At 63.7% G+C, this 91,982-nt stretch carries 84 protein-coding genes, 1 tRNA gene and 5 pseudogenes (1 of these 90 running past the window's edge); 35 read left to right on the forward strand and 55 right to left on the reverse strand.

Annotated elements, in window-relative coordinates:
• The 8 genes from aceA to HZS63_RS08265 all read left to right on the forward strand — a co-directional run.
• Positions 1 to 119 carry the end of an isocitrate lyase gene (gene aceA / locus HZS63_RS08230; RefSeq protein ID WP_180683575.1) on the forward strand. Its footprint begins 1,213 nt before the window's first position, so the window shows 119 of its 1,332 coding nt (coding positions 1,214-1,332); its start codon lies beyond the left edge, outside the window; it ends in the stop codon at positions 117 to 119.
• 110 nt (positions 120 to 229) lie between these two features.
• The gene (gene thrS / locus HZS63_RS08235) at positions 230 to 2,140 is read left to right on the forward strand and encodes a threonine--tRNA ligase (protein ID WP_180683576.1); all 1,911 of its coding nucleotides are present in this window, start codon (positions 230 to 232) and stop codon (positions 2,138 to 2,140) included.
• Positions 2,141 to 2,201: 61 nt separating this feature from the next.
• Positions 2,202 to 2,810 (forward strand): translation initiation factor IF-3, encoded by a 609-nt coding sequence (gene infC / locus HZS63_RS08240; RefSeq protein ID WP_180683631.1) that lies wholly within the window; start codon positions 2,202 to 2,204, stop codon positions 2,808 to 2,810.
• A 120-nt stretch (positions 2,811 to 2,930) separates the two neighbouring features.
• A complete protein-coding gene (gene rpmI, locus HZS63_RS08245; RefSeq protein ID WP_028601240.1) occupies positions 2,931 to 3,134 on the forward strand; it encodes a 50S ribosomal protein L35 in 204 nt (67 codons plus the stop codon).
• Positions 3,135 to 3,161: 27 nt separating this feature from the next.
• On the forward strand, positions 3,162 to 3,521 hold the full coding sequence (gene rplT, locus HZS63_RS08250; protein WP_180683577.1) for a 50S ribosomal protein L20: 360 nt from the start codon (positions 3,162 to 3,164) through the stop codon (positions 3,519 to 3,521).
• 94 nt (positions 3,522 to 3,615) lie between these two features.
• The gene (gene pheS / locus HZS63_RS08255) at positions 3,616 to 4,686 is read left to right on the forward strand and encodes a phenylalanine--tRNA ligase subunit alpha (protein ID WP_180683578.1); all 1,071 of its coding nucleotides are present in this window, start codon (positions 3,616 to 3,618) and stop codon (positions 4,684 to 4,686) included.
• A 29-nt stretch (positions 4,687 to 4,715) separates the two neighbouring features.
• The gene (gene pheT, locus HZS63_RS08260) at positions 4,716 to 7,136 is read left to right on the forward strand and encodes a phenylalanine--tRNA ligase subunit beta (RefSeq protein WP_180683579.1); all 2,421 of its coding nucleotides are present in this window, start codon (positions 4,716 to 4,718) and stop codon (positions 7,134 to 7,136) included.
• A 24-nt stretch (positions 7,137 to 7,160) separates the two neighbouring features.
• Complete coding sequence (locus HZS63_RS08265) at positions 7,161 to 7,523, forward strand: integration host factor subunit alpha (RefSeq protein ID WP_180683580.1); 363 nt, start codon at positions 7,161 to 7,163, stop codon at positions 7,521 to 7,523.
• A gap of 33 nt (positions 7,524 to 7,556) precedes the next feature.
• Here the strand turns inward: HZS63_RS08265 and HZS63_RS08270 are convergent, their stop codons facing one another.
• Complete coding sequence (locus tag HZS63_RS08270) at positions 7,557 to 8,063, reverse strand: methylated-DNA--[protein]-cysteine S-methyltransferase (RefSeq protein WP_180683581.1); 507 nt, start codon at positions 8,061 to 8,063, stop codon at positions 7,557 to 7,559.
• Between the two features lie 44 nt (positions 8,064 to 8,107).
• On the opposite strand from HZS63_RS08270, the gene HZS63_RS08275 reads away from it, so the two are divergent.
• From HZS63_RS08275 to waaF, 8 genes are all read left to right on the forward strand, one after another.
• Entirely contained in the window at positions 8,108 to 9,502 is a 1,395-nt protein-coding gene (locus HZS63_RS08275) for a phosphomannomutase/phosphoglucomutase (protein ID WP_180683582.1), read from the forward strand.
• A gap of 35 nt (positions 9,503 to 9,537) precedes the next feature.
• Positions 9,538 to 10,128: a D-sedoheptulose-7-phosphate isomerase gene (locus HZS63_RS08280; RefSeq protein WP_180683583.1), complete on the forward strand. Its 591-nt coding sequence runs from the start codon at positions 9,538 to 9,540 to the stop codon at positions 10,126 to 10,128.
• Complete coding sequence (hldE, locus tag HZS63_RS08285) at positions 10,125 to 11,570, forward strand: bifunctional D-glycero-beta-D-manno-heptose-7-phosphate kinase/D-glycero-beta-D-manno-heptose 1-phosphate adenylyltransferase HldE (protein WP_180683584.1); 1,446 nt, start codon at positions 10,125 to 10,127, stop codon at positions 11,568 to 11,570. Before HZS63_RS08280 ends, hldE begins: the two co-directional genes overlap by 4 nt.
• A complete protein-coding gene (locus tag HZS63_RS08290) occupies positions 11,571 to 12,647 on the forward strand; it encodes a glycosyltransferase family 9 protein (protein WP_180683585.1) in 1,077 nt (358 codons plus the stop codon). It abuts the gene before it with no gap.
• Positions 12,644 to 13,237, forward strand: a complete 594-nt coding sequence (gmhB, locus tag HZS63_RS08295; protein ID WP_180683586.1) for a D-glycero-beta-D-manno-heptose 1,7-bisphosphate 7-phosphatase — start codon at positions 12,644 to 12,646, stop codon at positions 13,235 to 13,237. Before HZS63_RS08290 ends, gmhB begins: the two co-directional genes overlap by 4 nt.
• 8 nt (positions 13,238 to 13,245) lie before the next feature.
• The gene (locus tag HZS63_RS08300; protein ID WP_180683587.1) at positions 13,246 to 14,031 is read left to right on the forward strand and encodes a glycosyltransferase family 32 protein; all 786 of its coding nucleotides are present in this window, start codon (positions 13,246 to 13,248) and stop codon (positions 14,029 to 14,031) included.
• Positions 14,032 to 14,117: 86 nt separating this feature from the next.
• On the forward strand, positions 14,118 to 15,080 hold the full coding sequence (gene rfaD, locus HZS63_RS08305) for an ADP-glyceromanno-heptose 6-epimerase (RefSeq protein WP_180683588.1): 963 nt from the start codon (positions 14,118 to 14,120) through the stop codon (positions 15,078 to 15,080).
• Between the two features lie 7 nt (positions 15,081 to 15,087).
• Positions 15,088 to 16,092: a lipopolysaccharide heptosyltransferase II gene (waaF, locus tag HZS63_RS08310; protein ID WP_343039972.1), complete on the forward strand. Its 1,005-nt coding sequence runs from the start codon at positions 15,088 to 15,090 to the stop codon at positions 16,090 to 16,092.
• Here waaF and HZS63_RS08315 read toward each other — a convergent pair.
• Positions 16,049 to 16,909: a glycosyltransferase gene (locus tag HZS63_RS08315; RefSeq protein WP_180683590.1), complete on the reverse strand. Its 861-nt coding sequence runs from the start codon at positions 16,907 to 16,909 to the stop codon at positions 16,049 to 16,051. The genes waaF and HZS63_RS08315 overlap by 44 nt on opposite strands.
• A complete protein-coding gene (locus HZS63_RS08320; RefSeq protein WP_180683591.1) occupies positions 16,906 to 18,138 on the reverse strand; it encodes an O-antigen ligase family protein in 1,233 nt (410 codons plus the stop codon). The genes HZS63_RS08315 and HZS63_RS08320 overlap by 4 nt, the downstream gene beginning before the upstream one ends.
• 127 nt (positions 18,139 to 18,265) lie before the next feature.
• Here HZS63_RS08320 and HZS63_RS08325 point away from each other — a divergent pair, with 127 nt between their 5' ends.
• Genes HZS63_RS08325 through HZS63_RS08340 form a run of 4 tightly spaced genes read left to right on the forward strand, consistent with a single transcriptional unit; the run spans position 18,266 to position 22,303 of the window.
• A complete protein-coding gene (locus tag HZS63_RS08325; protein WP_180683592.1) occupies positions 18,266 to 19,396 on the forward strand; it encodes a glycosyltransferase family 4 protein in 1,131 nt (376 codons plus the stop codon).
• Between the two features lie 10 nt (positions 19,397 to 19,406).
• Positions 19,407 to 20,474 (forward strand): glycosyltransferase family 9 protein, encoded by a 1,068-nt coding sequence (locus HZS63_RS08330; protein WP_180683593.1) that lies wholly within the window; start codon positions 19,407 to 19,409, stop codon positions 20,472 to 20,474.
• A gap of 30 nt (positions 20,475 to 20,504) precedes the next feature.
• The gene (locus tag HZS63_RS08335; protein WP_180683594.1) at positions 20,505 to 21,287 is read left to right on the forward strand and encodes a glycosyltransferase family 2 protein; all 783 of its coding nucleotides are present in this window, start codon (positions 20,505 to 20,507) and stop codon (positions 21,285 to 21,287) included.
• The gene (locus HZS63_RS08340; RefSeq protein WP_180683595.1) at positions 21,284 to 22,303 is read left to right on the forward strand and encodes a glycosyltransferase family 9 protein; all 1,020 of its coding nucleotides are present in this window, start codon (positions 21,284 to 21,286) and stop codon (positions 22,301 to 22,303) included. The genes HZS63_RS08335 and HZS63_RS08340 overlap by 4 nt, the downstream gene beginning before the upstream one ends.
• Here the strand turns inward: HZS63_RS08340 and HZS63_RS08345 are convergent.
• The gene (locus HZS63_RS08345; protein ID WP_180683596.1) at positions 22,285 to 24,354 is read right to left on the reverse strand and encodes a 3-deoxy-D-manno-octulosonic acid kinase; all 2,070 of its coding nucleotides are present in this window, start codon (positions 24,352 to 24,354) and stop codon (positions 22,285 to 22,287) included. The genes HZS63_RS08340 and HZS63_RS08345 overlap by 19 nt on opposite strands.
• Before the next feature lie 101 nt (positions 24,355 to 24,455).
• On the opposite strand from HZS63_RS08345, the gene rfbA reads away from it, so the two are divergent.
• The 3 genes from rfbA (at position 24,456) to HZS63_RS08360 (ending at position 26,896) form a co-directional block, all read left to right on the forward strand.
• On the forward strand, positions 24,456 to 25,325 hold the full coding sequence (gene rfbA, locus HZS63_RS08350) for a glucose-1-phosphate thymidylyltransferase RfbA (RefSeq protein ID WP_180683597.1): 870 nt from the start codon (positions 24,456 to 24,458) through the stop codon (positions 25,323 to 25,325).
• Positions 25,326 to 25,388: 63 nt separating this feature from the next.
• The gene (gene rfbC, locus HZS63_RS08355) at positions 25,389 to 25,943 is read left to right on the forward strand and encodes a dTDP-4-dehydrorhamnose 3,5-epimerase (protein ID WP_180683598.1); all 555 of its coding nucleotides are present in this window, start codon (positions 25,389 to 25,391) and stop codon (positions 25,941 to 25,943) included.
• A complete protein-coding gene (locus tag HZS63_RS08360) occupies positions 25,940 to 26,896 on the forward strand; it encodes an asparaginase (protein WP_180683599.1) in 957 nt (318 codons plus the stop codon). The genes rfbC and HZS63_RS08360 overlap by 4 nt, the downstream gene beginning before the upstream one ends.
• Before the next feature lie 3 nt (positions 26,897 to 26,899).
• Here the strand turns inward: HZS63_RS08360 and adk are convergent, their stop codons facing one another.
• From adk to HZS63_RS08390, 6 genes are all read right to left on the reverse strand, one after another.
• Positions 26,900 to 27,556: an adenylate kinase gene (gene adk, locus HZS63_RS08365; protein ID WP_180683600.1), complete on the reverse strand. Its 657-nt coding sequence runs from the start codon at positions 27,554 to 27,556 to the stop codon at positions 26,900 to 26,902.
• Between the two features lie 115 nt (positions 27,557 to 27,671).
• Positions 27,672 to 28,463: a 3-deoxy-manno-octulosonate cytidylyltransferase gene (gene kdsB, locus HZS63_RS08370; protein ID WP_180683601.1), complete on the reverse strand. Its 792-nt coding sequence runs from the start codon at positions 28,461 to 28,463 to the stop codon at positions 27,672 to 27,674.
• Positions 28,464 to 28,471: 8 nt separating this feature from the next.
• Complete coding sequence (locus HZS63_RS08375; protein ID WP_180683602.1) at positions 28,472 to 28,678, reverse strand: Trm112 family protein; 207 nt, start codon at positions 28,676 to 28,678, stop codon at positions 28,472 to 28,474.
• Positions 28,659 to 29,774, reverse strand: coding sequence for a tetraacyldisaccharide 4'-kinase (gene lpxK, locus HZS63_RS08380; protein WP_343039971.1), 1,116 nt, complete (start codon positions 29,772 to 29,774; stop codon positions 28,659 to 28,661). The genes HZS63_RS08375 and lpxK overlap by 20 nt, the downstream gene beginning before the upstream one ends.
• The gene (locus tag HZS63_RS08385; protein ID WP_425505941.1) at positions 29,764 to 30,183 is read right to left on the reverse strand and encodes an ExbD/TolR family protein; all 420 of its coding nucleotides are present in this window, start codon (positions 30,181 to 30,183) and stop codon (positions 29,764 to 29,766) included. The genes lpxK and HZS63_RS08385 overlap by 11 nt, the downstream gene beginning before the upstream one ends.
• A gap of 20 nt (positions 30,184 to 30,203) precedes the next feature.
• The gene (locus HZS63_RS08390; RefSeq protein WP_180683604.1) at positions 30,204 to 30,839 is read right to left on the reverse strand and encodes a MotA/TolQ/ExbB proton channel family protein; all 636 of its coding nucleotides are present in this window, start codon (positions 30,837 to 30,839) and stop codon (positions 30,204 to 30,206) included.
• Between HZS63_RS08390 and HZS63_RS08395 the strand changes: the two genes are divergently transcribed.
• The 3 genes from HZS63_RS08395 (at position 30,748) to HZS63_RS08405 (ending at position 33,059) form a co-directional block, all read left to right on the forward strand.
• The gene (locus HZS63_RS08395) at positions 30,748 to 31,005 is read left to right on the forward strand and encodes a hypothetical protein (protein WP_180683520.1); all 258 of its coding nucleotides are present in this window, start codon (positions 30,748 to 30,750) and stop codon (positions 31,003 to 31,005) included. The two genes, HZS63_RS08390 and HZS63_RS08395, sit on opposite strands and share 92 nt — an antisense overlap.
• 124 nt (positions 31,006 to 31,129) lie before the next feature.
• On the forward strand, positions 31,130 to 32,425 hold the full coding sequence (xseA, locus tag HZS63_RS08400) for an exodeoxyribonuclease VII large subunit (RefSeq protein ID WP_180683633.1): 1,296 nt from the start codon (positions 31,130 to 31,132) through the stop codon (positions 32,423 to 32,425).
• Positions 32,426 to 32,477: 52 nt separating this feature from the next.
• Positions 32,478 to 33,059 carry a superoxide dismutase gene (locus HZS63_RS08405; protein WP_180683605.1) on the forward strand — a complete coding sequence of 194 codons (582 nt, stop codon included), beginning with the start codon at positions 32,478 to 32,480 and terminating at the stop codon, positions 33,057 to 33,059.
• A 64-nt stretch (positions 33,060 to 33,123) separates the two neighbouring features.
• On the opposite strand, the gene HZS63_RS08410 is transcribed toward HZS63_RS08405, so the two are convergent.
• Positions 33,124 to 33,211: transfer RNA gene (locus HZS63_RS08410), tRNA-Ser, on the reverse strand.
• A 176-nt stretch (positions 33,212 to 33,387) separates the two neighbouring features.
• Between HZS63_RS08410 and HZS63_RS08415 the strand changes: the two genes are divergently transcribed.
• The gene (locus HZS63_RS08415; protein WP_180683606.1) at positions 33,388 to 34,122 is read left to right on the forward strand and encodes an N-acyl amino acid synthase FeeM domain-containing protein; all 735 of its coding nucleotides are present in this window, start codon (positions 33,388 to 33,390) and stop codon (positions 34,120 to 34,122) included.
• Positions 34,123 to 34,137: 15 nt separating this feature from the next.
• On the opposite strand, the gene HZS63_RS08420 is transcribed toward HZS63_RS08415, so the two are convergent.
• A complete protein-coding gene (locus HZS63_RS08420; protein ID WP_180683607.1) occupies positions 34,138 to 37,122 on the reverse strand; it encodes a putative bifunctional diguanylate cyclase/phosphodiesterase in 2,985 nt (994 codons plus the stop codon).
• Positions 37,123 to 37,228: 106 nt separating this feature from the next.
• Here HZS63_RS08420 and dinG point away from each other — a divergent pair, with 106 nt between their 5' ends.
• Genes dinG through HZS63_RS08435 form a run of 3 tightly spaced genes read left to right on the forward strand, consistent with a single transcriptional unit; the run spans position 37,229 to position 40,903 of the window.
• Positions 37,229 to 39,439, forward strand: a complete 2,211-nt coding sequence (gene dinG / locus HZS63_RS08425) for an ATP-dependent DNA helicase DinG (protein ID WP_180683608.1) — start codon at positions 37,229 to 37,231, stop codon at positions 39,437 to 39,439.
• A gap of 26 nt (positions 39,440 to 39,465) precedes the next feature.
• Positions 39,466 to 40,263: a hydroxypyruvate isomerase gene (hyi, locus tag HZS63_RS08430; protein ID WP_180683609.1), complete on the forward strand. Its 798-nt coding sequence runs from the start codon at positions 39,466 to 39,468 to the stop codon at positions 40,261 to 40,263.
• Positions 40,264 to 40,297: 34 nt separating this feature from the next.
• Positions 40,298 to 40,903: a hypothetical protein gene (locus HZS63_RS08435; RefSeq protein ID WP_180683610.1), complete on the forward strand. Its 606-nt coding sequence runs from the start codon at positions 40,298 to 40,300 to the stop codon at positions 40,901 to 40,903.
• A 582-nt stretch (positions 40,904 to 41,485) separates the two neighbouring features.
• Here the strand turns inward: HZS63_RS08435 and HZS63_RS08440 are convergent.
• Genes HZS63_RS08440 through HZS63_RS08500 form a run of 13 tightly spaced genes read right to left on the reverse strand, consistent with a single transcriptional unit; the run spans position 41,486 to position 53,788 of the window.
• Positions 41,486 to 41,728 (reverse strand): DUF2274 domain-containing protein, encoded by a 243-nt coding sequence (locus HZS63_RS08440; protein WP_017677045.1) that lies wholly within the window; start codon positions 41,726 to 41,728, stop codon positions 41,486 to 41,488.
• A complete protein-coding gene (locus tag HZS63_RS08445; RefSeq protein ID WP_017677044.1) occupies positions 41,725 to 43,002 on the reverse strand; it encodes a TraB/TrbI/VirB10 family type IV secretion system protein in 1,278 nt (425 codons plus the stop codon). Before HZS63_RS08445 ends, HZS63_RS08440 begins: the two co-directional genes overlap by 4 nt.
• 2 nt (positions 43,003 to 43,004) lie before the next feature.
• On the reverse strand, positions 43,005 to 43,997 hold the full coding sequence (trbG, locus tag HZS63_RS08450; protein ID WP_005304503.1) for a P-type conjugative transfer protein TrbG: 993 nt from the start codon (positions 43,995 to 43,997) through the stop codon (positions 43,005 to 43,007).
• Positions 43,994 to 44,698, reverse strand: coding sequence for a conjugal transfer protein TrbF (gene trbF, locus HZS63_RS08455; protein WP_017677043.1), 705 nt, complete (start codon positions 44,696 to 44,698; stop codon positions 43,994 to 43,996). The genes trbG and trbF overlap by 4 nt, the downstream gene beginning before the upstream one ends.
• A gap of 12 nt (positions 44,699 to 44,710) precedes the next feature.
• Positions 44,711 to 46,096, reverse strand: a complete 1,386-nt coding sequence (gene trbL, locus HZS63_RS08460; RefSeq protein WP_017677042.1) for a P-type conjugative transfer protein TrbL — start codon at positions 46,094 to 46,096, stop codon at positions 44,711 to 44,713.
• Complete coding sequence (locus tag HZS63_RS08465) at positions 46,093 to 46,413, reverse strand: hypothetical protein (protein ID WP_017677041.1); 321 nt, start codon at positions 46,411 to 46,413, stop codon at positions 46,093 to 46,095. The genes trbL and HZS63_RS08465 overlap by 4 nt, the downstream gene beginning before the upstream one ends.
• 12 nt (positions 46,414 to 46,425) lie before the next feature.
• Entirely contained in the window at positions 46,426 to 47,151 is a 726-nt protein-coding gene (gene trbJ / locus HZS63_RS08470) for a P-type conjugative transfer protein TrbJ (protein WP_017677040.1), read from the reverse strand.
• Entirely contained in the window at positions 47,148 to 49,601 is a 2,454-nt protein-coding gene (gene trbE / locus HZS63_RS08475; RefSeq protein ID WP_017677039.1) for a conjugal transfer protein TrbE, read from the reverse strand. Before trbE ends, trbJ begins: the two co-directional genes overlap by 4 nt.
• Positions 49,602 to 49,616: 15 nt before the next feature.
• Entirely contained in the window at positions 49,617 to 49,889 is a 273-nt protein-coding gene (locus tag HZS63_RS08480; protein ID WP_017677038.1) for a VirB3 family type IV secretion system protein, read from the reverse strand.
• Positions 49,886 to 50,269, reverse strand: coding sequence for a TrbC/VirB2 family type IV secretion system protein (locus HZS63_RS08485; protein WP_003103996.1), 384 nt, complete (start codon positions 50,267 to 50,269; stop codon positions 49,886 to 49,888). Before HZS63_RS08485 ends, HZS63_RS08480 begins: the two co-directional genes overlap by 4 nt.
• Entirely contained in the window at positions 50,266 to 51,318 is a 1,053-nt protein-coding gene (gene trbB / locus HZS63_RS08490) for a P-type conjugative transfer ATPase TrbB (protein ID WP_017677037.1), read from the reverse strand. The genes HZS63_RS08485 and trbB overlap by 4 nt, the downstream gene beginning before the upstream one ends.
• Positions 51,315 to 51,779, reverse strand: coding sequence for a ribbon-helix-helix protein, CopG family (locus tag HZS63_RS08495; RefSeq protein WP_017677036.1), 465 nt, complete (start codon positions 51,777 to 51,779; stop codon positions 51,315 to 51,317). Before HZS63_RS08495 ends, trbB begins: the two co-directional genes overlap by 4 nt.
• On the reverse strand, positions 51,776 to 53,788 hold the full coding sequence (locus HZS63_RS08500) for a conjugal transfer protein TraG (protein ID WP_180683611.1): 2,013 nt from the start codon (positions 53,786 to 53,788) through the stop codon (positions 51,776 to 51,778). Before HZS63_RS08500 ends, HZS63_RS08495 begins: the two co-directional genes overlap by 4 nt.
• Here HZS63_RS08500 and HZS63_RS08505 point away from each other — a divergent pair.
• On the forward strand, positions 53,783 to 54,007 hold the full coding sequence (locus HZS63_RS08505; protein WP_180683612.1) for a hypothetical protein: 225 nt from the start codon (positions 53,783 to 53,785) through the stop codon (positions 54,005 to 54,007). The two genes, HZS63_RS08500 and HZS63_RS08505, sit on opposite strands and share 6 nt — an antisense overlap.
• Positions 54,008 to 54,010: 3 nt before the next feature.
• Here HZS63_RS08505 and HZS63_RS08510 read toward each other — a convergent pair.
• The 5 genes and pseudogenes from HZS63_RS08510 to HZS63_RS08530 all read right to left on the reverse strand — a co-directional run.
• Positions 54,011 to 54,961: pseudogene (locus HZS63_RS08510) on the reverse strand (ISL3 family transposase); the annotation flags it as partial.
• A gap of 43 nt (positions 54,962 to 55,004) precedes the next feature.
• Positions 55,005 to 56,585, reverse strand: coding sequence for an IS66 family transposase (gene tnpC, locus HZS63_RS08515; protein ID WP_180683613.1), 1,581 nt, complete (start codon positions 56,583 to 56,585; stop codon positions 55,005 to 55,007).
• A 64-nt stretch (positions 56,586 to 56,649) separates the two neighbouring features.
• Complete coding sequence (tnpB, locus tag HZS63_RS08520) at positions 56,650 to 56,982, reverse strand: IS66 family insertion sequence element accessory protein TnpB (protein ID WP_024100067.1); 333 nt, start codon at positions 56,980 to 56,982, stop codon at positions 56,650 to 56,652.
• Between the two features lie 7 nt (positions 56,983 to 56,989).
• Entirely contained in the window at positions 56,990 to 57,412 is a 423-nt protein-coding gene (locus HZS63_RS08525; RefSeq protein WP_041025200.1) for a transposase, read from the reverse strand.
• A gap of 79 nt (positions 57,413 to 57,491) precedes the next feature.
• Positions 57,492 to 57,797: pseudogene (locus HZS63_RS08530) on the reverse strand (ISL3 family transposase); the annotation flags it as partial.
• A gap of 152 nt (positions 57,798 to 57,949) precedes the next feature.
• On the opposite strand from HZS63_RS08530, the gene HZS63_RS08535 reads away from it, so the two are divergent.
• Together HZS63_RS08535 and HZS63_RS08540 are read left to right on the forward strand one after the other, a co-directional pair.
• Positions 57,950 to 58,918 carry an IS5 family transposase gene (locus HZS63_RS08535; RefSeq protein WP_180683614.1) on the forward strand — a complete coding sequence of 323 codons (969 nt, stop codon included), beginning with the start codon at positions 57,950 to 57,952 and terminating at the stop codon, positions 58,916 to 58,918.
• Positions 58,903 to 59,046: pseudogene (locus HZS63_RS08540) on the forward strand (IS5/IS1182 family transposase); the annotation flags it as partial. The gene HZS63_RS08535 and the pseudogene HZS63_RS08540, both read left to right, overlap by 16 nt.
• Positions 59,047 to 59,175: 129 nt before the next feature.
• On the opposite strand, the gene HZS63_RS08545 reads toward HZS63_RS08540, so the two are convergent.
• From HZS63_RS08545 to HZS63_RS08570, 6 genes are all read right to left on the reverse strand, one after another.
• Positions 59,176 to 59,454, reverse strand: coding sequence for an EexN family lipoprotein (locus HZS63_RS08545; RefSeq protein ID WP_024100071.1), 279 nt, complete (start codon positions 59,452 to 59,454; stop codon positions 59,176 to 59,178).
• Positions 59,451 to 60,395 (reverse strand): LysR family transcriptional regulator, encoded by a 945-nt coding sequence (locus HZS63_RS08550; protein WP_024100072.1) that lies wholly within the window; start codon positions 60,393 to 60,395, stop codon positions 59,451 to 59,453. The genes HZS63_RS08545 and HZS63_RS08550 overlap by 4 nt, the downstream gene beginning before the upstream one ends.
• A 681-nt stretch (positions 60,396 to 61,076) precedes the next feature.
• Positions 61,077 to 62,813: an aldehyde dehydrogenase family protein gene (locus tag HZS63_RS08555; RefSeq protein WP_024100073.1), complete on the reverse strand. Its 1,737-nt coding sequence runs from the start codon at positions 62,811 to 62,813 to the stop codon at positions 61,077 to 61,079.
• Positions 62,813 to 64,453 carry a long-chain fatty acid--CoA ligase gene (locus HZS63_RS08560; RefSeq protein WP_180683615.1) on the reverse strand — a complete coding sequence of 547 codons (1,641 nt, stop codon included), beginning with the start codon at positions 64,451 to 64,453 and terminating at the stop codon, positions 62,813 to 62,815. The genes HZS63_RS08555 and HZS63_RS08560 overlap by 1 nt, the downstream gene beginning before the upstream one ends.
• Positions 64,454 to 64,581: 128 nt before the next feature.
• Positions 64,582 to 66,273: a GMC family oxidoreductase gene (locus HZS63_RS08565; RefSeq protein WP_180683616.1), complete on the reverse strand. Its 1,692-nt coding sequence runs from the start codon at positions 66,271 to 66,273 to the stop codon at positions 64,582 to 64,584.
• A gap of 66 nt (positions 66,274 to 66,339) precedes the next feature.
• Entirely contained in the window at positions 66,340 to 68,601 is a 2,262-nt protein-coding gene (locus HZS63_RS08570; protein ID WP_180683617.1) for a fatty acid desaturase, read from the reverse strand.
• A 220-nt stretch (positions 68,602 to 68,821) separates the two neighbouring features.
• On the opposite strand from HZS63_RS08570, the gene HZS63_RS08575 reads away from it, so the two are divergent.
• A complete protein-coding gene (locus HZS63_RS08575) occupies positions 68,822 to 69,844 on the forward strand; it encodes an AraC family transcriptional regulator ligand-binding domain-containing protein (RefSeq protein ID WP_180683618.1) in 1,023 nt (340 codons plus the stop codon).
• Positions 69,845 to 70,073: 229 nt separating this feature from the next.
• Here the strand turns inward: HZS63_RS08575 and HZS63_RS08580 are convergent, their stop codons facing one another.
• From HZS63_RS08580 to HZS63_RS08590, 3 genes are read right to left on the reverse strand one after another with little or no spacing between them, the layout of a single operon-like run.
• Entirely contained in the window at positions 70,074 to 70,781 is a 708-nt protein-coding gene (locus tag HZS63_RS08580; RefSeq protein ID WP_180683619.1) for a hypothetical protein, read from the reverse strand.
• Positions 70,782 to 70,829: 48 nt separating this feature from the next.
• Positions 70,830 to 71,438 (reverse strand): hypothetical protein, encoded by a 609-nt coding sequence (locus HZS63_RS08585; protein ID WP_180683620.1) that lies wholly within the window; start codon positions 71,436 to 71,438, stop codon positions 70,830 to 70,832.
• 36 nt (positions 71,439 to 71,474) lie between these two features.
• Positions 71,475 to 72,212, reverse strand: a complete 738-nt coding sequence (locus HZS63_RS08590; RefSeq protein ID WP_219339139.1) for a CerR family C-terminal domain-containing protein — start codon at positions 72,210 to 72,212, stop codon at positions 71,475 to 71,477.
• An 81-nt stretch (positions 72,213 to 72,293) separates the two neighbouring features.
• Here HZS63_RS08590 and HZS63_RS14000 point away from each other — a divergent pair.
• Positions 72,294 to 72,530 (forward strand): annotated as a pseudogene (locus HZS63_RS14000) (transposase); the annotation flags it as partial.
• A 1,416-nt stretch (positions 72,531 to 73,946) separates the two neighbouring features.
• On the opposite strand, the pseudogene HZS63_RS14005 reads toward HZS63_RS14000, so the two are convergent.
• The 16 genes and pseudogenes from HZS63_RS14005 to HZS63_RS08670 form a co-directional block, all read right to left on the reverse strand.
• Positions 73,947 to 75,044: pseudogene (locus HZS63_RS14005) on the reverse strand (MGDG synthase family glycosyltransferase); the annotation flags it as partial.
• Between the two features lie 79 nt (positions 75,045 to 75,123).
• Positions 75,124 to 75,924, reverse strand: a complete 801-nt coding sequence (locus HZS63_RS08600; protein WP_180683622.1) for an isoprenoid biosynthesis enzyme family protein — start codon at positions 75,922 to 75,924, stop codon at positions 75,124 to 75,126.
• Positions 75,917 to 76,891, reverse strand: coding sequence for a patatin-like phospholipase family protein (locus HZS63_RS08605; RefSeq protein WP_219339140.1), 975 nt, complete (start codon positions 76,889 to 76,891; stop codon positions 75,917 to 75,919). Before HZS63_RS08605 ends, HZS63_RS08600 begins: the two co-directional genes overlap by 8 nt.
• Complete coding sequence (locus HZS63_RS08610; RefSeq protein ID WP_180683623.1) at positions 76,888 to 78,636, reverse strand: ABC1 kinase family protein; 1,749 nt, start codon at positions 78,634 to 78,636, stop codon at positions 76,888 to 76,890. The genes HZS63_RS08605 and HZS63_RS08610 overlap by 4 nt, the downstream gene beginning before the upstream one ends.
• A gap of 9 nt (positions 78,637 to 78,645) precedes the next feature.
• Entirely contained in the window at positions 78,646 to 80,130 is a 1,485-nt protein-coding gene (locus HZS63_RS08615; protein WP_180683624.1) for an efflux transporter outer membrane subunit, read from the reverse strand.
• Positions 80,123 to 83,431 carry an efflux RND transporter permease subunit gene (locus HZS63_RS08620; RefSeq protein ID WP_180683625.1) on the reverse strand — a complete coding sequence of 1,103 codons (3,309 nt, stop codon included), beginning with the start codon at positions 83,429 to 83,431 and terminating at the stop codon, positions 80,123 to 80,125. Before HZS63_RS08620 ends, HZS63_RS08615 begins: the two co-directional genes overlap by 8 nt.
• The gene (locus HZS63_RS08625) at positions 83,428 to 84,405 is read right to left on the reverse strand and encodes an efflux RND transporter periplasmic adaptor subunit (RefSeq protein ID WP_246316259.1); all 978 of its coding nucleotides are present in this window, start codon (positions 84,403 to 84,405) and stop codon (positions 83,428 to 83,430) included. Before HZS63_RS08625 ends, HZS63_RS08620 begins: the two co-directional genes overlap by 4 nt.
• Positions 84,406 to 84,772: 367 nt before the next feature.
• The gene (locus tag HZS63_RS08630; RefSeq protein ID WP_180683626.1) at positions 84,773 to 86,770 is read right to left on the reverse strand and encodes a relaxase/mobilization nuclease domain-containing protein; all 1,998 of its coding nucleotides are present in this window, start codon (positions 86,768 to 86,770) and stop codon (positions 84,773 to 84,775) included.
• Between the two features lie 456 nt (positions 86,771 to 87,226).
• On the reverse strand, positions 87,227 to 87,814 hold the full coding sequence (locus HZS63_RS08635; RefSeq protein ID WP_017677025.1) for a S26 family signal peptidase: 588 nt from the start codon (positions 87,812 to 87,814) through the stop codon (positions 87,227 to 87,229).
• Complete coding sequence (locus HZS63_RS08640) at positions 87,811 to 88,344, reverse strand: DUF2840 domain-containing protein (RefSeq protein WP_017677024.1); 534 nt, start codon at positions 88,342 to 88,344, stop codon at positions 87,811 to 87,813. Before HZS63_RS08640 ends, HZS63_RS08635 begins: the two co-directional genes overlap by 4 nt.
• A complete protein-coding gene (locus HZS63_RS08645; RefSeq protein WP_026088575.1) occupies positions 88,341 to 88,613 on the reverse strand; it encodes a hypothetical protein in 273 nt (90 codons plus the stop codon). The genes HZS63_RS08640 and HZS63_RS08645 overlap by 4 nt, the downstream gene beginning before the upstream one ends.
• Positions 88,610 to 89,248, reverse strand: coding sequence for a ParA family partition ATPase (parA, locus tag HZS63_RS08650; RefSeq protein WP_017677022.1), 639 nt, complete (start codon positions 89,246 to 89,248; stop codon positions 88,610 to 88,612). Before parA ends, HZS63_RS08645 begins: the two co-directional genes overlap by 4 nt.
• A 253-nt stretch (positions 89,249 to 89,501) precedes the next feature.
• Positions 89,502 to 90,359 carry a replication initiator protein A gene (locus HZS63_RS08655; RefSeq protein ID WP_017677021.1) on the reverse strand — a complete coding sequence of 286 codons (858 nt, stop codon included), beginning with the start codon at positions 90,357 to 90,359 and terminating at the stop codon, positions 89,502 to 89,504.
• 26 nt (positions 90,360 to 90,385) lie between these two features.
• The gene (locus HZS63_RS08660; protein WP_003107109.1) at positions 90,386 to 90,667 is read right to left on the reverse strand and encodes a helix-turn-helix transcriptional regulator; all 282 of its coding nucleotides are present in this window, start codon (positions 90,665 to 90,667) and stop codon (positions 90,386 to 90,388) included.
• Positions 90,668 to 90,750: 83 nt separating this feature from the next.
• Positions 90,751 to 91,521, reverse strand: coding sequence for a DUF2285 domain-containing protein (locus HZS63_RS08665; RefSeq protein WP_017677020.1), 771 nt, complete (start codon positions 91,519 to 91,521; stop codon positions 90,751 to 90,753).
• A gap of 309 nt (positions 91,522 to 91,830) precedes the next feature.
• Positions 91,831 to 91,982, reverse strand: a 152-nt coding sequence (locus tag HZS63_RS08670) for a DUF2958 domain-containing protein (RefSeq protein ID WP_180683627.1), incomplete at its 5' end; no start/stop codon positions are given.

Here is a 91,982-nt window from a genome sequence, read left to right on the forward strand (position 1 = left end):
TGTCGCACCAGCAGGAGGTGGGCGCTGGCTACTTCGACGACGTGACCACCGTGATCCAAGGTGGCTCTTCCAGCGTGAAAGCGCTGGCTGGCTCGACCGAGGAAGAGCAGTTCCACTGATCTGCCACCCCCGGCAGGGGGACGCATGCAGCCCGGGCCCGTCCCGGGCTTTTTTGTGGGAAAATGGCTGACGCGGCCCCGAGCCGCGTTTCGTTTTTTTGGTTCTGCCCATGCTCAACATCACGCTCCCCGACGGTTCCCTGCGCCAATTCCCCGGCCCGGTCACAGTGGCCGAAGTGGCGGCTTCGATTGGGACCGGTCTGGCCAAAGCCGCTCTGGGCGGCAAGGTCGACGGCCAGCTGGTGGATACGTCCTACACCATCGAGCGGGATGCCAGCTTGGCCATTGTCACCGCCAAGGACCCCGAAGGCCTGGAGATGATTCGCCACTCCACCGCCCACCTCTTGGCCTACGCTGTCAAGGAGCTGTTTCCGGATGCACAGGTCACCATCGGTCCGGTGATCGACAACGGCTTCTATTACGATTTTTCCTACAAGCGCCCCTTCACGCCCGAAGACCTGGTCGCCATCGAGAAAAAAATGGCCGAACTGGCTGCGAAGGACGAGCCCGTGGTCCGCCGTGTGCTGCCACGCGACGAGGCAGTCGCTTACTTCAAGGGGCTGGGCGAGCACTACAAGGCCGAGATCATCAGCAGCATTCCTGCAGGGGAGGAGGTCAGCCTGTATCGAGAGGGCCGCTTCGAGGACCTGTGCCGAGGGCCCCATGTGCCCAGCACCGGCAAGCTCAAGCACTTCAAGCTCATGAAGGTGGCCGGTGCTTACTGGCGCGGCGACCACCGCAACGAGATGTTGCAGCGCATCTATGGCACGGCCTGGGCCACCAAGGACGATCTGCAGAACTACCTCACCATGCTCGAAGAGGCCGAGAGGCGGGATCACCGCAAGCTCGGTCGAGAGCTGGACCTGTTCCACATCGACGACCACGCGCCCGGGCTGGTGTTCTGGCACCCCAAGGGCTGGACGCTGTGGCAGGAGGTGGAGCAATACATGCGCCGGGTTTACCGGGAAAACGGCTACCAGGAAGTCAAGGGGCCGCAGATCCTGGACAAGACGCTGTGGGAAAAAACCGGCCACTGGGACAAGTACCGGGAGAACATGTTCACCACCGAATCGGAAAAGCGCGACTACGCGCTCAAGCCGATGAACTGCCCGGGCCACATCCTCATCTTCAAGCAGGGCATCAAGAGCTACCGCGACCTGCCGCTGCGCTACGGCGAATTCGGCCAGTGCCACCGCAACGAGCCCTCGGGCGGCTTGCACGGCATCATGCGCGTGCGCGGCTTCACGCAGGACGATGGCCACATCTTCTGCACCGAAGACCAGATCCTGGCCGAGTGCGACACCTTCACCCAGGTGCTCAAAAAGGTGTACGCCGACTTCGGCTTCAGCGACATCCTCTACAAGGTCTCCACCCGCCCGGCCGCGCGCATCGGTTCGGACGAGCTGTGGGACAAGGCCGAAAAAGCGCTCATGGACAGCCTGCGCCATGCCGGCTGCGAGTTCGTGGTTTCCGAGGGCGACGGCGCCTTCTACGGGCCGAAGATCGAATACACCCTGCGTGATGCCATTGGCCGCGAATGGCAGTGCGGCACCATTCAGGTGGACTTCAACCTGGCCGAACGGCTCGACGCCGAATACGTGGCCGAAGACGGCAGCCGCCAGCGCCCCGTCATCCTGCACCGCGCCATCGTTGGCAGCATGGAGCGATTCATCGGCATCCTGATCGAGCAGCATGCCGGCGCGCTGCCCACGTGGTTGGCTCCGCTGCAGGTGGCGGTGCTCAACATCACCGATGCACAGGCCGAATACTGTCGCGAAATTGCCAAAACACTGGAAAATCAAGGCTTTAGGGTGGCATTGGATTTGCGCAACGAAAAAATCACATATAAAATCCGGGAGTTTTCGCTGCAAAAGCTGCCTTACATCCTCGTCGTGGGCGACAAGGAGAAGGCGGCCGGGTCCGTTGCCGTGCGTGCGCGCGGCAACAAAGACCTCGGCATGCTATCCCTTGACGAATTCATTCAGCGCCTGCGTGCTGACATTCACGCCCGGGTTTCATGAGCGTCGAGGCTGTTTTTGTGGTTGTGCTGCTCGTCAGCGTGTTTGAATAAAGGATTTCACCATCGCTACCTCTGCCCCGAATTTCCGCGACCGCCGTCATCGGGAGGAACGCGCCCATCGACTCAACCGTGAAATCAACGCTCCTGAAGTGCGTTTGATGGGACCCGACGGCGAAGCCATCGGCATCGTCAGCATCCAGGAGGCCTTGCGCATGGCCGGCGACCTCGATGTCGATCTGGTCGAAATTGCCGCGATGGCCAAGCCGCCGGTGTGCCGCCTCATCGACTACGGCAAGTTCAAGTACGCAGAGCAGAAAAAAGCGGCGGAGGCCAAAGCCAAGCAAAAGGTCATCGAGGTCAAGGAAGTCAAGTTCCGCCCCGGTACCGACGAGGGCGATTACCAGATCAAGATGCGCAACATTCGCCGCTTCCTCGAAGATGGCGACAAATGCAAGGTGACCCTGCGGTTCCGGGGCCGTGAAATCACGCACCAGGAGCTGGGCTTGGCTTTGTTGCAGCGCATACGCGACGAACTCGGTGACTCGATCGTGGTGGAGCAGTTCCCCAAGCTCGAAGGTCGCCAGATGATCATGATGATCGCGCCCGGCCGTAAGAAGGCCGGGGGCGGCAAGCCGGCGTCGGAAACGGCGGCGGTCAGCCAGGGAGCCTGAGGTTCGCTGGTATCAGGGCGGTGCGGGTCGGTCACCCGCATTGCCCCAAGTGGCTCGGGGCCAACAAGACCGTGATGGGTTTCACGGCGCCTCGCGAGCACAAACCATAAGGAGCATGTCATGCCCAAAATGAAGACCAAGAGCAGTGCGAAAAAGCGTTTTCGCGTTCGTCCCGGTGGCACCGTCAAGCGCGGTCAAGCCTTCAAGCGTCACATCCTGACCAAGAAGACCACCAAGAACAAGCGCCAGTTGCGCGGTGCGGTGAATGTGCATGAGACCAACATGGGTCACATGGCGCAGATGCTGCCCTTTGCCGGCCTGTAATTCAACGCGACGAACAAGGAGTAAGCTATGCCTCGCGTCAAACGTGGTGTCACCGCACGTGCCCGTCACAAAAAAGTTCTGAAGCTGGCCAAGGGTTTCCGTGGCCGCCGCGGCAATGTCTTCCGCGTCGCCAAGCAGGCGGTGATGAAGGCGGGCCAGTACGCCTACCGCGACCGTCGCACCCGCAAGCGCGTGTTCCGCCAGCTGTGGATCGCGCGTATCAACGCCGGTGTGCGTGAACTGGGCCTGACCTACAGCCAGTTCGCCAACGGCCTGAAGAAAGCCGCCATCGAAATCGACCGCAAGGTCCTGGCCGATCTGGCCGTGAACGACAAAGCCGCTTTCAGCAGCATTGTCGAGCAGGTCAAGGCCAAGCTGGCGGCTTGATGGACGACGGGTTTTTCTGAGCGAAAATACCCGGCTTGAGGGGCCAGCGCTGTACGGCACTGGCCCTTTTTCATTTTCCCTTGTGGACCGTGAGATGAACGACCTCGATGCCCTGGTGCAGTCTGCGCGCGAACTGTTCGCGCGGGCCGCCACCCCCGCCGATCTGGAAAACGCCAAAGCCCAGTTTTTGGGCAAGAGCGGCCGCATGACCGAGCTGATGAAAGGCATGGCCGCCCTCAGCGTGGAGGAGAAGAAGACCCGGGGCGCGGCCATCAACGTGGCCAAACAAGCGATCGAGGCAGCGCTGAACGAGCGCCGCCATGAGTTGGCCGAGGCGGAACTGCAGCGCCAGTTGCACGCCGAAGCGCTGGACGTGACCCTGCCTGGCCGCCAGCGTGGCACAGGCGGTCTGCACCCCGTGAGCCTGACGATGGAGCGCATCGAGGCGATTTTCGGCTCCATGGGTTTCGAGGTGGCCGACGGCCCTGAGATCGAGTCCGACTGGTTCAACTTCACCGCGCTCAACACGCCCGAAGACCACCCGGCGCGCTCCATGCACGACACTTTCTACGTGGAAGGGGGCAGCGAAAAAGCGCCCAATCTGCTGCGCACGCACACCAGCCCCATGCAGATCCGCCATGCGGTGCAACACGTCAAACGTTACAAGGCGCTGGCGGGCGCTCCAGCCGACGGCCTGTTCAGTGGTGACATGCCCGAGATCCGCGTCATCGCGCCGGGCCGCACCTACCGGGTGGACAGCGATGCCACCCACTCGCCCATGTTTCACCAGTGCGAAGGCCTGTGGATTGGCGAAAACGTGAGCTTCAAGGACCTGAAGTTCGTGTTCACCGATTTCTGCCGCACCTTCTTCGAGTCGGACGACCTGGTGCTGCGCTTTCGCCCCAGCTTCTTCCCTTTCACCGAGCCCAGCGCCGAGATCGATATCCAGTTCCAGACGGGCCCGCTGGCGGGCCGCTGGCTGGAGGTGGCGGGCAGCGGCCAGGTGCACCCGAACGTGGTGCGCAACATGGGGCTGGACCCCGAGAAATACATTGGCTTTGCCTTCGGCATGGGCCCCGATCGCCTGACCATGCTGCGCTATGGCGTCAACGACCTGCGCCTGTTCTTCGACGGCGACATCCGCTTCCTGAGCCAGTTTCGCTGATCTGCCAACGCATTCCGAGAGTCTGAAACATGCAATTCCCCGAGTCCTGGCTGCGTGAATTCTGCAACCCGCCCCTGACCAGCCAGCAGTTGGCCGACACCCTGACCATGGCTGGTCTGGAGGTGGAGGCGTGCGTGCCCGTGGCACCCCCGTTTTCCAAGATCGTGGTGGGCGCCATTGTGCAAGCCGAGCAGCACCCCAACGCCGACCGCCTGCGCGTGTGCAAGGTGGATGCTGGCACGGGCGAACTGCTGCAGATCGTCTGCGGCGCACCGAACGCCCGTGTCGGCATCAAGGTGCCGTGTGCCTTGGTGGGGGCCGAACTGCCGCCTGGCGAAGACGGCAAGCCTTTCCAGATCCAGGTGGGCAAGCTGCGCGGCGTCGAGAGCTTTGGCATGCTGTGCTCGGCCCGCGAACTCGGCCTTTCGGACGACCATGCTGGCCTGCTGGAATTGGCGGCCGATGCGCCGGTGGGGCAGGATGTCCGCGAGCACCTCAAGCTCGACGACCGCCTGTTCACCCTCAAGCTCACGCCCAACCTGGCGCACTGCCTGAGTGTGTATGGCATTGCGCGTGAGCTGGCTGCCTTGACGGGTGCACCGCTGAACGAGCCCGTCTTCCCCAGGGTTCCCGCCGCACACACCGACAAGTTGCCCGTCAAGGTGCTGGCCCCCGACTTGTGCGGCCGCTTCACCGGGCGCATCGTGCGCGGCATCAACCCGCAGGCACCAACGCCCGCCTGGATGGTGGAGCGCCTGGCCCGCTGTGGCCAGCGCAGCGTGTCGGCGCTGGTGGACATCTCCAACTACGTGATGTTCGAGCTGGGCCGTCCTTCGCACATCTTCGACCTGGACAAGATCCACGGTGGCTTGCAGGTGCGCTGGGGCAAAGCCGGTGAACAGCTCAAGCTGCTCAATGGCAACACCGTCACGGTGGACGAAACGGTGGGCGTCATCGCCGACGACCAAGCGGTCGAATCGCTCGCCGGCATCATGGGTGGTGACGCCACGTCCGTGGGCGACGAGACGCGCAACGTCTTCGTGGAAGCGGCGTTCTGGTGGCCCAAGGCGATTGCAGGCCGTTCGCGCCGCTACAACTTCAGCACCGACGCGGGCCACCGTTTCGAACGTGGTGTCGATCCGCAGCTCACCGTCGAACACGTCGAGCGCATCACCGACCTCATCCTGCAAATCTGCGGCGGCCAGGCTGGCCCCATCGACGATCACATCGTCCACATGCCCGAGTCCAAACCGGTGACGCTGCGGGTGGCGCGTGCGGCCAAGGTCATCGGCATGCCGGTCACGCAGCAGCAGTGTGCCGACGCGCTGCGTCGCCTCAGCCTGCCCGTGAGCGAAGGCGATGGCACAGTCACCGTCACGCCGCCGTCTTTCCGTTTCGACCTGCAGATCGAGGAGGACCTGATCGAAGAGGTGGCGCGCGTCATCGGCTATGACCACCTGCCGCACACCCCACCGCTGGCGCCGGTGACGGCCAAGATCCGCCCCGAGAGCCGCCGCGCGCCGTTCCAGCTGCGCCGCCAGCTGGCGCAACTCGGCTACCAGGAGACCATCAACTACAGCTTCGTGGAAGAGCGTTGGGAGCGCGATTACGCGGGCAATGCCGACCCGATCCGTCTGCTCAACCCCATCGCCAGCCAGATGAACGTGATGCGTTCGTCGCTGTTGGGCAGCCTGCTGGCCGTGCTCAAGTTCAACACCGACCGCAAGGCGCACCGGGTGCGCGTGTTCGAGCTGGGCCGGGTGTTCATCAAAGACGCTACGGTGGCCGACAGCGACACCACCGTGGCCGGTTTTGCGCAACCCATGCGCGTGGCTGGCCTGGCTTATGGCGACGATGCCAGCCTGCAGTGGGGGCTGCCTGCGCGAGCGGTGGACTTCTATGATGTGAAAGGCGACGTGGAGGCCCTGCTGGCCCCGCGGGTACCGACTTTCGAGTCCGCCGCTCACCCCGCGATGCATCCCGGTCGTTGCGCCCGCGTGTGGCTGGACGGCGAACCCATCGGTTTCGTGGGAGAACTCCACCCCCGTTGGCGCCAACTGGAAGGCTGGCAGCAGGCCCCGGTGATGTTCGAGTTGGATTTGCCCGCCGTGCTGGAGCGGCCGGTGCCCGTGGCGCGACCGGTGACGCGCCACCAGCCGGTGGAGCGTGACATTGCGGTGGTGGTGAAAGAGGGCGTGACCCACGCGGCCCTGATGGCCGCCGTGCATGCCGCCGCCACCCATGGCTGGCTCAAGCAGGCGACGTTGTTCGATGTCTATCGCCCCAAGAAGGGTGCGGAATCGGCCGGTCTGGCCGCGGATGAAAAGAGCCTGGCCGTGCGCCTCACGCTGGAGCGCGGCGACGCCAACCTCACCGACGAAGAGATCGACGGCGTCGTCAAGGCGGTGCTGGCCTCCCTGGCCGAGCGCGTGCAGGCGCGATTGCGTTAATCTACGCCAGCAGGAGATTCGAGCATGAGCGATCGACTCACAACCGCCAGCGGCACCCCGGTAGATCTGGAGAGCGGCGCTTTGACCAAGGCGCAGCTCGCGGAAATGCTTTATGAGCAAATCGGCTTCAACAAGCGCGAATCCAAAGACATCGTCGATGCGTTTTTCGAGGTCATCAGCCAGAGCCTGATCCGAGGCGAAGATGTGAAACTGTCGGGCTTTGGCAACTTTCACATTCGTACCAAGGCGCCGCGGCCTGGGCGCAACCCGCGCACCGGCGAGCCGGTGGCCATCGAGGCCCGCCGGGTGGTGACCTTCCATGCCAGCCCGAAGCTGAAGGAAGCGGTTCAGGCTGGCGGCTCCATGCTTGGCCCTGAGGAGCCCTGACGCCTTTGGGCCAGCCGCCGCCTCCGGTGGGGCTCAAGCGTGCCTCGCCTCCAGGGCCAGCAGGGCCCGCTTGCGCGCCAGCCCCCCGGTGTAACCGGTGAGTGCCCCCTGGCGGCCAACCACCCGGTGACAGGGGATGACGATGCCCAGCGGGTTGCGTCCGATCGCGCTTCCGGTGGCGCGCATCGCCCCTGGCCTTCCGATGGATTGTGCAACGGCCGCATAGCTGGTGGTCTGGCCGTATGGGATGGCCAGCAGGGCCCGCCAGACGGATCGCTGAAAAGGTGTGCCACCATGCAAGCGCAACGGCAGGTCAAAAGATGTCTGTCGCCCGGCGAAATAGCGCCCCAGTTGGCGCACCGCCTCGGCCAGCACGCCATCGGCCGGTACTCGGGGGGCATCCGAAGCCCACGTCGGGATGTTTGCCTGATCGCTGAACCACACCCCCAACAAATCGTGGCCCTGACGTGTGAGCAGCAAGCGCCCCAGCGGGCTGTCCCATTCGGTGGTCTGGATCGGATCGTCAGAGGCGAACGTCATGATCGGAGCTCCTACAATGTGGCCCATCGCACATTGTGAACCCTATGACCGAAGCCGTCACGTTTCCAGCCAGCGCCTTCAAAGCCTACGACATACGGGGTGTGGTACCCGATGTCCTCAACCCGGCATTTGCCCATGCCCTGGGGGGCGCTTTCGGCGCCCGGGCGCTCGCCTTGGGCGAATCCACCGTGGCCGTGGGGCGTGACGGTCGGCTCAGCAGTCCTGAACTTTCGGCCGCCTTGATCGAAGGCTTGGCCCAATCGGGGGTCGATGTGATCGACGTGGGCATGGTGACCACCCCCATGCTCTACTTCGCGGCCCACACGCTGTGCCGCAGCGGCATTCAGGTCACCGGCAGCCACAATCCGAAGCACCACAACGGCTTCAAGATGGTGCTGGCCGGCAAGGCCATTTATGGCGAAGACATCCAGGCCCTGCGGCGCGACATGGAGGCCGGACCTGCTCCCGCCGCACGTCAGGGGCAGGTCCGCCGGCTGGATGTGCTCGCCGACTACACCGCCCGCATCGTGGGCGACGTGAAGCTGCAACGGCCGCTGCGCATCGTGGTGGACAGCGGCAACGGGGTGGCCGGTGCCTCAGCCCCTCAGCTCTTTCGCGCCTTGGGTTGCGAAGTCATCGAGCTGTTCAGCGAGGTGGATGGTCACTTCCCCAACCACCACCCCGATCCCTCCAAGCCCGAGAATGTGCAGGATCTGGTCCGGACCCTGCAGGCCAGCGGCGCCGACCTGGGCTTGGCCTTCGATGGCGACGGCGACCGGCTCGGCATCGTCACGCCGAGCGGGCAGACCATCTACCCGGATCGCCAATTGCTGCTCTTTGCCCAGGACGTGCTCACTCGCGTGCCCGGCGGCACCATCGTGTTCGACGTCAAATGCAGCCAGCGCCTGGCCCCGGCGATCCGCGCCGCAGGCGGCGTGCCCCTGATGCACAAGACGGGGCATTCGCTCATCAAGGCCCAAATGAAAGAGGTGCAATCCCCGCTGGGTGGTGAGATGAGCGGCCACATCTTTTTCAAGGAACGCTGGTTCGGCTTCGACGACGGCACCTATGCCGGCGCGCGCCTGCTGGAGATTCTGAGCCGCCATGCCGACCCTGCAGGCGTGCTCGAGGCCTTGCCCACCAGCCATTCCACCCCCGAACTGAACGTGGCCTGCGCCGAAGGGGAGCCGCACCGCCTGGTGGCCGAGTTGCAGGCGATCGCCCGCTTCGAGGCGCCTGCCGAGGTCAACACCATCGACGGCCTGCGCGTGGACTGGCCGGATGGCTTCGGCCTGATCCGCGCGTCCAACACCACCCCCGTGCTGGTGCTGCGTTTCGAAGGGCAGACGCCGCAGGCGCTGCAGCGCATTCAAACCGAGATGCTGGCGTTGTTGCGCCGGGTCAAGCCTGGGGCTACCTGGGGGCAGTCGGCGCATTGACCGACCTGCTCACGTTCCGTCATTCCGAGGTTCACATGAACGTACTCAAAGCCAGTTACCTTCAATCGCTGGAACGCCACCGAGCGGCTTTTGCCACCGTGGAGCAGTACCAGGACCAGGCCCTGCTGCTGCTCGAAAAAGTGCAAGCCTGTCTGGCTGCCGGTGGCAAGGTCGTATGGATGGGCAACGGGGGCAGTGCAGCCGATGCCCAACACCTGGCTGCCGAATTCATGGTCCGCTACAAACGGGAGCGTGCTCCGTTGGCCTCCATGGCCCTGACCACCGACACCTCCATCCTCACGGCGCACGCCAACGACTACGATTTTTCCACCGTCTTCGAACGGCAGGTGCAGGGTATCGTGAAGCCCCAAGACGTCGTCATTGGCCTGACCACGTCGGGCAACAGCGCCAACGTCAACCTGGGGCTTCAGGCAGCCAACGCCATGGGGGCTTACACAGTGGCGCTGACGGGACGCGACGGCGGCAAAGTGGCCAGCATCGCCCAGTTACCGATCATCGTTCGCAGCGATGAAACCGCTCGCATCCAAGAGGTCCACATGTTCCTGGGCCATTGGCTTTGCGAAGCGCTGGATCTGCTGAACGCTCAACCGGTGCCTTCCGAATGAACATTGACCCCAGCGTCTTCGAACGTCTGCCCTTGGGGCGCATTCTGGTGGTCGGGGATGTCATGCTCGACCGCTACTTCTCGGGCGATACCTCCCGCATATCGCCCGAAGCACCGGTGCCGGTGGTCAAGATCACGCAGGTGGAAGACAAAGCCGGTGGCGCCGCCAACGTGGCGCGCAACATCGCCCATCTGGGCTCCCAGGTGGGTTTGCTGGGCCTGGTCGGGCAAGACGCACACGCGCAACACCTGCAAGACCTTCTGGCGGATGATCACATCCAGACCCACCTGATCGCGTTGCAGAACCAGCCCACCATCACCAAGACGCGTGTGCTCTCACGCCATCAACAGGTGGTTCGCCTGGATCATGAGATGCTGTTTTCTGCCGCTGCGGGCCAGCAGGTGGCCGAACGGTTTGTGCAGGTGCTTGGGCAGTACGACATGGTGGTGTTCAGCGACTACAGCAAAGGCACCTTGCAGCAGTTGCCCAGCATGATCCAGGCCGCGCGTGCGGCGGGCAAGCCCGTCCTGGTGGACCCGAAAAATACCGATTTTGCTTTTTACCGGGGGGCCGACATCATCACCCCCAACCTGTCGGAATTCAAGGCAGCCGGCGGCCGCACGCAGACCGAGGCCGACATGCTGGCTTCTGCGCGACACCTGTTGGCAGCCCACGGTATCGGCGCCATCCTGCTCACGCGCAGCGAGCAGGGCATGACCTGGATCACGCCGGATCATCACCATCACTATCCGGCCCAGGTGAGGGAGGTGACGGATGTCACCGGTGCAGGCGATACGGTGCTGGCCACCCTGGCGAGCTTCGTGGCGGCCGGCCTGGATCCCGAAGGAGCCTGTCTGGTGGCGAACACAGCCGCCGGTCTGGTGGTGGGCAAACTGGGCGCAGCGACGGTCACGCCGCATGAGCTGTCGCATGCGCTGGCCCGTTTCGGGTTCTCGGCGGGTTGGGAGCCGGTCGCCCAGGCGCTGCAACAGATCCAGCAGGCCCGCAAAGCGGGCGAGCGCATCGTGTTCACCAACGGCTGTTTCGACCTGCTGCATGCCGGCCATGTGCGTTACCTCGCGCAAGCCCGCTCGCTGGGTGATCGGCTGGTGGTGGGCTTGAACAGCGATGCTTCTGTGCGGCGCTTGAAAGGCCAGGGGCGCCCGGTCAATGGCTGGGCTGACCGGGCCACGGTGCTCTCTGCCCTGCAAAGTGTGGACTGGGTGTTGCCTTTCGGCGATGACCCCGAGGAAGCGGACACGCCTTTGAGGCTGATTCAACAGGTCAACCCGGATGTGTTGGTCAAGGGGGGCGACTACACGCTGGATCAGATCGTGGGGGCCGACTACGTCCTATCGATGGGGGGCGAAGTCCAGGTGCTGGACTTCGTGGAAGGGCGCTCCACCAGCCGCATGATCTCCCGGATACAGGGTGCCTTGTAAGTGCAATCCATCTGCGTCTTGCGGCTGTCGGCCATTGGCGATGTGTGCAACGCGGTAGCCGTGGTGCAGGCGATACAGCGGCACTATCCGCAAGCGGCCATCACCTGGGTGATCGGCAAGGTAGAGGCAGAACTGCTCCAAGGCTTGCCAGGGGTACGCCTGGTGGTGTTCGACAAACGGCAAGGCTGGAAGGCCTACTGGACGCTCTGGCGCGATCTGCGCGGGCAGCGTTTCGACGCCCTGTTGCACATGCAGGTCGCGTTCCGCGCCAACCTGGCCTCATTGTGCATACGCGCAAAACGCAAGATTGGTTTCGACTGGCGCACCGCGAAGGAGCTGCACGCGCTGTTCATGCGCGAGCGGGTGGCCCCTGTGCAGGGTATGCATGTGCTGGAAGGCTTCAGGGAATTTGCGCGCGCGATCGGTGTGCCCATGCAGTCACCGCAGTGGTCCATGCCCATCGCGCCGGAACACCAGGATTGGGCTCGGTTGCTGTTGGACAACAGCGGGTTCAGTCGCCATCTGGTCTTGTGCCCCAGTGCGTCTTTGCCTCACAAGAACTGGTTGCCCGAACGGTATGCGGCGGTGGCGGACCATGCGGCCAGCAAAGGCTTCGCCATCTGGTTGGTCGGTGGGCCCCACCCGGCCGAAAAAGCCTTGGCCCAAGCCGTGGTGGAATGCAGCCACACCGACAAGACGCAATTGTTCAATTTGGTGGGGCAGACCCACCTGAAGCAGTTGCTGGCGCTGATACAGCAGGCCACCATCGTGCTGGCCCCGGATACCGGGCCGGCCCACATGGCCGTGGCGGTAGGGACGCCGGTCATCGGTCTGTACGGCATACACAATCCGGCCCGTACCGGCCCGTACGGCAGCCCCTATGTGGTCGAGGTCTATCACCAGCACTTGCTGGCTCAGACCGGCAAAACGGCGGCACAGATCAAATGGGGGACGCGGGTGAAGGGAGCGCGCGTCATGGAGAGTATTTCGGTGGATGCCGTGGTGTCGATGTTTGACCGTGTGCTCCTGGACCTTGGTTTGGATACGGGCGATGCAGGTTCGCCACCACACCCATGAACAAAGCCCTGTTTCTGGACCGCGACGGCGTCATCAATGTCGATCACGGATACGTCTTCCAGCCCGAGCAGTTTGAATTCATCGAAGGCGTGTTTGACGCCTGCCTGACATTTCAGCAACTCGGCTACCGACTCATTGTCGTGACCAACCAGTCGGGGATCGCGCGGGGTTACTACACCGAAGCGCAGTTTCACCGACTCACGGCCTGGATGTGCGAGCAATTTGCCATCCACGGCGTGCAGATCGATGGCGTCTATCATTGCCCGCATCACCCCTCCCAAGGCGTTGCACCCTATGTGCAACGGTGTACTTGCCGCAAGCCTGCCCCGGGCCTGCTGCTGCAAGCAATCGCGGAGCATGGCATCGACCCTGCGCAAAGCATCATGGTGGGTGACAAGGCTGACGATATGCGGGCAGCCGCCTCGGCAGGGGTGGGTCTGAGAATCCTGGTGCAGTCAGGCCAAGCCTTCACCGCCGAAGAGGCCCGAACCAGCCACGCGGTTTGGCCCAGCCTGTATGCTTTTGCTCGCGCCTTCCCGCCGTCGAGTAGAGGGCCTGAAACCTCCAGTCACCATCGCAAGCCCGCTTGAGGTTCTCCATGCACACCTTGCCCATCCACCTGGCCAGTAAACTCATTCGACTGGTCGGCAACCTGCTCAAGCTACTGGCCTATCCGTTCCACTGGGTATTTCCTCGGCTCCGCTTTACGATTCCAGAGTATTCCCCCGCCAAGATCAGGCGAGCGGCCACCAGCCCCATTCCCCGGGTCATCTGGCAGACCAATTACTCCAATCGGTGCACATTGCCGATCTACCTGAACTATTTGTTCAATCGCCTGCTCTCGCTGGACTGCGATTACCGATACGTGAGCACCGAGGCCCGCGAGGACTATTTGCGCAATCATGCACCTGCCGATGTCTATCATGCGTATTGCAAATTGACAGATGGGGCCGCTCAAGCCGACCTGTGGCGGGTCACCAACCTCTATCAACAAGGGGGCATTTACCTGGACATTGATGCCACTTTGGTCTGGCCACTGCGACGGTTGCTGAGGGGTGTGGCCCCTGCGCTGTACATCAAAGCCCAAAAAAATGATGAAATCACCAACTACTTTCTGGCCACTGTGCCAAATAACCCGCACTTCTTTCAGGTGATGCAGCAGATCGTGCACCAGATCAACCACTATGACCCCAAGCGAGGGGTCTATGGCACCACTGGCCCTGTCGTTTTTAACGAGGTTCTGGCCGGTCAATCAATCGAGTGCCGTTATCGCACGCTGGTCTGTATTCAGGGGGCTTTCACCAACGAGCATTTTCAGTACCTTGACAAGCCTCGAGGCAAATGGGTGCATCAGAATCCCGAAGACCTCATCAAAAAAACATGACAGACTCCTCCGCGGTGGCTTCGGAAGGGCTCGCGATCGACCTGCGGCGCTAGAATTCCAGGATCGATGATGATGTGGAGCAGATGATGATCGTGGTGACCGGGGGGGCTGGTTTCATTGGCAGCAACATAGTCAAGGCCCTCAACCGCCAGGGGCACACCGACATCCTCGTGGTGGACGACCTGACAGACGGCTCCAAGTACATCAATATTGCCGACTGCCAGATTGCGGACTATCTCGACAAAGACCTGTTCATCGAGCGGGTGCGCGCTGGCACGCTGGGCGACACGATTTCTGCTGTGTTCCACGAAGGGGCTTGCTCCGACACGACCGAGTGGAACGGCCGCTTCATGCTCGACAACAACTTCGAGCATTCCAAAACGCTGTTGCACTTTTGCCAGAAGCATCGCATCCCCTTCATCTATGCCTCCTCGGCTGCGGTGTACGGCGGCAGCCAGATGTTTGTGGAGGATCCTGCTCACGAAAAGCCGCTGAACGTCTATGGCTACTCCAAATTGCTGTTCGACCAGTATGTGCGGCGCCACCAGAAGGTGCATGGTTTCAGCGCCCAGGTGGTGGGGTTGCGTTACTTCAATGTGTACGGGCCTAGGGAGCAACACAAGGGGAAGATGGCCAGCGTCGCCTTCCATCTGAACACGCAGATTCTGGCTGGCCAGAACCCGCGACTCTTTGGCGCTTTCGACGGTTACGCAGCCGGGATGCAGAGCCGGGATTTCGTGTACGTAGGCGATGTTGTCTCCGTCAACCTTTGGTTCTTGGCCAATCCCCAGGTGAGTGGCATTTTCAACCTGGGCACAGGCCGTGCCGAGCCGTTCAAGGCAGTGGCGGAGGCCGTCATTGCCTTTCATGGTCAAGGTGAAATCGAATACATCGATTTCCCTGAATCGCTCAAAGGTCATTACCAGAGCTACACCTGTGCCGACATATCCGCCCTGCGTGCAGCCGGTTACAGCCAACCGTTTTTGACCGTGGCGCAAGGAACGGCACAGTACATGCACATACTCAATGGCGCCAGCCACGATGGCTAGGATTTTGGTGGTCGGCCCCTCCTGGGTGGGCGACATGGTGATGGCGCAAAGCCTCTTCAAATTGCTGAAGCAAGGCCGACCCAGTTGTACCATCGACGTATTGGCTCCAGCCTGGTCTCACCCGATATTGGAGCGTATGCCCGAAGTCAGCAAGGCCCTTGAATTGCCATTGGGTCATGGGGAGTTGGGTCTCAAAACCCGCTGGCAACTGGGTAAGAGCTTGGCCCAATCGGGGTACACACAGGCGATCGTGTTGCCACGTTCGTGGAAGTCGGCGCTGGTGCCCTTTGCCGCAGGCATTCCGCAGCGCACGGGCTACCTCGGGGAGCAGCGATACTTTTTGCTGAATGACAGGCGCTCGCTCAACAAACAGGTACTCAACCAGACCGTGAAGCGTTTTGCGGCCTTGGGTCTGCCCAAGGGACAGCAAGCCACTTGGTTGCATGAGCGTGAATTGCCCCAGCCCCTGCTACGGGTTGATGTGCTCAACCAGCAGCGTTTGCTGGCAGGTCTGGGCTTGAATACCTCACGCCCTGTGGTGGCGATGATGCCTGGTGCCGAATACGGCCCTGCCAAACAGTGGCCGCTCGATTCGTTTAGAACATTGGCCACACAGCTGGCCCAGCGGGGTTATCAAGTCTGGGTGCTGGGGAGTACCAAAGACCAGCCAGCAGGCCAATATATCGCACAAGGGCAAGCAGGCGGCGTGATGAACCTGTGCGGTCGAACCCAATTGGCGGACACCGTAGACTTGCTGGCTTGTGCCCAGCACGCTGTGACCAACGACTCAGGGTTGATGCATGTGGCTGCGGCCGTGGGTACGCGCGTACATGCGATCTATGGATCATCTTCGCCCGAGTTTACCCCGCCGTTGACTGAGAACAAGGTGGTGCATTATCTGGGGCTCCCTTGCAGTCCTTGTTTCAAACGCACCTGCCCATTGGGGCATTTGGAGTGTCTGCGAGGCATTAAGCCTGGTGATATAGCACCGGATCGGGTCGGTCTTCTTTGATGATGCCGTGACGAGTCCAAGTCCGGTTTTCAGCTTGTGCGTGCTGAAATATTCCCAGGCCATTGCTGTTCGATGTCTTCATTTTTTCGCGCTTGAAGTATGACGAGTCGAAGTGAATCATGCTTGCCTGGTAGCGCAGGTTAACTATACCTACCCCTGCCTTTCTTAGCCGACGATCAATGTCAGAGTCTTCTGCGCCCCATTGCACATCTGCGCGCTCGTCAAAACCATTTATCGCCAATAAATCCTGCTTGCAGACTGAAAAGTTACAACCTACCAACGACCAGGGTCGGCCTCTAGGAAGCATTTTGGCTATGGTGTAGGGGAGCCTTATCCCTTTTTCCACATTACGCGCCTTTCCCTGCGCAGCCCATATCAAAAATCGAGCCCAGTGTTTTCTGAACAGCAGGCATGGTGGGGTATCATCAAGTAGGGCGAGCCCCTCGTGAAATGCATCAACGCGACGACCTGCTTGGCACAAACCTGGTTCGATGTTGCGCAAATGATCATTCACAAAATGCTGCTGCGGTACACAGTCTGCATCCATGAAAATCAAGTAATCGTACTGGGCGGCCAGTACTGCCCGATTCATGATGACTGGTTTGCGGAAGCCATTGTCAGGGTGCCATAGGTGTTGACTGCTAAAGGTGTATTGGGTTAATATGAATTTAAGCTTGGCCGTGATTGCTGTTTTTGATCCATCGTCAGCAATCAAGACTTCGAATTGTCCAGTGTATTGTTTTTGAAGTGCATCCAGTACTTTTTGCAAGAGGGGTAAGTCGTTATAGAAAGCGATGATGATTGATGCTTTTTTCATCGAGAAAATCCGCGAGCCAGTGCTATAAAAAAGATCAAAAACAAAAAAGCAAAATGAGGTAGAAGGGTGTAGGTTATGCCGGTAACCAAAAAGCAGAGCAGTAACGGAGCTGCAGACCATGATTGAGTCATGGATTTTTCTTTTTCAATTGGACCAATGGCAAACCAGCCCAATATAAATAGGCTACCAAGGGTCCATAAGATCCCATTTCGGAAAATGGATTCGAGGTAAGAGTTGTGAAAATCGGTTATTTTCCAATTGTATTCTTTCAAGATTCCGGGCTTGATTTTGGCTTGATCAATGAATTCATTATAGTAGAATTCATTGGCAAGGTCTCCTCTGCCTTTCTTTTTGTAGCCAAACCAAAAACCTTTTTCTCCGCTAAGCATTTGCTTTTTGATGAGGGCGTATCCAGTTTCCCACATGGCTAAACGCAGATAGTTGGATGCGTCAGTTTGGGTGTCTGTAATAGAGTAAACTCTTTGTTCAAATTTCTCAAATTGAGTTGGCCAAAATAATTGGGCAGCCAAAATAGACGCTATAGTCAATACGCTCAACGACAATAAGGCGCTACGCTGCCTCATGATCAAATAGACGAACACGCCAGCAGCCGCACCCAGCCATGGACCTCGTGCGCCGGTGGTTACAAGCATGACCACTGCGCCTAAGAGCGTGGCTATCAGCACTGTTCTCCAGAGGTTGTTGGATGTGGCAATGAATACCAGCGGGGTCAGCAAGGCAATCAGCAGGGCACATATAACTGCCCAGGCGTCGATCAGCCAAGTTGCGCCCTCATAACGCTCGCCAGTCCAGCTCCAATTGTGCATGCGGGCAGTCAGGAAAAATGCAATCCAGAAACCCAATACGACACCGGCAATGGCTGCTGATCGATTGGTTTCTTGTCTGAAAGCAAACAAGAGCGGAACCGCCACTGGAAGCAACATGGTTTTGTTGAACATCCATCCAATGTCTTCGGCATTTCCGGAGCCAATGACTGTAGAAATCAGTCCAAATAGAAATACACCTGTGCTTGTCCAGAATAGGCGGTTATTAAAAATTTCAATTCTGTATTCTCGATCCATGGCGATTTGCGCCAAGATGACTGCCATCAGTAGCAGTATGCTTATATAGATTAAGGGCTTGGAAATGAATATCGACATGCCGAGCAGGAAAATTAAAGCCGTTTGAGCTTTTTTTGTCGCTGCAAGGTTTGTTGCTGTGTAACTCATTTTATTTAATCGTCCGGCAATGTGTTGGGGCTTCTGATTTGATTTTTCGGTTGGGGCATATTTTTAGGTATTGTAAATAATTTTTCATGTACTTGAAAATAATACTGCTTTGCGCTATGATCCAGGAATGAATTCTTCGGTTTTGCACGTTTGTCTGTCCAAAGGCTGGGGGGGGCTTGAGCAGTACCCTTTGTCGTTGGCCTCTGAACTCAAAGAACAGGGGGTCCCTGTATGTTACTGCGCCCTTGCGGACAGTCGTTTCGCACAGAAAGCACGTTCAATGAATGTGCCCATGATGATTTTTTCGAGTCGTACTTCGGTCTGGTTACGCTGGCGCACGCTGCAGCGGTGGGTTCGTGAGCATCATATCCAGGTCGTTCACTTCCACAAGTCCAGCGACCTGCGCTTGGTTCCCCTGTTCACCTGGCTGTTCCCTGGCGTCCGTCTCGTCTTCACCGAGCATATGAACGCCAAAAAGCCCAAGCACTCCTTCTACCACCGCTGGGTGTACCAGCGACTGTATCGTGTCATCGCGATCAGTGACTATACGTTGGCCAATAACTTGCGAGCGCTTCCGGTGGCTGCAGGGCAGATCGAGCGTTTGTATGCTGGCATCGATCTAAAGGTTTTTCGCCCCAGTTTGTCGTCGGGTGAACGCGAAATTTTACGGGCCTCTCTGGGCTTGCGGCCTGATGATGTGGCATGCTGCTTGCCTGGGCGTATTTCGCCCGGCAAGGGACACGCGGTGTTCGTGGATGCGGTGGTGGAGTGGGCGCATCAGCATGCAGGCCCGGGTCGGGTTCATGCGTTTGTCGTAGGAGGGTTGAAGGCCGACGAAGGAGCCGACGAGGCGCTCGTCGTGGCTCTGCGCGCCCACATTCGCCAGCTAGGGGTGGAGCCTCTGTTTACGTTCACGGGGTACTGCGCTGAGTTGCAGCGCCTGTTGCAAGCCATGGACATGGTCTGCATACCGTCTGCCCAGGAAGCGTTTGGTTTGGCCGTGGTTGAGGCCATGGCCCTGGGGTTGCCGGTGGTGGGGTCCAACAGCGGGGCCATCCCTGAAATTCTGGGGGAAAATGGCGAATGTGGACTGCTGGCCCAGCCGGACGACCCGCGCTCTTTTGCAGCCGCCTTTGCAAGACTGGCATCGTCGCCAGATCTGCGGCGCAGCATCGGCTTGCGAGCACTGGAAAAGGTGAAAACCACATTCAATCTGACTCAGCACGTGTCTCGTCTCAAGAAAATTTATCAGCTGTGACGATTGCACCATGCTCAGAAAACTGCTTGATCAGGTCCGCCTGAAGCGCGACTTGCTCCGTCGTCGAATGGCCATGTGGCGGTGGGATGGTCCCCTGCCGTCAACCGGTTCGTTTGTCGACAGGGTGGTGTTCATCCGTTGGGATGCCAAGCTGGGCGACGCGATTGTGCTCTCTTGGGTCATGCGCGAGCTAAAGCGCCAGCGTCCCGACCTGGAGATCACAGTGATTACCGGCCCCGAGTTGGAACGGCTGTTCCGTGAAGGTTTTGGAATTGATTCTGTTTTTCTGGCCAGCAAAAAACACGGCTGGAGCCAACTGCCACAGATCGCTCAGACGCTCAAACATTCTCGTTATGTGGTTCATATGAGTGAAATTTGGCGCCCACGTGACTTGCGTTTTGTGCGACAGGTGTTGCCGCAATACGTGGTGGGGCTGGACGACGAATTGGAAGTCATCAATGTCAAGTTGGGGAGGGTCACGCAAGGATGGCATTTTTCTGAACGACTACTACCGTGGCTGGAGCAGCTGGGCATGGACACCACTCAACGCCAGTACTGGGTACCCCGGGATGCCCATGCACAGGCCAGGCTGGCACAGGGTTGGCCTGAAGGCAGGATGATTGGATTTTGCCCTTTTGGCGCGAGCAAAAGCCGCCAATTGTCTGTCAACCAGATCGTTTTCTTCGCTGAGCAGGTATTGGCGAAAAACGACCAATGGTTGTTGTTGATCGTTCAACCTTCACAAGTTCAGCCGCTTCAGCATCAACTCGCGGGAAGATTTTGGTCAGACCGTCTGTTATTCAGACCAACGAATGAAATTATTGAATTGTGTGAGCAGGTCGCTCGATGTGTTGCGTTGATATCTGTCGATACTTCCGTTGTTCATATCGCCTCTGGTCTTCGCAAGCCGACATTGGCTATATATACAGCTGGAAGTGCTGATTCCGATAATTTCAAAAGCTGGCATCCGAATAATCCATTGGCTTTTTGTGAATTCATAGAAATTGGCGTTGAGGAAATTTCGCAAGAAGAGCGAAATAGGCTGGTTATTGGCCTCGAGTCAATCGATGCTATTTGATGGTTCTTCGTTTCGTAAATATATCCAGACATGACCACCCTCTCCGCCATCATCATCACCAAAAACGAGGAGGCGCATCTGGCGCAGTGCTTGCAAACCTTGCAGTGGGCCGATGAAATCATCGTACTGGATTCGGGCAGCACAGATGCCACGCTCGACATTGCCGTGCGCCATGGTGCCCGTGTGGAACAGGCGTGCGACTGGCAGGGGTTTGGGGTTCAGCGCCAACGTGCCCAGGCCTTGGCCACTTGCCAGTGGGTGTTGATGGTCGATGCCGATGAGCGTGTCACACCCGAGTTGCGGCAGTCCATCCAGCGCGCCATTCGAGGCAAGCCCATCATCGGGCGCATGGCCCGCCTGAGTTGGTGCTTCGGGGGATTCATACGCCATGCGGGCTGGTACCCCGATCCTGTCGATCGCCTCTACCCTCGGGAGGCGGCGCATTACAACGCCGATCTGGTCCATGAAAAGCTACAGAACCCGCATGGTTTGCCCGTCCAGACGCTGCAGGGTGACTTGCTTCATTTCACCTACGACAGCATGCGCCATTACCTGGTCAAGTCGGCCCAATACGCTGAGTTGTGGGCGCAGGCAAGGCATGCGCAAGGTCGAACGTGCAGTCTGACCACAGCGTTTCTGCACGGTTTGGGCTGCTTCGTTCGCATGTACCTGCTCAAAGCCGGCTTTCTGGATGGCCGGCGTGGACTGCTGCTGGCCTTGCTCTCCAGCCACTCCACCTATGTGAAATACGCGGACCTCTGGTTGCGGGGGCAAACCCAGCGTCACCAGATCGATCAACCACCCCAGTCATGAACGCGCCACGCATTCTCGTCATCCGCAACGACAAGCTGGGCGATTTCATGCTGGCCTGGCCGGCGTTGGCTTTGCTCAAGCGGTCTTTGCCACAAGCAACCCTCAGTGTGTTGGTGCCGCGCTACACGCGAGAGCTCGCCGTCATCTGCCCCTGGGTGGATGCCGTGTTGACCGATCCCGACGATTTGGATCAGGTGAGCCGTGAACATTTCGATGCGGTGTTGACGCTGTTTTCGACCTCCCGCATAGGCTGGCAGGTGTTCAAGGGCCGCATCCCCTTGCGCATGGCGCCGGCCACCAAGCTGGCGCAGTTTTTTTACAACCATCGGGTGGTACAACGCCGCTCCCGTTCCGAGAAGCCGGAATATGTTTACAACCTCGAATTGGCGCAGGCGCTTTTGCAGCGGCTGGGCGCAGAGCCTCTGGAGCATGGCGCCCCGTACTGGCCGTTGCCGGCTGAGCAGGTGAGCCGACAGCGAACGTTGCTCGCCCAAAAGCTGGGCTTGGATCCCGACAAACCGTGGTTTTTCGTGCACTGTGGTTCGGGCGGGTCTGCGAACAATTTGTCTGTCGCGCAGTATGCCGCGTTGGTGAGTGCCATCCACCAACGCTGCGCGGCGCGTTTTCGACCGGTTCATTGGGTGTTCACCTGTGGGCCAGGGGAAGAGGCCAAGGCGGAAGAGCTCCAGCTGCGCTGTGCACAAGCGCAGGGTGTGGTTTACCGCTCGACCGAGGGTTTGTCGGCTTTCGCGCTCAGTCTGTCGGCAGCGCAGTTGTTCATAGCGGGTTCTACCGGGCCGCTGCACGTGGCGGGCGCGTTGGACGTGCCCACGGTGGGTTTCTTTCCGGCCAAGCGATCGGCTACATCCTTGCGGTGGCGGCCGTGCAATGGACCGGGCCGGACGCTGGCTTTCAGCCCGGATGCCCGAAGTGACCAACCGGATGACATGGGCGCTATGGACATGGGCCAATGTGCGGTTGCCGTTCTGGACTGGTATCAGGGGCTGGCCTCGTAGCCAGACAGCAGCGCGGGCCAATCGTCGGCTTCAATCCAGTGCAAGGCATGCCGACCCAGTTCTTTTTGCAGTGAGCGTTTGAGCCGGGCGAGGTTTGCTGTTTTCCAAACGGCTCCCGGGCGTCGCTCGCACTTGTCAAAGTCCACCACAAACGCTTCGCCGCCGGCATTCAGCAAGAGGTTGTGGGCGTTGAGGTCGGCGTGGAAGATCTGGTGTCGGTGCAGGGCCGCAATGGCCCGTCCCACCGCTGCCCATTCTGGCGCCGTCATGCGCCGGGTGCGCAGAAGCTGGACCAGGTTTTGCGTTGCAGGTAGCCACTCGATCGCAATGTCGGCTCGGTATCGGCTGTACCGCCCCCAATGCGGCTGTGTTCTGCGGTAGTGGGCCGCCACTGGGGTAGGCACGGGCAAGCCCATGCTGCGCATCGCGCGGAGCAGCACCAACTCTTGCATGGCACGGGTTTGCGCCACTTGGGCTGGTGGATAGGTGTCGTGGATGAATCGAGCCATCCAGCCGCCTCGGCGGTAATGCCGGAGCACCCAATACCGGCCTTGGTGCTCGACCCGGTAAGCTTGGCCCCGGCCGCTGCCCGTGGCCAGGTTCTGGGCAGTCTGGCCCCGATGGTCAGGGGTCAACATTTGCAGAGGCAGGGTTTCCGAAGCAGGCAGGGTGGTCCACCAGGTGTCGGCGGCAGTGCCCAGTACCCGGATGGCTGGCATGGGGTGGTGCGGCCACGACGGCAGGGTGCGGAGGGCCTCGATGGTCCGGTGAGCGCTGCCTTGCTGTCTGGCCATGAACTGGCGCCCAGCCGATTGCATGGCGCTGTGTTGGGCGGGGTTGCTGCTCAGCTCCAGCACCGCCTCCCAGATGTCCGGCGGTGCAACGCAGACGCCGCATTGCGATTCACGGATCTGAGCATAGAGTTCGGGGAATTGATGGGTGTGGGGGCCGAAAATCACTGGGCAGCCCGCCGCCAGGGGTTCCAAGGCATTGTGACCGCCCACAGGGGCCCAGGTGCCCCCCATCAAGCAAAGTCGGGCCGATGCATACAGTTGGGCCAGCTCGCCTATCGAATCCAGCAGCCAGATTTGTGTCCGCTCCCCTACGGGGTGGCCTTGGCTGCGGATCGCCAGCGCTTCACCCGGCTGCAGCCCCATGCCGTGCTGAAGGCGATGGGCCACATCGCCAAACCGCTGCGGATGCCTGGGCGCCAGCACCAGAAGGGGCTGGGGTGCGTCGGGCAACGAGTGGGCTTGCCAAGCCTGCAGAAAACGTCGCCAGCCTGGAAGCAGGGCGTCTTCATCGCCCTGGTGCGTGCTTGCAGCCACGATCACCAGGCGACCGGCCAGGGCGGAGACCAGATCACCTGATGAGGCCACAGGCGGGAGCTGATCGAATTTCAGATTGCCCAAACGATGTATGCGCTCTCGTGGCAGTCCCAATTCAAGGAAGTGGTCGGCGCTGCCCGGGTCTGCGCACAACACCAGATGCAGGCTGTGGAGGCGCTGACGCATCCACCGTGAACGGTAAGGCCAGCGCCGGGCGCTGGCGGAGCGCAGCCGGGCGTTGATCACCGCCACCTCCACCGCGCGCTGCTCGCATTGCCACAGCCATTCTGGCCACAACTCCCTTTCCAGCAGCAGCAAGGTGCGCGGTTGGGCGCGGCTCAAGAAGCGTTTCACGGCGCCGTGTGTATCCAGCGGGGCAAAAAAAACCGGCATGTCCGGTGGCAACTGCTGCGCCAGCAAGCGCTTGGCGGCGGGGGTCTGAGTGGTCCAGAGCACCGACTCGGCTCCCCAGTTGGCTTGCAAGTCCTTCAGCAGGGTGAGGCCGGCCTTGGCTTCGCCCACCGAGGCGACATGGATCCACAGCCCCCCCAGCACCGACGGATTCGGACGCACAAAGCCCAGACGTTCCGCCAGGCCCTGGCGGTAGCCTGGTTCTTTGAGGCCGCGAAACCAGAGCCAGATCAGTGCCGGCAGGGCCACGGCGCAGGCAGCCAGCCGGTAGATCCAGTGCCCCGTTGGCAGTCCAGTGACCCGCTGGCTCATTGCAACGCTCCGTGCGGGCGCTGGCACTGGGTGCGAGGCTGGGCAGACCGCACTGGGAATCCGCTTAACATCTCGGCTGGTTTCATGGATGGGGGGTACTCATGCAACGCAAAGGTCTTATTCTCGCCGGTGGCTCTGGCACCCGGTTGCATCCGGCCACGCTGGCCATCAGCAAGCAGCTGCTGCCGGTGTACGACAAACCCATGATCTACTACCCGCTGAGCACGTTGATGCTGGCGGGTATGCGCGATGTGCTGGTCATCAGCACCCCGCAGGACACACCGCGTTTCCAGCAATTGTTGGGTGACGGCTCGCAGTGGGGCATGAACCTGCAATACGCCGTGCAGCCCAGCCCCGACGGGCTGGCGCAGGCCTTCATCATCGGGGAGCATTTCATTGGCAACACCCCCAGTGCCTTGGTGCTGGGCGACAACATTTATTACGGGCACGACTTCCAGCCCCTGCTCAAAGCCGCCGACGCGCAAATCAACGGAGCCACCGTTTTTGCCTACCATGTGCACGACCCCGAACGCTACGGTGTGGTGGAATTCGACCGTGCGGGCCGTGTCGTCAGCATCGAAGAAAAGCCCAAGCAGCCCAAGAGCCACTACGCCGTCACGGGCCTGTATTTCTACGACCAGCAGGTGGTGGACATTGCCAAGGCGGTCAAGCCCAGTGCCCGGGGCGAGCTGGAAATCACCACCGTGAACCAGACCTATCTACAGCAAGGCCAGCTCAACGTGCAGACCATGGGCCGAGGCTATGCCTGGCTGGACACCGGCACCCACGACAGCCTGCTCGATGCCAGCCAGTTCATTGCAACGCTGGAGCGCCGCCAGGGGCTGAAGGTGGCCTGCCCGGAAGAAATCGCCTGGCGCAATGGATGGATCAATGGCGAGCAACTCGAGCGGCTGGCGCAGCCCCTGATCAAGAATGGCTACGGGCAGTATTTGCTCGGGCTTCTGAAATAATGCGGCCACTGGGACATCGCCATTCGTTGGCGTCGTCATGGGTCTGCTGACCGGCGCACAAACATGCCCTATACCGTCACCCCCACTGCCATACCAGACGTCCTGGTGCTCGAACCCCGGGTGTTCGCCGACGGACGCGGTTTCTTTTACGAGAGCTTCAACCAGCGCGACTTCGAGCAGGCCACGGGCCTGCAGGGCGTGCCGTTCGTGCAGGACAACCACAGCAAATCCGCCCAGGGCGTGCTGCGGGGCCTGCATTACCAGATACAGCACCCGCAGGGCAAGCTGGTGCGGGTGGTGCAGGGCGAGGTGTTCGACGTGGCCGTGGACATGCGCCGCGGCTCACCCACCTTCGGCTGTTGGGTGGCCGAGGTATTGAGCGCCGAGAACAAGAAACAGCTCTGGCTGCCCCCCGGTTTTGCGCACGGCTTTCTGGTGCTGAGCGAAACCGCCGAATTCCTCTACAAAACCACCGACTATTGGTTTCCAGAACACGAGCGCAGCGTGTTGTGGAGCGATCCGCAGCTGGCCATCGACTGGCCTTTGCAAGGCGCTCCCCTGCTGGCCAAGAAAGACGCTGAAGCGACCTGTTTCGCGGACGCCGAGGTGTATGCATGAAAGAAGAAAAAATCGTCGTACTGGGCACCGGCGGCACCATTGCAGGGCGAGCCGCTTCAGCCGCCGACAACATCGGCTACCAGGCGGGGGAGATACCGGTTTCGGAACTGCTGGGCGATGTGCCTGTGCCTGCAGGCTTTGCCGTGGAAGCCGTGCAGGTGGCCCAGATCGACAGCAAGGACATGAGCGACGACGTGTGGCGCCGCTTGCTGCAGGTCACGCAGCGCCACCTGGTGCGGCCCGATGTGCACGGCCTGGTCGTGACCCATGGCACCGATACGCTGGAAGAAACCGCCTATTTGTTGCAGCGGGTGCTCAACCCCGCCAAGCCTGTGGTGCTGGTGAGTGCGATGCGCCCAGCCACGGCCACCCTTCGAGATGGCCCGCAGAACCTGGCCGACGGGTTGCGACTGGCGGCCACGCCAGGTGCGTGTGGAGTGGTGGCGGTGTGCGCCGGCCGAGTGCACTCGGCGCTGGATGTGCGCAAGGTGCACAACCACCGGTTCGATGCGTTCGACTCGGGAGACGCAGGGCCGGTGGCGGCGCTGGAGGAAGGCCAGTTGACGCTGTGGCGTCCATGGCCGCAAACCCCAGAAAACTTTCAGCCCGGCTTGCTGGACCGGTTGCTGGCCGCTGCAGCCTGGCCCCGCGTGGAATGGATCACCAGCCACGGTGGCCAGAGCGGGGCGGTGGTCAGGGCCTTGTTGCTGCAAAACCAGGCCGCCACAGAAAACCGCCCGTTGCGCGGATTGGTGGTGGCGGGCACGGGCAACGGTACCTTGCACGCCGATCTGCTGGCAGCGCTGCTGGAAGCGAAGGCTTCGGGGGTGGAGGTGTGGCGCACGACGCGGTGTGCCAACGGCCGGGTGATCGAAGGGGCTGACTGCCCCATTCCCGCCACACCCTTGCCCCCGGCGAAGGCGCGGTTGGAGTTGATGCTGCGTTTGCTCTGAGGCTCAGCTCTCGAGGGCCGCGAACGCGCGGGCGGTGATTTCCTCCACCGTGCCCATGCCGCTGATGACACGGTATTTGGGCGCAGCAGCCGGGTCGATCTTGGCCCAGTTCCTGTAGTAGTCCACGAGCGGGCGGGTCTGGGCATTGTAGACCTCCAGGCGCTTGCGCACGGTTTCTTCCTTGTCGTCGTCGCGCTGCACCAGGGGTTCGCCGGTCACGTCGTCCACGCCGTCCACCTTGGGCGGGTTGAACTTGACGTGGTAGGTGCGGCCCGAGGCGGGGTGCGAGCGCCGGCCGCTCATGCGTTCAATGATGGCGTCGAACGGCACGTCGATTTCCAGCACGTAGTCGAGCTTGACGCCAGCGGCCTTCATGGCCTCGGCCTGGGGGATGGTGCGGGGGAAGCCGTCGAACAGGAAGCCGTTGGCGCAGTCGGGCTGGGCGATGCGGTCCTTCACGAGGTTGATGATGAGCTCGTCAGAGACCAGGCCGCCAGCGTCCATGATCTTCTTGGCTTCGAGGCCCAGAGGGGTGCCAGCCTTGACGGCGGCGCGCAGCATGTCGCCCGTGGAGATCTGTGGGATGCCGTATTTCTGGCAGATAAAGGTGGCTTGCGTGCCTTTGCCGGCGCCGGGGGCGCCCAACAGAATCAGTCTCATGACTTTCCTTTTTGCTTCACAGTTTCAAATCTGTGCGGACGCCCGTCTCCAAGGCGCCGCGATCCCGCATGGGAAATAACCGCCGGAGGATAGCATGCGCGTCCCCGACACAGGCTTACAGTGACGGGTATGCCGTTGCCCCGAGCAGGGCGCGCACGCGCTCCAGGTCCTGAGGGGTGTCCACCCCCGGGCCCGGGGCCTCGTGGGTGACGTGGACCGCGATGCGTTCGCCATGCCACAGCACGCGCAGTTGCTCCAGCGATTCGCACTGCTCGATGGGCGCCGGTTCGAGCCGGGGGAAGCGCCGCAAAAACCCCACCCGGTAGCCGTAGATGCCGATGTGGCGCAGGGCGGGGGGCTGGATGGGCAGGGCCGGGCCCGACGCCGGGCCGGCGGCACCGTCGCGCCACAGGGGAATGGGGGCGCGGCTGAAATAGAGCGCGGTGTCCTGGCGGTCCAGCACCACCTTGACGACGTTGGTGTTGGCGAAGTCGGTCGCATCGTGCAGGGCGTGGGCTGCCGTGCTCATGACGCAGTCGGCTCGCTCGTGCAACTGCCGGGCCACGGCATCGATCAGGTGCGGGTTCATCAGCGGCTCGTCGCCCTGGACGTTGACGACGACGGCTTCGTCAGCCAGACCGATCAGGTCGCAAGCCTCGGCCAGCCGGTCGCTGCCGCTGGGGTGGTCAGGCCGGGTCAGGACGGCGGCAATGCCGGCGCTCTTGCAGGCGTTGAGGATGGCGGCGTCATCGGCGGCGACGGTGACCGACAGGGCGTTGCTGGCCAGGGCCCGGCGCGCGACATGAACGACCATGGGCAGGCCGGCGATGTCGGCCAGTGGCTTGCGGGGGAGCCGGGTCGAAGCCAGCCGCGCCGGAATGAGCACGTGAAAGGGAGGCGCGCCCATGCCAGGACTCAGGCAACGGGGCGGGCTGCGGGCGGGCGGGCGGCCTCTTCCTCGGTGATCTCGCGGGCCTCGTTTTCCAGCATGATGGGTATGCCATCGCGGATCGGGTAGGCGAGCCGGGCGCTGCGCGAGATCAGCTCTTGGGTTTCGCGCTGGTAGACCAGTGGCCCCTTCGTCACCGGGCAGACGAGCAGTTCAAGAAGTTTGGTGTCCATGGCGGGATGATAGCCCGTGCAGGGGGGCGAGCGCATCGTCTATCGCATCGAGCAGGGCGGGGTCCAGGGTCTGCTCCAGCGGCACTGCCCATACCTGGTATGGCGTCTGCGGGGAAAGGGCAGGGAAGAGTTTGACGGCGTCTTTTTCGGTGCAGAGCCAGACCACGTGGGGGTCAAAGCCTGCGATCGTTTGCATCAAGACGGTGGCATCGGCATGGTCGGGCAGAGCAAGGGTGTGGTCCAGCCGTAGGCCCTGTGCTTGCAGCATGCGGAAAAACGCGTGTGGCTGGGCGATGCCGGCCAGAGCGCCGAGCCGGGGCGAGTGTAAAAAATCCACCAGTGCACGGGATTCACCCCGGGCGTTCAGGGCATGGGCTGCCAGCCGCCGCGTTGCGGTGTAGATAGGCGCCGCACCAGCATGGGGTGGTAGATCGCCTGCCATTGGCCCGCCGGTCTGAAGTACGAACAGCGGCCCGTGGCCCCAGGCCGGTGCCGGCCAGGGCTCGCGCAGCAGGCCAGCGGGCAGCAGCCAGCCGTTGCCAATGCCGCGCGTGTCGAAGACCACGAGGGTGACGTCGCGATGCAGGGCCCAGTGCTGCATGCCGTCGTCACTGACGATGATGTCCACCTGCGGCCATTGCGCCATCAGCGCCTGGGCAGCGGCCACGCGGTGGCGCCCGACCATGACCGGTGCGCCCGTGGCGCGGGCGATGAGAGTGGGTTCGTCGCCAACCTCGGCGGGCGAGCTCCTGTCCGTGACCTGGGTGGGCGTGCGGTGCCGGCCTCCGTGGCCCCGGGAAATCACCCCGGGATGCCAGCCCCGCTGTTGCAGGTGCTTCACCAGCCCGATGACGGTGGGGGTTTTGCCCGCGCCGCCCACCACCACATTGCCCACGACCAGCACCGGTAAGGGCAGCCGGGTGGAGTGCAGCACACCCCGGCGGTAGAGTGCGGCCCGCAGGGCCCACAGGCGGCCGTACAGCCAAGCCACGGGCCAGAGCAGCCGGGCCAGCGGCCCGCGTTGCAGCCAGGCCCGTTGCAGCGCTTGGCTCCAGCGGTTCAGACCAGGCGTGGGTGGGGGCGTTTCAGCGGCCACGCGCTTGCTGGGTGGCGAAGGTGATCTGGCTCAGCCCGGAGCGGCGGGCGGCATCCATCACGTTGACCACCGCCTGGTGGGTGGCGGCGGCATCGGCGCTGATGATCAACACGGGTTCGCGGCTGCCTTGTCTGGCCTGTTGCAAGGCGCGGACCAGCATGTCCACCGTGGCGCCATCCAACACCTGGCCGGCGACGGCGTAGCGCCCGTCCTGGCCGACCGCGACGACGATTTCCCGGGGGTTTTCACGCGGCTGCTCCGCATCGGCCACCGGCAGGTTGACCTGCAGTTCGGTGTACTTGCTGTAGGTGGTGGTCAGCATCAGGAAAATGAGCACGACCAGCAGGATGTCGATAAACGGGATGAGGTTGATTTCGGGCTCTTCCCGGCTGCCGCTGCGAAACTGGATGGCCATGGCTCGTAGGGTGTTCAGCGGCGCAGGGTGAGCAGATGGTGGGCGAAGCGCTCGGCACCCACTTCCATCTGGAGCAGGTAATTGTCCACCCGGGCGCGGAAGTAGCGCCAGAAAATCAGCGCCGGGATGGCCACCATGAGACCGAAGGCGGTGTTGTAGAGCGCGATGGAGATGCCATGAGCCAGTTGCTCCGGGTTGCCCCCACCGGGGGTGAGGCCGCCAGCTCCCGCCTGGGAGCCGAAGATCTCGATCATACCGATGACGGTGCCCAGCAGGCCGATGAGTGGGGCGGCAGAGGCGATGGTGGCAATGGCGCCGAGGTATTTCTGGAGTTTGGCGGCCGCCAGACGTCCAGCCGATTCCAGGCCGGAGCGCAGCTCGTCTTCGGTGGCATTGGGGTGGTTTTGCAGGTGGCGCAAGCCCGAAGCCAGCAGTTCGCCCAGAATCGAGTTTTCTGCGAGCTGTTGCACCACCTGAGGCGGTGGAACACCGTGGCGTGAAGCCATGATGGCTTCCTCCACCAGCTGCGGCGGGGCGACCCGGTCCGACTTGAGGCTCATGAACCGTTCAATGATCAGCGCTAGTCCGATGACCGAGCAGGCGATCAAGGGCCAGATCGGCCAGCCGGCGGCTTGTATGATCGAAAACAATGCAGGACTCCTCGCTCAGAACGTGACATTTCGCAAAGCTCATTATGGCGCAGCCGCGCCGGGCACGGCGATGCGTGGACTGTGGATAACTTTGTGTGTAAATCGTCGATTTCCGATGGAAAGATCGGGCTTTGCCCCTGTATGCGCTTCTGAGCACGAGCAATGATCGTGAAAATGTTCTGCAAATCAAGGACTTGTCAATACCCATCTGTCGCGCTCAGCGCCGCGAGGGCTCCTGCCGTCGATGGACACAGGTGTGGACAGATGGACCTTCGGGCGCCGTGGTGCTGATGTCCCGCGATGCCGCCTCTGCCGATGTCGGGCCCCCCGTATGGGCGGTCGGGGCTTTGTTGCGGGCCCTCTCCGATGCCCTGCAGGCCCGCTTCAATCCGGTGTGTGTTCGGGGCGAGGTGTCCGGTTTCGCGCGCGCCGCCAGCGGGCATGGCTACTTCACCCTCAAGGATGAACAGGGCCAGCTGCGGTGTGCGATGTTTCGCCGCTCGGCTGCCGCCACCCGGCTGGATTGGCGGGATGGCCAGTTGGTCGAGGTGCAAGGGCGGCTGGACGTGTATGGTCCGCGCGGCGATCTGCAACTCATCGTCGAGGACGCGCGGCTGGCGGGGCAGGGCAATCTGTACGAGCAATTCCTGCGTTTGAAGGCCACCCTGGAGGCCGAAGGCTTGTTCGCGTCCGAGCGCAAGCGCCCCTTGCCGGCCCTGCCACGTAGCGTGGGAGTGGTCACTTCACTGGATGCTGCCGCGCTGCGCGACGTGGCCACCACGCTGCAGCGGCGCGCTCCCTACTTGCCGGTATGGGTATTTCCTTCCCCGGTGCAGGGCGATGCGGCGCCCGAGGCGTTGTGCGCCGCGTTGGAGCGGGCCTATGCGCACCATCGGGCCACGGGGGCATGTGAGGTGCTGCTGCTGGTTCGTGGGGGCGGTTCCCTGGAAGATTTGTGGGCCTTCAACAGCCCGGCGCTGGTGCGCAAGCTGGCCGAGGCTCCCATGCCCGTGATTTGTGGTGTGGGGCACGAGACGGACTTCACTCTCGCCGACTTCGTGGCCGACGTGCGCGCCCCGACGCCCACCGCCGCTGCGGAGCTGTGTGCGCCGGCCCGCGATACCCTGCTGAAGGCCTTGGAAGGGCTGCAAACCCGCTTGCGACAGGGCCTTTGGCGCTGGCTCGATGCCCAGGCCCAGCGTACCGACCGATTGGCGCAGCGGCTCGGACGGCCGTCGGCCCGGCTGAGCCAGGAACGCCAGCGAGTGCTGGGGGTGGCGCTGCGGCTGCGTCAGTCCGTGCGGCGCTGGCTGGACCGCGACACGGCCCGGCTGGAGCGCTGGCCACAGAGCTGGTCGGCTGCGCTGGCGCGGGATCTGCAACGTCGCCGTTGGCGCCTGGATCACTTGGAGGCCCAGCTCAAACTGCTGGACCCGAAGCTGGTGCTGCTTCGGGGCTATGCGCTGCTCACCGATGCCTCTGGCCACGCCATCACATCGGTGCACAAGGTCCGGCCAGGGCAAGATCTGACTGCGCAATTGGCCGATGGTGCCGTGGAGATGACCGTAAAGACTCCAGGAAGCTGATGCCTTCCCTACAATCTATGGTGTTTTCAACCACACGATGAGGAAGCCGCACATGGAACATACTTTGCCCGCACTGCCCTATGCGATCGATGCCCTGGAGCCCTACTATTCCAAGGAAACCCTGGAGTACCACCACGGCAAGCACCACAACGCCTATGTGGTCAACCTGAACAACCTGCAAAAAGGCACCGAGTTCGAAAACATGGATCTGGAGTCCATCGTCAAGAAGTCCAGCGGAGGCATCTACAACAACGCCGCCCAGATCTGGAACCACACCTTCTTCTGGAACTGCATGAAGCCCAACGGCGGCGGCGAGCCGACCGGCGCCCTGGCCGCTGCCATCAACGCCAAGTGGGGCAGCTACGCCGCCTTCAAGGAAGCCTTCGTCAAAAGCGCGGTGGGCAACTTCGGCTCCGGCTGGACCTGGCTGGTGAAGAAGGCCGACGGTTCGGTGGACATCGTCAACATGGGTGCTGCCGGCACCCCACTGACCACCGGTGACAAGCCTCTGCTGACCGTGGACGTGTGGGAACATGCCTACTACATCGACTACCGCAACCTGCGCCAGAAGTTCGTGGAAACCTTCCTGGACAAGCTGGTGAACTGGTCGTTTGCCGAGGCCAACTTCGCCTGAGGCGATCGCCCTGCATGAAAGCAACAACGGCCCTTCAAGGGCCGTTTTGCATAGGGGTTCCGGTTGGCGGAAGGGGTGGGATTCGAACCCACGAACGGTTGCCCGTTGCCGGTTTTCAAGACCGGTGCAATCGACCACTCTGCCACCCTTCCTGTATGGGAGCCCGATTGTAAGCGACGCCTCGGTGGGAATCCCGTGTGGGAATCCCGTGTAGGAAAAAATCCGACAACCGAAACAGCCGTTTTCCGACTCTAGCGCACGCCGCACCTGCGTAAAGTGGAACGCAGTCCTAGTTCATCGTGGCACCATGTGCCGGAGGAGAGACGGAATGCATATGCAGGCTGTGACAGGGGTTGGGGAGCAGGTGTCGAATCCTCAAACGCTACCGTGGTCGGGCATCGATGCCGGTGCAGGTTGCGGGCTACGCACCGAACGCTGGCCGTTTTCGCTGCGCATCGCGCGCACGCAGGCCGACTTGGCCAAGGTGATCGAGATCCGGCATTCGGCGTATGCACGGCATCTGCCGGAACCGATGTGCGCGGCATTCCGACGGCCGGAGGCCTCGGATACGGCGCCGGGCTGCTACCTGCTGCTGGCCGAGTCCAAGCTGGACGGGTCGCCTTTGGGGACCATGCGCATCCAGACCAATGCCGCCGCACCGCTGATGCTGCAAAGCGCGATCGAATTGCCGGCCTGGATGCAGGGCAAGCGACTGGCCGAAGCGACCCGGCTGGGGGTGACCAACGCGATGACCGGCCGGCTGGTGAAGGCGGCGCTGTTCAAGGCGTTTTACGCCTTGTGTCTGGACCGGGATGTGGATTTCATGGTGATCGCGGCGCGCAGCCCGGTGGACCGGCAGTATGTGCGTTTGCTGTTTCAGGACGTGTATCCGGGCATGGGCGGGATTCCGCTGAGTTATGCCTTCAACCTGCCGCATCGGGTCCTTTACCTGGATGTGAAGCGGGTGCGCGAGCAATGGGAGGCGGCGAGCCACCCCATGCTCGACTTCATGTGCTACACCAACCACCCGGATCTGCAGATCGGCGAGCCCGGTCGGGCGTAAGCTGCCCAGCGGCGTTCAAGAGCGATGGCTGGAGGGCGAGGGCAGCTCCTCGCCCAGCACCAGGTCCACATGGTCGAGTTCGCTGCGCGAGAGGGTGCTGAGGTATTGTTTCAGGCGCTCGTTGTCGATGAAGTCGGCACTGGATCGGGCGGTCAGCAGCACTTCGGGTTTTTGCGGCCGCGCGATCACGAAGCCCTGGACGTAATCCACCCCGATTTCGGCCAGGGACTCGACGGTTTCGCAGTCTTCGGCCCACTCGGCGATCGTCTTCATGCCCAGGTTCTGTGCCAGGCTGACAATCGCTTCCACGATGGCCTCGTTGGCGGGATGGCGCTTCATGTTGACGATGAAGCTGCCATCGATTTTGAGGAGGTCGGCGGGCAGGTCCTTGAGGTAAGAGAAGGAGGTGTAGCCGGCCCCGAAGTCGTCGAGCGCGACCTTGGCGCCGACGTCGCGCACCCGGTCGATGAAGCGGCGGGTGTTGTTGGTGTCGTGCAGGGCCACGCTTTCGGTGATTTCCAGGCAGATGCGGGGCGTCACGTCCCGGTGGCGTTCCAGCATGACGAAGACGTCGTCGATGAATCGCTCGTCGTTGAGCGACGCGCCACTGAGGTTCATGCAGACGAACTGGTTGTGGCTGAGTAGGTCTTGGTGGCGGCTGAGCCAGTCCAGCGTGGCGGACAGCACCCAGCGGTCGATCACGCTCATGCGCCCGGCGTTTTCGGCGGCGTGGATGAGCCGCTCGGTCGGGATGCGTTGGCCATGCTCGTCCTGCATCCGCAGCAGCACCTCGAAGTTCAGGGAGCCGTAAGGCGAGCGCAGCGACATGATGGGCTGCATTTCCAGATACAACCCATCGATGGACTGGTGGGTGGCGAGTTGTTCGATCAGGTGCAGCTCGGCCTCGTGTTCGGTGAAAATCTTCGAACCCTGATCAAACACCACCAGCCCGTTGCCCTGTCCCTTCTTGGCCAGGCGGCAGGCGTGGTCGGCGGTGGAGAGGATTTCCTTGGCGTGGGTGCCGGGCGAGACCTCGATCAGTCCGATGGAGCCGCGCACCTGGAACGCCCGGTCGCCCACTTGGCAGGGGCTGGCCGACAGGTTGGTGAGGATTTCGTGGCACACCGCCTGGGCTTGGGCCAGCGGGGTCTGCATCATCACGATGAGGAATTCGTCGCCGCCTACGCGGCCCAGGTGCATCTGGGGGCTCAAGGGGGCCTGGGCGCGTTGGCAGACGGCCTGCAGCACCGCATCGCCGGCAGCGTGGCCGTAGAGGTCGTTGATGAGTTTGAAGCGGTCCAGGTCCAGGTAGGCGACCGACAGTGGCTTGCCCCGTCCGAGCTGGGCGAGCCCGATGTCGAGGATGCGTTCGATGCCGCGCCGGTTCAACACCTTGGTGAGCGTGTCGTGGTGGGCGAGAAAGCGCAGGTGCTCGGTGGCCTGGGCTTTTTCGGTGATGTCCTGCAGGGTGCCTTCGATCTTGTCGCTGGCCAGGGCGGCCTTGACCAGAAAACGCCGCTCGGGTCGCCCATCCTGTGGCACCGCCAGGTCGAGCTCCGCCGTGCCGTCGCGCCGCGTGCGTTCGATCAGGGCTTCCCAGTCCTGGGCGGTGAAACGCTGCTGCCAGGTCTGCCGGATCAGGGTGGGCTCGTCGGTTTCCAGCATCGCCAGCAGCGCGGGGTTGGCGCTGGTGAAACGGCCCTGCAGGTCCAGCGCGAACAGGCCGATGGGGGCCACCTCGTAAGTGTGCTGCAGTTCCGCCTGGGCAGCCAGCCGCTGCTGGTGGGCCTGCCGCATCTGCTCCGCGATGGCCATGGAGGCCAGCAAGCTGGAGGCCAGAGCGGCCGTGACGCTGTTGAACGCCCCGATCAGTCCCTTGAGCCCCAGCGCTGCCGCCGCGACCTCGTACAGACTGGCGAACAGGGCCACCCCGATCGAGGCTGCATACCATCCGGCCACACGCGAGTTGCACACGATGAGGATGCGCACCAGCAGAAAGATCAGCGCCCCCGCTCCCAGCCCGGTGGCGGCCCAGAAGATGGGCAGGAATTGCGGAAAGGACAGCACGAAGGACAGTGCCAGCAACGGCAGGCACGACCACTTGGCCGCTGTGATCATCCACCGATGACCGACCTGCTCGAGCTCGTGCTGGAACAGGTTGGTGAACAGGGTGAGGGTGACCAGGTAGTACAACGCCAGCGTGACGAGCCGCATGCGGGGCAGATACGCTTCGGGGATGGTGTAACCCAGCCATTGATGGTCCCACCCCATGGAGAGGGCTGCCATGCGCAGGTTGACGACCAGCCAGGCGGCGAACAGCAGGTAGGTGCGGTTGCGGTTGATCAGCCCTGCGATGAGGGTGAATAGCGCCAACGTGAGGATGCCGCCGTCCAGCAGCCCGGAGTGGCGATGGAACTCCCGTTCCTTGATGGTGAGGGCGGTCTCGTCCCAAGACTGCACGGCCAGCCGTGCCGGGCCGATGAACTCACCGCGGCACAGCACCCGCGAGGCGCCCGACGGGTCGAACGCGAAACCGGCCCGCGAAGGCCGCGCGGCACCCTGGGTACTGGAGCGCGTGGCTTCCCCGATCGGCTGCAGTCCCAAGGCGTTCCAGCACGTCATGCGTTGGGCGTGGCGGGAGGGGAATTCGATCCAAGTGCCGGGTTGGCCGATCGGGGGGGAAGGCACGTCGAACAACAACCATACGGGCGCTTCGGACAGCCGTGTCTCGTACCACGAGACGGGGGTGTTTCCGGGCTGATAGAGCTGAGTCAGCGCTTCCTGAGGCGTCCATTGACGCTGGTCGTCCTGGACGACCTTGAAAAACACGGGGGTACCAGGACCGGTCGCATACTGGTTGGCCCAGACCAGCAGGGCCAGCGCGGACAGCAGCCCAACCAGCCCCGGAATCCAAAACACGGAAAGCCCCTGCAACAGACGGTCCAAGCTGTTGTTGGCGCGCACCCAGACCGGTGGCGTGGGGGTGGAGCTAGGGATCATGGGGGGTGTGTTGCCCTGAATGGTGATCGCTCCCTGTGATTTTGAATAGCCGCCATTATGCGGCTTGCCAGCGATGCCTGTATCGTTTGTGCCACACTTGCGTGCCATGAACAAGACAGACATGGCGCGGGAGGCATTGGCCGCCTTTGACCGGCTCGTCAGCCGTGCGGCCGGGCTGCGGCCACGTGCCGGCCAGCGGCTGATGGCCGAACAGGTGGCCGCCACCTTTGCCGCTGCCGATCTCGGCCGGCTGCCGGACGCGGCCGCCGCGGAGGACGAAGGCGCACCGGCCCGCTCGATAGCCGTCGTGCAGGCGGGGACCGGTGTGGGCAAATCGCTGGCGTATGGCGTGCCGGCCATTGCGCTGGCGCTGGAGCGCAACACGCGCGTCCTGATTTCGACCGCCACGGTGGCCCTGCAGGAGCAGCTCGTGCACAAAGACCTGCCGGCCTTGGCCGCGCTCATGCCACAGCCTTTCCGGTTCGCCCTGGCCAAGGGCCGCGGGCGCTATGTGTGCAGGCTCAAACTGGAGCGCCTGACACAGCACGAGCAAGGCGGGCACGACAGCGAAGAGGACACGTCCGAGGAAGAAGATCTGTTTTCTGCGTGGACGCCGGGACCGGCAAGTCTGGACGAGCGCGCCCGCAGACAGGCGGCGTTTGCCAGCATGGCCGCGGATCTGGCCAGTGGCCGCTGGGACGGCGACCGCGACACCCTGAGCGTGGCGCCCGACCCCCTCATCTGGCAGGCGGTGGCCGCCGATGTGAGTTCTTGCTCGGCCCGTCACTGTCCGGTGTACGGTCAGTGCAGCTACTTCGAACAGCGCAGGGCGCTGGTGGGGGCTCAGGTCATCGTGGTCAACCACGACCTGCTGCTCAGTTCGCTCGGCTCACGCGCCCTGCCCGAACTCGACAACTGTCTGTTGGTGATCGACGAGGCACACCATTTGCCGGCCACGGCGCTGGACCAGTTCGCCAGCCACATGGACCTGAGCCGCCTGACGTGGCTGGACCGACTGACGAGTCGGGCCTTGAAAGCGGGGAGCCAGCTCGGTGTGGAGGAGGTGGCCGACATTCCGAAGCACGCAGCGCTGATCCGCCAGGCCATGCAAGACCTGGCTCGGCTGGTGATGCACCAGTACGGGGAACAGTTGCGTGTACCGATGCAAGGCTGGTCGGCGACGGGGCGCTCGGGCGAGCCGTTCGGCCGGGCGCGGGTGGCCGGTGGCCGCCTGCCCGAACCCATGAATGGCCCGCTGGCTCAGCTCGCCCACAGCACACAAGTGTATGTGGATGCGCTGCGTGCCATCAGCAAGGCTTTGCGGGCAGAGATGCGCGATCAGCCGCTGGAGGCCCGGCGGCTGGCCACACAGTACGCCCAGCTCGGCACGCTGGCTCCACGCCTGGAAGCGGTGCATGCCACCACGCGCTGGTTGATGCAGACCCCGCAAGAAGGCGCCTCGCCCGTGGCCAAGTGGTTTACCCTGCAGGGGGCGGGGGAGGGCATGGCGGCGTTGCACGCCCATGCCAGCCCCACGCTGCCGGGCGGGGCCTTGCGCCATCACCTCTGGAGCGTGGTGCGCGCGGCCGTGCTCACTTCCGCCACGCTGACGAGCTGCGGCCGTTTCGATTTCCTGCTGCGGGAAATCGGGCTGGCGGACGACCCCGATGTGGTCACCCTGGAGGTGCCCAGCCCCTTCGATTTCCAACGCCAGGGCCGGCTGGTGCTGGCCTCGACCCGGGCCGACCCTCGGGATGCGGCCGCCTTCACACGCGAAATGGTCGAGGCCCTCATCCAGGATTTGCGTGATGTACGCCACGGCGCGCTGGTGCTGTTCACCTCGCGCGAGCAGATGCGGCAGGCCACCGAGGCCCTGCCGGCCGATCTGCGCGAGCGGGTGTTGGTCCAGAACGACATCCCCCGCCAGCGCCTGCTCCAGCGCCATGCGCAGCGGGTGGCCGACGGGCTGCCTTCCATCATTTTCGGCATGCAGTCGTTCGGCGAAGGTTTGGATTTGCCCGGCCGCCTGTGCGAGGATTTGTTCATCACCAAGCTGCCCTTCATGCCCCCCGATGACCCGGTGGGCGAGGCGCGTGCCGAGTGGCTGCGCGAAGCCGGGCGCGACCCCTTCATGGAGCTGGTGGTGCCGGCCACGGCGATCCGGCTCGCCCAATGGGTGGGGCGAGCCATCCGCTCCGAGGAGGATGAGGCCCATGTGGTGTGCTACGACCGTCGGCTGGCCCAGACCAGCTACGGGCAGCGGCTGTTGGCCGGATTGCCGCCTTTTACACGGGTGCAGCCCGCCACCGCGCCGTGACTGTCGCGATATCCCGAGGATGCCCGATGCCGAAACTCGCTGCCAACCTGTCCATGCTGTTTGCGGACCGCCCTTTCCTGGACCGTTTCGAGGCGGCCGCCCGTGCCGGATTCCGGGCCGTGGAGTTCCAGTTCCCGTACCACTGGCCGGTCGAGGATCTGGTGCGGGCGCTGCATGAACACCGTCTGCAGGCGGTGCTGCACAACCTGCCGGCGGGCGACTGGGCTGCTGGCGAGCGGGGCATTGCCTGCCATCCCGATCGGGTGCAGGAGTTTCGTGACGGGGTGGAACGCGCCGTCACTTACGCGCAGGCGCTGGGGGTGCCCCGGCTGAACTGCCTGGCGGGTGTACCGCCTGCCGGTGTATCGGCGGCCGCGGCCTGGCAGACCTTGACGGACAATGTGCGCCACGCCGCCGATCGGCTGGCCCGTGCCGGCCTCGTCCTCCTGTTGGAGCCGATCAACACCTTCGACATCCCGGGCTTTTTGCTGCACCGCAGCGACCAGGTGGTGGAGCTGATGGACGTGGTCGGAGCCCACAACGTGCGGCTACAGTACGACATTTACCATGCCCAGCGCATGGAGGGCGAGCTGGCCGCGACGCTGCAGCGTCTGCTGCCGCGCATCGGGCACATCCAGCTTGCCGACAACCCCGGCCGCCACGAGCCGGGTACCGGCGAAATCCGCTACCGTTTTCTGCTGGAATGGCTCGACCATCTCGGCTACGACGGCTGGGTCGGCTGCGAGTACCGCCCTGCCGATGCCGGCCCCCATGGCACCGAGGCCGGCCTGAGCTGGTTGGCCGCGCACGGCGTGGGGCTGTGAGCCGACGGGGCTCGGTACACTGTCGGCTATTGCCATGGATACCTTTCTTCTTGCCTTCCTCCTCGGCCTGGGGTTGTTCACGCTCAAGTGGCGACAGGAGCGCCGCCGCATCGTCTTGCTGGCGACGCATCTGCGCCCCTACCCGATCGAGCGGTTGATGGAGCAGATCACGCTCGGTTACCAGCGTGCGCTGGACGAAGACGATGCCGAACGGCGGGCGCAGCTCTGGTCCAGCCTGGAAGGTGCCGAAAAGCAATTGGCGCAGCAGTTCAGCCGTTTCAGCGCCGATATGGCCCGGCTGCCCGCGCAGGACGTGCGCATCTGTCGGTGGGCTCTGCCCGGTGTAGAGACGTGGTGGCCGCAATCGACCTTCGATCTGCGCGCGGCTCTCGACATCCATGCCCGCGGCTTACAGGCGGCCGTGGACAATGCCGATGCCCTCAGTCCCAAGGCCCGAGCGTATCGATTGATGGCCGAAATGCTGTTGATGCAGCACACCTGTCACTGGTTCTGCAAGTCCAAGACCGTGGCCTCCGCGCGGCTGCTGGCCCGCCACCGCACCACCTACGAACAGGTGCTCGACGCGGTATCCGAAGCCACCCGATCGGCCTATGGCCGATGGGTGTCCGGTCAGGGTTGAGCTGGCTGCGGCTCGCTAGAATGCTTGCTTGGTCCCGTGACCGCGCCCCGATGGTGAAATTGGTAGACACAGCGGACTTAAAATCTGTTTTGTCAAGTCCTTCCTGCTAGAACTGCCGAGCCAGAAGGTCAATAGTGACAACGGTTTGCGGGCATCCGAGCTGTAGCTTTGCAGCTAGGCTTGACGGCCAGGGGCCAGCTAGGCGCCAGTAGATGGAGGTAGGTGTTTTCAGTGTGTTGAGCACTACGCCCGAGTGGTGAAATCGGTAGACACAAGGGACTTGAACAATTTGAGCCTTCGGGGGGAAACGCCCGAAGTGAAGCCCGTCAAAGTCGGCGAACGCCCTGGATGCTTTTGCATCCGAGCCAACGCCGAGCCAAGCCCAAGCTACAGCTTGGGAAGGTGTAGAGAGCAGACGGCGGGCACCTACGGCCGCAAGGCTATGGTGAAGGCGTGCTCCAGACCACGAACGCCCTGCGTTGAGCAGGGCGGCGGCGAAAGTCGAAGTGGTAAGAAAATCCCTCGCCGAAAGGCGTGCCGGTTCGATTCCGGCCTCGGGCACCAATCCAGAGCCGCCCCTGTTCACGCAGGGGCGGCTTTTCCGTTCTTGGGCTGTGTGCGCTTGAATCCCCGATCCCCCACCATGAACGCCTCCAGCATGTGCGGGATCAGCGTCACGGCATCGACCGCCTCGCCATACGCCTGCGCGTGCAGCGCGGCGTAGCGGTCGAGGTCGGCTTTCAAGCTGGCCGGGCAGGCAAAGGTCAGTTTGACGCTTTCGGTCTTGGGCAGCGGCCCGAGCCGCAGCTTCTTGGTAGTGCTCATTGCGAAGCTCCCCGATTGAAGAACAGCGGCTGGTACGGCCGCAGCACCAGATCCCGGTTGACGATGATTCGCACGGGCAGACCAGGCCGCTCGGTCAGCGTCGGCTGGATGTTCATGTTGCGTCGGGTGATCTCCTGGCCGACCTGATTGATGCTGTCCTGGGCGCTGTCACGCCCGGCAATGACGATGCGGTTGCCGTCCTGGCGGTTCTCTGGCGCGGCCAGCTCTGCGCCGACGCCCAGCAGCGTCGTCAGCACCGCACCGGCAAAGATGCGGTTCCAGTGCCAGTCCACGTCATCCTCCAAGCCCGCGTAGCCGGCCGGGTCGGTGCCGACAAGGTTGTCGAGCGTCAGCGAGGACGTGTCGGGCAGGATGATCCGGTTCCACACCACCTGCACGCGGCTCTGTCCGTAGCTGACCTGGCTGTTGTAGCGCCCGAGGATGCGCGACCCCTGCGGGATCAGCAGGAACTTGCCGGTGGCTGTGTCATAGACCGGCTCCGTCACAGTGCCGATTACGTCGCCCGGCAAGTCCGACTTGATGCCTGTCACCAGCGCACCGGCGATCACCGTTCCGGCCATCACCTGATACGGCGACGCGGGCAGCGCCAGATTGCCGGAATTGCGGGTTTCCGTAGAACCGGCTTTCAGGAACGACTCTTTCTGGTCTTGCCGGTTCTGCACGGCGGTCGGGTCGGCGGGCTGGGCCGCCGTCGAGGCAGGCCCAGCAGCGAGCGGATCGAAGGCCGCAAGCGTACTTGAAGCCCCCGGCGCTGCCTGCGCGACCGTGGCGGCGGTCTGCCCTTGGCCGCCCGAGCGGAAGAACACCGACGAGGCCGCCGCCGCGTCCGCCTCCTTGCGTAAGGCATCTTCGGGATCATGGCCTGGCGGCGAATAGCCCGGCGTCACCGGCTGCTGCGAAGCGACGATGGCCGGGCCAAGGTCGCCGGGCAACGGCGGCCCCAGCTCGGGCACATCGGGCGGTAAGGCTGGTGGCAGCTTCGAGTAGTCCGTCGGCAGCGCATCCAGCCCTTCGGACTTCGAGACGCGATCGACGTTGTAAAGCTCGGTTTGCTCGCCCGTACCGCGCCGCTGCGGTTGCAGCGACCAGATCGTGGCCCCAAGGACGGCGACCGACAGGCCGCCGACGAGGATGGCAAGCGTGCGCCGGTTCAGGCGAGTGACCGGACGCGGCTGGGCGCGCAGCGCCACCGCTTCCGGCGCGACCTTGCCTGCCTGCGGCGTGGCGAGGTCGGGGGTGTCGTCTTGGCTCATGGTCAGTTCCTCCGCGCAACGCCGTCCGTGCGCTCAATTCGCACCACGTCGCCCTTGTCCCCGCCCAGGCGCAGTTCGGCGGCACCGAACAGCCGATCCACGATGTAGTACGGCGAGCGGAAGCGGTAGTTGACCAGTTGCCCGTCGCCTTCCGGCCCGATCACGAACAGCGGCGGCAGCTCGCCTTGCGCGATGCCGGCGGGGAACTGGATATAGACCTTCTGCCCGTCGTCGAAGGCGCGCAGCGGCTTCCACGGCGGGTTGCTACCGCTGACCGCGTAGCGGAAGCGCAGGTTTTCCAGCGACAAGCCGGAGTCCACCGGCGCGGCGGCGCTGGCCGCCTGCGCCTGGCGCTGTAAGGCCAGCATCCGGTCACGCGGATACTCCCAAGAAGCCGACGCCATCCACGTCTTTTCCGTCGAAGCCAACTCCAGCAGGTACGTCCTGCGGTTGGTGGTAATGACGAGATTGGTCTTGAGGCCTGAGCGGATCGGCTTGACCAGCACATTGACGCGCAGGTCAGCACCGCTGCCGCTCGACGTATCGCCCACGATCCAGCGCACGGTATCACCAGCGGCCACCGTCACCAGCTCCTCGCCCGGCTGGAGCGAAATCACGGTCACGCGGCCCACGGCCGCATAGACCTGATAGAGCGCGCCATCGGTGAATGGCCACACCTGAATTGCGTTGACGTAGCCCTCGCGCGTGGGCGCGACGCGGGCCTCTGCATTGGCGCGCGAGACGCGCACCTTCTCGTCGGCTGGCTCCGGCGTGGGCTTGGCGTCCTCGGCTTCGGGCAATGGCTTCAACTGCGCCGGCATCGGCAGCACCTCGGGCACCGCCACCACCTCCACCGGCGCGGGTGGCTCGGGTAGCGGCTGGGCCTGCACCGGCTCATCGAGCGAGATGGTCGGCGGTGGCTTGCCCTGCGTGGCGCAGCCCGCCAGGGCAAGCAAGATCACCGGCAAGGCGGATTTACGGAAAAGATCATTCATGGCTTGGCTCCTTCGGAAGAATCCAGTTCGCGGCTCCACGACAGGCCGTTGACGTAGATGCCCAGGGGGTTCTTGCGCAGGCGTTCTTCGATGCGCGGCGGCTGGAGCACGATGGACACCACGGCCGTCCACCTCTCCAGGCCCGCCGCGGCGCCGTTGACGTAGCGGCGCTCCGTCCAGCGCACGTTGAAAGACGTGTCGCTGGCGCGCACGACGCTGGTGATCTGCACCGTCACCGACTCCTTGCCGATGCGCGCGAACGGGTCGTTGACCCGTGCGTAGTCGTTGAGCACGGCCGCGCCCTTGTCGGTCGTGTAGTCGTAGGCGTCGAGCCAGTTCTGGCGGACGACGATGGGGTCGATGGACAGCGAACGCACCAGCGTCACGAAGCGCGCGATGTGGTGCGCGGTCTGCGCATCGTTGGGCCGGTACGGCGTGGCGGCCTCGCCCACGGCGCGCACCTGGCCCGCGTTGTCCACCTCCACGACGTAGGGCGTCACGAAGGACTGCGCCGAGCGCCACACCAGGCCGCCGGCCATCAACAGCGCGAGCGTCAGGCAGCCGAAGGCCATCAGGCGCCAGTTCTTCGCCTGCACGCGCGGCGAGCCGATACGGTCGTCCCACACTTGGCCGGCAGCTTGGTACGGCGTGGCAGGCTGCGGCGTGTCGGCATAGCGCACCTGCGGTTTCTTGAATCGCATGGTCAGTTCTCCTTATGAATCGGAATCGCGCAGGCTCGGCCCCTGGCCGGAGCCGCCGCCATCGCCACCGCGCAGCGCGTGGGCGGTGGTGGTCGCGGCGTGGGTGAGTTGCTGGCGGCGATGCAGCCGCTTGGCCCAAGCGGGCTGTTCCTGTGTCTGCGCCGTAGCGGCGCCGGATGCGGCCTCGCCTGCGGCACCCTGACCGGATGCCGCACCCGCGCCGCCATCGGCAGCAGAGCCATTCCAGCCAGCGCGGAAGGGAGCGGCCATGCGTTGCCCGGCAGCGGAAGCGCGGGATGCAGCGCCTCGCCCGGCTGCCTGCGCGCCGGTCTTGGCGACGTTGCCCAGGCCCACCATCGCGCCCTTTGCGCCGCCGCCAGCGGCGGCGGAACCGGCCTGGAACGCCGACTTCGCACTGCTGGGCGCCGACGTGGCGGCGCGCGCACCGCTACCGGCCAGCTTGGCGGCAGCCGGGGCCATGCGCGCACCAGCAGCCACGGCGCCACCCACGCCCGTCGCGGCGGCGCCGATGGCGACGGCCGTGCCGGCAGCGCCGACAGCAGCACCGGCCATTGCGCCCGCGCCGAGCTGCGGCGCACCGGAGACGAGGCCCGTGGCGATGCCGGGGCCGAAGATCCCTAGCGCCAGCAAGGTGAGCGAGGCCAGCATGATGACCAGCGCGTGGTCAATAGACGGCTCGGCGGGATGGACTTGGAACTGAGCGAACAAGCCCGAGCCGATACCGACGATCACGGCCAGCACCAGAACCTTGACGCCGGAGGCCACCACGTTGCCCAAGACCTTTTCGGCGAGGAACGCGGTCTTGTTCCAGAGCGCGAATGGCACCAGCACGAATCCGGCGAGCGTGGTCAGCTTGAACTCGATCAGCGTGATGAACAGTTGGATCGCCAGCACGAAGAAGCACAAGACCACGACCAGCCACGCGAGGAACATCACCACGATGGGGTCGAGGTTCACGAACACTTCGGGAAAGCCCGCCATCTCGCCGATCTGCTCCAGAATCGGCGCCCCGGCGTCGATGCCGGTTTTCGCCAGCCGGCCCGGCTGCAAGAAGTTCTCCATCGTGATGGCCGAGCCGGTGGCGGTGATGCCCAATCCCGCAAACGAGCGGAACACGATGCTGGCCAGCCAGTTGAAGTTATTGATGATGTAGGCGAAGGCACCGACGTAGAGCACCTTGCGCAGCAGCTTGGCGATCACGTCCTCGCCCTGGCCGGTGGCATGGCTCATGGCCCAATACAGGCCGGCGATCGTCATGTCGATGACGATCAGCGTGGCCGTGAGGAACGCCACTTCGCCCCGCAGCAGCCCGAAACCCGAGTCGATATAAGCGGCAAAGGTGTTGAGGAATTGGTCGATGATGGTCACGTCATTCATGGCGTGTCCTCCGGTTCGGCGGGAACGGCCGGCGCCATGCCATCGGCCGGTTCCTCGAAGCTCGGCGGGATCGGCGGCAGGTCGGCCAGCGTCTGGTATTCATCCGGCCCGGCCTGGCCGGAGAAGAAGCGCCGCCGGAAGGCTTCGGCGGCGGCACGGCAAGCGTCCTCGCCCGTGGCCTGCCGGTCGGCCGCGCATTGCGCGCGCAATGCCTTCAGCCGCACGGGATCGGCGGCCAGGGCATCGGCAAGGTGGTCGGCCGGCTGCTCGCCGCAAGCGGCCAGCAGCGCGACACACAGGACGAGGACGCATCGCATGGCGGCCTCCCGTCAGTTGCCGTAGAAGTTCACGGACTGCGGCGTGTACGGCGTGCCGTCGCCGAGGAAGCGCCGCCGCACCTCGCGGGCGCGCTCCGTGGCTGCCGCCTGCCGCGCCAGCTCCAGCGACGCCGCCCGGTCTTGCGTGATCTGGAGCCGCTGCGACTGGATCGACTGCTTGGCCTGCAAGGCCAGCAATTGATTCATGGCCTGCATCGCCTGCAACGCACCTTCGGCCGACTGACTCTTGCCCACAAGATCGGCCAGCACGCTTTCGTCTTCGCCCAGGTTCTGCGACACCTGCGCCTGCATCTGCATGGTGGTCTGCAAGCCGTTGAGCGTGTTCCGCCAACGCTCCTGCGCGTCGCGGTACATCTGGTCGCCGCTGACGGTGGCGGCGTACTGCTCGGGATACAGGCGCGCGAACTCCCGATCCAGATTCGTCACGTCGTAGGCCAAGCCCCTGGCCTGGGCGATCAGCCGCTCGGTCGTTGCCAGATTGGCGCGCAACTGGTTCACCACGCTGGACGGCAGGCTGGCGAGGTTGCGCGCCTGGTTCATCAGCATCTGTGCTTCGTTCTGAAGCTGCTGGATCTGGTTGTTGATCTGCTCCAGCGTGCGGATCGCGGTTAGCGTGTTCTGCACGAGGTTCGTCGGATCGACCACGACCCATTGCGCATGGGCGGTGGCGGTGCAAAGCATGGCCGCGATGGCGGCGGCGATAAGGCGCTTTTTCATGACAGGTTCTCCAGGGGTTGGTCAGCGAGGGAGCCCGGCGCGAGGCCGGGGAACGAGGGCAGCAGGTCGGCCGCCCAATCGAGGCCGCGATGGCGCAGCCAGGCGCCCGCGAAGCCGGGCACGCCGGCGTCCAGCAGCACGCGGTCTATGTCGCGCTGGTCTTGCGGCGTGGAAGCGCCCGCAAACGCCAGAGCCGCCGGCCCCAGGTCGAGGTCGAACAGGCGGTTGCCGAGGCGGGATTGGTAGTAGTAGTCGCGCTTGGGCTGCGCGGTGGCGACGATTTCGATCTGCCGCCTGTTGAGGCCGAAGCCCTCGTAGATCGTGCGAATCTGCGGCTCGGTCGCCTGCGGGTTGGGCAAGAAAATCCGACTCGCGCAGCTCTCGATGATCGCGGGCGCGATGCTCGAATCCTTGATGTCGGCGAGGCTCTGCGTGGCGAAGATGACGCTGACGTTCTTCTTGCGCAGTGTCTTGAGCCACTGGCGGATACGCGCGGCAAACACCGGGTCATCGAGGAACAGCCACGCTTCATCGAGGATCAGCAGCGTGGGCGCCCCGTCGAAGCGTTCATCGAAACGCGCAAAGAGGTAATGCAGCACGGCCATGACGGCGGCCTTGCTGTGCATCAGCTCCTCCATCTCGAAGCACTGCACGTCGGCCATGCCCAGCCGGTCGTGGTCGGCGTCCAGCAGCTTGCCGTGGGCGCCACCCAGCACATAGGGCGACAGCGCTTGTCGCAGCGTGTTCGATTGCAGCAGCACGGAAAGTCCCGTCATCGTGCGCTGCTCCGCCGGCGCACCGGCGAGACTTCCCAGCGCCGACCAGATAGCCGCCTTCTCGTCGGGGCCGATCGCCACGCCTTCGTGCAGCAAGCGGCCTTCGATCCATTCGGCGGCCCAGGTGCGGTAGCCCTCACGGTCGATGCGCGCGAGTGGCTGGAAGGCGATTTCGCCATCCGTGCCCAGGTCGTAGTGTTCGCCGCCCAGGCCGAGGATGGCGGCCCGCATGGAGCGGCCCATGTCGAAGGCGAAGATGCGCGAGCCGCGATAGCGGCGAAATTGCATCGCCAGCGTGGCGAGCAAGACCGACTTGCCCATGCCGGTCGGCCCCGCGACCAGCGTGTGGCCCACGTCGCCGATGTGCGTCACCAGCCGGAACGGCGTGGCGCCGTCGGTGCGTGTCACGATCAGCGGGGGGCCGTCGAGGTGTTCGTTCTTCTCCGGCCCGGCCCATACCGCCGACACCGGCATCATGTGCGCCAGATTCAGCGTCGAGACGATGGGCTGGCGCACGTTGGCGTAAGCATTGCCGGGGAGCGAGGACAGCCAGGCATCCACGGCATTGAGCGTTTCAGGGATGGTGACGAAGCCCCGACCCTGGATGACGCGCTCCACCATGCGCAGCTTCTCGTCTGCGACGGCGGCGTCCTCGTCCATGACGGTGACGGTCGCCGTCAGATAGCCGAAGGCGACTTGATCGCTGCCCAACTCCTGCAAGGCGGCGTCGGCATCGGCGGCCTTGTTGTTGGCGTCGGTATCGACCAGCGGGCTTTCCTGCTGGAAGATCGTTTCGCGTAGCAGCGCGATGACGTTCTTGCGCTTGGCGAACCACTGGCGGCGCAGGCGGGAAAGTTCTTTTTCCGCCTCGGCTTTGTCGAGGCAGAGAAAGCGCGTACTCCAGCGGTACGCAAAACCGAGGCGGTTGAGGTCGTCCAGAATCCCCGGCCAGGTCGAGGTCGGGAAGCCCCGCACCGACACCACCCGCAGGTGCTGATCGCCTAGCATGGGCGCCAGGCCGCCGATCAGTGCGGAATCGGTGAGCAGCGCGTCGATGTGGAACGGCACTTCGGGCACGCCCACGCGATAGCGCCGCGTCGAGATGGTCGCGTGCAGGTAGGTCAGCGTCTGCGCGTCATCGAGCCAGTCAATTTCCGGCATCACGCCGTCGAGCAGGTCAAAGACGCGATCCGTTTCCGCGACGAAGGCTTGCAGCCGCTCGCGCCAGTCCACGCCATTTGTCGGCGTGTTCTCGTAGAGCATCTTGGCTGCACGAGCGCGGGATTCCTCCGGCGGCAGGTACACCAGCGTCAGGTGATAGCCGCTCTCGAAGTGATGGCCGGATTCCTCAAACGCGGCCCGGCGTTCTTCCTCCACCAGCCACGAAAGCGGCTCGGGAAACTCCGAGCGCGGATAGTCGGCGGCCGCATGGCGCTCGGCTTCGATGAATAGCGCCCAGCCCGATCCCATGCGGCGCAGCGCGTTGTTCAGTCGCGCCGACGTGGCGATCAGTTCGCCTTGCGTCGCGCTGTCGAGGTCAGGCCCGCGAAACCGGGCCGTGCGCTGGAAACTGCCGTCCTTGTTCAAGACGACGCCCGGCGCGACCAGTCCGGCCCAGGGCAGCCAGTCGGCCAGCAAGGCCGGGCGCTGGCGGTATTCGGCGAGATTCAGCATCGCGGCGTCCTCCCCTCAAACATCCAGCAGCGGCTTGTGTTTGATGTGGCGGGCGAACACGGCCATGAACTGCGGATCAAGGTGCGCGCCCCAGACCGCCAGCGAATGGCCGACGATCCAGAGCACCACGCCCGGTATCCACAATTGCAGGCCCAGCCCGACAGCGGCGGCCAGCGTGCCGTTGGCGATCGCCACGGTGCGCGGCGCACCGCCCAGCAGAATCGGCTCGGTCAGCGAGCGATGCAGCGGCACCTCGAAGCCGGCGGCGAAGGTGTCCGGGGCACTCATACGACGGCCCCGCCGGAGAAGCTGAAGAACGACAGGAAGAAGCTAGAAGCGGCGAACGCGATGGACAGGCCGAAGACGATCTGGATCAGCTTGCGGAATCCGCCCGACGTATCGCCGAAGGCGAGCGCGAGGCCCGTGGCGATGATGATGATGACGGCCACGATGCGCGCCACCGGCCCCTGGATGGATTCGAGGATGGATTGCAGCGGGCCTTCCCACGGCATCGAGGAACCGGCGGCCTGCGCGGTTCCGGCCAGGAACAACAGCAGCGCGGCCAGCAGCAGCCCTTGTCCCGCAGGACGGGCCAGGCAGCGCAGCCGCGCAAGACGCAAAGCCGGATTTGCAGAAAAACGGAAAGCAGGAATGGTCATCTGCGTCATGGCAGTTCTCCAAGTGAGTCAGGGGATGGGGAAGTCGCCGCAGCAGGTGCGGCATCGGGAAGTGGCTGAAGCTCGGGAAACGGCGTTTCCAGCGCGTCCGCCAGTTGGTAGCCCACTCCGTCGAAGCTGACGACACGGGCGATGCTCTCGATGCGGCGCTTGCGCCCGCGTCCGGCGATGTGGATCACCACGTTGACCGCCTCGGCGATCAGCGCACGGGGCGGATTCACCGCCACTTCGAGAATCAGTTGCTCCAGGCGCAGCAGCGCGCCGAGCGCGGAGCCGGCATGGATCGTGGCGATGCCGCCGGGGTGGCCCGTGCCCCATACCTTGATGAGATCCAGCGCCTCGGCGCCGCGCACTTCGCCAACGACGACGCGATCAGGCCGCAGGCGCATGGACGAGCGAACCAGCTCGGTCATCGACACCACGCCTGCGCGCGTGCGCAGGGGAACGTGGTCACGGGCCGCGCATTGCAGCTCCACCGTGTCTTCGAGCACCAGCACGCGGTCGCCCGTGGCGGCAATCTCGGCCAGCAGCGCATTGGCCAGGGTCGTCTTGCCGCTGCTGGTAGCGCCGGCGATCAAGACGTTCTGCCGCTCGCGCACGGCGCGAACGAGAAAGCCCGCTTGCGCGCTGGTCATCATCCCGTCGATGACGTACCGCTCCAGCGGAATGACGCCGATGGCGCGCTTGCGCAGCGCGAAGGCTGGCCCTGGCGCGGCAGGCGGCAAGATGCCCTCGAAGCGTTCTCCCGTTTCCGGCAACTCGGCCGACAGCAGCGGTTGGCCGCGATGCACCTCCGCTCCGACATGGGCTGCCACGAGGCGGATGATTCGCTCACCGTCCGCTTCGGACAGTTCCACGCCCATCGGCGCCCGACCACTGGAAAGCCGATCCACCCAGAGGGTGCGATCGGGATTCAGCATCACCTCCACCACGTCCGGGTCTTCGAGTGCCGCGGCGATCAGCGGCCCCATCGCCGTGCGCAGCATCTGGATGCGGCGGTCGAGCGACGTGGCGCTCATGGACTGCGGAACGGCGCTCATGACGCACGCTCCTGCGCTTGCGCGGCTGCCGCCGCGTCTTCCATCCGCATCGGGTCGGGATGCAGTTCTTCCACCACGTCGCGCACCAGGCTGCGCCCGCGCAGCAGGTGCCGGCCCAACTGTTCAACGAACTGCTCGAAGCGCGCTTTGCCTTGGGCGCGGGCGGCCTCTTGGTGCGCCTCGGGGACTGGCGTGCTGACCGTGAGGTAGTAGCGAATGAACAGCGCCAGTGTCTCGATCTGGATGTTCTGGTCGCGCTCCAGGCGTTCGGTTTGGCGCGACAGGCGATCCAACCGCTTGGCGAGGGCCGCCTCGCGCTGGTCGGCGGCATCGGGCGACAGCCAGGACGCCAAGGCAGCGGCGACGATGGACGACTTGGACACGCCTTTCATGGCGGCCAGCTCGTCCAGGCGCTTGGCGTGCTCTGGCTGGATGAATAGGTTGAGGCGGTAGTGGCTCATAGCTCGATTCCGTCGTTGGGGTCGAGGGAAGCCAGCCGCGCCGTGCGCTGCATGGCCGGGTCAAGCTGGCGAGGAAGGGGAAGCGGCAGGTCGTCGTCGTCATCGAGCAGCGCGAGGTCGGCAGTCGGCACGGCCAGCTCGGGGGCGTAAGTGACGGTTTCGGAGAGTTCGGGTTGGCGGCGCGGGCCGCCGTCATCCGTGGAACCCAGGCCATCGGCGGATGCCGTGCCCGGTGCGGCGGGCACGGCGGGAACCGCCAACCCGCTCCAGTCGTCGGGCCGCGATGGCGGCGCGTCTGCGTACTGCCCGCCCGCCAGTACGGGCGGCGACAGCACGCGACGCTTGAAATTGCCGTCCGCGTAGTAGCGCAGCTTCTTCGCCTTGATTGGCGCGACGCTGGACACCATCACCACCGCCTCGTCGGGCGGAAGCTGCATCACTTCGCCCGGCGTCAGCAGCGGGCGCGCGGTTTCCTGGCGCGACACCATCAGGTGGCCCAGCCACGGCGCGAGCCGATGGCCCGCGTAGTTGCGCTGGGCGCGCAGCTCGGTGGCCGTGCCCAGCGTCTCGGAGATCCGTTTGGCGGTGCGCTCGTCGTTTGTGGCGAACGTCACGCGCACATGGCAGTTGTCGAGGATGGAGTGGTTTTGCCCATACGCCTTGTCGATCTGGTTGAGCGACTGCGCGATGAGGAAGCTGCGGATGCCGTAGCCCGCCATGAAGGCCAGCGCCGTCTCGAAGAAGTCCAGGCGCCCCAGCGCAGGGAACTCATCGAGCATCAGCAGCAGCTTGTGGCGGCGCGCGATGCCATCGGAGCCATCGAGCGATTCGGTGAGGCGCCGCCCGATCTGGTTGAGGATCAAGCGGATCAGCGGCTTCGTGCGCGAAATGTCCGAAGGCGGCACTACGAGGTACAGCGATACCGGGTGCTCGGCGGAAATGAGGTCTGCAATGCGCCAGTCGCAGCGCGACGTGACTTCGGCCACCGTAGGGTCTCGGTACAGGCCGAGGAACGACATGGCGGTGGACAGCACGCCCGAGCGCTCGTTGTCGCTCTTGTTGAGCACTTCGCGCGCCGCAGAGGCCACCACCGGATGCGGGCTTCCACCGTTCCCGTTCATCAGGTGGGGCGTGGTCATCATCCGGTGCAGGGTCAGCTCGAAGGGACTGGCCGGATCGGAGAGGAAGTTGGCGACGCCGCGCAGCGTCTTGTCTTCGCCCGCATACAGAACATGCAGGATGGCGCCCACCAGCAGCGCGTGCGAAGTCTTCTCCCAATGGTTGCGCTTCTCCAGCGCGCCTTCGGGATCGACCAGAATGTCCGCGATGTTCTGCACGTCGCGCACCTCATGCGCGCCGCGCCGCACCTCCAGCAGCGGGTTGTAGGCCGCCGACTTCGCATCCGTGGGGTTGAACAGCAGGCAATGCGAGAAGCGCGAGCGCCAGCCGGCGGTGATCTGCCAGTTCTCGCCCTTGATGTCATGGACGACGGCGGACGCGGGCCAGGAAAGCAGCGTTGGCACCACCAGGCCGACACCCTTGCCGCTGCGCGTCGGCGCGAAGGTCAGGACGTGTTCCGGGCCTTCGTGGCGCAGGTACTGGCGGTCGTGCTGGCCGAGGAACACGCCGGCCGGCTGCGTGAGGCCCGCCTTGCGAATGTCCTCCGCGTTGGCCCAGCGGGCCGAGCCGTAGGTGGTGACGAGGCGTGATTGGCGCGAGCGCCAGATCGACATGCCGATGGCGACCAGCACAGCGACAAGGCCGCTGCCGCCGGCAAACGCACCGCCGATGTCGAAAACACGGGGCGCGTAGGCGTCGAAGAAGAACCACCACTCGAACAACCGCCACGGGTGGTAGATCGGCGTACCCAGGAAATCAAACCAGGGCGAGCCAAGGCGTAGCTGATAGCCCAGAGCGGCGGCTGTCCATTGCGTGGCGCTCCAGACGCCAGCGATCACGATGCCGAATACCACGGCGATCTGACCGAACAGTACGTTCGTCCCTTGCATGACCTTGCCTCCGATTTCTCCTGCGCTGATTCCTCATGGGAAAAGCGGCACAAGGGCGTGCCGCAGGCGTCAGGATCGGTGTCAGGTCAGTGCCGGTCAAAGACCGTTTCAGGCAGAAAGATCGAGCAAAAGGAAAGAATTCGTGAAGCGGCGAGTCAAAGAAAAACGCCACAAGAACTGGCGCATTGCGGCGTGTTGAGAAAAATAAGGCTCTGTTGAATTTCAAGTGGGTTGCGGGGCATGAGGATTGATGGCCTGGAAGTCGAGCTTGCCGGCGATCAGGAAGATGACGGTTCTGATGGTGGCCAGGCGCACGAAGCCACGGGCGCGGCGCTTGGCGGCCTGGAACAGGCCGTTGATGGCCTCCAAGAAGCCGTTGGTCTGGCGGGTCTGCGCCCAGGCGACGATGCCCTCCAGGTGGCGACGCACGAGCGCGGCCACCTCCTTCATCGGTTCAACCTTGGAGTGCATGACGCAAGTGCACCAGTGCTGGAGCATGGTGCGCACGACGTTGATCTGCTTGCGCTCGAGGATCTCTCGCAGCTGCTCCTTGTAGACCCAGGCGCGGGCCGTGCGCACCGTGGTCATTCTGGCGATCAAGGCGTCCAGATCGGCGGCGGCCTCGGGCCTGAGGCGGCTGCGATCCTTCAGCAGCGACCAGCGCAGACCCTTGAGCGACTTGTCGCTGCGCTGCTCGATGCGGCGCATCTTGTCCACCGCCGCACTGGCATGCCAGACAACGTGGAACTTGTCGAAGGTGATGCGGGCGTTGGGCAGGAACTCAGTGCAGCCCTTGATGAAGGCGGGTGACATGTCGATGCTCACCGAGGTGATCTGCTCGGCCGGGCAGCCGTGCGCAGCAAGGTCCGCTGCCAGCGCTTGGAGCGTCTTGGCGTCACGGCCCTCGGTGACGAACAGCACCCGGCGTGCGGCGGCGTCGGCAGCCAAAGTGGCGTAGTCGTGGCCTCGGGCACGCGAGGTCTCGTCGATGGCCAGAGCCGTGACCTGGCTGAAGTCGGCCAGGCCCAGGGCGATCTCAACGTAGCGCTCGCACACGGCCATCACCCGGTGGGCCGACTCGCCCACGATGCGCGCCACGGCGGCAAACGGCATCTGCTGCGCCAGCATCAGGATCAGCGCCTCGAACAGCAGCGTGAAGGTATCCGTCCGGCCAACTCACCTGGACGGATTTGCATTCCTTTGATCTGGCGCGCTGCTACGGGGCTGCCGCAAGCTTCCAGCGATGCGGCAGCAACTCATCAATGCGGCTGGCCGGGTGCGTGGGCAGGCGCTCCAACACGTTCTTGATGTAGGCGTAGGGCTCATGCCCGTTGATGCGCGCCGAGTGCAGCAGGCTCATGATGGCCGCCGCCCGCTGGCCTGCGCGCAGGCTGCCGGCGAACAGCCAATTCGAGCGGCCGATGGCGATGGGCCGGATCTGGTTCTCCACCCAGTTGTTGGAGATCGGCACATCGCCGTCCTGCACGAAGCGCGTGAGTTGCGTCCAGCGCTTGAAGCTGTAGTCGATGGCCTTCATCGTGGCCGAGCCCGGCGGCACCAACTGCCGCTGTCTGAGCAACCAGCGATGCAAGACCGCTAGCACCCGACGTGACTTGCGCTGCCGTATCTTCCTTCGCTCATCGCCAGGCAGTTCCTCGATCTCGCGCTCGATCCTGAACAGCACCTGGAAGTAGCGCAGCGCTTGGTGGCCGACCGCGCTGGCGTGGTTGGCCCACAGGTCGTTGAATTTCCTGCGCGCGTGCGCCATGCATTGCGCCGATGTCACGCCCTTGGTCGTCGTGGCGGTGTAGCCGCCAAAGCCGTCGGAAACCAGCGTTCCCTGCCAGGCTCGCGGGGTGTCGAGCTTGAGGAACTGCTGAACGTTCTCGCCGCTGCGGCCCTCGGTGAACTGGAAGACCACGGCCTTCGTCGCGTTCAAGCTCGTGGTGCAGTACGACCAGATGTAGGCCTTGTGCGTCTTGCCGTCGCTCAGGTGCTTGGGCTTGAGCATGGCCACCGGCGTCTCGTCGGCGTGCAGCACCGCATGGCGGCGCAACTCGTCGGCCAGCGCGTTGACCAGCGGCTGCAATTGCGCCCCGCACTCGCCGACCCACTGCGCCAGCGTCGAGCGGGCGATCAGGTGGCCGGCGCGCTCGAAGATGGCTTCCTGGCGGTACAGCGGCAGGTGATCCAGGAACTTGGCAACCAGCAGGTGCGCCAGCAGGCCGGCGCTCGGGATGCCCTTGTCGATGACGTGTGCCGGCACCGGCGCCTGAACAATCCGCTCGCAGCAGCGGCATGCCCACTTGCCACGCACATGGCGCTCGACGCTGAACACGCCGGGCTGGTAGTCCAGCCGCTCGGCCACGTCCTCGCCGAAGCGCTGCAGGGGCTGCCCGCAATTGCAGGTGGTGTCCACCGGCTCGTGCAGCACGTCGCGGCGCGGCAGATGCGCTGGCAACGGGGTGCGCTTGGGCGTCTTCTTCTCGGTCTTGTCCTTGGCCTTGTCGTCGGCCTGGCCCTGCTCGCGTTCGATCTCCCGTTCGAGTTCGGCCAGGTCGGCGTCCAGCGTCTCCTCCAGCAGACTCCTTTGCTCGGGTGCCAGGCTGGCAGCGAAGCGTTCGCTGGTGGCGGCGAACTTCATCCGCTTGAGCACGGCCATCTCGTGCGTGAGCTTGTCGATGAACGCCTGCTTGAAGGCGATCTCGGCGTCGCGCTGCTGGATCTGCGCCAGCAGCGACTGCACGGCCTGGCGCATCTGCGGCTGCAGGGTGTCCAGTTGCTCGGCGCTGATCATGGACGTGATCCTGCCGCGCCGAAGCGCCCTGCGCATCGGCACATCCGGCAATTGCAAGGGTGGTTCAGATCACACGGATGATCCCCGCATCGCCCAGCCGCTGCCAGGGCAGGCCCAGCACCAGGGCATCGAACTGCGGCCGCGTCAGCTGCAGCGTGGCGCTGGCGTCGGCGGGCCAGACGAACTTGCCGGCGTTGAGCCTGCGAGCGGCCAGCCACACGCCGATGCCGTCGTGCACCAGCACCTTCATGCGGTTGGCGCGCCGATTGGCGAAGAGGTAGGCATGGTTCGGGTGCGCAGCGCCGAAGACGCCGACCACGCGGGCGAGTGCGGCCTCGGTGCCCAGGCGCATGTCCAGGGGCTGTACGGCCAGCCACACAGCATCGACCTTGATCATGCGCGTCTCAAGCCAGTACGTCGCGCAGCCAGGCGGCGCTGCGCGCGTCCATCGGCAGGCTGGCGCTGACACTGGTGGTGCCGCGGCGGATCTCCACCGTGACGCGTTCGGATGCCGAGGGGGCAGCGCTCGGCTCGGGCGCGGCAGGTGTTCGATCACCGAAGTCGGCCAGCGTCACCGGCACGAATGCGGGTGGGCTCATGGCGGCCTGGGTGCGCGTCGCCGCGGATGCATCGTCGGCCATCTCCGACTCGCGCACCCAGCGTCGCAGCATGTTCGCGTTCAGGCCGTTGGCAAGCGCCACTGCGGCGACCGAGCCATGGCCTTGGCGGGCCATCGCGATGACATGCGACTTGAACTCATCGCAGTGCCGCCGCCAGCTCCGCTTGGGTGGCCGCGCCACACCGGGATCGGGTTGGGAAGTGTCCATGTGTCCACGCATTTGTTCGTGGACACAAGCATCCAGGGCCGGCTGCGGCAATTCAAGGTGGGTTGGCCGGACGGTTACGCGTGAAGCCCGACAGGCGCCCGGCAAAGTCCGGCTCGACCAGGCGCACCGAGCCGTTGGGCAGCTTGACACGAGGCGTGCGCACCTGCAGGTGGCATTCGTGCTGGAAGAAGTTCAGGTGCCGATAGGTCTTGGTCACGGTGTCGTGCACCGGGTGCGCACCTTCGTGTCCGGAGATCGTGAAGCGCGTGCCCGGCTTGAAGTCGATCAGCACCGTCAGCACCTTGGCCGCTTCGTCGAACTCCACCGTGTCCACCACCCAGGGCTGGGCAATCCCCAGCGCCACCTCAAACAGCTTGGCCGTCATCACTGCCCCCCGCTTCTATGCCCACCAAGGCCCAAGATTACCCACTCGGAATTCAAGAGAGGCAAAAATAATGAGGTGATGCGGCTAAGGAAGGTCTGAACAAGTGCATGTTTCTTGCATGAGGCACAGGGTCACGCAGCGGAGCCACATCGATGAGCCAGATCAGTTTCTCGGACGCGGAGCAAGCGGGCAAGAGGAAGAAGACGCGGCGCGAAGTCTTCCTCGGCGAGATGGAAGTGGTGGTGCCGTGGAAGGCGCTGCTCAAGGTGATCGAGCCGCACTACCCGGTGGCGGGTCGGGGCCGCAGGCCGTATCCGCTGGAGGCGATGCTGCGAGTGCACCTGATGCAGAACTGGTTCGCGCTGAGCGATCCGGCGATGGAAGAGGCGCTGTACGAGATCGCCTCGCTGCGCACGTTTGCCGAGCTGGATCTGGCGGCGATCCCTGACGAGACGACGATCCTAAACTTCCGCCACCTGCTGGAGGCCAACGACCTGGCCGAGGACATCCTCAAGACGGTCAACGCGCACCTGGCCCGCAAAGGCCTGCTGCTCAAGCGCGGCAGCATCGTGGACGCCACGATCATCGCCGCGCCGAGTTCGACCAAGAACGCCGAGGGTGGGCGCGACCCCGAGATGCACCAGACCCGCAAGGGCAAGCAGTGGCACTTCGGCATGAAGGCGCACATCGCGGTGGATGCCGACAGTGGTCTGGTTCACACGGTCACCACCACGGCGGCCAACGAGTCCGACGTCGAACAGATCGGCGATCTGCTGCATGGCAAGGAACAAGACGTGTGGGCCGACTCGGGCTACCGGGGCGCGCAGCGCCGAGTGACCCGAGATGATCGGCACTGGCACATCGCCGGCCGGCCCAGCGACATGGCCAAGCTGCCCGAGGGGCGTGCGAAGCAGAGGCTCAGGAAGCAGGAGTACCGCAAGGCCAGCGTGCGCGCAAAGGTCGAGCACCCGTTTCGGGTCATCAAGTGGCAGTTCGGGCTGGTGAAGGTCAGGTTCCGGGGGTTGGCGAAGAACACGGCCCACGTGGTCACCCTCTTCGCGCTGTCGAACCTGTGGATGGCGCGCAAGAAGTTGATGGCGNGTGGCAGTTCGGGCTGGTGAAGGTCAGGTTCCGGGGGTTGGCGAAGAACACGGCCCACGTGGTCACCCTCTTCGCGCTGTCGAACCTGTGGATGGCGCGCAAGAAGTTGATGGCGATGGTGGGAGTCGTCCGCCTGCAGATGGCATGACGCACGAACAACGCGGCGCGATGCGCCCAAAATCCTCGAAGCGCCGGCACTCTTCCGGGCCGAACCAGTTCGCACGGCTCAATGCCATCGCGTTCTTGCCCTGTTCAGACCTTCCCTAACCGCCAACAGTCAGAACTTCGGCGATTCTTTCGGTGGCGCGTACGGGGTTTCGCCGTCGCCATAGAACCGCTTGCGCGTGGCTTCGGCGACCCGGTTGCACAGAAGGTCACCCAACTTGGGGCGGCCGGCTTTGCATTGCCGCCGCAGCTCCTTGAGCCGTTCGGGGTTGGCTGCCAGTTCTTCCACCGTTGGAATGCTGACCTCTGAGACGGCGGCCTTTTGAGGCGTCTCGGACTGGCCGCAGGCTGTCAGGGCTGCCACGAACAGGAAGGGGATGATCTTCTTCACGGCCTCGGTTCCTCCGGTGGATCGGGATGGAGGTCCGGTATGGGCCCGGGCGACTCCGGTGACTCGACGGCCTGCACGCGCTCAATGAACCGCGCCAGCACATCGGACGAGTTGCCTTCGAGACGCAGCAGGTAAGTTGTCAAAGGCGGCACGCGCGATGCCAACGGCCGGGCCACGACGCCAGGCTCGCGATTGGCAGCAATGCGTGCGGCGCCGACCAGTCCCAGCGCGAAGCCGGCTGATACCAGGGCCATCATCAGGTCAGTGGATGCCACCCGCTCTGCAATCAGTGGCTCCATATCCGCGCGGCGTAGCACCCGCTCAACGTGCTTGGCATGGCCTTCACATGCCTGTGGATCGCACAAGACCAACGGATAGCGCAAAAGTTCGTCTAAAGGAATGCGCTTATGTGCCAGTAGGGGGTGCCGAGCGGGCACTGCCACTATCAGCGCATCGCTCCAAGCGGGCACGGAAACGATGCCATTGCCAACTTCGTTGGACTGGGCGAACCCTACGTCATAGAGATCGTCATGTAGCCCTTTGATCTGCTGCGACAGCGGCACCTCGAAGAGGCGAATCTCGACCTCAGGTTCTTCTTGGCGACAAAGTACAAGCAAAGCGGATAGGCGCGACAGCGTGATACCGTCGGACAGAGCCACGCGCAGTTGCCTGTGAAAGCCATTGGCTGCCGCTTTCACGCTGTCACGCGCTTGTTCCAAGGCAGCAAACACGCGACGCACGTGCTCAAGGAACAGATTCCCGGCTCGGGTTAGCCGCGTGCTGCGTGTGGTGCGAGCAAACAAAATCACGCCTAGTTCTTCTTCCAGTTCCTTGATGGCGCGCGATAGCGGCGACTGCTCGATATACAATCGCTCGGCGGCGCGGGCGAAGTGGAGTTCTTCGGCCACAGCCAGAAAGCAGCGCAAATGACGAAGTTCCATATCCCGTTCCTCACTAGGTGACTGGCAAAGCCTTGTGGTGATGCATGGCCGAGTGACCTGCCCCAACGCGCGCATTGCCTTCGATAAGTTCTACTTCGTTGCCCACGCCACAAGCGATGTTGACTAGACGCCTCACCTTGGACAGAAGATCGAACCGGATCTCGAGGGCTCATGCTGGGCGTTGATCAGAGACCGCATCCGCCAGCCCGCCTTCCTACGGGCCGATCTGAGCAGCCTCATCACCCAAGTTGCGACCAAGCGCACGGCGCGCGAGCCTTTACCGAAAGCGGCTGCACGAGTTCCCCGTTCGGAAGCAGACCATCGTTGCGTGCGAGATGCGCACCCAGTGGTACACGACCTTCATGCGCTCCGGGGTTGAGCCGAGGAGGGGCGCTTGTCTGATCCGCAAACATTTCGAGGACATCGTTGCCTAGACGCAAGTCCGTCAGACCAACGGCTTCTTCCATGCGGCTAAGCGCAAGGCGCGCGTCTACCCGCTTCGCCACCAGGTGAACCGTATTCTTCCTGAGCACAGGCAAGCACAACTTCGTTCAGATAGGCCCGCAACTGCTTAACCCACGCAAAGTCGGAAAGAGTCTGTAGCGAAAGAGCCCTTGATTCACCTCCAGACTTGCTTGGGTAAACTGAAAATCCTTTCAAATTGGTATGAATTTCTCGCCGTCACCCACGCAGGGCGTTGACGAAAATCCTCGGCAGCTTGGTCCAGCTGGGTTTGAACTGGAAGTCGGTCAAGAGACGGCCAATCACATCTTGCCGCCGGTTCGTGATGAACCAAGGTGGCCGAGGAAGGAGCGTTGGATGCAGTGAGAGCAGACTGCGAGGGAATGGTCGCCATGGGGCGGATATGACGGTACGCTCCGTTCCTTCAAGCATGAACGAGTTATGTACCGTCCCAATACCAGATTGCGGATCGCGCGACGACCCTCCGGGAAATCCTCCCCAGGGGCAGGGTGCAAGCAGAAATCCCAATCCGGTCCAAGCATTCACGGCGATGGTGCCGTAGCGCAGCTTTTGAAGCAGTTCTTCGAAGCGTTGACGACCGATCTCTCGCACAGTCTTGGGGTGAATCAGAATATTTGCCCCCAGGGTGCCGTACAAACGGTCATTAGCGTACGCAATGGCTGATTCAAGGTACGACCCCGCATCTTTATATTCGAAGGACTTTATTGCTAACGCCGTGCCGAAGACTTCGTGCTGCGCCAGCCATGGCTCATCGCCCCGATCCATGTTCGCAAGAATGCACGCAGGCGCAAGCAGACCACGGTCGATCGCATCCGAACCTCCGGCGTGGGCGGCAAACTCTTCGATGCGCTGCTCGTTGCCAGGGTAGTAGGCCTCCCGCTGCCCGAAGCGCGACATGACATTGGACACAGCAGCCAAAAGTTTGTCCGTGTGTCGCCAGCCACGAGGCACGATCAAGGTTTGGCACGCCACGCAGTTAAAGCCGGAGTTGTGCAACTTGTGCGTTGCTATCTGTTCGGCCTGAAAGCGGATGTCCGCGTTCGACCACGGCCCGGGCACCACAATGGTGGGGCAGACTGCGCCCAGTTCGGACGTGATCTTTCGATGGTTCTTCGGTGTATTCGCGGCCTTGTTGCGTGCGCCTTCTTCTCCGATGCCCCAGACGATGGCATCGTGGGTGGCCTTTGCGCCGGTGATGTGGATTTCCTCTACCAGCGGATGCTCGCACAGGTAGGCACCCACGGCGCCATCGCCGCGAATGATGCGTAGCGCGTCGCATTCGATCAGGGGCCGCAGGGCTGCCTTGAGATAGTCGGTCAGGTAGTCGTTGACCGGATTCATCTTCAGCAGAACCACCTGGTTTTCGATAAACAGCTTCTGAAATGCATCGAGAGGCGAGATGGCCGCGATGTTGCCTGCCCCCAAGACTAGGGCCACCTTACCGCGCCGCTGTTCGGGAGGGATGTCATAGGCGACCGCCGCATGTTGAGCGAGACTGGCCTCGGAGATTCCCTTTTGCATCCAGACTTCAGCTGAGACCCCGGATAGGAGCAACCGATCCCAGATCGAATGGGGCAGAACTCTAACCGCCAATTGCCCATTCTTGAGGTGGCCCAAGGGCAAGTGCTCAAGATATTCCTTTCTATCAATGGCACCGAGTGTCTGCATCAACCCGTTGCAGGCGCCCATGAGGGCGTAGGGGCCGGAGAGCCATTCCTCCCCGGCCAGCGGCGATGCATGCGGAATGCGCTTCTTCCGGGCAGCTGTCTCCGCCCACCCCTGCGCAACCTGCATCAGCGCTGGCTTGATGCGGCCGAGAATAGCAATCCGATCGGCGACCGAGGTTTTTGCCCAGTGGTGCTTGGCCCCATCCAGTGCCTGCAAGTCCTGATCCAACAGGGCCTGAATATCGAAATTTGGGAGAGCGGCCCCCATCACTGCGTGCTCTCCGTGGTATTGCCGGTCAGGAGGCTGCCGTAGGCTTCGCGGAGCCTGTTCTTGAGCACCTTCCCCGTGCCACTGAGTGGCAACGCGTCAATGAAGACGGCTTTGTCGGGGATCTGCCAGTCCGGCAAACGTCCTTTGAAGAAGGCCAGAAGGTCCGCTTCGGACACATTCGCGCCTTCCTTTTTCACGGCGACCAGAACCGGTCGTTCGTCCCACTTCGGGTGGGGCACGCCGATGGCCGCCGCATTGGCGATGGCAGGATGTCCGATAGCGATGTTCTCGATCTCGACCGATGAAATCCACTCTCCACCAGACTTGATGATGTCCTTGGCGCGGTCGCGGATGACCATATAGCCGTTGACATCAAGCGTTGCTATATCACCGGTGTCGAACCAGCCATCACTGGTCAGCGCACTGGATTCGGCGCCGAAGTAGCTGCTGACGATCCAGTGCCCCCTGATCTGTAGTTTGCCCGGGGATTTGCCGTCGTTCGGCAAGACTGCGCCGCCGTCATCGACCACGCGCAGCTGAACGCCGTAGGGTGGTCGTCCCTGCCCCAGTCGCACTTCGCTCTGCCGCTGAGGATCAAGATGGATGTGGCGAGCCAGTGGTTGATTCAGGGTGCCCAGCGGGCTCGTTTCGGTCATGCCCCAGGCATGGATCAGTTCGACACCGAACTCGTCCCGGAACGCGGCGAACATCGACGGCGGCAGTGCCGCGCCGCCAACGATGGTGCGTTTCAAGCTTTTGGGCTTGGTGCCGCGCGCCCTCAACGCCGCCAGCAGTCCCATCCAGATCGTGGGAACGCCAAGTGCCAGACCGACTTCCTCGTCGTCGATCAGGGTGGCGAGACTTGGGCCGTCAAGGTTCGGGCCAGGCAATACCAGTTTCGCTCCCTGCGCCGCCGCAATGTAGGGCACTCCCCAGGCGTTGACGTGAAACATGGGAACAACCGGCATGACAGCATCGCGGGCCGAAATGCCAATGCCATCCGGGCTGTTGCCCGCCAATGCATGCAGCACCGTGGAGCGGTGGCTGTAGAGCACACCCTTCGGATGTCCCGTGGTGCCGGAGGTGTAACACAGCGACGAAGCTAGTTCCTCGTCAATACTCGGCCACTGATAGTTGGTGTCGCCCGAGGCGACCACCTCATCGTAGAACTGCAAGCCATCCAACATGTCCGATGCCTTCTCATCGCGCGGCCCCATGAGGATGACGTGTTTGACGGTACTCAATGCCGACCGAAGCTTGGCCACGATGGGTAGAAAGGTCCGGTCGATGAACAACACCTGATCATCGGCATGGTTGACGATGTAGATCAGGGTTTCGGCGGACAGGCGCGGATTGACCGTGTGGCACACCATGCCCGCGCCGGAAACGCCATAGTAGATTTCCAAGTGGCGCCGATTGTTCCAGGCGATAGTCGCACAGCGGTCGCCCGATTGCACGCCCAGTTTGGCCAACGCCGACGACAGGCGTCGCGCATTGATCTCGACTTGACCCCAAGTCGTGTGTTCGGTCCCGCCCGTGGTGTTGACGGAGACGACTGGCGTATCGGCGTGGTAACGCGCTGCATGGGTGATGAGACTGGAGACGAGCAAAGGCTCGCGCATCATTTTTCCGAGCATTTTTCTACTTTCTTTCAGAATTGGTATTTGAGGCCGGCGTGGACAACCAGAGGATTGAGGCGACTGGAGACTGAAGTAGACGGTCCACCAAGCGCAGGCAACGTGCCAGCGGCCTTTAAGAGGTTTTTCTATTGGTATGCAGATTTACCTGAGGAGTGCGCTCTCGTATGCTTGGCGTTCGTTTTTCGGGAAATCTGGGCTGGGTGTCCATGTGCTCGTTTAATGAGGTCCGCCGCCCTCTCGGCGATCATGATCGTTGGCGCGTTGGTGTTGCCGCTGATCAAAGTCGGCATGATGGAGGCATCGACGACTCGCAAACCTTGCAGACCATGTACCTTCAGCTCCGCATCGACCACGGCCATTGGGTCCACACCCATCTTGCAGGTGCCGACCGGGTGGTAAATGGTGTCGGATCGATCTCGAATGAGCTGGACCCATTGCGCATCACTCATGCCATCGGTAACGCCGAATAGTTCGCGCCCACGGTACTTGGCCAAGGGGGATGCCAGCATGATCTCTCGTGTGGCCTTGGCCCCTTGGACCAGGAGCTTCACGTCACGCTCGTCAGACAGGAAGCGCGGATCGATTCCTGGGTCGTCCAGCGGGTTGGGTGATTGCAAGAACACCTCGCCACGCGAGTAAGGGCGCAGATTGCAGACGTGGCACGAGTAACCATACCCAACATGCAGTTTGCGCGCGTGGTCGTCCACGATCGAGATCACGAAGTGCAGTTGCAAATCCGGCCGATCCACGTCAGGGGCGCTCTTGAAGAATGCGCCGCCCTCGGCAAATGGGGTGGCAAGCATACCGCTGCCATCCTTGCGCCAACTGGCGATGTGGCCCAGCATGTTCACTGACCCTCTGAGTCCGATGCCGAAGTTGTCCGCGTCCCGGGTGGTGTAGGCCAGAATGAAATCCAGGTGGTCCTGCAAGTTCTGGCCAACACCGGGTAACTCATGCACCATGCGGATCCCGTGATGGGTAATGTCTTCCGGGCGCCCGACGCCGGACAGCTGAAGAATCTGCGGTGAACCAAAGGCGCCGGCAGCCAGAATGACCTCCCGCTTGGCCCTGACCTCGTGTTCGGCACCGCCGGCATGGTAGGCCACGCCCACGGCGCGCTTGCCCTCGAAGATGATCCGGCTGGCGCGGGTATTCGTCTTGATCGTGAGATTCGGCCGTTGCCCCCGCAGAGGATGCAAGTATGCGGCTGCAGCGGAGCAACGCTCGCCTCGGCGGGCAGCATCGTGGAATTGCGTGACCTGATACAAGCCAACGCCTTCGTTGTCTCCATCATTGAAATCGGCACGAAACGGAATGCCGCGCTGCTTGGCTGCCTCAATGAACGCAAGCGTGATCGGCCTGGGGCTACGCTGCTCGGACACATGCAAAGGTCCATTCCCGCCATGGAGCTTGCTCGCTCCACGCTCGTTGTTCTCTGCCTTCAGGAAATACGGCAGCACCGAGTCCCAGTCCCACCCTTGACACCCCAGGTCGGCCCAGTGATCGTAGTCCTGACGCTGGCCCCGGACGTAGAGCATGGCGTTGATGGCCGAAGATCCGCCAAGGGCGCGGCCCCGCGGTTGATAGCCCCGCCGACCATTGAGGTTCGGCTGAGGTACCGTGTTCAATGCCCAGTTGTTGATCTTGCCCCTGCCCGGCATCATGGCCACCGTTCCAGCAGGCATGCGGACGACCAAGGAGTCGCCTTGTCCGCCCGCTTCAAGCAGGCAAACACTGACGCTGGAATCTTCACTCAGCCGCGAGGCCAGGGTGGCGCCGGCAGAGCCGCCGCCTACGATGATGTAATCGAAATTCATAAGAGCCCACGAAGGAGCCGATGGCTCCGAATTGAAAGAAGGGAGTGGAGGGAGCAGCGAGCGTGTTCAGCCAGCCGCCAATTCCTTGTTCCATTGGCGTGGGTCGTAGAAACGCAATGCCTTCATGCCACTTTTCTGGTTTGCACGCAGCGCCAACTCCCTCTCCTCTGGCGTGGCGTAGTGCCGATCCCACTCCATGAGCTTGGGGATCATCATTCGCTGCCAAAGCGGCGGAATCATCGTCAGCAGTATCGTGGTAAGGTAGCCAGCGGCCATCGTCGGGGCCTCCGGCAAGGGCATCAAGTCCTGGTAAGGCACCTCGCCTTGGGCATGATGGTGCGAATGCCGGCTGAGATTGAACATGGCCCAGGAACTCATTCTGGCATTGGTATTCCATGAATGCCTTGGTTGTACGGCTTGATCAGGCGCGCGCACCAAGCCGTAGTGCTCCATGTAGTTCACGATTTCCAGCAGGGATTTTCCCCACAGCGCGCTGCCGGTAAATCCAAGCACGCCGATCCATCCCGCCATCCAGTAGGCGATGGCCACGAGCACCGCACTCATGAGCAAGCCGCGGATATAGGCGTTGTGGATGGAGATCACCGGAAGATGCTTGCGCTTGAGGCGTTCAGCTTCGATGCGCCAGGCGCTGACGTTGCCGCGAATGGTGGAGATCACGATGTGCTGATACACATTGCGTCCTCGCGGGGCCGTGGCCGGGTCATGCTCGGTGGATACATAGCGGTGATGCCCGTAGACATGCTCGATGGCAAATCCCACGTCGTAGCTGAAAGACAACAACCAACGACCAATGAACATCGAGACCGGCTCCCAAGTGCGATGCGTCAACTCGTGCGCCGTGATCGTTCCCAGCACACCAATCACGAAGCCAGTCAATATGCCTCCAGTGAGGTGGTGCCAAAAGCCCGTCGCCTCCCGGGCGGCCAGTACGTCATAGTGGGTGAGATGGGCTACCCATGCGCCGAATCCCAACGGATCACCGGAAGAAAGCGTCCAGATATAGGCGAATACGATCAGCGCCACCAGGGGCAGGATGAACCACAGTTGCACCGTCAGAATCCACGGTGATTTGTATTTTGGCGTTCGGGTGTCTTGGCCCAACAGCGCATCGCCGCCAATGTAGAAGATGAGAAAGCCGAGCAGCCCTAAACTGGTGTAGACGCCGCCCGCCAGAATGGAGACCAAAGCACCGATCCCGACCCCATGCAAAAGAAAGAACTTCAAATAGTCCAAGATATTGGCTGGCACACGCTCAACGGTGGGCAAGCCGACAGCGCCGTAGAAGCCGGTGTGGAGCTTGGGCGCCTGATCGACGAAACGGTCCGCGTGCAAATTCGTGTCTGCAATACCACGCTGGCGCAGGACGGCGATGGCCGAGTCGATCATGGCCGGCGGGCCGCACAGATAAGCCGACGTGGCGTTGCCAAGCAGTTCTGGGATGTGCTCCGTCACCAAGCCGGTGCGCCCGTCCCAGGGCGATGAAGGGTCGGCCTCGGACAGAACCGGCACGAACCGGAAGTTCGGCCAATCCTTTTCGTAGGCTGCCATCTCATCGAGCGCGTACAGATCCTTCTGGCTCCGAGCGCCAAACAGTACCGTCACCGGCCGTATGTCGCCCGAGCGCTTCATGTCTTGAAGCATCGCGAGGATAGGTGCCAAACCGCTGCCACCGGCCACCATGAGGACTGGCTCCTGGCCCGGGCGCATGTAGAAGTGACCGCCGGGACCGCGCACGGTGACCGACTCGCCCACCTGCGCCTGGTCCACGAGATGCCCGGACACCCGCCCCCCCGGCACACGGCGCACCGTGAAACTCACTTGGCGATCATTGCCAGGCGCGGTCGAGAACGAATAGCTGCGAGGGGCATCCGCCATCGACGACAGCGTGACCTCTGCAAACTGGCCGGCGCGATAGCGGATTGGCGTGTCCAGTTGAATGTCGATTCTCGCGATGTCGTGAGTCAGCATTTGCTTGCCGACGATCACGCCCTTGACCGAAGGGCCATCGATCGCGCCCTCCCGATCCAGCTCGATTTTCACATCGCTGCGCAGGCGGCTCTGGCAGGCCAGTATGAACCCGTCGGAGATTTCCTTCTCCGTCAGCAGGTACGCCGTCTCGGTCAGCTCGTCAACCTTGCCGCTCTTGAGCTTGCACTTGCAAGTCCCGCAGCCGCCGACGCGACAGATGGAGGGAATGTTGATGTTCTGGCGTTGCGCTGCCTCCAGCAAAGTCTCATCGGGCTGGACAGTGATGGTCTGCCCGTTTATCTCCGCCTGGTGCAAGCTTCTTCCGTGAAGAAAATTCATCGCAATTGTCTCCTAATGAATGTTTTTTGCTTTTTTATTAGACTTCGCCACCACCTTCTGCCGCAAGCGCATAAACTGACAAACATGGTGCATTTCTTGCCAAGCACCTGCGGCTACGTGTAGGATCGTTTTGATAGTCATCAGAGGAAGAAGGCTGAGGAGCCTGTCGGACTCCTCAGGGCGGCCACCGGCCGGCACAAGAACATGGAGCGAGACAACCGTGAACCCAAAAACTGTTCGAGTCACCTACCTGCGGCAAATTGCAGATCAAGCGGCTGAACTTGGCGTGGATACCGTGGCGTGGCTGGCCATTTCCGGCCTCAAGCAAGATGACCTTGCCAATGCGTCGGCTGTAGTTGCCGTCGAAAAATTTGGAGAGCTGATCGCCAGCGCCGTCAATCTGTCAGGCGAGACGGGCTTCGGGGTGTTGGCTGGGCGTCGCTTGCTTACAGCCACTCATGGCGTTCTCGGCATGGCGGCTGCGGCAAGCCGCAGCATCCGCGAAGCCATGCATATCGTCGAGCGTTTTGTCCGCATCCGAACGGAGGCTATCAGTATTCATACCCGCGAGGTAGATGGAAGTCTGGAGGTCTGGTTTGAACCAGCGATCGGTCTGGGTTCTGCAAGCAACACGGTGACGGAAATAGCGATGGTTGCAGTCAAAAATATCGCCGACGACTTACTTCTGAGTCGCAATGCCTGCAATATGGTTTACTTTCAATTCCCTGAGCCGCCTCATGCGGCACTGGCACGCGACGTTTTCGGCTGCGCAGTTCGATACAATCAGAAATGGTCAGGTTTATCTTTTGATATTTCTGCTGCCGAAGAACTCACCCAGAAATACGATCCATTGGTTCTGACAGAGGCCGTGCGTTTCTGCATCGAAGAGTTAAATGAAACAGGAGATAACAGGAGCGCGGGCTCGAAATTGGAGAAAATTGTTCTGGAACGGCTTCCGCCAATTCCTCATCTCACCGTATGTGCACGGCTGCTGAGCACGACGCCACGGACACTTCATCGGCGCTTGATCGAAGAAGGAACCTCTTACCGTGAAATAGTGGAATCAATCAGGCATCGCATGGCGTTGAAACTGCTCAGAAAAGGGTCTTCCATCAAAGAAGTGACCTATTTCTTGGGCTATGCGGACATCGCCAGTTTCAGGCGCGCATTCCGGCGCTGGGAAGGTATGGCGCCGTCGGATTGGACTACAAGAGTGCAAGAGCCGGCGGGTGAGTCCAGGTAATCGAGGGCTCCTAGAATGCGAATGCGCAGGGGACATTCGTCTGCGTCTCCGGCGTTGGGGATGGCCTGCATAACTCCCTGCGGCCCGTGATGGCGCGGCCTCGGGCGGTCCACTGCCTTTCCTTTCTTGCCAATAGCCGAGCTATTGGCCGCAAAAAGACGCTTTGTGGCCCCTCCCGGTCCGCACTACCACCGACTCGCGAGGATTGTGCAGGCCATCCTTAGGGAAATTACTTCTTGGCCTCGTCGATGGACTGGCGGATAGACGCATAGGTCTCGGAGAAAAGCCGTTGGGCTTCCCCATAGCTCTTTTTCGTGGTCTCCCATACCTCGGCCGAGGCTTTCGAGACCCGGGCCTTGGTTTTCTCCACATCTGCATTCAGTGCGGCAATACGCGCTTCAATGGCTGTGCGCTGATCCCCGGCGAGCTTGGCCGCGTCGGCACGCAATCCAGCAAGCGCTTTCTGCTGCGCATTCAGTTCCGCCTCCAGTACGGCACGCTGCGTAGCGATGCTGGCCTTGCTTTCTTCAAGATACTTGTCTCGGGCGGCCTGGAAGGCGGCCCAATCATTGTCAAGTGCCTGACGTGCTTCGGCGACCTGGGCATCGCTCCAGTTCTTTGCGTTGGCTGCGGCATCTTGAGCCCGGCGGCGATAAGCGTCCCGCTGCTTGCGCAGGTCCGCCAACGCCGCATCGGCCTTGGTGCGCGCCTCGCCCCGGAGCCTGCTGGCGTCTTTTTCCAGGGCAGTAATGTTGGCATCAAGCTGGGCCAGCCGGTCCTGCGACCACGCCAGTGCTTGGTGAACCCTTGAGGGCTCCTTCTGTGTGGCGGCTGAATCGGCCTGTGCTTCTGCATTCTGTGCCAAGGCGGGAGGAGCCGACAGCAACGCTGCCTGAGCAATCAGCGCCAAGGCGATCGTGTAAAGGCGAAGTTTCATGGTGATTTCTCCTGATGAGCCAAAACAAAAGCAACGTGGCGCCTAGGTTCAGAGAACCTTGGAAAAGGCATCCTTGATTTTCTGGACCGTGATGGCGTGAGCGGCCTTGGCATCAGCGAACCCCTGCTTGACGGCACGCCAGGATTCATCGCCAGCATCCTTGACCTCACCGATACGCGCCTGGAACTTTTCGGCCTCGATAGACAGTTGATCGAACGCGGTATCGAGTTCACCGCGGGCCTTCTCGACGGCATCGGCCGCCTGGTCATGCAAATCCTTTAGGTAGTTTTGCCACGCTTGCCGCTGTGCGCGCGCACGGACGACGACGATGCTGCGCACGGTCTTCACCTGATCGCCGGTCGTGGCGACAAATTGCTGGAGGGCAGACTCGACCTCGATCCATTCGGCTTCGAGCTTGTCCTGAATTTCGCCCGCTTCCTGCTTCGCGGTATCCGCTTGGGCGCGCAGATCGTCGTAGTACTGCTGCAGCTTCGCGCGAGATGCCGCGAGGCGTGCGCGAGCTGCATCGGCTTGCTTGCGGGCATCCTCCTTGATACTGGCGGCCGATTTCTCGACCTCGGAGAGAATGGCATCGGTCTCATCGAGACGCTGCTTCGCCCATGCGATGGTCTGGTGTACGTAGGATTGGAGAGTCATGATGCATTTCCTTTCAGTTGAGAGGGATTGATGGAATCAAGTGGGGCCTGTTTTTCGGTTCGCGCTGTCATCAGCCGGCCGAACAGCAAGAAAGCCGCTTCGGCAGAGATCGCGGACCATGTCCGTGATCTGCCTGACGGCTTCGTTCTGAATGCTTTGCCAGTCCATGCCACGGAGCATCACGCCGCGCAGAAACCTGAAACTGAAAATTGCCGTCAGAATTGCGATGACGCGCAGCCGCAGTGCCTCGTCATCGGAAGATCGGCCGCTGAACTGGCTGGCGGCATGCACTAGACGCTCCTGCAGCGGCGCGATCGCGCGTCCGTGAATCAGGGCGAAGGCGTCGTCGTTGTCGTAAGCGCAGCGGGCCACGAATGCCGTCCAGGCATGGGGCTCGGCTTCCTCCAGCATGGTGTGGAGCAGTTGGATCAGTGCGCGTTCGAAGCGAGCGGAAAGCTCGACGTTCGACGTATCGTCAAGCAAGGCTGCGGCTTCCACGAAGCGATTGGCCGCATATTCGGCGATCATGTCCGCTGCGGCCAGATAGAGTTCCTTCTTGCTGCCAAAATGGTAGGGAATGGCCGACAGCGTGGTTTTGGCCGCCTGGGCCAAGGCGCGTGTGGTTGCCCCCTCGTAGCCAACGGCAGCGACAACGTCAATCGTTGCTTCGATCAACTGCGATCGGGTCTTGGCACTGCGCGCCTCGTGGCCGCTGGTTGTCTCTGCATGATTGCGCATACATCCTCCGGCTGTTCCGGTAAAAATATAGTTCATACGAACGATCTTTGCAATGGTAATGGAACGGCGAGAAATCGGGTGTACTCATTTGCAGGGTTTGGCAACTGTCATGGAGGTCTCAAGCCGATGACGGACGTCGCCTGGTTGATCCGAATTTACTTTGAGGGCATCGTCACCTGGACCCAGCCCCGCAAGACCAATGGCCTCCTGGAAGTCCTGAATGGGCGCTTCCAGGTGGCCGAGCGCCGAGCGCGTGGCTGGACCAGCTTCGAGGGGATGCGCACCGTGCTCTTTCGCATCGCCGGTAGGCTTGACTTCGCCCGGATCAACCCGCATGCCGCTGAACCCACTTGACCCCTTGCCGCGAGGATGCGCCCGCGCGCTGGCGCGAGCGGGCGCCACCATGCTGTGCCACCACGCGTGCAGCAGCGCCCACGCAGTACGGGCGGGCACGCGTTCACGCTCCAGCGCCGACTCGAACGCCCGAAGCCGCGCAAGGTATGCCCGCACGTGGCGCGACTCCAGGCGCTGCGGGTCGATCCGCCCATAGTTCTCCACGAGTTGGGTGAACAACGTGCGCAGGCGGTCGGCGCGATGACGCAGATCATCCTCGGCATGCTCGGTGGCCAGTCGGGCGAGTTCGAGCCCGCGGTCGACGAGGCGGTGGTATGCCTGTGCGGCGGGGGACCTCCCCAAGCGCTCGATCCGCTTGAGCGGCAGTTTCGCGTATACCGCGAGCAGGCGCCGCAGATCGGCGAGGATGGCCTGCTCCAGCGCCAAATGAGGACGGCTGGTCAAGGAGGAGTGCGCAGATTCCGAAGCTGGCCAGCATGCCCGCAGGTTCTCCACGTAGAGCCGCCGGTCGCCGAAGTAACCGGTGACCTGCCGGGTCACTGCCTGCTCAAGCGCATCCCGCGGTGCATCGCTCAGGACGCGCGCCATCGAGCGCAATGGCTGCCCGACCGACAGCGGAAAACGGGAGAAGCGGTAGCTTGCCTGCGTTCCAGGCAGCAATCGGTAGGCCACCAGTTCTTCCCGCAAGGAAGTATCGGCCTCGAAGTGCGCCCGCATCCGCTCGAACAGGTCCAACGGCATGCTCGGTAAGCCCGCCCAGTCGTACAGGGAACGGTCGCCGTAGCCACCGGCGGCGAGAATTCGCGCAACCACGTCGGCGCAATTGAGATCGCTCCTGTTCCAGCGCAGGCTTCCGTCCCGGAATCCGTTCTCGATGCGGTGGGCCTCGGCCACCATGGCCGCACGACGCTCGGCGGGAATGCCTTGGACCCGCAACCCGAGCGTCTCACGGCCATAGGCCATGCCGTAGGTGTTGGTATGGACCTGCGAACGGGACGGACGATGGATGCCGTACAGGTAGTCCGCCAGGCTCACGTGCTGCAGGAAGTTCGGGTCGACGGACGGGTCCGCGATGTAGTTCGCGCTGTAGACGGTGTCGCCGATGCGCACGGCAAGATGCCCGAACGGGTTTTCGAGAACGACCCGTTGCGGCGTTTTGGACGTGGCGTAGGACAACAGCAGCTCGACCTCTGCCGGTGCTTCGGAATCCAGTTGCGCCAGCGCCTGATCGATGCCCTGGACGGGGGCTCCGTTTTCGACGCCGTAGTCGGGCAAGGGCCGGGCCGGCCTGAAGCCATCGTCCAGCGCAAATCGGACGATGCTCGCGATGTCGATGCTTTGCCGGAACTCCTGCTGGGCTCGCAGCATGGCCTCGCGCTCGGCAGGGTCGCCCAGCAGTTCCATCACGGATCTGCCCGCATCGTCGGCGCTGGCCGCGAACCGGGCCAGGCCCTGGCGCAGGAACAGCGCGGCGTTTTCGCGTTCATGCCCGCTGATCACGTCGAGCAGCACGGTCGGCACCCCGAGGGCAAAAGCCTCTGCGGGCGTCATCCCGCCGGCCTTGGTGACCAGGATGTCGGTGGCTGCCATGCACGACGCCATCTCGCTGCGCGGCAGCAGCCCCAGCGGCTTCAACGTCACCGTGTCCGGCAGCCTTTCGCGCAGATCGGCAAGCGCCTCGTATTGCCGCGTATTCGTGCCGCACACCGCGATGATCTGCAGGCGGCCCGGGCAGCGGCGAACGATGCTTTCGACGACCCCCAGATAGTCGCCCGCCCCTTCCTTGCCGCCGGTCAGCAGCAGTGTCGGCACGTCCACCGACAGCCCAAGGCCCTGGAGCGTGGCACGGCGGGCGTCGGCGGATGCCGCGGGAATCCGCACCGGCATGCCGCTGGTAACGACTTTGTCGGCCGGAACGCCTGCGGCCAGCCAGCGCGTTTCCAGTTCCGGGTGGGCAAGAAAGGTACGGTCGATCCGCTTGGAGATGCGTGGGAAATAACCCTCGAAGAAGTCCGTATGCAGCCAGCCGATTCTCGTGTCGGACAGCAGTCCTTTTTCCCGCAAGGTTCCCAACACCTGGGCCGCCCCGTAATGGGTGGCGAGAACAGCATCCGGTCGCTGCGCGGCCAAGTAGGCCAATACGCGTTCTTCCGGATAGTCATTGGGCAGCATCGACAGCGAGGCCACACGGCTGCCGCGCGCCTGCATCGTACGGAACAGACTCTCGAAGCACTCCGGCAGATGGTTGGCGACGAACCAGTACAGGCGCTCGTCAACCCGTCGCCACACCGGATGCATGAACGTGCGGATGTCCTGCATCAGCACCCGGGTCGCCGGAGATCGCCGCCGTATCTCGTCCTGAATGGATTGCGCGGCACTGATGTGTCCGTATCCGATGGAAGAATAGAAGATGACGACCTTCCCGGTGGTGCTCATCGTCCTCTCCCGCTGCGCAGAATGGAAAGCAGAAGCCATATGCTGCCGATCATGTAGCCCGTGAGCAGATAAGGACATGGACAGCACCGGCGGTGCCAAGCATGTGAATGGGATCTTTTCTCATGAAATGGGACTCTCTTGTTTCACTTGGTATTGGTCAGGATGCCGGCATGTGGTTCCCGGGGGGGTGCCCCGTCGCATTGATTCTTGCCGCGATCAGTTCAGCGAGTTCGAGTGGATGGCCGTTCCCTGTGGCCGTCGCGATGGTCCGTGCTCCCTGCATTGCTTGGCGGCACAGGTCGAGTGCTGAACGTTGGACGGTCGTGCGCGCCACGAAGTCGTCCATGACATCGGCTTCCTGCAACAACACGCAACTTGGAACGAGGGTTTCTCCGTAGCGCCGCGCTACTTTGGCTAGAGAATCAGAGTAGCCTGCGAGAGTGGCCCCTGTGGCGCCAGCCGCCTCACCCAGCGGCACGGCCAATCTTTGACGAGTCCGCAACCATTGTGCTGGATCGTCGCCTGTGATCTGCACATGCTTCAGGTTGGTGGCCTCCAACTCAGCCGCCCGGTTGACCGCATCGGCAACCAGGGCCAGGACTTGAAGGTCATCGCAACGCACCAGCAAGCGGAAGGCACCTGTGGTCAGGTAGTCCCCCGCCAGCACGGTGGCCGCATTGCCGAGCAGCGCAGATGAGCCGCGCGCCGCATCGACGTGGGCATGCAATTGCTGCAAGCTGATGTAGATCAGGTCCAGCGCGGTACCGGCGTTGATGCCCTGCTGCCCGGAATGGATGCTGCAAGTCACCAGTGCCCGGATCGGTATCTGCTGGTCCGACAGCAACAGGCGCACGGCAAGCTGCACGGGCGCGGCCTCACAGGTCAGGGTACCCGCCACGGCGGCGCGGACGCCGGTCATTACAGTCTCGGTAAAGCTCATGAGATGAGAGTCAGCCATGGGTTGACGTTTCTGCCCAGCGAGCCAACTGCTCGGCTGCGCAGCGATAGCCGATCTCGACGATTTCCTCGGCGCGGGCGAATTGGAGGAAGCGGATGTGACCCAGGGGCGGCTGGATGAGGATGTCGGGTTTTTCCAGTTCGAGACGGGCCTGCGTGATGCGGGTCTCCATCACATTGATCGATGCGAGCAGCACTTCGAAGATGTTGGGGGCCGGCTCTTCGACCGAAGCCCAGCGGGCCAATTGGGCAGAACCCGGAATTTCATGAGCAAGCATGCGCTCCTTGATCCACTGAATAGCCTGCCGATAACCCTCAACCCAGTCGCCCATTTCCGTCAGTCGGCCTGGCGGCAGTACGGGCTTGAAGTTCTTCCCGGAAACGATCTCATGGTTGAGATCAACCGCGATGACAACGTCGGCTCCCATAGCGCGCGCCACGCTAACCGGCACCGGGTTGACAAGGCCCCCATCAACCAGGATCCGGCCGTTACTTCGTATTGGCGTGAAGACACCGGGTACGGAAATGCTGGCGCGCACGGCATCAATGACATCGCCGCTGGCCATGGTGAGTTCCTCGCCGCTAACAATGTCGGTGGCCACGGCAGCAAACCGTTTTGGCAGCTCCTCTATGCGCGCGGATTGCACGTACTCACGCACCAGATCGCTGACCTTGGCACCGTCCAGCAGCCCGGACTTGGGCAGCACAACATCGAAAAAGGCAACTGTTTTCTTCCAGTCGAAGGACTGAAATACCGCTTCGAGTTCATCCAGCTTGCCAGCGGCGTAAACAGCGCCAACCAGCGCGCCCATGCTGGTGCCGGCGATGAAGTCGATCTCGATGCCGGCTTCCTCGACGGCCCGCAGCACGCCGATGTGCGCGAGCCCCCGCGCGGAGCCGCTGCCCAGCGCCAAACCAATTTTTGGTGCGAACCCGTTTGAAGCTTTGCCATCAGCGAACTGCATCATCTTCCGCCCTTGCCACCACGCCAGATGGAGACCAGCACCCAGATGCCACCAATGACGGCAGCGATGAAACCGAGCAGTCCGAAAGAGGGCAGGCCCGGCAGGGAGGGTTCGCGCACGACGCTCATAACGATGGCCGACCCGACGATCAGAGCGGCGGTGACGATGCTTATCGCCAGGCGGCTGACGGCGCGATCTAGCTGATCGCCGACCCGCCTCAGATGGGTGACGTCGATGTGCACTTCCAGCCGGCCGCGGCGGGCGGCTCGCAGCAGCCGGGAGAGGTCCTGGGGCAAGCCTGCCAGCAACGAGAAGATGTCACCGGCCGCCCGCCGCCCCCGTCTGAGCAGCGCTGCCGGGGAGTAGCGCGCGTGCATGGCACGCTCCAGCAGCGGCAGTGCCTGGTTGGCCATGTCGAAGCCGGGATCGAGTTCACGACCCAAGCCTTCCAGTGTGACGAAGGCTTTGATCAGCAGGGACAGATCGTTGGGCAGGACGAGGTGATGCTGGCGCGGGATCGCCACGAGGTCGGACAACATGGCGCTCAACCGCAATTGCTTCAGCGGCACGCCGTGGTAGCGATCGATGAAAGACCGGACTTCCGACAACAGATCCTGCTCATTTGCCACACCGTCGCTCGTCCATTCGAGCATGACGTCGACGACGCTGCGGGCGTCGTTCCTCACCAGCCCCAGCAGCAGGCGGATCAACTGGTCGCGGCGTTCCTCCTCCAGCCTGCCAACCATGCCAAAGTCGATGAAGGCGATTCGATTGCCCGGCAAATAGAACACATTGCCCGGATGGGGATCAGCATGAAACACCCCGTCCTCGACGATCATCTTCAGTACCGCATTGGCGCCACGCCGTGCGAGCACCTTGCGGTCCAGGCCAGCCTGGTCCACGGCCTGAAGCCTGCGCCCGGAAATACCGCCAATGAATTCCTGTACGCAGACCCGCTCGCCGGTCCACTGCCAATACACGCGGGGAATGACGATGATGGGAGGTGCGCCATCCGCGTCCGGCTTCTCCTCGCCCGGGACGACAGGAGGAGAGTCCTGATCGGTATAGCCGGTGAAGTTCTCGGCGATGCGTTCGGCATTGCGGCATTCGCCGGCGAAATCGAGTTCATTGCGCAGCGACTGGCCGAACTGGCGCACCATCTCGCGCGGATGCAGGACGCGCCATTCCGCGCTCTCCGTCTCAGCGAGTTCGGCCAAGCGCGCAAGCCAGCGCAGATCGGCTTCCAGAATGGGCCGAATGCCGGGCCTGCGCACCTTGACCACGACTTCGCTGCCATCGTCGAGACGCGCCCGATGCACCTGCGCAATGGAAGCGGCCGCCAAGGGCTCGGGATCGAAGGCCGCGAAGATTTCCTCGGGCGGCGCGCCGAGGTCTTCGGTGAGCTGCTGATGTACGGCTGCCCAGGGAGCGGGCGGCGCGCTGTCCTGTAATTTCCCGAATTCGGCGGTCCACTCGGGTTCGAGTAGATCGACCCGGGTAGCGAGCACCTGGCCGAGTTTGACGAAAGTCGGCCCCATCTCCTCCAGCGCCCGCCGCACTCGTTCAGGGGGCGTCATGTGGGCGAAGTCTGTCGCTTCGTTCCAGTGCAGTGCCGTCCCCGCCCGCTCCAAGGCGTTGGACAGCCCCATCCGGCGCACCATGTCGCCAAACCCATAGCGGATCAGGATCGAGGCGATTTCATGCAAACGCCGTAGATCACGCATCGCGGTCAGTGCCTGCCAGAGCATTGCGTTTCCTCATTTTTTCGGGGGCTGGTTGGTGCCACCGCCCAGCGCCGCGTACAGCCCGACTTGGCTTGACAATGCCGCCCTGCGCACCTGCACCAGTTGCTGCTCGACGGCAAGCAGGTCGCGCTCGGCGTCCAGCACCTCCAGGTGCGCCGCCGAACCGGCATCGAACAGCATCCGCGCCAGTTTCAAACGCTCGCTCTGCGCGGCGTGGGCCTGGCGCGCCACGGCGAGTTGCTCGGCGAGCTTCTGCCTTGCGGCCAGGGCGTCGGAAACGTCGCGAAACGCTGCCTGGATGGCGCGCTCGTATTCGGCAATGGCGATGTCGCGCCGCACGACGCTGACGTCGAGATTGGCCTGTCGCATGCCGGCATCGAAGATCGGCAGTTCGATCGTCGGCTGGAACAGCCATGCCCGGGTGCCCGACGAGAACAGGTCGCTCAGGCTGGTGCTGACCGTGCCGGCGGCGCCGGTCAGTGCGATGCGCGGGAAGAATGCGGCGCGCGCCGCACCGATGTTGGCCTGGCGCGCCCGCAGCGCATGCTCGGCGGCCAGGATGTCCGGGCGGCTCGCCAGCAGGTCCGAGGGCAGCCCGGGCCTCAGTTCGGGCATGACCAGGGCTTCATCCATCGGGGCCGATGGCGGCGGCAATCGGGGGTCGCTGCCGAGCAGCAGCGCCAGGGCATTGCGCTGCTGTTCGCGCTGCAATTCGAGCTGCACCTGCAGGGCTTTGCCCTGGCTGAGCAGGGTGCGCACCTGGGTCAGCTCCAGCCGGGAGCCATGGCCCAGCTCAAAGCGTTTCTGGAAGATTTGCGCCAGCGACTGCTGGTTTTCCACCGTGCGCCTTGCCAGCGCGATGCGCTCGTCGAGTTCGCGCAGGCCCAGGTAGGCATCGGCGACCTGGGCGACCAGCGCCAATTCCACGGCGCGGTGGCCCTGCCCGGTGGCCAGCCATTGCTCGAATGCGGCGGTCTTCATGCTGCGTACGCGGCCCCACAGGTCCAGCTCCCAGCTGCTGATCCCTACCGTGGCCGCGTTGACCTCCAGGACCGAGCGGCCCGCCAGCGGCTGTAGCCCATCGGGCAGGCCGGCGCGGATCTGCTGCGCCCCCACGCCAACCATTGGCGCCTGCTGCGCACGCTGGATGCGGAAGGCGGCGCGCGCCTCCTCGGTGCGCAGCAGCGCCACGCGCAGATCGCGGTTGTTTTCCAGCGCGGTCTCGATCAGCGCCTGCAAGGCCGGGTCGGTGAAGTACTCGCGCCACGCCAGGTCAGCCGCGGCCGCAACGCCCGGCGTGTCGGGCTGCGTCCGCCAGTTCGATGCGACGGGGAGCGCGATGGGATCGAGCGCGGGCGCCAGCGAGGCGCAGCCGCTCAGCACCGCCAGCACCGCCAGCGTGCCGACGAGCCGATGGCGGGCCGATGGGCCGGTCTCATGGCCTGCGCGGGCTTGGCGGCGGCGGGGGGACGATGTGCCGCGGTCATTCTCATGCATGGTCTGCTCCTGTGGCCGCCGGGGCTGTATGGCGCTTCGCATGCAGCTCATAGAGCAGCGGCACGACGAACACGGTCAGCGCGGTCGAGACCAGCGTGCCGAAGATCAGCGAGACGGCCAGCCCCCCGAAGACCGGGTCGGTCACCATGACGGCGGAGCCGAAGATGATCGCCAGCATGGTCAGCAGGATGGGCCGCAGACGCACCGCGCCGGCCTGGCGCACGGCCTCTCTCAGCGGCATGCCGCGCCGGATATTGTCCTGGATGAAGTCGATGATCAGCAGCGAGTTGCGGATCACCACGCCTGCCAGGGCGATGATGCCGACCATGGATGTGGCGGAGAAATCCACGCCCATCAGCCAATGCCCCGGAAAAATGCCGATGATGCCGAGCGGCACGGCCGACATGGCCACCAGCGGAACGATGAACGAGCGGTAGTAGGCGACCAGCGCGAAATAGATGATGAGCAAGGCGCCGCCGAGGGAGAGGGAGAGATCCCGGTACACGTCCAGCGTCATGCGCATCTCGCCGCCCCACAGCAACTGGTAGCCGTCGATGGTGTCGGGCACGTCCTCCTTGAAGCGCAGGTTGCCGGTGCGCAGCGGGCGTCCGTCCGGCGCGGTGATGCCATGCAGGCGCCGCTGCAGGTCGAGCACTGCGTACAGCGGCACCGAGTCCGACAGCTCCGCGCCGACGAAGGTAACCTTCTCGTTGTCGCGGTGCAGGATGGGGCGATCGACCGATGCGGGGACCACTTTGACCAACTCCGCCAGCGGCACGGGTCGGCCGGCGGCGTTGTCCACGAACACCCGGTCGAGCCGGGCGGGATCGACCTCGAAGCGGCGCGGCACGAAGGCCCTGACTGGCACCGGCAGTTTCTCGTCCGGCAGGTGGGCGCGGCCGAGCGTGGTGCCTCCATAGACCAGCGCCAGCGCCTCGGCAATCTGCGCAGTCGAGACGCCGGAGAGCGCGGCCTTGTCCTTGTCCGGCACGATGCGGTGCTCCAGCACGTCCACTGGCTCACTGTCGGTGATGTCGACGATGTCGTAGGTCTGCGCGAAGGCCTCGCGCACCTGGGCCGACAGTGCGCGCAGCCCCTCGGCGTCGGGGCCGTAGATTTCCGCCAAAACGGTCGAGCGCAGCGGCGGACCCGGCGGCTGCTCCACCAGCGCCACCTCGGCACCGGGCCAGGCAGCGCGAATGGTCTCCACTTTGGGACGCAGTTTGCGCACGATGTCGATGGAGCTTTCCTTGCGGTGACGCTTGTCGGTGAGGTTGACGCGGATTTCCGCGACGTGGCTGCCGGCACGCGCGGCGGTACCCTTGAACAGACCGCTGAAGTCGGCCACACCTGCCTGGCCGACCCAAGTCTGGTAGTTGAGCACGTGCGGTTCCTGTGCCAGCACCGTGGTGATCTGGCGTACCAGGCGATCGGTGTCTTCCACCGGCGTGGTTTCCGGCATCGAAACCACCACGTTGAAGGTGTTCTGGTCGTCCTTGGGCAGAAAGCCGATCGGCACGCCCAGCGCGGACACGGCCCCGCCCACGCCCGCCGGACGGACGAACTGCCAGGCGCCTTGCATCAGCGAAACCGCCATCAGCAGCAGCACCGCCAGAGCGAAGCCGATGCGCACGTTTCTGTATTGCTGTAAGGGGCTGAACAGGCGCAGGTAGAGGCGCTCGATCCGCCCCGGTGCGCCATGACCATGGGACTGTTGCCCGTGCGCTGATTCTTCCTGCCGGATGTCGTGGCGATGAAGCCAGCGATTGGACGCCCATGGCACGACGATGTAGGCCACCACGATGGAGGCGACCATGGCGACCGGCACGGTGACCGCTATCGGGAAAAAATACTGGCGCGGCATGCCGGTCAGGGCCAGCAGCAGGGTGATGAAGACCAGCATCACCGCGAAGGTGGCCAGGTTGGTGGCGTTGCCGATCTCGTTGGTCGCCAGCACGGTTTCCGCTTCCTTGTCTGCCTTCGGTTTGCGGCTGGCGTAGTGGCGGTGGATGTTCTCGATGACCACGATGGCGGCATCCACCAGCAGCCCCAGTGCCAGGATCAGGGCGAACAGCGTGACGCGGTTGATAGTGACGCCGCCCAGCAGGTTGGCCGTCAGCGTGATACCCATGATCAACGGCACCGTGATCATCACGATCAACGCCTCGCGCCAGCCCAGGAAGAGGATCAGCACCAGGCCCACGGTGACGAGGGCGATCGCCAGGTGTTCCAGCAGCAGGTTGACCGCGTCGTCGGCTTTCTGGCCGTCGTTGCGCGTCACCACGACCTGAATGTCCTGGGGCACGAAGGTGGCCTGCATGCGCTGCATGCGGTCGATCACTGCATTGGCGACCACCACGGCATTGGCGCCCTTCTTTTTGGCCACAGCGATGGTGACGGCGGGCAGGTCTGTGGCATCGGCCGTGCCAAAGCGTGGATCGCCGGGACCGAAGGAGAAGCGGCTGGCCGTGGCCGGCTCCGGCGGCGGGCCGTCGGTGACGGTGGCCACGTCGCGCACGTAAACCGGCCGCTTATCGCGCACGGCGATGAGCTGGTTACGCACATCCTCGGCTGAGGTATAGGCCGCATCCAGCTTGATGGCTTGTACCTGGCCGTCCTGCACGGTGGGCGTCAGCGGCACGTTCAGGTTGCTGGCGGCGATCGCCGCGCGGGCCTGGCCCAGGGTCACGCCATAGGCCTGCAGGCGATCGGGCTCCAGTTCGATGGTGATTTCGCGGTGCTGCCCGCCGCGCAGCGACACCACCGAGACGTTCTCGGTGCTGCGCAGGCGCTCGGCCATGCGCTCGGCCATGCGGTTGAGCGCATAAGCGTCGTAGGTCGACGAGGCCAGGGTGAAGGTGACGATCGGCACGTCGTCGGCGTCGATGCTCTGCACCAGCGGGCCGACGGCGTCGGCGGGCAGCCACGCGCGGCTGGCCATCACGCGGTCATAAAGCTTGACCAGTGACTGCTCCTTCGATTCGCCGACCTTGAATTGCACCTGAACGATTCCCTGTGAGTTGCGGGAAGTGCTCTCGATGTGATCAACGCCGGGCAGTTCGCTCAGGATGCCTTCGAGCGGAGTAACCACCAGCGATTCGACCTCCGCGGCCGAGGCACCGGGCAGGCCGACCACCACGGCGGCGGCGGGCACGATGATCTGCGGGTTCTCCTCGCGCGGGGTCTGCAGCACCGCCACGACACCCATCAACGCCACGGCGATGATGAAGACCAGCGTGAGCTTGGAGGTGATGAAGTGCTTCGCGAGAAAACCCGCGAAGTTCAGGCGCCGCGACGTCATCGCGCGCCCCCGACGACCTGGATCGGCATGCCGTCATGGACGGTGTCGGCGACGCTGGCGAGGATGGTTTCTCCGTCCGACAGGCCGGCGGTCACCTCCACCACATCGCCCAGGCGCTGACCGGTGCGCAGCCATCGAAAACGCGCCACGCCGTCCTGGAGCACGAACACGCCGTCCAAGCCACCGCGTCGCACAAGGGCCGCACGCGGCACCGTGACGGCCTGTTTCTCGTCCAGCAGGATTTCGAGACGGCCGAACATTCCCGGCAGCAGGCGCGCGTCCCGCGGCAGCACGATGTCCACCTCGTAGCGGCGGGTCACGCCATCGCCCGATGGCACCACGCCCCGGACCCGTCCCTTGAAGCGCTCATCGCCCAGCGCGTCGATGCGCACGGGAATCAAGTCACCGGACTTGATTGCCGCCAGGCTGCGCTCAGGTACGAACGCCTTGAACAGCAAGACCTCGCGCGACTCCACCGTCATCAGCGGCGCGCCGGGAGTAGCCATCTCGCCGCTGCGCCGGGCCACCGAGACGACCACGCCATCCACCGGACTGGTGATGGCCACGTAGTTGCGTTGCGCCTGTGCCGCCGCCAGCGCCGATTGCGCTTGCTCCAGCGCCGCGCGGGTGGTTTCCTCCCGCACCCTGGACTTGCGCAGCGCGTCAGCCGAGATCGCGCCTGCCGGCGCCAGTTGCGCGTTCTGGTTCGCGTCGTGCTGCGCATCCCGCCAAGCCGCCTGGGCGGCCTGCACGCCGGCGCGTGCCTGCGCGATGGCCGCGTCGATGTCAGAGGCGTCGATGCGCAACAGCAGGTCGCCGCGCCTGACCGCCTGGCCCTCGCGAACATCGAGCTGGCGAATGAATCCGGTCACGCGCGAAGCCACGTCGATGCGTCCATCAGAGACGACGCTGCCAGTCACGTCGTTGGTAACAGGCCATCGTGCCTGCCGTACCACGACAACTTCCGCAGGCATCGGCGTGGATGCGGATCGAGGCGAGCTTGAGCCATCCGTGCAGGCGGCGAGCAGAAATACGCAGAGGGACAGCACAGCCGCCATGCACGCCTGCGTGCCCCTGCCTGCGCTCTGCGTGCCAGCCTCCCAGACCGACGGTACGGGGCTATGGCGGCCGAGCGCATAGGTAGTCAAGCGATTCATGAGTTCCTCGAAGTCTTGGTCATGTCAGATTCTAAACCAGTTCGTACGAACGAACTATATTTTTAATCAAATAATTTATTCAAACGCAGAACGAGTGGATGAGCTCCGTGCGCGCGATGCTTTCTTGATCGGAACGTGCGCAAGCCGTCCGTATCGTGTTGCAAAAAGCGTTTTGTTCACCGCCTCAACTGACCGCAGGCCCGCGCGTACGCCCCATCTCCCAAGACGCCCCGCCGCCGCGCACCGTGGCCGCGAGCTGCTGCCCCAGCCGCTGCTCGATCACCGGCTTCCACGGCACCAGAGCGAAGCCCATGCCGTCATCGAGCATCGCGTAGCGCCCGCTGGTGAGCATGACGGAGCGCCGATAGATGCCTGCCACGCGCTGCCCGTCAGCCACCGGGCGATGCCCCAGGCCCGTTTCGGCGGCTATGTCCTTCGCGGCCTGCACCAGCTCCCGGTTGCGCAGCGTGCCCAGCAGGTTGCGCGCAAGTATCACGCGCTGCCCGCGCCGCTCGGCCAGCCCCTGCTCGGCCAGAAAGTCTGCGCGCTGCTGCATCGCCTGCTTGGCTTGGCCACCAAAGCCCAGGTCGCCCAGGCCGGAGCCGCCGCCGATCAACTGCTGGTCGAGCCACGTGGCCCCGATCACGCGGGCCTGCCGCTCGATGGGCAGGTGCGATTTCAGCTCCACGGCCACGCCGCCGAGGCGCTGCGCGTCGTACTGGCGGCCACGCTCGGCCAGGTCGTCCGGCACCTTCCATAGCCCTTCCGCCACGCGCTCCACGATGCCGGCCCGGCGCAGGGCCTCCAGCCGGCGGACGTGGGCAGCGACGACTTCCTGCGGGTCGCGTCCAGGCTTGGCCCGGCCCTGCTCGATCGCCAGGTGATGGTCGGTGCGGTACAGGCCATCGCTCGCCAGCGCAGCGATGTTCCTGTCGGCCGCGCGCACGTCGGCCGATCCCTTCACCTCCACCACGGCACCGGTCGGATAGTTCGCCAGCTCGTCGCGGGCGTTGAGCGCGACGTAGTGGGCCTTGCCGTCCACCCCGTCGATGACCAGATAGCCCCGGTCGCGCAGCTCGTCAGCCAGCCCTTTCGCGGCCACGCGCCCGAGGATGGTTCGGCCACTTCCATCGGCATCCTGGCCCGGCTCGAACACTGCCAATTCGCGCGGCTCGCCGCGCATGGCCCGCTGCATGGTGCGGATGATGTCGCCACGCTCGCCCAGGGCGCGCAGGGTCTTTTCCGCGTCGGCATGGACGGCCCAGGTGCCCGGCTGCATCTCGTCGGCCAGACCCAGGCGCTGCAAGCGTTGCAGCCGGCCGATCAGCAGCAGGCGCTGGCGTTGCAGGCGGGATTCGTTGAACCGTTCGATCTGCACCCGACCATCCTCGCCGGCCTCTCGTTGCAAGGTACGGTCGAGGCTCGTCCACCGCTCCTGCTCCACCTCGCGTTGCCAGGTCTGCTGGATCTCCAGCTCGGTGCGCGGCCCCAGCCATTCGGTCGCCAGTTCGGCGGCGCGATGGCGGAAGCCATCAGCGATGTAGTCGCCCGCGATGATGAGGTCTTTGCCGGTGTCGTCGCGCCCGCGCACGACGATGTGCGTGTGCGGGTTGTCGGTGTTCCAGTGGTTGACGGCTACCCAATCGAGGCCCGTGCCCAGGTCGGCTTCCATGCGGCCCATCAGGTGCCGCGTGTAGGTGCGCAGGTCTTCCAGCTCGGCGCCGTTCTCGGGCGAGAGGATGAAGCGGAAATGGTGCCGGTCGTCGGCACAGCGTTCCTTGAAGGCGTCGAGGTCGGCGGCATCGGTCTGCGATCCGTAGGCTTGACCCGGCTCGCCATCGCGGCCTACGCCATCGCGCTCGATGTAGCGCAGGTGCTTGGCGAGCGACTGCGGGCTGGCTTGGCGCTGGTTGACCAGTAGCGTCTTGATGGTCACGCGCCGCGACATGGGCGTCAGCTTCGCCCCGGCGAAGCGCGCCGCCGTGTGGCCGCGACCCAGGCGCGCGCCGGGCCGCTGGCCCGTGCCCCTCCCGGAGCCGCTGGCAACGCCGGGACGACGCACCGACGACTTGCCGCTGCTGGCCTTGCCTGCCTGCTTGAGCACCTTGGAGACGAAGCCCTGGCCCCGGTTCTTCGGGGCGCTGGGGCGGATGCGGAAATCGTCATCGCGGCGGTCGGTCATGGCCACGTTCCTTGCAAGCTCTGGCGTGTCCGGTCGTGCGAAGCACGCAGAAATGCCCGCATCGGCGCGGGCTTCGCGCCACAAGCGGCACGGCGGCGAAGCCGCTCCGTGCCGCGCAACCCCCATGTGCAGGCTGGTTTTCGACGCGGCCCGGTGCCGCGTCCTTTTGTCTTGCCTTCCGCCTTTGCCCCTCGCTGACGCTCCGGGCAGCGGCAGCCCGGCAGCCCGGCGGCGCTGCTGCGTGAGCAGCCAGCGCGCCGGCGAACGCGGACACGGCCGCAGGCCGGGCGCGTTCGAGGCAAGACGCCTGCACGTTGGACGGCTGCGCCGAAGGCAGCGCGAAGTGCGGTGCGAATGCACCCGCACTGCACGCGCGACGACACGGCGACGAGCAGCAGAACGACACGCCCGATGGCACGATGAGATGCACGGCGACGTGCAGCGAATCGACGGCCTTCATGGGCGGGATTCCAGCCAGACCGGATGCGCGACGCCGATCACGGCGGATGTGCTGACCGGCCCGAAATACCGGCTGTCGAACGACGCCGGGTTGGTCACACTCAAGAGGAACAGTTCGGCGGGTTCGAGGCGGCGGCATTGCTGCCAGGATGGCAGCAGCCGGCCCCAGCGGTCAGCAGGCAGCACGGCGGCCGAAGGCAAGCCGTCGATGCGGACGACGCGGCCAGTGATGCACACCTCCTGCGGCGCGATGGCGCCCACGCGCTTGAGCAGCGGCACGTGCGCCGGCAGGTAGCCGCGCTGCGCGGCCAGCGCGGCGGCGTCTGGCGGCAGCGTGGTCAGGACGATGCTGCCCACGGACAAAGGACGTGGCAGCGAGCCGGTGCCGTGGCCCAGCGGATCGACGCGATACCAGCCGACCGCCACGCTGTCGGACGGGTTGTAGATCAGGCGCGGCATCGGTTGCACGAAGGACGCCCAGGCGAGCGCAGCGAGGCCGCAGGCGGACAGGCCCGCCAGTACGAGGCGAGAGCGCAGGCGTGAGCGAGGACGCGGCGCGGTGCCAGCAGTGGAAATGGTAGTCATGGCAGCGCCCTCCCGGTCAGCCAGGCGGCGTGCCGCTCGGCGGTGTATTCGGGCAGTGGCAGGCGCGCAGCGAGCCGGTTGGCGAGCGTGCGCCAGTACGCGGGCGAAGCGGCGACAGGCGCGATGCCCTGCGCCTCAATGGCGTCGATGCGCTCCAGCACGGCGCGCACCTGGTTCTCGCCCTCGGCGTGCAGCAGCAGGCGCGCGCCCGGCTGTACGCCGGGGATGCGCTGTGCCGCATCGAGCAGCGTGCAAGCCTGCATCACCATAAGCTGCCAACGCACGGTGCCGTAGTCGTTGGCCTGCCAGCGGATACGGCACAACATGGCGCCCGGCAGGAACACCGCGCAGCGCCGCCAGCGGTCGAGCTGGAGCGTGCGCGCGGGTTCGCCGAAGCGCAGGTAGAGCTTGAAGCGCGGTTCGATGTAGGCCAGCGCCACGCGCGTCAGCGGCGCGCTGGCAGGCTGGCCGGAAGGTGCTGCGAGCGCAGCCGTGGCTGCGCCAGCGGCAGGCGAAGCGGATGCAGTCATGGCGTGTTCTCCCTGCGGTGTTCTGGAAACTCGCGCTCCAGCAGTCCGCGCAGCAGATCGGCCACGGTCACGCCTTGGCCGAAGGCGGCGATCTTGATGCGAGCGCGCAGCGCGGGCGTCACGTCGAGGGTCAGGCGGGCCGTGTAGAGGTCGCCCTTGTTGATCGCATCGGCGTCGCCCTGCCGAATCCACGCCTCGGCGTGCGGATTCGCGGGCGGACGCGCGCCGATGCCGACGCGCTTTGCGCGTATTGGTGGCTTCGCTGTCATGTCGGCCACCGCAGCAGTTCGTCTACCAGGGCGGTGATTTCGCGTGCGGCGGCGCTGTCCGGCGCCGTCTCGCGTGCAAGCCGGCCAGCGGCCACGCTGTCGGCGAACACGATGCGCTGATGCACTTCCGCGCGCAGCGCAGGAAGCGGTTGGTCGGCCAGCGCCTGGCGCGCTTCGCGCCCGATCACGGTGGTACTGACGCGCCGATTGATGACGAAGGCCGCGCGCAGCGCAGGCCGAAACACTTGCGCTTCGCGGATCAGCGCCACCATCTCGGCGCTGGCCCACAGGTCGTAGGGGCTGGGCTGCACGGGGATCAGCACGCGCTCGGCCGCCAGCAGCGCGGAGCGCGCCAGTGCCGCGATGCGTGGCGGGCCGTCGATGATGACGTGATCAGCCCACCTGGCGAGTTCTGGCGCCTCTTGATGCAGCGTTTCGCGTGCGAGGCCCACGGCGCTGAACAGCCGTGGCAAGCCTTGCTGGCTTCGGCGCTGTGTCCAGTCCAGCGATGAACCCTGCGGGTCGGCGTCCAGCAGCACGACGTGCTGGCCGCGCATCGCCAGCTCGCCGGCGATGTGGGTGGCGAGCGTGGTCTTGCCCACGCCGCCTTTCTGGTTGAGCAAAGCGACAATCATGGCCTGGCCCTCCATGCTGGAAAGCCGGGCTTTTGCTGCTGCGCTTGTGGCCGCGTGGTGGTTGTCCACCGCAGCGGCGCTTCCCTACTAAAAGTTAGAGAAATTAAGTTAGGGAAGTTAGAGGACGCGCAAACCCAGTGCTGGCGCGGGTTTGCGGCCGATCGGCACGCCTGATAGCACGATAGTCCCACGCCTGATAGCACGATACCCCGCACGCCTGATAGCACGACACCATCCACAGGCTTTCCCGAAGTTATCCCCGTGCCGTCTGCGGCACGGGTCGGAACGTCAACAGCTCCATGCCGTTGTCCGGCATCCGCTCGATGCCCAGGACGTAGCCGGGCAGCGACTGCCGCGCGACGAGCGCGCGCAGGTCGCAGGCGAAGTCGTAGGGCTTGGCGGTGCTGCCGGACTTCTGGTGCAGGTAGCGGAAATCGAATTGCCAGCCGTATGCCTGCTTGCCGCCGTGCTTGCGCACCAGGCGGTACAGCCATCGCTCGATGCCGCCCGTGAGCCGGAAATACGCCGGGTCGATGGTCAGCACCAGGGCGGCGTCGAGCACGCCCGCATAGAACCAGTCCGGCAGGATCAGCTCGATGCCCAGCGGCGTGCCGCTGGCATCGGCCAGTTCCTTCCATTCGTTGATCCACGAGAAGCGGTGCAGGCGCCGCCCGGTCGTCTCGCGGATGGACGTGGCCACCGTGGTCGATTGCAGCCGGTCGAGCGCGGCCTTGAGGCGCTGGTAGTCGCGCAGCGACTTGCCGCGCCCGATGAAGCGCAGGATCTCGTAGGGCGTCGCGCGCATCAGCCGCGACGGGCGCAAACCCGCGTCCTTCGCCTCCACGATCTGCGAGGCCGCCCATATCAGCACGTCCGCATCCCAAATCGTGGCGATGCCGTGCTCCTGCGTGCCTTCCACACGAATCGTCACGTTGCCCGCACGGAAGTCGATGGGCTTGACCCGCTTGGACTTGCCGAGCGAAAAGAACGGATAGGCCATCAAGTCCTGGCTGTCGCGCGGCGCCATGTCGCCGGGCAAGGCGCGGAACAGGTCGAGCTGCTCGCGCTCCTGCATCGGCCGCTGCCGGGACGGCAGCGCGGTGCTGGACATGGCGATGGCCTGCCGCGCGCCGCCGATCAGCGCGCACGGCTGTCGGCCGAGTGGTGCTCGGCGTACTCGGGATCGGAAGTCGTCTCGAAGCTGCGGTCGGCGGCCCAGGCATCGAGGTCGGCCACGGCGTACATGACGCGCCGGCCGAACTTGCGAAAGCGCGGGCCACCGCCGATCACGCGCTGCTTTTCCAGCGTGCGCGGCGAAAGGCGCAGGTACTCGGCGGCCTCATCGTTGGTCAGATAGCGTTGGGGCTGCGCAGCAGCGGTCGAGACAGTGGCGGCAGGCCGCAAAGGAGCGGGACGCATGGTGTGAACCTCCATCGGTTGAAAACGCCCGGCCACACAGCGCGACCGGATGGAGGCAGTCTCAGAAAACCAAGCTCTCCCGCTCAGGGTCGTTTTGCGTCCCCATCGAAACGACCCTTCTCAATCGGTGGGAGCTGTGCTAGTTGGCGATAGCCGCCGCGCATCAACGCATCGCCGCGCCGAACCAGGCGGCGCACTTTCGAGCGCAAGCCGCCATCGCTGTACCAATCGGCCGCGGCGTCCACGCCGAACAAGCCTTCGGCCAACTCGCGCGACGTAGCGCCCGCGAGGATCGCGTCAAGTGCCTGCAAGGTGTGCAGTTCCAGCAGCGCAGCAAGTGTTGGCCGGGGCTTGATGGCGACCAGGGCCGCGCTGGGCGCATGGTCGCGCGCAGGCGCGGCAGCGCCGCCGCGGCGGGCATAGGCCACGGCCATGCCGTCCTCCAGGCCAGGCGTCAGTGCGAAGCGCAGACAGCGGCCAGGACTGCGCGCGATCAGCGCCAGAACCTTGCCATCGTGAGTCAGTTGCTTGTGGCCGGGAATGCGCCAGAACGCGAACGCGGCGGCATCCGGTGGCGGATCGGCATCGGGATAGAGCTGCACCACGGCATCGGAACCAGGAAGCCAGGTCGGATGCGCCTCGCGCGCATCCAGTGCCGGGTCTTCCAGCAGGCGCAGGCCCCAGCGTTGCGCTGCCTGCTGTGCGGCTTTGGGCCGGCGATGATGGCGCAGCCAGTCGATCCGGTAGTCGGGATGCCGGCGTAGGTACTCCCAAGCGAGCGCGAGGCCATCCAGATGCAGCACGTACAGGTACGCGGCAGTGGGATACCAGTGCTCGGCGCTGCGATCGGCCATGACGCCACCTCCCTGCAAACAGGACTGGCCGCCACGGCAGGGCTACGCACTACATCGCCATCATCAGAACGTCATGGGGTAAGAAGATAGTTGAGGCTGTCAAGACCGATTGGCTCCGATGCGTTGCGATATTCGTCTCAATGCTGCGACGGCAGCGCCCCGATGTGGGGCGCCGTACAGGCCAGCTTGCCGCAGCCCGCACCGTGCATCGTGTCTGTTTGGATCAGACTGGTGCGGCTTCGCCGCAAGAATCCCGATTAAGACCTGTCCGGTATGACGCCAGACTGAAAAAGTCACAGTGGGCCGTGTTCAGTCCGGGATGGCGCCGTCGCGCTCGGCCAGGCGCGTGTATTCCGACAGCGTGTGCGTGGGTTGAAAGTAGAGGTCGCGCATCACGGGCTGTTTGCGCGGCCCGACGATGCCGGCCAGCTCGGACAGCTTAACAGGCCGTTGAAAAAAAT

This window comes from Tepidicella baoligensis (assembly GCF_013432195.1).
Classification (GTDB): Bacteria; Pseudomonadota; Gammaproteobacteria; order Burkholderiales; family Burkholderiaceae_C; genus Tepidicella; species Tepidicella baoligensis.

Bases quoted from the DNA above. Each gene is read 5' to 3' on its own strand.
- thrS (WP_180683576.1), top strand. From the start codon at position 230: ATGCTCAACATCACGCTCCCCGACGGTTCCCTGCGCCAATTCCCCGGC.
- rpmI (WP_028601240.1), top strand. From the start codon at position 2,931: ATGCCCAAAATGAAGACCAAGAGCAGTGCGAAAAAGCGTTTTCGCGTT.
- rplT (WP_180683577.1), top strand. From the start codon at position 3,162: ATGCCTCGCGTCAAACGTGGTGTCACCGCACGTGCCCGTCACAAAAAA.
- pheS (WP_180683578.1), top strand. From the start codon at position 3,616: ATGAACGACCTCGATGCCCTGGTGCAGTCTGCGCGCGAACTGTTCGCG.
- pheT (WP_180683579.1), top strand. From the start codon at position 4,716: ATGCAATTCCCCGAGTCCTGGCTGCGTGAATTCTGCAACCCGCCCCTG.
- HZS63_RS08265 (WP_180683580.1), top strand. From the start codon at position 7,161: ATGAGCGATCGACTCACAACCGCCAGCGGCACCCCGGTAGATCTGGAG.
- HZS63_RS08270 (WP_180683581.1), bottom strand. From the start codon at position 8,063: ATGACGTTCGCCTCTGACGATCCGATCCAGACCACCGAATGGGACAGC.
- HZS63_RS08275 (WP_180683582.1), top strand. From the start codon at position 8,108: ATGACCGAAGCCGTCACGTTTCCAGCCAGCGCCTTCAAAGCCTACGAC.
- HZS63_RS08280 (WP_180683583.1), top strand. From the start codon at position 9,538: ATGAACGTACTCAAAGCCAGTTACCTTCAATCGCTGGAACGCCACCGA.
- hldE (WP_180683584.1), top strand. From the start codon at position 10,125: ATGAACATTGACCCCAGCGTCTTCGAACGTCTGCCCTTGGGGCGCATT.
- gmhB (WP_180683586.1), top strand. From the start codon at position 12,644: ATGAACAAAGCCCTGTTTCTGGACCGCGACGGCGTCATCAATGTCGAT.
- HZS63_RS08300 (WP_180683587.1), top strand. From the start codon at position 13,246: ATGCACACCTTGCCCATCCACCTGGCCAGTAAACTCATTCGACTGGTC.
- rfaD (WP_180683588.1), top strand. From the start codon at position 14,118: ATGATCGTGGTGACCGGGGGGGCTGGTTTCATTGGCAGCAACATAGTC.
- HZS63_RS08315 (WP_180683590.1), bottom strand. From the start codon at position 16,909: ATGAAAAAAGCATCAATCATCATCGCTTTCTATAACGACTTACCCCTC.
- HZS63_RS08320 (WP_180683591.1), bottom strand. From the start codon at position 18,138: ATGAGTTACACAGCAACAAACCTTGCAGCGACAAAAAAAGCTCAAACG.
- HZS63_RS08325 (WP_180683592.1), top strand. From the start codon at position 18,266: ATGAATTCTTCGGTTTTGCACGTTTGTCTGTCCAAAGGCTGGGGGGGG.
- HZS63_RS08330 (WP_180683593.1), top strand. From the start codon at position 19,407: ATGCTCAGAAAACTGCTTGATCAGGTCCGCCTGAAGCGCGACTTGCTC.
- HZS63_RS08335 (WP_180683594.1), top strand. From the start codon at position 20,505: ATGACCACCCTCTCCGCCATCATCATCACCAAAAACGAGGAGGCGCAT.
- HZS63_RS08340 (WP_180683595.1), top strand. From the start codon at position 21,284: ATGAACGCGCCACGCATTCTCGTCATCCGCAACGACAAGCTGGGCGAT.
- HZS63_RS08345 (WP_180683596.1), bottom strand. From the start codon at position 24,354: ATGAGCCAGCGGGTCACTGGACTGCCAACGGGGCACTGGATCTACCGG.
- rfbA (WP_180683597.1), top strand. From the start codon at position 24,456: ATGCAACGCAAAGGTCTTATTCTCGCCGGTGGCTCTGGCACCCGGTTG.
- rfbC (WP_180683598.1), top strand. From the start codon at position 25,389: ATGCCCTATACCGTCACCCCCACTGCCATACCAGACGTCCTGGTGCTC.
- HZS63_RS08360 (WP_180683599.1), top strand. From the start codon at position 25,940: ATGAAAGAAGAAAAAATCGTCGTACTGGGCACCGGCGGCACCATTGCA.
- adk (WP_180683600.1), bottom strand. From the start codon at position 27,556: ATGAGACTGATTCTGTTGGGCGCCCCCGGCGCCGGCAAAGGCACGCAA.
- kdsB (WP_180683601.1), bottom strand. From the start codon at position 28,463: ATGGGCGCGCCTCCCTTTCACGTGCTCATTCCGGCGCGGCTGGCTTCG.
- HZS63_RS08375 (WP_180683602.1), bottom strand. From the start codon at position 28,678: ATGGACACCAAACTTCTTGAACTGCTCGTCTGCCCGGTGACGAAGGGG.
- HZS63_RS08395 (WP_180683520.1), top strand. From the start codon at position 30,748: ATGAACCGTTCAATGATCAGCGCTAGTCCGATGACCGAGCAGGCGATC.
- xseA (WP_180683633.1), top strand. From the start codon at position 31,130: ATGTCCCGCGATGCCGCCTCTGCCGATGTCGGGCCCCCCGTATGGGCG.
- HZS63_RS08405 (WP_180683605.1), top strand. From the start codon at position 32,478: ATGGAACATACTTTGCCCGCACTGCCCTATGCGATCGATGCCCTGGAG.
- HZS63_RS08415 (WP_180683606.1), top strand. From the start codon at position 33,388: ATGCATATGCAGGCTGTGACAGGGGTTGGGGAGCAGGTGTCGAATCCT.
- HZS63_RS08420 (WP_180683607.1), bottom strand. From the start codon at position 37,122: ATGATCCCTAGCTCCACCCCCACGCCACCGGTCTGGGTGCGCGCCAAC.
- dinG (WP_180683608.1), top strand. From the start codon at position 37,229: ATGAACAAGACAGACATGGCGCGGGAGGCATTGGCCGCCTTTGACCGG.
- hyi (WP_180683609.1), top strand. From the start codon at position 39,466: ATGCCGAAACTCGCTGCCAACCTGTCCATGCTGTTTGCGGACCGCCCT.
- HZS63_RS08435 (WP_180683610.1), top strand. From the start codon at position 40,298: ATGGATACCTTTCTTCTTGCCTTCCTCCTCGGCCTGGGGTTGTTCACG.
- HZS63_RS08440 (WP_017677045.1), bottom strand. From the start codon at position 41,728: ATGAGCACTACCAAGAAGCTGCGGCTCGGGCCGCTGCCCAAGACCGAA.
- HZS63_RS08445 (WP_017677044.1), bottom strand. From the start codon at position 43,002: ATGAGCCAAGACGACACCCCCGACCTCGCCACGCCGCAGGCAGGCAAG.
- trbG (WP_005304503.1), bottom strand. From the start codon at position 43,997: ATGAATGATCTTTTCCGTAAATCCGCCTTGCCGGTGATCTTGCTTGCC.
- trbF (WP_017677043.1), bottom strand. From the start codon at position 44,698: ATGCGATTCAAGAAACCGCAGGTGCGCTATGCCGACACGCCGCAGCCT.
- trbL (WP_017677042.1), bottom strand. From the start codon at position 46,096: ATGAATGACGTGACCATCATCGACCAATTCCTCAACACCTTTGCCGCT.
- HZS63_RS08465 (WP_017677041.1), bottom strand. From the start codon at position 46,413: ATGCGATGCGTCCTCGTCCTGTGTGTCGCGCTGCTGGCCGCTTGCGGC.
- trbJ (WP_017677040.1), bottom strand. From the start codon at position 47,151: ATGAAAAAGCGCCTTATCGCCGCCGCCATCGCGGCCATGCTTTGCACC.
- trbE (WP_017677039.1), bottom strand. From the start codon at position 49,601: ATGCTGAATCTCGCCGAATACCGCCAGCGCCCGGCCTTGCTGGCCGAC.
- HZS63_RS08480 (WP_017677038.1), bottom strand. From the start codon at position 49,889: ATGAGTGCCCCGGACACCTTCGCCGCCGGCTTCGAGGTGCCGCTGCAT.
- HZS63_RS08485 (WP_003103996.1), bottom strand. From the start codon at position 50,269: ATGACGCAGATGACCATTCCTGCTTTCCGTTTTTCTGCAAATCCGGCT.
- trbB (WP_017677037.1), bottom strand. From the start codon at position 51,318: ATGAGCGCCGTTCCGCAGTCCATGAGCGCCACGTCGCTCGACCGCCGC.
- HZS63_RS08495 (WP_017677036.1), bottom strand. From the start codon at position 51,779: ATGAGCCACTACCGCCTCAACCTATTCATCCAGCCAGAGCACGCCAAG.
- HZS63_RS08500 (WP_180683611.1), bottom strand. From the start codon at position 53,788: ATGCAAGGGACGAACGTACTGTTCGGTCAGATCGCCGTGGTATTCGGC.
- tnpC (WP_180683613.1), bottom strand. From the start codon at position 56,585: ATGATCAGCGCCGAGCAACTGGACACCCTGCAGCCGCAGATGCGCCAG.
- tnpB (WP_024100067.1), bottom strand. From the start codon at position 56,982: ATGATCAAGGTCGATGCTGTGTGGCTGGCCGTACAGCCCCTGGACATG.
- HZS63_RS08525 (WP_041025200.1), bottom strand. From the start codon at position 57,412: ATGGACACTTCCCAACCCGATCCCGGTGTGGCGCGGCCACCCAAGCGG.
- HZS63_RS08550 (WP_024100072.1), bottom strand. From the start codon at position 60,395: ATGGAACTTCGTCATTTGCGCTGCTTTCTGGCTGTGGCCGAAGAACTC.
- HZS63_RS08555 (WP_024100073.1), bottom strand. From the start codon at position 62,813: ATGGGGGCCGCTCTCCCAAATTTCGATATTCAGGCCCTGTTGGATCAG.
- HZS63_RS08560 (WP_180683615.1), bottom strand. From the start codon at position 64,453: ATGCTCGGAAAAATGATGCGCGAGCCTTTGCTCGTCTCCAGTCTCATC.
- HZS63_RS08565 (WP_180683616.1), bottom strand. From the start codon at position 66,273: ATGAATTTCGATTACATCATCGTAGGCGGCGGCTCTGCCGGCGCCACC.
- HZS63_RS08570 (WP_180683617.1), bottom strand. From the start codon at position 68,601: ATGAATTTTCTTCACGGAAGAAGCTTGCACCAGGCGGAGATAAACGGG.
- HZS63_RS08580 (WP_180683619.1), bottom strand. From the start codon at position 70,781: ATGAAACTTCGCCTTTACACGATCGCCTTGGCGCTGATTGCTCAGGCA.
- HZS63_RS08585 (WP_180683620.1), bottom strand. From the start codon at position 71,438: ATGACTCTCCAATCCTACGTACACCAGACCATCGCATGGGCGAAGCAG.
- HZS63_RS08590 (WP_219339139.1), bottom strand. From the start codon at position 72,212: ATGAACTATATTTTTACCGGAACAGCCGGAGGATGTATGCGCAATCAT.
- HZS63_RS08600 (WP_180683622.1), bottom strand. From the start codon at position 75,924: ATGGCTGACTCTCATCTCATGAGCTTTACCGAGACTGTAATGACCGGC.
- HZS63_RS08605 (WP_219339140.1), bottom strand. From the start codon at position 76,891: ATGATGCAGTTCGCTGATGGCAAAGCTTCAAACGGGTTCGCACCAAAA.
- HZS63_RS08610 (WP_180683623.1), bottom strand. From the start codon at position 78,636: ATGCTCTGGCAGGCACTGACCGCGATGCGTGATCTACGGCGTTTGCAT.
- HZS63_RS08615 (WP_180683624.1), bottom strand. From the start codon at position 80,130: ATGCATGAGAATGACCGCGGCACATCGTCCCCCCGCCGCCGCCAAGCC.
- HZS63_RS08620 (WP_180683625.1), bottom strand. From the start codon at position 83,431: ATGACGTCGCGGCGCCTGAACTTCGCGGGTTTTCTCGCGAAGCACTTC.
- HZS63_RS08625 (WP_246316259.1), bottom strand. From the start codon at position 84,405: ATGCCTGCGGAAGTTGTCGTGGTACGGCAGGCACGATGGCCTGTTACC.
- HZS63_RS08630 (WP_180683626.1), bottom strand. From the start codon at position 86,770: ATGACCGACCGCCGCGATGACGATTTCCGCATCCGCCCCAGCGCCCCG.
- HZS63_RS08635 (WP_017677025.1), bottom strand. From the start codon at position 87,814: ATGACTACCATTTCCACTGCTGGCACCGCGCCGCGTCCTCGCTCACGC.
- HZS63_RS08640 (WP_017677024.1), bottom strand. From the start codon at position 88,344: ATGACTGCATCCGCTTCGCCTGCCGCTGGCGCAGCCACGGCTGCGCTC.
- HZS63_RS08645 (WP_026088575.1), bottom strand. From the start codon at position 88,613: ATGACAGCGAAGCCACCAATACGCGCAAAGCGCGTCGGCATCGGCGCG.
- parA (WP_017677022.1), bottom strand. From the start codon at position 89,248: ATGATTGTCGCTTTGCTCAACCAGAAAGGCGGCGTGGGCAAGACCACG.
- HZS63_RS08655 (WP_017677021.1), bottom strand. From the start codon at position 90,359: ATGTCCAGCACCGCGCTGCCGTCCCGGCAGCGGCCGATGCAGGAGCGC.
- HZS63_RS08660 (WP_003107109.1), bottom strand. From the start codon at position 90,667: ATGCGTCCCGCTCCTTTGCGGCCTGCCGCCACTGTCTCGACCGCTGCT.
- HZS63_RS08665 (WP_017677020.1), bottom strand. From the start codon at position 91,521: ATGGCCGATCGCAGCGCCGAGCACTGGTATCCCACTGCCGCGTACCTG.